The organism is Paenibacillus sp. 1001270B_150601_E10 (assembly GCF_015558675.1).
Taxonomy (GTDB): domain Bacteria; phylum Bacillota; class Bacilli; order Paenibacillales; family Paenibacillaceae; genus Paenibacillus_B.
Genome location: NZ_JADMOL010000011.1, coordinates 1 through 115,343 on the forward strand (window position 1 = coordinate 1; position 115,343 = coordinate 115,343).

Sequence of the window (115,343 nt, forward strand, 5' to 3'; positions counted from 1 at the left end):
CATCCAGTGTAACCTCGTGCCCCTTGTTATGGGCGTACTCGATAAAGTGCTTCATGCCGTCATTTCCGCCAATGCCTTTGTCTATTGGAAAATGGCCGCCGAAGTCGCTCATGCCGCCCTTTTGCCAGCCTGCATAGTTGATCGCCATCTTCTGAACACCGACTGCAGTCAGCTCATTGATGATCTCCTCGGCCTCTGCTGTCGTTGTGAGCGATTCATAGGTATCCCACAGGAAGCCTTCTCGGGAATCCGCTCCAAGCAGATGAACAGGCAGCCGTATGTCATCATCCTCGGCCTGGATGCGCTTTAGTCCCTCTTCATCCATCAGCACTTGGCGATAGCGCGCTGCCATGCCTACATAGTCCGCGGAATGGGTCTTGCCGTCCAGGAAGTAGTAGCGAACGGATCGATCACCTGCCGTCCGCTCTTTGTTGAAGGTTTGGAAACCATTGCGCTTGCGCTTATCCGTAGGCTGGAAGAAGCGCTGCCGATACGTAAACTCGGCTGTCGCCCAGTTATATTGATTCATGGACTTGGATGGCGCTGCCAGCACATTCGCGTAGACAGCTCCGTCGTCGATCACAGCGAGCAAAGCTTGATCCTGTGACTTGACGCCAAATACTGGCATGCGAACAGGCTTGCGAATAGAGAACGAATTATTGTTGTTGCTAAAGGCAAAGTCCTCTCCATACACACGTTCAAAATAAAAATTGTTGTTCGGAGGCCGGTCCTTCTGGAACTGAATCAGCGTGCCCGGGCCGTCTGGGATAAATAAATAGCCGTCTTCTTTATCAGAAGTATAGGAGCCTAGGAACGGATACAAGCGTAGTGCGGCAATGCGTGCATTCTTGTCTTTCTTCTTGCTGTTCGCCTCATACTCTGCCATTTCCTCAGGACTCTTCCCGTCCTTAAAGCCTTCTTCCAGAATCTTCGTCTCAACAAAGTCGTCCGTTAGCACTACCTCGATGGGAACGACGAACCCGATGTTCTCCATCTTGTAGGTCAGCCGAAAGCCAGAATCCGTAATCTCAAAGTTCTCCATAACCGCTTTTTGATCGATCACATTCGTTTCCTTGATCTGATCCTTGCGGACGTTGAACTCTACATATTTGATAAAAAGAGGAGACTGCATATGCTTCTTCCAAGCATTCGTGTTGTCCTTGTCATTCCAGCCGTACTCATCCGGGAAGGACTTCCACTCCTGTCCGTTTCGCTTATCCTTTACAGTGAAATGCCCTGTCTTCGGATCAACATACAGCTGCAGCTTTTCATTCTCGCTTGCAAGCTGGAAGGAACGCTCACGAGGAAAGAGTGAGCTGTAGCTGTTCTTGACCTTCTTGGCCGCATTTGATGAAGAAGCCGAAGTTTTTGATGAATTGCTGCCGGAAGCCCCTTCGGACTCACTGCTATCGTCATCATCAGCATCCTTATTCTCCCCCTCATCGGTCGAATCAGCAGCATTCGCGTCCTCTTCTTCAGAGGAGGCCGACTCTTTTGCAACGGCATTCGTTTGATCTGAGCTTGCAGCTTGTGAATCCTCCTGACTGGACGTCTTCGTCTCTGCTGCCGTGGAGTACGTGACGATGGTCGCGCTCGTCATGGCGATCAATACAGTCAGGATGAGAATTCGCTTCAACCTAACGGACATCAGCATCACATCGACACCTCCTGATAGATGGTATAGAAGAAATTCTGAAGCTCAGAGGATAATCCCACGATGATGGATATGAGCACCCATGCAATCATCATTGCAAATGCAGTCAGGAACACATTCGCGACCGTTTCTCCAACGCTGTAGTTCTGCAGCGATTGAATCTTCCAGAAGAAGAGCAATCCGCACCACAGCAGCATGCCCGTTTCAAAAAAGCTGTAGATCGACATCTCGCTTGCGGTCATAACATTGGACACAGCAGCTAGTGGCAATCCAAGAATCACGATCGGGAACAAGGCGTAGGAGCTGCCGACGAATACATCCTTGAAGCGAGCCTCCCCTTGCCTAATGCTGCCGATGAGATAGTTGCAGACAACCCAGGTCAGCCATGTTACGAAGATCGCGATCAAAAATCCGCTGCTTCGCTCATTGCTCGGAACAGGCATAAAAGTAAAGCTCGTAAAGTATTCCTTCATCAAAAGGACCAAGGCAACCAGCACAAGCAGAATGCAGGCGCTAAGATATCCACCCTTTTGATGATATCTGAGGTCGCTAAATCCATCGATTGGATGACGCAGTATCGTAAAGGCCTGCTTTAACTGGACGAGCAGCTTCTGCCTGCCCAGCACATTACGTACCTTTGCACGCTTCAGGTGGAGCCACTTGAGCTTCTTCTTGCGGCTGTTCAAGATGAGCAGCACCAATAGCGCAATAAAGAACAGATTGGCTACCAGCGTGAAATGATGCTGAAACCACTGCAGGCGAAGCTGCCAGAAGGAATCAGAGTAGCCGCTTGCATCACCGGCAAGCTTGAATAAACGAAGTGCTTCCTTGTAATCCTCCTTGTAAAAGGCAGCCTCCGCGAGGCCCTGATAGGCAGGCGAATACAGTGCGTTCAGCCTCAGAACCTCCTGCCAGATTGGCTCGCTCTCCACGTACTTGCCCTCTTGGGACAAGGTCGTGGCTTCATGCAGCAGCATGCCGAACTCTGTCGGCTTCAGCACATGGATCAGATTCTGCGAATCATCCAGCACATACAACTCATTTTTGGAATTCGTGTCAACTGCAACAGGACTTTGGCTGATACCCAGCTGCGGCGAGCCTATCGTTACAGGTCCTACCCAGAAGAACAGCAGCTCGCCATTGGGCCCGTACTGCGTAACTGCATTCGATACTTTATCGATCGCGACCAAGTTGCCGTTGCGGTCAACCGTAATATCCGTAAGGCCCGACTTCTGCTCTTCCTGCTTCGGATCAGCCGACTCTGTGTTCGCGCTGCTCCCCCGGTTGCGAAACCTAGGCTCAATGCCGAATATTTTCTCCTTCCATTGGTTCTCCCCGCGGATATTGAGTTTTTTCACCTGCTCCTTATCTGTCGCGGAAACCGTATAAATAAAGCCTTGCTCATCAATATGAATATTTCGAATCGTAGCAGGCAGCGTGCGGACTTGACGGCTCAGCTGCTCCTCGGTGTACAGAAGCTTCCGCACGATGTCCATCAAGGATACCTCGGTCAAGTTCGTACCGTAGAACCCGTAGAAGTTTCCGCTTGGATCAAACTGAACAACACCCTGATAGCTCCCGTTGCTGATGACATACATAAAGCCTCTTTCATCCACAACGAGATTGGTTGGCTCATAATGAAACGACTCATCGATAAAGCGGGATTCCGGCCGCCCATACGCTGCAAGCTGATCACCGCTTGATGAGAGCTTCAGAATACGCTTATTGCCTGTATCCGCCACATAGATGACGCCCTTTGGCGTTACAAACACACCTTGCGGAGACTTCATCCCCTCTGCCGTAATTTCTCTTACGAAGTCTCCATCTTTATTGAGATGCACGATCCGATTATTGTCTGTATCAGCAATGTAAATGTCATCCTTGCTATCGATAAACAAATCCTGCGGGCGCTTTAGCGGTGAATATTCAAGCCGCTCTGCCCCATTCTCCATCTGCTTTTTATAAATGTTGTCGCCCACCACGGTGAACGGATAATATGCCGCCTGACTCGGGATCGTCCGATTGTAGCCGTCCTTGCTGAATGTCGTGTAGGGCGGTTCCGCAGACGCCAAGCTAGGAAACAAGGCAGCCATTATCATCGATAAGACCATCATTATAAAGATGAGCCGTTGTCTACCCCATCGCTTTTTCATGAATGAACCTCCGTAATCCCTACTTGATACCCGAATGGGCCATCGTCTGAATGACTTTTCGCTGAGACAGCAAGAAGATAATTAGATTCGGCACGAATATAATCAAGGATGCCGCCGCTGCAACCCCTTGTCTCGCAACGGTGTTCGCAAGATTGGAAGTAAGCGATTCCACATAGAATGGCAGCGTCTTCATCGCATCGTCCTGCATGAACAAGGCGGACGTCTCCGAATTCGTCCAGGCCGTCTGGAATGATAGGATCGTAATGGTCGCCATCGCCGGCGTCACAATCGGGATCATAATGCGAATAAAGATTTGCCATTCACTTGCGCCATCGAGCTTCGCTGCCTCGAGCAGTTCATTTGGCACCTGATCCATAAACTGCTTTAGCAAAAAGACGCCTACCGGTAGTGCAAGAATTGGGAGCACATGCCCCCAATACGTATTCATAATGCCTAGTGATTTCACGACGATGTAGCGAGGAATTCCCATTGTCTCGACTGCAATCATAATGGAGAGCAAAATCACACCGAACACGATCTTTCTTCCGGGAAACGGATGCTTAGACAGCGGATAAGCACACAGGGCGCCAAAGATGACCATCCCTACAGTAGAGAGCACCGTCACCATGATGCTGTTAAAAATAAACCGGGTTACCGGTAAAAAGGTGTCCTGCGTCGCATGAAGCAAATCCGTAAAGTTCTGAATTGTCGCCTGCTGCACAAAGAACGTCGGCGGGAATAAGAACAACTCATGCAGCGGCTTGAAGGCATGGTTGAAAATAAAGACAAGCGGCAGCAGCATGAATGCAGCGAGCAGCGTCAAGAGAATAAGCAGAAAGATCTGAGTGCGATCCATGCTGCGGAAGTCGCTCCGGTATAAGGACCAGGATCTCTCCACTGACCCTCGTATTCGTTTCAGCCACGTCATGCTATTCATCCTCCTTCGGGCCTAGCAGCATCCATAGGAATCGGCTGAGCAGGATCGTCAGAACAAGCAGCACAATCGAGATCGCACTTGCGTAGCCAAGCTCAAGCCGTGTAAAGCCAAAGTCCTCGATATGGTTCATGAAGAGCTGTCCAGAATAATCCGGCGTGGGGTTCATCCCGGACAGCTGGGTCCCGATTCCGCCCGCCTTTAATGTACCGACGATAGCCATGACAGCTGCAAAGAGCATCTGCGGCTTCATCATAGGAATCGTAATGTACCAGATTTCCTGCAAGCGGCTTGAGATGCCATCAATTCTTCCAGCTTCGTACAACGTTCGGTCTACATTCAATATCCCTGCCAGGATGGCAAGAAACCCTAAGCCCATGCTGGACCAGATCGAGACGACAATCATGATGCCAAGCAGATAATCCTTATCAATCGTGAGCAGCACAGGCTGATCGATAAAGCCCCATTTTAATAGAAAGCTGTTGATGTACCCTGTCCGGTCACCTGTAAACATAACCTGCCAGACAACAACCATTGCAATCCCGCCAGTCAGGGATGGGGCATACATGGCAAGCGCATACCATACGCGAATGGTTGAAGGAAGCTGTGCAATCAGCCATGCCAATACAAAGGAAAGCACGTAACCGATTGGGCCAACGAACAGGGCGAACTTGAAGGAGTTCGGAATGACATGCTTTAGAAAAATGACGTCTTGCGAGAACAGATTCTGATAGTTCATCCAGCCCGCCCACTTCGGAAACTCAATGGAGTTGAAGTACGTAAAGCTAAGCGCGATTCCCGTCAACACCGGAATAATGATAAACAAGCTGAACACGATGAGGAAAGGGGCAATAAAGAGATAGGAAAGCCGGAATCTCCACATTTCTCTCATCTTGTCCTTCAGCATGCGTCCTAAGCTGCCTCTAAGCTTCGGATTCGGCGCTGTTACAGGCTGCTGTACGACTGGTGACGCTTCATTCGACAAGGTGATCCACCCCTTCCCACGGTTTATCCATATCCGGCAGCTGAAGCGGCTTTAGAACCTCGCCATTAGGCCCGATAATATCGAACTCCTGCTGCTTGCGCGCAAGTTCCCGATTGATTTCCTTGATCGCCTTTTCAAGCGATATTCGAGAATTCTCGGAATCGACGACCGTTCGATTCCAAGCAAAGCCAAGCTCGCGATCCGTCATATATCCGCCAGGCACCTGAGGAACTTCCTTCGTCCACTTCCACTGCTCCAAGATGACGCGAAGATCTTCAGGCTTCCACGGCATTCTTGCAAATGCCTCCACATTAGCCGTATTCCAGCGGAAGGTTTCGCCGTAATACTGCTCAAGATTAAGCCCGAATTCCGTCTGAATCTCAGGAGACATATACCACTGAAGGAACTGCCAAGCTTCTTCCTGCTTCTGTTTGGAACTGCCCTTAAACAGCATTGCATTGGTAGGATTGGAGCCTCCGGACCAGCGAACGAAGCTGCCGTCCTCCTGCTTCGTGCCTGGGATCGGAGCAATCGCCCAGTCATTTGCAATCTCTGGTGCTGCCACGAGCAGTTGGATGTACATATTAAAGTCGGAGATGCCAATCGGAATATCTCCTCTTCTAAATTGGTTGTAGAAGCTCTGCACCACTCGCTCCAAGCCCTGAACATTGTAGAAGTCCGTCCACATCTTATAGGACTTAAATGCATCTGGCGTATCGAGCCCTGTCTTCAGCCCGTTTGACGTGTACATGTCCACATTGTTCTGGAATAGAATGGGCGTGTAGTCGACAGGGTCCATATAGAAGTTGTAATGATTCTGCAGCAGAGTCGGCAGGATTGTATAAACATCGTCCCACGTTTCCGGAACCTCAAGGTTCAGCTGCTCAAGAATATCCTTGCGGTAGAACAGCACCTTGAAGCGAACCGTCTCCGGCACGCCGTAGTAGCCGCCGTCATAATAAAGCGGCTGCAGCATACCTGGATTGTATCTGGAGAAAAATTCATCAGCACCGGGAAGCTTTGATAAATCAAGTGCAGCATTACGAAGCGCCATATCGAACGGAACGTTGACCGGCACTCCCAAAGCTACATCCGGCATCATTCCGGAAGCATTGGCAAGCGTCAGCAGCTGCGCATTCTGAATCAGGTTAATGTGAACCTTAATTCCCGTCTCTGGCGTAAAGCGGTCATTAACGAGCCGCTGCAGCTCGTCGACATAGTCACGGCCCCAGATCATCCATACATCGAGAACCTCCTCATCGTTGCTCTTCGTCGTTGAGCGATCCTGGAAGGAGTAGAACAATGACTGGAACATGCCACCTGTCTTCTGCCAGAAACTTGACGACATGCTCGGAAGCTTCTCATCAAACGGAGCGACCACAATCTGATCCAACTGAAGCGGACCATCCATCAGGAGCGAGCGATTGGATTCCAGCGATTCCTGTACCGTCGCAATTCGTTCTTTCGCATATGGAATTTCATTTGGCTTACTCAGAATGCTTTTCATATCGGCTGCACCATTTTTAAGCATCTGCGCAACATTATCTGTCTTCGGATTAATCGTCTTCATTTGATACTCAAGCGTAATAAACTGTTCTCGTATCCGCTCTAACCGTTCAATTAGGCCAGGAATGTCCTTTTCCACATTCCACACCCGGTATTTGTCTTCGCGGTTGCCCGTTGCCATGCGAAGCTCCAGCAGAATAGACCTGAGCTCCTTCGAGATATGATCCATCTCCATGATCATTGGCATATAAGGCTCGTAATGGACTTCCATAGTGAGCGTGTGCTCGCCCTTTGTTAAATAAAAGGCGTAGGGTTCTCCCTCTTGGTCTGACAATTTAATGCCTTTCCAATCGGCATCATAGGGGAATTGAACATGCTTCATCTCTTGAAATGGAATCTCACCGTCGATATAGAGACTTCGAAACACCGACATATTCTTGACGGTGCTTTGATTGCCTCGCATCGCAAGCTTATAGATTCCATCCTGAGGCACTTCAAGCGTCCAGCTGACCGATTGCCCGCCCTTCATCCACCTTGAGCCGCCAAGCGTGTTGTAGGCAATCTTGCCAAGCGACTTTGGAGAAGTAGCAGGGTCCCGATCATACACATTCTGAATGGAGGTCGAGTTTTTCTGCGCAAATTGTTCTGCTTCAATCACGACCGCCGCTCCCTCTTTCCCTGCATCTGAAGGGTACGAACTTTTCACTTCTTCATAGGTCGGAAGCTTCGCCACAGGCTTGACTGTTAATTGATGCAGGGCGACTGGCTGCTGCAGCACCTGCAACCGGATCGTATTCTTGCCTTGCTTCAGATGCCACTTCAGCGGAAGCGCGTAAGCACCATTGGATTCACGAAAAGCCGTTTCTTTCCAGCCGCTTATTTCTTCGACCTGTGCACGAAGCTGATTGCCAAACTCGTCATGGCGATCGGTGTTGACATCCCGATAATATCGCTCAAGAACGATAGACCTCGCTTCATTAAATGGATAATCCCCGTTGATGAGAGCAGACAACAGTACAGGCTGACGGTTCCCTCCATCGCTTACAGGAAGCGGATAATAATCGGTCCAGATCTCGTACAGCCCTTCCTCCTTAACCTCTATCTCATACTCAAGCCAGCCCTTTTGATTGGACCAGATCAAGGCCTCTGATTTTCCTTCATAGTCCTTTACTTCAAGCTTGGCTTCTTGAGATTTAGCTTTATATTGGGATGCTATAATGGAATACTCCTTGGTGCCATCCTTAATGCCTGCTTTCTCCCACTGGTTAAGCGTTTCAAGATAATAAGGCTCGATCTGCGATTCCTGACTGCTGGTATACGCACTCTCTGTGGCTTTGCTTACCGCTTGCTTAGACTCTGCATACACGGAAGGCTGATCACTATTAAGCTTTAATCCGATGATGCAAACGCTTGAAGCTATCACTAAGCTAATCATGATGAAGCTCTTTCTCCATCGGTGCATGACGTGCTTCACGACTCCACCCTCCTTACTTCGTCAGAAGCATTTCCGTATCTTTGTGGAAAAATAATGCCTTTTCCATGTTCACTGCAGCTGTAACTGTGCTGCCATCCTCACTGTGAAACCCTTCGCTTGCGCGAGCGACTAGCGGACGCTCCTGCTTGATATCAATGTGATAATAGCGATCTGAACCGACAAACTCGTTGAACTGAAGAACGCCTGGAATGACAGCCGTAGAAGCCTCTATACGGTGCGGTTCAAAGCTCATATGCTCTGGACGTATGCCCATCATGATCGCACGATCTAGGAGATTATGCTTGCGCAGCATGCTCTGATGCTCAGGTATCAAGGTAAGCGCAAAGCGATTCGTATGGAATTGCAGCTGACCGTCTCGCTCCTGAAGCTTGCCTTCGATAAAGTTCATTGGCGGATTGCCGATAAAGTTCGCAACGAACATATTTACTGGCTTGTTGTAGATCATTTCTGGGGAATCCACTTGCTGAATCAGTCCGCGATTCATCACAACGACGCGATCCCCCATCGTCATTGCCTCGATCTGATCATGCGTAACATAGATGGTTGTAACTTCAATCTTGCGATGCAAATTAATAATTTCCGAACGCATCTGCACCCGAAGCTTCGCGTCGAGGTTAGAAAGTGGCTCATCCATGAGGAATACCTGCGGTGTACGCACGATAGCTCGACCAAGCGCAACCCGCTGCCGCTGTCCCCCGGAGAGCTCTCTTGGCTTCCGATCCAAGAAATTCTCAATCTCAAGCACTCGCGCCGCACGCTTCAGCGCTAGGTCGATCTCATGCTTTGGCAGCTTCCTTAGACGAAGACCAAAAGCAATATTCTCATAAACGCTCATATTGGGATAAAGCGCATAATTCTGAAACACCATGGAAATGTCTCGATCCTTTGGAGGTATATCATTGACGAGCGTGTCACCAATATATATTTCGCCATCGGATACGTCCTCTAAGCCTGCCAGCATGCGAAGCGTGGTGGACTTCCCGCATCCCGATGGGCCAACGAGTACGATGAATTCTGTATCTTCCACGCTTAGATTGAAATCGCTTACAGCAATCTCTTTGTATTTCCCATAACGTTTATAAACCTGATTAAACAGAATATTGGCCATTGCGATCCCTCCCGAGTTTATAGCTATTGTACTTGGGGGGGTGTTAATTTGGTGTTAAAAAAGATTAAAGCGATTCAACCCTACTAAAATCGCATCCTGTATTGTTAGAAATAAAATTGAGAATAGAGTAAGGATGGAAATACTGATCGATTGTGATATTTGGAAAATGAAAAGAACTCTACTAAGGAAATATCGTTTGGTAGACGAAGGATAGCAAGCGACCGCGATTCAAAGCGTACCTATAGTCTCCTAGATGGATTCTTATTGCCTAGGCCAATTGTTAATGCAATCAAAAATATAGGGGGAACTCATCGATTAGATTTGATTAGCTATCATTGCATTTGGATGTTATTGACCCGGAATAATAGATGAATGCGTCGCAAAAACAAAAAGCGCAAGTCCTCAGGGACTTGCGCTTTTGCAATATGCATTCATAGATGTGAGTAAGGTCTCGGCAGTAGAACCCTTACCTCTCGATCTATTCAATATAAGTGATAGAATTAGAACTCGCCAGCAAAGTGACAAGCAACAAAGTGATTGCTTCCTGCATCCTTATATTCCGGTATTTGCTGCTTGCAAATATCTTTTGCAAATGGACAGCGAGTATGGAATTTGCAGCCAGATGGTGGGTTCGCCGGGCTCGGGATATCCCCTTGCAGCACGATACGCTCAGGCTTCTTCGTTGGGTCCGGCACTGGAACCGCAGACAGCAATGCCTTTGTATACGGGTGCAATGGATTACTGAACAATTCATCGCGAGAAGCCATCTCAACCATGGAGCCAAGGTACATCACACCTACACGGTTGCACAAATGCTCAACAACGGACAAGTCATGGGAAATGAACAAGTACGTCAAATCATTCTGCTCTTGCAGATCAGAAAGCAAGTTGATGATCTGTGCTTGAATCGATACGTCAAGTGCCGATACGGGCTCATCCAACACCATGAATTCAGGCTTCAGGATTAAGGAGCGAGCAATACCGATACGTTGGCGCTGACCACCTGAGAACTCATGCGGGTAGCGATCAATATGGTAAGGCGCAAGACCGCAGATCGACAAGATTTCCTTTACACGATCGCGAACCTCAGATTTTGAAACGATGCCATGATCGACGAGTGCTTCACCAATCGCTTCTCCAACCTTAATACGAGGGTTCAAGGAGCTGTATGGATCTTGGAAGACAAGCTGAATCTTCGGACGCATTGCACGAAGCTCTTTCTTGTTCAAGCTGTGCAGGTCTGTACCTTTAAACGCTACAGAGCCGCCGCTCTTCTCAAGCAAGCGAAGGACAGTACGACCAGTCGTAGACTTGCCGCAGCCGGACTCACCTACAAGTCCTAATGCTTCCCCTTTGTTCAATGAGAAGGAAACGCCGTCAACTGCTTTGACATGGCCAATCGTTCTTTGGAATACACCGCCTGTGATAGGGAAGTATTTTTTTAGGTCTTTAACTTCAATTAATGGCTGAGTCATTTACTTCCCCTCCTTATCGTACAGCCAGCAAGCCGTCTTATGTTTATTGTCATAAATATTAAGATCAGGCTGCTTCTGCACGCAAATTTCCATGCAGTGCTCGCAACGATCGTTAAAGTAGCAGTTGTCTCCGAGCTCAACAGGGTTTGGTACTTGTCCAGGAATCGTGTATAAGCGAGCTTGACGGTCGCTTATAACCGGCTTCGCTTTGAGCAAGCCTTGTGTGTAAGGATGCTTTGGATTGCTGAACAATTCGTTTACTGGAGCTTCTTCAATGACTTTACCTGCATACATGACGACAACATGGTCCGCCATCTCCGCCACGACACCAAGGTCATGCGTAATCATCATGATTGCCGTATTGAATTCCTTTTTGATATCGCGCATCAGATCCAAGATCTGCGCTTGAATTGTAACGTCCAAGGCTGTCGTAGGCTCATCCGCGATGAGCAGCTTAGGATCGCAGCTAAGTGCGATCGCGATCATGATACGCTGACGCATGCCCCCTGACAATTCATGGGGATAAGAGTCGTAGATCTTCGCTGCGCGAGGAATGCCTACCAACTCAATTAGCTGAATCGCTTTCTTCTTTGCATCCTGCTTCGACAGCTTTTTGTGAATGCGAAGCGGCTCAGCAATTTGATGACCAATGGTCAGTACAGGGTTCAATGAAGACATTGGATCCTGGAAGATCATCGCGATTTCGTTTCCACGAAGATAGCGCATTTCACGTTCTTTTAGTTTAAGAAGGTCTTCACCTTTATATAGTATCTCTCCGCCAACAATCTTACCGGGTGCAGCGACCAAACGCATAAGGGACATAGCTGTAACACTCTTGCCGCAGCCAGATTCACCTACAACGCAAAGCGTTTCTCCTTCACGAATAGAGAAGCTTACGTCATTTACCGCCTTGACCACACCAGAGCCTGTATAGAAGTTGGTACGAAGATTGCGGAATTCGATTAAATTGTTTGACATATCTATCCCTACCTCTTCGACTTAGACTTAGGATCGAATGCATCACGCAGTGCATCCCCGACAAAGTTAAAGGACATAACGGTGATAAACACACATACACCCGGTGGAATCCAGAGCCACGGGCGCTTCTGGAAATCAATCAAGTTGTTTGCCGCGGAAATCATATTCCCCCAAGATGGTGTCGGAGGAACAACCCCAAGACCCAAATAACTGAGTACGGATTCCATCAAGATTGCGCCACCAACAGCTAGCGTTGCGTTAACGATAATGATTGGAATCGTATTCGGAAGCAAGTGACGTAAGATCTTTTTAGAGTCTCGAAGACCCAAGGATTCCGCTGCCTGCATGAATTCCTGCTCACGCAAGCTCAAGATTTGTCCGCGTACGAGACGCGCAAGGCCTGGCCAACTTAAAATACCAAGCAAGAACATAACAATATAGATACGCTCTGACGGTGGAACCTTCCAATCGGAAAGGATACTACCAAGAATAATAAGCAATGGCAAAGATGGAATAGACATCATAATGTCAATGATTCGCATGATGATCGTATCGACCCACCCGCGATAGAAACCAGCAATAGCACCGAGGAGGCTACCGATGGAAACCGATACCATCATGGCAACAAAACCTACCAATAGCGAGATTCGACCCGCTAACATGACGCGCAACAAGATGTCTCGACCTAAATTATCTGTACCTAGCCAATGAGCTGCAGAGGGAGCCTTGTTGCCGTTGCGAATATTCAAGGTATCTATCGTATAAGGCGATAATAAAGGACCAACAAAACAAATAATAAACATGAGCACCAGCATAACGATACCAAAGATCGCAAGCTTGCTTTGACGCACTTGGCGGAAAGCAAGCGCCCAAGGAGAGGCGGATTTTTCCTTTTGCCCACCTGCTTGTGCTACATTTGCATTAACTGTAACTTGGGACACATGAATTTCTCCTTTCTATTTCAGACGTACGCGAGGGTCTACCAGTCCATATAACGTATCGGCTAGCAAATTCCCTAATACGGTTAGGAATGATAGGAACATCAAGTATCCCATGAGCAGGAAGTAGTCACGGAAGTTTAGTGCGTCTAAATATACGCGACCAATACCCGGCCAGTTAAAGATTTTCTCTGTAATCATTGCTCCAGAGAACAATGCAGGAAGCTCAAATCCAAGCAGCGTGATTGCTGGAATCAATGCATTACGCAATGCATGCTTGAAAATAACCGTACTCTCTTTTACACCTTTGGCACGAGCAGTACGAATATAGTCCTGGTTGACGATATCGAGCATGCTTGTACGGAAATAACGAGTAAGACCGCCAACACCAAGCGCGGTTAGTACCGTTACCGGTAAGATCATATGTTCCAACAAGTCAAATACCTTCGCAAATCCTGTTGCACTACTTCCTGTTGTATACATACCTCCAACAGGTGCCCAGCCCATATCGACCGCAATAAACTTAATGGCTAGCAACCCTAGGAAGAACGAAGGAAGAGACATCAATCCGAAAACAATAAACGTTATAATTCCGTCATACAAGGAATACTTCTTGATTGCTGAAAACACACCAATAAATATGGCGATAATCCAAGTAAAGATCATGGAGAATGCTGCAACGATTACCGAGTTCCAAATATAACGGTCAATAACGGTCGTTACTTCCACCTTGTGTTGGAAGGAATATCCGAAATCTCCTTTAAGTGCATTGGATGCCCATATAAAATAACGCTCGGTTGTAGGCTTGTCCAAACCGTGAATTTTCTTCAACTCTGCCGCACGCTCAGCGGATATCGTCTGGTTCGAATCGATGAAGTTACCTGGAACCATGGAGAAAACGCTAAATAGGATGATCGAAACCCCAAGCAAGGTCGGAATCATCTGCAAAATGCGCCGGACGAGAAACTGTTTCATAAATATTCCTCCTAGCTACATATAAACCCAATGCTCAGCCACAACAGGGCTGAGCATTGGACAGACATGAAAGACTGTTAATGATGAAGTTATCTTATGATTATTGAACCTCGATCACGTTCAAATCAGATGTGAATTCTTTGTAAGGAGAAAGATCAAATCCTTTGATGCGGTTGTTGATCGACCACATATCCGAACGTTGGTACAAGTAGATGTATGGAAGATCTGTATTCATCTCTTGATAGATTTGCTTGAACAGTTCTTTGCGCTTCTCTTGGTCTACAGTAGATCCTGTTTGCTTGAAGAGATCATCAAGCTTAGTGTTAGAGTAGCCGATATCGTTTTGGGATCCGCCAGTCATATATACGTTTTGCATGGACTGTGGATCTGGAGTCAAGCCCCAAGCCATGAACAGCATATCGAAGTCGCCTTTTTTACGCTTGTCGATAACTGCGTTGAAGTCCATTTGCTCAGCTACGAATTCAATACCAAGCTCTTTATAGTTCGCAGTTGCGATTGGAATGATCGCGTCATTCACTGGGTTTGGAGAAGTTGCAGCAAAGTTGATTTTGAACTTCACGCCATCTTTTTCACGGATGCCGTCAGCACCTGGTACCCAGCCAGCTTCATCCAACAATTGTTTTGCTTTTTCAAGATCAAACTCATACTTTTCGATACCTTCATCAGTGTAAGACCATGAAAGGTCGGACTGAGGAACGTTAATTACTTTTGCGTAGCCTTGGTATACAGCATCAACGATTTGTGTACGATCCAAGCCATATGTCAACGCTTGACGAACCTTAGGATCTTTGAACTTCGGATCGTTGTGGTTCATCGCGATGTAGCCATAGCCATTTGTAGGGAAAATTTGTGTATCCAAGAATCCCATCGCTTTAATGTCTTCGACTTGATCTTTAGATGCTGTTGGGAAGTCCATATCCGTTTCACCTGTTTGCAGGTTGGATACCAATGTTTCCTCTGTTGTCACTTTGTAGATCAAGTTTTTCACTTTTGGTGCGCCTGCATAGTAATCAGGGTTTGCTTCCATTACGATTTCTTGCCCTGGAGCAAACTTCTTCAATGTATATGCACCGTTGCCAAGTGGTGTTGTAAATGTGTCTTTCATATAACCCAAGTTACCTTGCTTGTAGTCCTTGCCATAGTAGTGCTCAGGAATAACGCCGGAGCCTAATGTTGCAAGTGCCAATGGGTTAACGGATTCCATTGTGAATTCAATCGTTTTGTCGTTTACTACTTTGATACCGGAGATGGAAGTTGCTTTGCCATCTTTATAATCTTGTCCGCCTTTGATAGGTGCGGATTGCATAACGTCTGTTGGACCGTCATAAGAGCTATCGAACAACAATGTTCTGGAGAACGCGATGTCTTTAGCTGTTACTGGCGTGCCATCAGTCCACTTAATGCCGTCTTTCAACGTGAACGTATATGTCAAACCATCTTCAGACACTTTGTAATCTGCCATTTGTGGAGAATAAGATCCGTCCTTCTCGATCTTAACCAAGGAATCGAACAATGCTTCAGTTACATACATGTCGTATCTGGATTCTGCAAAAAGCGGGTTGAAGATACCGCTTGGAGCAGTCATACCGATAATGACAGTGTCTTTACGGTTTGTAGCTGCAGCTGGGTTCTTGCTAGGATCTGTAGCAGCGATTGTACCATTAGTGATGATTTCATCACTTCCGCCTTCATTCGTTGTACCTTCAGAAGAGCTGGAGTTCGTGCTGCCGCCATTGTCCGAAGAGTTAGCAGAGTCGTTGCCACCGCATGCTGACAATACCAATGTCAATGCGAGCATAAGACTCAATACGGTTAATAGTCTCTTTTTCACGTCTTTTCCCCCTAATCGATATAAAATACATCTACCCAAACCAGACTCTATAATCTACCAATGGATTATAGAGAATATTCGGCTCGCGCTTATAGAACAGTGGTCAAATGAGTCTGTATTACAGCTGTACCATAAGCAGGAAACGAATATTTTTCATAATACTATTATATAAATTTCGTTTTGTAAATGCCTATGTAAGGTTTCTGTTAAAATATTTTTAAGCTTCCTGATCACATTTTTTTATTGAGTTTCAACAAGTATCAAGCAATTTTTTCCTCAAAACCTCTTACCCTTTGTGGTTTTTCACCAAACGGGTAGACATTTGTTCTTTCTATAAAGACAATTGAGTAAATATGTTCTCGACTCGCGACCATTACTGAATACGATTCAAATTTTAATCACTTGCATAATGATGCATAAATATAAAAACAACTCGCCAGATGTAATAAATTACCACACCGGCGAGTTGCGAATATTGAATATGAGTTGTATGCCTAATGTTCATGGTTAGCATAGTCAAACGATAAAGATAAAATGAGTTCACCTATAGCGAAGCATTCTTAACGGACTGCTCAGCCCCATGAATAGCTGCCTCTACTTCGTGAGCAGAGAAATGATACCCTGGACCATAGCGCTTCATCAGATAATCAGTAGACATGACAATTGTCTTAGGGACAAGCTGATTTGCTTGCTGGCGCAATCGGTTCTGGCCCATTGGATGAATCACTCTCATCAATACCTTCAGGTATCGCTTCGTCATCCAACTGAACAGCCCCTTCGGCAGGTCGCGAATCGTAAAGCCAAATTGCTCTGGCCCCCGATGAATAAAGCTCACGCCATATAGTGCCTTTACCTGATGCAGCTCAGGATGATCTGCAACATAAGCCGCAATCTCAGGCAATGCCTTCTCAACATCTCGAATCAGCTTGATCGCAAGATGCACGTTGCTCTTCGAATGCTGGCCAATCTCATATAGATGCTGGTTGTCAAAATGAAGCTCCAGCACTTGATCTTCTCGTTGAAGCGTTACCCCATCATCCAAGGTGATGGCATTTCCATGATAAGGTCTTGTTCTAAAATGCAGAATTGGCTTGTCATGGCTTGCTGTCTTCAAGCCAAACACCAAATGGAACAGCTTCTCGTAGCCTAGCCACAGCTTTACTGTCACTTTCTTCATCCAAGAAGGATGCATGACGTTGTATTTCTCCGTTGTTCGGATCAACTCATCGATTCGGACGCAGCGCAGCTCTTTATCCTCTGCCTCTTGAAGATAACGCTCAAGTGCGATCAGCATCTGCTTAGGTGCATCGCGATCCGCACCAAATGTAAGTCCGCAATCATGCAGAAGCAGGACCTCCCCGCCTCTTAACTTCTTGCTCATTCGCTTATACAAGCGTTCTGCTCCCAGTCTCTTTCTCCAATCGCCAAACATCGCAGACCATAAAATAATCTGAATATGCCCAAGATTGCCGAAGTCGAATAAATTCACAATTCCCCAAGGCGGACGATAATACACCGCAGGCTTGCCGGTTATCTCCTCGATCATACCCGAGGTCTTATGAATATGGCGCTTGACCGTCTTCGGACGCATAAGCCAATTGCTCTTGTGTACATAGTTATGGATTCCAATCAGATGGCCTTCATCATGCATGCGCTTAATAAGCTCGGGGTGCTTCTCCGCATGGATGCCCACTACGAAGAAGGTTGCTTTTGCTTTATAAGTCTTCAACAGATCCAGCAATTTAGATGTATAGATAGGATCTGGACCATCATCAAACGTTAAAGCGATCTCTCGTTCGGAAATTCCCTTCCGAAAGACGCGAAATCCAAAAAGACGGCTAATAAGACCTGGGAGGAACGCATAAAACGTAAGGATATAAAACACCCACAGCAGTATGATTTCCATGCGTCTCGTTCCCCGTTTCTTATCTATATTTTTTTTCTTAAATATTGTATCATAACCGCGCACAGAATAGGGCATGTGAATTCAATTTCGTGTACAATAATACAATATGAACCAAGCACTCATCTTCATTTCTTATACCCAAAAGGAGGACCGTCGATGCTCGCTTTTTATCGAAAATATTGGCGAACGGCATTTGACATTGGCTTGATCGTGCTTACCGTCTATTTGATCATGCTCGCATTCAGCTACTTGTACGGTATCGCAACGCCAATCTTTCTAGCCTTTATCATTTACCTGATTATTGAACCACTGGCTAGATTCCTTGCCAAGCGCGGGATGAAGAAATCCATCGCTTCAGCTATATCCGTTATTATATTCGTCTTGATCATACTCGGTTCGTTGGTAGGAGCCGGAATTGTATTTACACAGCAAATGAGCGATCTCATCAGCCAGCTTCCCCAATATAGAGATATCGTCATCAAGGAGTCCACCGCACTCATCAATTACATACAAGCCAAGTACGAGACACTCCCCCATGATGTGACAGACCGATTGAATACATATATATCAGATTTTGCAGCTGTAGCGGAACAATGGCTTAAAACCTTTTTGAATTGGCTCGTTAATCATGTCGCCACGTTCTCAACCTTTATTTTCAATTTTGCCATTGCTATCGTTCTCGCTTACTTCTTAAGCACAGAGATTGATTCCTGGAGAAGGCTTGCAAAGGAGAAGACACCACGTACGTTCAAAAATGCATTTTCGTTTTTAAGAGACAATGTATTTCGAGGCTTGGGCGTTTACATCAAAGCGCAATCCATATTAATTTCGATATCCTTTAGCGTCATTTTCATATCATTCTTGCTGCTCGGCGTTAATAACGCTTTTTCCATCGCCCTGCTGTGCGCCTTGTTCGATGTGCTGCCGATTCTTGGGATTCCAGTCATATTCATTCCGTGGATCACGTACCTGTTCATCGTTGGCCACACTGCTCAAGCGATATGGCTGCTTGTTATATTAGTTACGGTTATGGTGACCCGCCAGATCCTAGAGCCAAAGATTACGGGAAATACGCTCGGGGTATCCGCCTTCACGATGCTTAGCTGTATGATCATTTCCTTATCCATCTTTGGTGTTGCGGGCCTGATCCTATCTCCCGTGCTGGTTATCCTTATCAAAGCCTTATTCGATCAAGGCCATTTGCAGCGATGGATTCGCATGCCTGTGGAGGAATTCGATTCCAATCCGCTGTCTCCCCATGGCGACGGTGCCGCTTCAAGTGTAGATCATACGAAGTAATAACTTCTATATACTTGTGAAAAGTGCTAAAGGTGATAGCCGCAGCAACGTACACATACGTAGTTGCGGCTATTTTCATAACCCTTTATCGAAATCAGCCAGCAGATCCATAACCTCTCCAAACACTGCAGTCGCACGATGCTTCCCATCGTTCGCCTCATCCTCTGAGACGACTGCGACCGCATAACGCGGCTTGTTGGCAGGGCCGTAGCCAACGAACCACGTATGCAATTGCTTCGTGCCGTAAGCACCTGCCTGCGCCGTCCCACTTTTCCCAGCGAGCGGCCAAGCTCGATTGCGAAGCGCCTTTCCCGTTCCCTGCTCAACCACTTGCTCCATCCAGTGCCTTAGATCATGAGCTGTTCTGGCCTTCAATCTTCTTTCAGACGCAGCCTCCTTTGCAAATGAGCTGATGACTGCACCTTCTTTATCTTCCATGCGCATCACAAGCCGCGGATGCCCAAAAACTCCTCCTTTTATAATCGTAACCATGGCATTGGCTGCGGCTAATGGCGTTATCCGGACATCACGCTGTCCGATGGAGGACTGTGCTTTAGCACCTTGGTCGCGGATTAACGGCTCAAGCTTTGAAAAAACACGCCCAGAGGCCTCATTTGGAAAATGAGACAATGCCTTATGCCCAAGATGATCATTTGAGACCAGACCCACAGGGCCAATGAAGCCAAGCTTCTCTGCATAGCTGTACATCTCTTCCTCTGTCATGCGTTCACTAAGCTCAGCGAAGGCTACGTTGCAGGACTCTGCAAAAGCCTCTTCCAGCGTCAGTGTGCCATGACCGCCTTTTTTCCAGCAGGATAAGCCATACTTGCCAAGCTCTCCATCGCAATGAAATGTCTCCTTGCGACTCACTTTGCCTGATTCAAGCGCCCATGCAGCTGTCACGAGCTTATACACAGAGCCTGGAGCTACAGCGTCCAAAGCGATATTGTTCCACGCATGATCCTGAGGGTCAATGTGCTCAGGATGATAGCTTGGAACGGACACCATGGCAAGGACATCACGATTAGTGGCATCCATTACAACAACAGATCCTTTTTTGAGTCCATGCTGCTTCATGATTTTAACGATTGGCTCATGCAGGCTCAGATCAGCGGTTGTAACAATACGCAGCGGATAATAAGGATTGTCAGGCTTTCGAACGCGAACATCCAATCCCGGGAGCGGCTTTAAGCTGGCATCCTGATAGTGCACAAATGTTACAGGACCAATACCTGACAACAACGGGTTAAAGGACTTCTCTAAGCCGTATGCGCCGCTGCGATGAATATACGACCAACCTTGGGCCTTCCCTCTATTCAGCTTTCGATCCCATTCAGATGGATTCGCCTGAATGGTGTACCCTACCCAATGAGGTGTCAACTCCTTCAATGGATACGGATCAGTGTAAGGAAGAACGCGTACACCCAACCATTGACGACCCTCAAGCCATTTCTTTTGGGCTATCGTTAGCGGTACCACTTTTTGCTGCTGATCCCGGAGAACAAAAGGCTCCGATGCCTTGCTCCATTTTTCCATAAGCGTATCGAAATTGACATTTACAAGAGCTGCAATTTCTTTGGCAGCAAGCTTCTGACTATTCGTAGTTTTAATAGGAAAGAAAATGATTGCATTTCCCATAGATCCTGTTATCGGTAAACCTTTCCGATCCACAATGCGACCTCGGCCATCATCCAGTACGATGCCCCGTTCCCGTTGGATGACCGACTGTTTGATTAGCGTATGTGGATCATGAGGCAGTGCTCGAAAAGCTTCTACAAATTGAAGCCATGCTAATCTCGCAACCCAAACCAACAGCACGCTTGTGATCAATAGCGTCGCGTAACCGATTCGTCTTAGTCGCTTAATATTGAAGTTACAACTCATCACAAGCACACCTCCAACCATCGAACCTATCTGTTTCTAGTATGGACATGTGCCTGCAACTTCAATCTGGCCCCTATAAAATGAAAGCAAAGATCCCCTGTCCTAATAACAGGGGATCTTGAACGATATACTGAACTAATGATATCTATTCAGCAGCCATCAACCATATGCTTTATTTCGTCATACCGTATTGCACGGCAGTTTAGCGATTCTTTTTGCGCATCATATCGAAGTAATGAACAGGCTGGTCAACCTTTATGCGAACAAGCTGCAAAGGATGACGCGCAGCATCAAGAACTTGGCCATCTGTATCCCAAATCGTATCTACCTTCTGCTTAAAGAAGGTTCCGTTTGGACCAAAGAACTCCACTTCTGTTCCTGGCTTGAAATGATTGCGCTGTTGAATCGTAGCTATTCCTGTGCTCTCATCATAATCCATAACTAGGCCTGCGAAGTCATAAGGAGTGGACTTTTGCTCAGGTTCATAAATATGGTCTTCATGATCCGGCTCTTCATAGAAGAAGCCTGTATTAACAGGACGGTTAGCGGCCTTGTTGATTTCCTCAATCCACTCTGGCTTCAGCTCATAATTGTCAGGATCCGCCATGTAAGCATCGATAGCCTGGCGATATACGTTAATAACCGTCGCAACGTAGTGGATCGATCTCATGCGGCCTTCCACCTTGAAGCTGTCGATGCCAGCGTCGATCAGATCCGGCAGGTGGTTAAGCAAGCATTGATCCTTCGCGCTCATTGAGAATTCGCTCTGACCCTCTTGGAACAATGGCAGCTGGGTAATACCAACGCGGAATTGCTCCAATACCGGTTCACCCTTCGCTTCCTTCTCGCTGATCCATTCATCGACATCGCCGCGAGCATCCTCGAACAAGTCATATTTCCAGCGGCAGGATTGGCAGCAGCCACCACGGTTTGAATCCCGATCCGTGAAGTGATTCGACAAGGTGCATCGACCTGAATAGGAAGAGCACGCCGCCCCATGGATAAAGGCTTCAATCTCGATATCCACATGCTTCTTGATCTCGGCAATCTCATCGATGCTTGTTTCACGTGCAAGCACGACGCGAGGCGCTCCCTCATCCTTCCAGAACTGAACCGTCTGCCAGTTCGAGATCGATTGCTGTGTACTGATGTGAACCTCAAGCTTCGGCGCCACACGCTGTGCCGTCTCGATAATGATCGGATCTGCAGCGATAATTGCACTGATTCCTGCCTCTTGAAGATTCAGCAAATATTCCTCAATACCCTCTAGATCCTCGTTATGAGCATAAATATTTGTAGCAACAAATACCTTTGCTCCGTATTTCTTTGCAAACTCTACGCCTTCACGCATCTCTTCAAAGCTGAAGTTGTCCGCATTCGAGCGAAGACCATACTTCTGACCGCCGATGTATACCGCATCGGCGCCATAGTGGATGGCGAACTTGAGCTTTTCCAAGTTGCCGGCGGGAGCGAGCAATTCCGGCTTGTCGAGACGGTTACGTTTACCGTTGTATTTACGCTTTACTTTTGTTGTCATCGGCTTCACGCCCCCTTCTTAATACATCTGTTCTTTATAGAAAAATCCAAAGGACAATTCACGCTCTGGATCCTGCAATGTTCGAATCTCATCCATCCATTCCGGCTGGAATAGATAGCCTTCTGGATCCTGTGCATAGGCGTCAATCGCTTTTCGGTAAGCACGGATGACTGCTTCATTATAAACACGAGGCTTAAGCAAGCTTTCAACCTTAAAGCTGTCGAGCTTCGCATCAAGCAGCAGCTTCAGATCTTCAAGGATGCACATATCGTCAGAGCTCATAATGTAGGCACCGTACTCATCTTCATAAACAGGGAACTTCTCATCTTGACGTTCCTTCTCAATGAGGAAAAGCTTGCGCTCGATACCAACATTCGACGTATCTTCCTCGCGGTCTATATGACGAAGATAGTGCTGGATCAAGTGGCGCTTGGAGTGATAAATATTCGTCATCCCATGCACCTGAACCTCTACCTCCATGTCTGGAAGCTTCGCTTTCATCTCGATAACTTGATCCATATTCAATTCGCGCGCCAGCACCATACGGCTTGCACCGCGCTTCTGCCAGTACTTCGCCGTGGCAAAGTTGGTTGATGTCATCTCAGCATTCCAATGAAGCTTCAGATGAGGTGCAGCGACTCTAGCTGTCATTAGCACCGCTGGATCTCCATATGTGATCCCGTCAATCCCGATACGCTGGAGCTCTGACAAGTATTTCTGAAGACCTAGCAGCGCATCGTTATGAAAAATATGATTAACCGCGGCATAGAGCTTTGCTCCATGCTGACGCACGATCGGCAGCGCGGCTTCGATGTGATCAAGCGGCATCTGGCCAGGCAGACGCATGCCATACTTGGATTCCCCCACGGTAATGGCTGTAGCACCAGCCTCCAAGTAGCTCTTTACTTCTTCCACCGAGCCTGCCGTAATAAGCAATTCTGGTTTTGCTGTCATGAAATCACCACTTTACTGTTTACTCTTCTCAATATTGCTCAGATGCTCTTCATAGGTCTTCGCAAATAAATGAGTTTGGGTGCCGTCTTTCTTCGTGACGTAATAGAAATAGTCAGAAGTCTCAGGCTCTAATGCAGCCTTAATCGATTCCAAGCTTGGGCTGGCAATAGGTCCTGGCGGCAGTCCATCTTCCTTGTACGTATTGTACGGACTTTCGATTTCCAAATCTTTATAATACAACCGTTCCTTCGGCTTGTCCAGTGCATACTGGATGGTAGCATCAATCTGGAGCCTCATCGGCTTATTCAATCGGTTATAGATGACACCTGCAACGAGCGGACGCTCTTCATCTACAACTACCTCACGCTCCACGAGGGAAGCAACCGTCAAGAGCTCCTGCAAGGTCATACCGCTCTGTTCCAGCTTCGCATCAAAATTCGGAATATCAATTAGACGCTTCTCTGTCTCCTTAAGCATCCGGACGATCATCTCCTCCGCACTTGTCCCCACAGCGAATTCATAGGTTTCAGGGAAGAGATAGCCTTCCAGCACATGCTTCAGCTTATCATTGGGCTTTGGCAGATTAAGCGTAAGATCAGATGGCTTTTCTTTTCCAATCTTATCTGCAGCTTGGATAAAGGCCTCGCGCTCAACAATACCTTTCTCGCTTAAATCATCCGCAATCTGTTCAATCGTATAACCCTCAGGTACCATAACTCTTACAGTCTCAACAGGGATCACATCGCCAGCATTCAGCTTCTTGATGATCTGCTCGTACGTACTGCTTGGATCAAACGAATATTTCCCAGCCATAAAAGCCGAGCCTTCATTATTCATCTTTAAATACAGCTTAAACAGCAATGCATTCTTAATGACGCCCTGCTCCTCTAAGTGTTGAGCTATAGCCGAAGTTCCTGTACCTTCTTCAATCGAAACTTCGATGGGCTTGTCCTGTCCCTGCACAGGCTGCATTCCATTCCATACATACCACGCACCCGCACCAATAATAATGATGATGACGATTAAAAAAGCGAGTGCCGCCTTTGCTGCTGTCCTCAATCGCTCACGCTCCTACATGGAAAAAAGAGCGGTCTTTACCCCGCCCTTTTCCGTAATTTACATGGTGTCTTCTCTATTGCTCTTCATCTAAATCTAATTCTTCTGAATAGGCAACCTCGTCATAAGCTTCCATGACGTTTTCCCATTCTTCATCGCTGTCGATCGTCTCAAGCTGCCAGGTTCCTGCATCGTCCTTCACCATACGAAGCGCTTCTGGCTCGTATTGTCCTTCCTGATCCTGTACAATCGCATAGCAATGGCCGCTGAACTCAAATTCAGCAAGAAGATCGAAAAAGCGGCTCTGTCCTTGCTCATCTGTCATTTCAAGAGCGCTTCCATATTGTTTCGATAAATAATCCACAAATTTAAGAGTACCTGTCTCGCTCACCGCTTACACCTCTTCAGAGTCAACGAGCGTATTGAAGGTCTCTTCTACAATATTCCACTCTTCCTCATCTTCGATGATGTAGAGCTTCAAGTCGTCGCCGTCTTCTTCATAACGGAAGGCATATACCTCATCCGTCTCATCATCCTCGGCATCAACAGGAACGACCATCATATATTTGTGATCAGAACCATCAACCTCGAATTTCATAATGACTTCGAACTCTTCCTCATTGCCCTCGTCATCTGGAATGTAGATAATTTCCGGTTCCTCGTGTCCATGGTTGTCGTGTGCCATTGTTAACCCCTCACCTTCTAGAATTATAGTCGAGATATGTTTGTAAAATAATCGTTGCTGCCATCTTATCAACTACTTGTCTGCGCTTCTTGCGGCTAACATCCGCCTCGAGCAAGGTCCGCTCTGCAGACACGGTGCTCAAGCGCTCATCCCATAGGTGAACGGGCAACCCAAGTGACTGCCTTAACGTCTCCGCATAGGCGATGCTGATCTCGCCCCGCGGCCCGACGGTGCCGTTCATATTCTTCGGCAACCCAAGCACGATCGCTTCGACCTCATGATCTTTAACGATCTGTTCCAATCGCTTCAAGTCCCTTTCTTCCGAGGTGCGAACAATAACTTCAAGCCCCTGCGCCGTCCAACCTAGCGCATCGCTTACCGCCACACCAATCTTGCGGTCCCCATAATCCAATCCTAATATCCTCATGATCGTCTCCTATTGCTCATGTCCATAGCACCCGCACGCCAGAATAAGACGCATGGCCTATTCTGGATTAACGGTGATGGCTGAGATAGAATCGAACCAATTCCTCGATCAATTCATCTCGTTCCTTTTTCCGTACGAGGCTTCGAGCATTGTTATGACGCGGAATATAAGCTGGATCTCCAGAGAGCAGGTATCCGACGATCTGGTTGATCGGATTGTACTCCTTCTCCTTCAACGCATCATACACAGACAATATAATGTCTTGACTGGACGTCGCTTGCTCTTCAGCTGTCACATTGAATTTCATCGTTTTATCCAACGAACTCATCGTCGTCACCTCGCTTTTCTCTTATCATAACACAACCCAAGACAAACAAAAAATATCCTCGCAAAACGGTTTTCACTTAAATGTGCCAGACTTATGAACATAGAGGCATATAGAAGCTTCTCTTCACTATTATATACCTAAGATGCTTCTTATACGCCTCTATTCCAATGCTCTTCATTTACAACATCTTATACCTTCATCTGGTGCTTGACGCTATATGCGAAATATCACGAATTATGCACCTGCTTGATCGCTAACAAGCTTTTCAACAAGAGCAAGCGCTTCTTGAATCTTGCTTGCGTCTTTACCTCCTGCTTGCGCCATGTCTGGACGGCCGCCACCGCCGCCGCCTGTTACTGCCGCGATTTCTTTGATCATCTTGCCTGCGTGGAAGCCCTTCTTCACAAGCTCAGGCGCTACGGATACAACAAAGTTCACTTTGCCTTCGGCAACCGCTCCAAGCACCACAATGGTCTCAGGGAGCTTCGTCTTCAGCTCGTCCGCCGTTGTACGGATCGCATCCATGCCGCTTGCTTGAATCTCAGCTGCGAGCACCTGCACGCCTGCAATCGTACGAACTTGGTCAGTCAGCTGGCCAGCTTCAATGCTCGAAAGCTTCGCGTTCAAGGATTCGTTCTCACGCTGCAAGTCCTTCTCGCGTTGGAACATGCTTTCAATACGCTTCGGCACGTCTGCGATATTGGATTTGAGCAATTGTGCTGCCTGCTTCAACAAGTCAAGCTGTTCGTCCATATATTGATAAGCAAAGCGTCCTGTTACCGCCTCGATACGGCGCACGCCAGAGCCGATACCACTCTCGCTTACGATTTTGAACAACCCAATTTCCGATGTATTTTTCACATGCACACCGCCGCAAAGCTCAATGCTGTAAGTTCCAACTTGAACGACGCGCACGATATCTCCATATTTTTCACCGAACAAGGCCATCGCACCAAGTGCCTTCGCTTTATCGATGCTCATCTCTTCGATCACAACCGACGTGCTCTTCCAGATCTGCTCATTGACACGACGCTCGATATCCTGAAGCTCTTCTGGCTTAATGCTGCCAAGCTGTGTGAAGTCAAAGCGAAGACGCTCTTCTTCCACAAGGGAACCCGCTTGGTTAACATGCTCGCCAAGGACATCCTTGAGCGCACGATGCAAGAGGTGAGTCGCGGTATGGTTCTTAATAATCGCATCGCGTTCCGTGCGGTCAATGGAAGCCGTCAGCTCCATTCCTACGCGAAGCGTTCCAGCTTCAACCGTGACTGCATGCACATGCTGGCCATGTGGTGCTTTCTTCACGTTTGTAACGTTTGCTCTCAGTTCGTTAGACGTAAATACACCGTTGTCGCTGACCTGACCACCGCTCTCTGCATAGAACGGCGTTTGATCCAAGATCACTTGGCAGGTCGTTCCTGCGGGAGCCTCTTCTGCCAGCTCTTCATTCACGATGATCGCGAGAACCTTCGCATTCGCCTCAACCTGCTGATAGCCGACAAACGTGCTGGATGTCGTATAATCTGCAAGAGCTCCGCCTTGCACCTTCATGCTTTCCACGTCTTGGCGCGCTGCGCGTGCACGATCGCGCTGCTCCTGCATCGCCTGCTCGAAGCCTTCATGGTCGACGCTAAGACCGTGCTCTGCTGCATAATCTTCTGTTAAGTCAAGCGGGAAGCCATACGTATCATACAGCTTGAATGCTTCTGTACCATTGATTTGGGAGCGGCCTTCTGCCTTAGCCGAAGCTGCCATCTCAGACAAGATGTTCAAGCCGTCCGTCAATGTCTCATGGAAGCGCTCCTCTTCATTTTTAACAACCTTCTCAATGAACTCGCGCTTCTCCACGATATCTGGGTAATGTCCACCCATCACGTCGCCTACCGTCTTCACAAGTTCTACCATGAACGGACGCTCAATGCCAAGAACCTTGCCATAGCGAACCGCACGGCGGAGCAAACGGCGAATGATATATCCGCGGCCTTCGTTGGAAGGAAGCACACCGTCTCCTACTGCAAATACAACGGTACGAATATGGTCTGCGATAACTTTGAACGCAACATCATGCTCTTCATTCTTCTTGTAAGGCACACCCGCAATGCGGCTAGTTGCTTCAATGACCGGAATAAAGAGATCGGTATCAAAGTTCGAATCCACATCCTGAAGAATGGAAGCAAAGCGCTCAAGCCCTGCGCCGGTATCAATATTTTTATTTGGAAGCGGCGTGTAGCTGCCGTCCTTGTTGTGGTTGAATTGAGAGAATACAAGGTTCCATACTTCGAGATAACGCTCATTCTCGCCGCTTGGATAGCATTCAGGATCATTAGGGTCACCATACGCTTCGCCGCGATCATAGAAGATCTCTGTACATGGGCCGCATGGACCTTCACCGATATCCCAGAAGTTATCCTCCGTCTTAATGATGCGCTCTGCTGGCAGACCTATTTTCTCGTTCCAATAGCGGAATGCCTCTTCATCCTCTGGATATACCGTTACATAAAGACGGTCTGGATCGAAGCCGATCCACTGCTTGTCCGTTAGGAATTCCCAAGCCCATGTAATCACTTCTTCTTTGAAGTAATCGCCAATGGAGAAGTTGCCCAGCATTTCAAAGAACGTATGGTGACGGCGCGTCTTCCCTACATTCTCAATATCATTTGTACGAATACATTTTTGAGAGTTCGCAATACGCGGATTCTCCGGCTTTACGCGGCCGTCAAAGTACGGCTTGAGCGGCGCCATTCCTGCATTAATCCATAACAGAGACGGGTCATTGTGCGGCACAAGGGAAGCGCTTGGCTCAATATGATGACCTTTGCTCTCGAAGAATGCTAACCATTTCGAACGTATCTCGCTTGCTTTCATCAAAGATTCCTCCTGAATGTGGTCTATAAAAATAAAAAACGTCCCTGCATATAACAGGGACGATGAGTATCGCGGTACCACCCTGGTTATCGCGGCTACCTCTAAGACAGCACACGATCTCCTTGAGCGTTGATAACGGAACGACCCGGTGAAGTCCTTTCACACTCTGAAACTAGCTTTCAACAGCTCTTCATGGCAAGAATTATTTCAGCCCGGCAGCTGCGAGAGGCATCCTAGCACATGTTTCTCCGCCTGTTCTCATACCCGCTGCACTGTAATTCTTTCTCTGGTCCAAGGTCTTCTGTTTACTTAGGTTTCGTCAACGTTTTTACCTGTTAAAACCTGCGGTTAATCTTCTCAAAAGTATATTTTACTGCGCTTATTTTGTCAAATAATTCACCTGGACAAGAAGTCGCTCCAGCATCACAGCAGCTTGGGCGCGAGTCGCGATTCCTTGAGGGTCAAAAGTGTTTGTGGTTACGCCTGCAATGAGCCCCGAGGAGACGGATCTGATCACCGCATCCTTCGCATAGGAGGAGATGCGTCCGCGATCCTTGAAGCCTTGCAGCACATTGCTATTATAAGCTGTATCCTGCTTCACATAATCCAGGGTGCGAACCAGCATAACCGCCATTTGCTCACGCGAGATGTTCTGATTCGGGCGGAAGGTTCCATTTTCATACCCGCCAATAATACCTGCCTTGGTCGCCGCTCCAATATAGGCTACCATCGGGTGGCTTGAGCCTACGTCTGAATAAGCATTCGCAGCACTTGCGTTGCTCTCGAGTCCAAAGGAGCGTGCAAGCAGCACAGTAAATTGGCCTCTCGTCACCGAAGCATTTGGTGCAAAACGGCTGCTGCTTACGCCTTCAATAATGAATTTGTTCGCAAGATGCGAAATGGACGCTTGCGCCCAGTGCGCTCGAATGTCGCTGAAGCTCTTGCTCCGCTCAACAGCAGCAAAGATGTCATTATCAGATGGATAGAACCTCAATACGGATAAGCCTCCGCCTTGCTTAATCGTATTCGGAATGTATTGCAATCGATCTCCTGCTCGATCGTATCGGATCATCGAAGTGCGATCATTGTAGACAGCGCGGTTCACCTTCACTTTGGCCTCGGTTTGCACAACTAGCGCTTGTGTTGGTGTACTGCTCGAATAGGCCGATGCATACAGATCAATCGGCAGAGCCCTGAATTCTGCTCCGCTATCCTCAACAGCCTTAGCCATCTGGGTCGCGTAAGATAACGCGCCTTCAATCTGCAGCTGCACATAAATCGATGAAGACTGGCTGAACTGGCGCTTTAACTGGCTGTAATTGATATTTTTAAGCGGGAGCGTATATATGACGTCCCCATAACGAATGGAGAACTTAGCATCCTTCTCGCTCGCATAAATCTCCTCCAGCACCTGCAATGGCACTGCAACCATGGCAGCCTTCTCGCTTGCTGGCACCTCAAATGCAAGATGATGGTCAGAGCTGTAGCGGACGGCATACTGCAGCGCTTCTCTCAGCTTGCTTTCATTAACCGTGTAGCGCTTAATCGATACCCCGTATCGAGATCGCTCGCTCGTGGTTGAAGCGGCTTTCGATTGAAGCAGGAAAAGATTCGAATCCAAGAAAGCCTCATATGGCGCTTGAACGACATCGTCAGGTCTTCCAGATACCTGATCCGTTTGATTCGATAATACCGCATTGCCAAACGATGCAACCTGATTTCCACTCAAATCTTTAAGCGGCACATTGCCTGGCACATACGTTAGCGAGACATTCGCTGCAGCGCTGACTGGGGATTCCAGAACCAACGTTACAGTATCATTTTGAATGGAAGCACTCTTCACCTTGCGATTGACATTAGACGCATATACGTAGAACTGATTTAGGGAAGGCGCAGAGCTTGCATTTAACTTTTCTGAAAAAACAAGTGTCACGACGCTGCCTTTAATGACGCCTGTTCGCAGCGTTGGAGCAGTCGTGTCCGATGAATCTGTTACTGTTCGGTAGGAGAAGCCGACAGCGGCATTGCCTGCCAGATCTCGTATCTTGGCATCCCCTGGCACATAGGACACGCGTACTTCGTCACTTTCCTTCACACCTGAGCTAAGCGTCAAGACAACGGTGTTGTTGATCACTTGTACCCGCTCCACATATCTTGCCGCATCATTTACCAGTACCGAATAGTGGCTCCGCATCGGAATCGAATTCGGATCAAGCAATTCATTGTAGGTGAGTGTGAGCAGGCTCCCTTTGACAGAGGTCTGTTCCAGGGTTGGCGCTTTCGTATCCTGCAGATTCTGAACTAGCTGCCCTTGGAACGAACGAAGCGCATTCCCTGTTTCATCTTTTATTGGGTAATTGTTTGGTGTATAAGATACTTTGACAATTTGTCCGTTGCTAACTGAATGTTGAAGTGTTAGTGTTACGGTTCTACCACTATGCTCTAGACGTCGTAATGTTACATTCCGATCATCGTAGGTTACTCTGAATTGAGATAGAGCATTTGTAGATACAGTACCTAGAGTCTCATCAAAGGTTAATTTTAACGTCGATCCGGATATAACTGCATTTTCAACCTTCGGAGCTGCTGTGTCTTTTCCATTTTCAATAACAATGCCTCCAATATCACTGGCACGATTACCTGCAAGATCCTCAATCGCATATGGTGATTGTTTTGGCACTGTATAACTTAATAGTACTGTCAATCCAGTATTAATCCCGCTCTTTAACTTTATGTCTACATATGAGTCTTGTATCGATATTTTATCGATCACTTGCTCCTTGCCGTTCACAAGAATGCGGTAAGCTTTTAAAGGAGGGACAGTATCTCGATTAAGTGACTCATTGTAAATAAGACGGATTGTATCGTATGCTACCAATCGATAAGATTGCAGTACAGGCATAATAGAGTCATTACCTTTAGTCCAAAACTGCCATCCCTCCTCCTCTTTGATACCACGGAATAAATTTTTATCCTGATCCACAAACGCTCCTTCATCAACCGTAACGACGATCTGATCATTTGACTTAAAATCCTGAATTGGATCAATTGTAATGGTGTTTGTTCCATTACCAGTCACCTGCGGTGAGTTTACAGGAACCATTCCAACCAAGTTCCCTCGTGTAAGAGACTTAAAATGTATATTCCCCTTATTCGCCCAAACGGGTTCAGAAAATGTAATGGATAGATTGCTTCCAACAAAAAAATCTGATCGCCCCGGGGCTGGGATAAATGATGTTGCAATAGGCGCAATTGTATCTTGTACTGTTTTAAATGACCATCCATTCTGACCATATAGTCCTGCAAAGTCTCCATGCTCACCCTTGAAAGTACCATTTTCAACTACGACATAATAATTCATATTCCCCTGTAAAGAAATTGAAGGTTGCCAAGTAACTGTACGTTGATTGTTTGATATTAATATGCTTTGGTCACTTACGCTACTACGCCAAACTTCCTTGTTCGTCGATGCTTCAAAAAGGATAAGAAATCCATCTCCTTTTTTCACTTCTTCATCAAACGTGAATTGCAAAGTAGGATTTGATCGTATTGACAGTGTTCCTTGATGACTCGGTTGATAAGATATAATACGAGGTTGACGATAAGTATCCTTAGATTGTTCCAAAGAAGATGTTTGTGCAGGAGCAGACGGTTGCTTTATTGAGTATGCTTCTTCAGATATGCTTGATGCTGCTGACACACCGGCAGTTATAGACGCTTCAACTAACAGAAGAGAAACTAACAACGTCACAAAAGTCTTCTTAACCAACTTGTATCCCTCACTTGTCATTGGAATATATTTACTATATTTGTTTAGACGTTATTTCCCTTCATTAAGTTTCCATTGTTCACAAATTTGTTCGTTGTCTTTTACAGATGCTCTATTCTGAATGGTTTATATAGACCTAGACAAAATCCAATTATTATAAATGCTAATCCCCCACCCCCAGTATTTTGGTGATGACGGGCACAATTGAAATTGTATTCATCCCAATAAATCAATCGCTTTCATTCGTCAATCATCCACATGATTTGACCTGTGTTCATAGGACGTAAAGCCCATGAATAAGTGTGGACAGTACGCTACAATAAGCATTAGCCTTATGGCAACATATGGAATCTACTATTTTATTCAAGGAGGGTTGTCCGTTATTACCTTCACATCGATGAGAGAGCATAGCACTATAGTCCGAGAGGAGATTGCAGCTTGAAATCGAAACCTATACGTCAAAAATTAGCGGGAATACTCTCTATAGCCATGGCGGCTGCCCTGCTGTTCCCCGCCCCATCTCACGTTTATGCGCAAGAAACCGCACCTCAAGAACAGCTTCAGCCAAAAATAACTTCCGGATTGTCTCCAAACTTTCTGCTTTCCGACCAGTCCGACCTCTCCTTGAATTCATCCCAAGCAAGCAATTTCGTCACTCAATCAGACAGTACAGAGCCTATCACCGTCATCGTTGAATTGAGCACAGACCCCGTCGCCTTGTCCCAGTCTAAACAATCAAAAAGCTTAGCCCCTTCAGCAGGCGAACAAGAACGAAAAATTCGCTTGGAGCACATTGCTTTTAAAGCACAAGCAGAGAAAAGCTTGGACATCCTGTTCAAACACGAGTACACGAAGGCATTCAACGGCTACTCTGTAACGCTTCCGGCCAATCAAGTAGAGCGCTTGACAAGGCTCTCTGGCGTAAAAGCCGTTTATCCGAATTTGGAATATAAGACGCTTCCTGTCGATAACGGTTATGCCTTCAAACCGCTCATGGACGAAAGCGCTCCACATATTGGTGCTGATAAGCTGTGGGATATCGGTGTCACAGGCAAGGGCATTAAGGTGGGCGTGCTCGACACCGGCGTCGATTATAAGCACCCTAGCTTAAAGGGCGCGTATAAAGGCGGATGGGACTTTGTCGATAATGACAATGACCCGATGGAGACACTTCCTGATCCGACAAAGCCACCTATGGCCGACGGAACGGAATACCATACTACACATGGGACGCATGTATCCGGCACTATAGTTGGACGCGGGAATCCAAAAGAGTCAAATGCGGAGAATGGATGGGTCAAAGGCGTAGCCCCTGAGGCTGATCTCTATGTATATCGAGTGCTGGGGCCCTATGGCAGAGGCTCAACTGAAAATATTATTGCAGCAATCGAACGGTCCATTACAGACAAGATGGATGTGATTAATCTATCGCTTGGCGGAAAGTTCAACAATGCATTTACTGCGGATTCAGTGGCGGTCAACAATGCGATGCTGGCAGGTGTTACCGTTGTACTGGCGGCTGGCAACGAAGGTCCGAATGACGGAACAGTAAGCACACCAGGAGGCGCGCATATTCCAATTTCCGTTGGCGCTTCTACACCTCCAATGATTACACCAATTTTCGAATCGCAAGGCATCAGCAGCGTATATGCGCAATTGGCTGAATATGCCCCTGAAATCAGTGAACCGGGCACAACCTTTGAGGCTGTCTATGCCAAGTTTGGCAAACCTGAAGATTACAAAAATCTGGACGTGTCAGGCAAGCTGGCTCTCGTTATGCGCGGTGAAATCAGTTTTCAGGAAAAAGCCCTTAATGCCGCAAAAGCTGGTGCCGCAGCCGTGATCATCTATAACAATGAGCCAGGTGAACTGAAAGCAACGCTTGGTTCAGAGGGACAATACGTTCCTACCTACACGATTTCCAAAGATGCAGGTATTACGTTGTTGGCGAATGTAGAAAAAGGGGAATCCATCTCTTTCAATACGGTTCAAGAGCAGGATCTGCTCGCTGACTTCAGCTCCCGCGGACCGATCAATCCCGACTTCTCCATCAAGCCTGACATTACGGCTCCAGGAGTCGCTATCCGTTCTTCCGTACCCGCTTGGGATGGGAATTATGCGGATGCATACAAGGATTCACAAGGGACAAGCATGGCTGCCCCACATATAGCTGGTGCCGCTGCTTTGCTGCTTGAGAAGTACGAGGGCAGTGTCAAAACATCTGATCTAAAAGCATTATTGATGAACAATGCCGTGCCAATGAAAGACCGGAATCATAAGGATTATACGGTAACCGAGCAAGGTGCCGGCCGAGTGGATCTTGATCAGGCCGTACAAGCAAAAGCTATTGCACTTGTTCAAGCAACCACAACTGCAACGAAAGATCAACAACCTATCCCTTATGAGACTGGAAGCATTTCCTTCGGCACTGCCGCCTCAGGCGAACTCTCTCATACGATTAAAGTGAAGGACATCGCTAATTCGCCACAAACCTATTCGATCATCAGCACATGGAATGGTACGGCTAAAGGTATTGCGTTAACATTCAATACGGATACCGTTGCCGTACCAGCAGGTGGTGCAGGCAGCTTTAACGTAGATGTAACCGTTCCGCCACAAGCTGCCGAGGGCATCTACGAAGGGACTGTAACGTTAAAGGAAACGTCAACTGGTCACGAGCTGCATCTGCCTGTCAGTTTGTACGTTGGAGAAGCTTTTGAGATCGATGCCATCACAAACGTAACCGCTGATCCCATAATCTTCTCTCCGAACGGGGAATCCCCTCAAGAAACAACCGACGTCACTTTTGCAGTTAATAAGCCGCTTAATGACGTAAAGATTACAGTAACAGACAGCGTATATGGGAATGTCATGGGTGACTTGTATGCTAGCCATGACCTGCATATACCTGACATTTATGGAAAGCTGAAATGGGACGGCTCTGTGTCGAATGGTGAGGAGAAAGTCCAGTTGGAAGACGGTGAATATTACCTCACCCCTTTTGCAAATCAAGAAAAAATCGAAAAGCAGCGTTCTTCATTCATTATCGATCGTCATGCCCCTGAGTCGGTATTGGATGAACAACCACTGATTGTAGATGGCTCAAACCCGGGCATAGGATATATTCACGGAAAGATCACAAAGGATTTGCTGATTGATTTGTTCCCAACAACAATTCCGATGAGCAGTTATATCGCCGTCGCTGTCCTTGATCAAAACGCGAATCAGCATGACGGAATCATTAACGACGACGGGACATTTACGGTAAGTGTGCCTTTAAATGCGGGCATGAATGCGTTTGAAGTGTATGTATATGATGCAGCATTAAATGGTGTCTTTGCACCTGCTCATCAAGTTGTGTTTGATCATGCTTATAAAGATTCTGTCTATGCCGCAAGCAGCAAGCCAGAAGTCTTAACGGGAGAACAATTCGACGTTAAGATAAATTATACCGTTACGGAAGCGGTTTATTCAGCTTCATTCAGTCTCACGTACGACAGTAAGCTGACTGTAAAAGATATTACGCCAAGCGTGACGATGGCAACATATCAACAGCAGCATCATCCAGATCTGCCCCTCATCATCAACCAAGATACGATCGCAGGAGCTGATGGCAAGACTAGATTGAACTACAGCGTAAGTCTCAGCGAAGGCGCAGCACATGGAATTGGTGATATGGCCACCATCACTTTTGTTAGCGAATATGAAGGCGAATATGCATTTAAACTGGAAGACGCCAAGCTAGTCAATGCAAACAAAGAGGAGATTCCGTTGCGTTCCCTCTTATCCTCAACTGTTAAAGTTACCAAGCCTAATGTTCCGAATCCGAAGCCAGAGCCACCAACTAGTCCTTCCTGGCCTGGAGGTATTATAGACCCTAGCTCATCCGGCAAGACCATGAAGGCTGGTTTCTTGGTTGAGACAAAGAAGGAGCATAACGTCGTGAACGCGGTGTTCACGATCAATGCGGATGCGATGAAAAAGCAGCTTCAGGATAAAGACATCAAGCAGATTCAAGTCGATATCAGCGATGTCGAGATGAAGCGATACGGAGAAGTCTCCTTCAAGCTGGACAAGGCAGCAACTGAGCTTATGCAGCAATCCGGGAAGGACTTGATTCTATCCGCATCTGCGTTCAGCATCGTGGTTCCTGCAGCGTCCATTAAGACATTAATGGGTCCTAATGGATTCGAGCTGATACTGTCTCTTGCCGACCATAAAGATAAGGGATTCAGCAAGGAGCGCGGCGAGACGACCTTCACATCTCCAATGCTTACGATCCATGGACCGAAGGAATCCAAGGATCTGGTATTGGATGTCATCCTTAAGCTGACAGACGCTTCAAAGGACATTCGCAAAGCGGGTGTATACAAGCTTGTACAAGGCGAATCAAGCGAATGGAACTATGACCAAGCCGGAACGAAGGCAAAAGACAAAAAAGCCGTCACCTTCCAAGTTACGCAGTTCGGCACATACACCGTTGCCGAGCATGCAAGAACATTCCGCGACATTGCTCTGCACTGGGCCAAGGATGAGATCGAAGTCATCGCAGCCCATGAATTACTGCGCGGCAAAGACAGCCTAGACACATTCAAGCCTAGCGATGTCATGACACAGGCGGAGTTTGCAACCCTGCTTGATCGTATGACGCACAGCGGAAAGACATGGGAGCAGCGGACTAAAGAGCCTGGAGCCCGTAATCCGATTACTCGTGAAAATATGGTTGTCATGCTTGTTCAAGCATTGAAGGCCGACCTGTCTCAGTCAAGCACGCCGCTTGGATTCGCTGATGAGGCTCGCATCTCTCGCGATGCTAAGGCGGCGGTTGCGTACGCTGCCAGCAAAGGATTCATCAAAGGAACGAACGGCAATAAGTTCGATCCGTCAGGCACATCTACTCGTGCGCAGGCGGCACTCATCCTGTATCGCGTGATGAACGAACAGTAATACCATAATCCTACTAGAAGCAGAAATCCTGGATGCATGCAGCAGGATTTCTGCTTCTTTCTTACTTTATTTCTTAACATTATGGTTATATGTAACAACCTTTAACGGCTCATAAAAGGAAATGCAGAGCATAAGACATTGCAGTCTTGACAAACTAATCAAAAAGAAGTCAGGAGATATTCATGAAAAACATCATGGTGTTTGGTTCAGTCTTATTTGGAAGCATACTATTTGATCTTTTATTAGATGTGCCGCTCGGCATTCCCATGTTTCAAGACATTATTTCCATAGTGAATCGCATTCTTCTCATCAATCCGATCCTTTTAACAATTATTAGCATCAGTGTCATGATCATTATTGTACATATTGGTAAAAACAAGACATCATAAGGCTGATTAAAAACGATCATGAAGCACGATTTCACGCTAACTTCTTGTATATCCATATTCCCATTGCAAGGATCACTGGAATCGTAATTTCAAATGGAAGGTAGATAAGCCATTGATCCGATACTAGACCTTCTTGAAGATGGTGAGAAGAATTAGGGCTTACTATTAGAGCTGACAAGAAGATCGTTGTCCCTACAATTAATAAGATTTTTTTATAATCTGACATCTTAAATAAATGGGAGACAGCAATGACTGCGGCAAGATAGAATATGCTAGCTTTAAAAAACACTCCGATAATCAACATCATCACGGCTATTGCATCAAGACGTTGGATAAAATCAGATATATTCACCTCTCCGATAGACATCAAAAATGGAAAGAATGACTGACTAACGATATCAACCCCAAGGACAGATATATTGAGTACCGTAATCCAAGTAAGGACTCCACCACTTATCATTAAGCTGACTATCCCTGTTCTTAATAAAGAATCACTCCTTTTTAAATATGGAGTGAACATTGCAAAAGCAATAACCTCAGAAAATGGAAAATTCAATGCCTTTGGAAACGATTGTAGTATACTGCTCACTCCATCTCCTAGGATTGGCATTAATCGATGAACATCCAACACACCAGATACCATAATAAATAAGCTTGCCAATACAATCATCACGAACATGACTAGATAGAAAATCTCTCCAGTACGCGCCAAAGCCACTATGCCTAAAGAAAGCACATAGCTAATAGCCAGTACCATCATGAGATGGATAATGAGAAGCGGGGTTTCTTCGAAAATAGAAACATTCATAAGTAATGCAAAATCATTAAATTGTCTGGTTGCTTGATAGATAAAAAATAGAGTGTAAAGAAAAGCTAATGTCTTCCCCAATACTTTTCCAATCAAAGATTCAAGAACGACGGTAAATGGCTGATAAGGATGATCCTTTAGGATGTAGCAGACTACTGTAAATAAGACCAAGCCTAGCAGCATTCCCAACAATGTTGATATCCAGGCAGCCTCTTTTGCATCACTGTTTAAAGGAAAGACAAGAGCTGATCCTAATTCAAATAGCATCATCAATCGAAATAGTTGAGATACATGCAGCGTCGTATTGTTACTATTCATGACTTCACCTTTATGAAGATAGTTTATATGGTTATTTTGTACGTGTCTGATTAACAGTTAAGCCTGTATTTATGATGGACATGTCAACACGAACTTCCGTGTCAGCATTGCTAAATATTTCATTCCAGTCTTTTTGCACTCGTTTCCATAGTCTTCGATCTGTTCGATCTAAGGATGCACCAAAACCGAATATATCCAGTTTGAGCTCTTGTGCTATTTTCAAAGTTGTTTCAATTTCGTTTTTAATCTTCCGGCTTGCTTGCTGTTCTAACTTCATCAATGTGCGATTTTGAAGAATTTCGTTTGAGCATCCTCCAATTTCTTTCACCGATCCTGCAGCACGCACGCGAACCCTTAGCAAGTACCTATTACGAATCTTAATTGTTTGTAAATCAGACTTATTTCTAGAGATACTTATCATCAAATATCCGTTTTGATCTTCGCACGAGAGTCTTATCGCAGTTCTTCTTAGCAGCTTTTGAGTCCATAAGTATCCTTGAGCGGATTCTTGATCAAGCCAGCCCACAAGCCTGTCCTTATTAAACACAGCAATTCCCTTCGTCTGTAAGGTAGAAGCAGGAATAATGTTATCATTACTCTCCTTGTTTATTTTGTCTTCATCTCCTGATATCCCCATGCCTCCAATTGTCAATTCCTTACCATCGCTTGCTAATTGACGTTTAACTTCGTCGATTTGAATATGATGTGTTTCCCCCCATTGTTGTTCAGCGACAATTAATTGCTGGGTCATCTGTATTGCAGGTATTCTTTCCATGGTCGTGGACAATGCCAACAATTGCGAAGCTGGTGAATCCCTTGCAATAACAACGTTAGTCTGCATTCGCATATCGCTATCTCGTTCGAAAATATCTAACAGCGATTTAATCCCTTCTTTTGCTACACTGCTATCGATAACAATAATCGCCATGTGGGAGAATAACATCTTGCGCGACATTTGCTGGGTTGCTTTTCGAGCTGCTTCCTCTATTGTCGTTCCAGTACTCGTATATGTTGTAACATTTGAAGCTCCACCTGTGCCGCCTTGCTGACCTTGTACTACAGAGCCTGGATTAATGAGTTGAAATGAGAGGTGATATGTATTCTTCGTTTTTTCAACGGACATTGCCGTACACAATGCAATTTCTCTTAGCTCTTTCCGATCCCAGCAACTTGTGCATATTAAGGATACGCCGATAAGTAAAATCGCGAAGAAAACTGATTTACGCACGACTTTTTCTCCCTTACTTTTATAGTGTAGCAAGACCAGCCATTATTACTGCTTTCGTCTATTTTGTGTGATTCCAGATGGCCTTGTTCGAAATTTACGCAAGGGGAAGCGAAAGATCACATCTTTATGGTCTTCAGGAACATTGGGCGCATAGGAGGCCAGATACGGATACCCAAACGATTGCAAATGGCCCATATGTGCAACCAAGCAGAACAAGCCTAATAAGATACCAAAAAATCCAAATGATGCGCCTAACAGTAAAAAGAAAAAGCGAAGAAGACGCGCAACGATAGCTAGATTGAATGACGGGATTGCAAAGGTTGCAATGGCAGTAACGGAGACAATAATAACCATAGGAGCCGATACGAATCCTGCACGCGCGGCAGCCTCCCCCATAACTAATGCTCCTACAATAGAAATAGCCGAGCCAACTACTTTTGGTAATCGTATTCCTGCTTCAAAGAGTATTTCTAACGCTGCTAATAGTATTAATGCTTGGACAACTGTCGGAAATGGAACATTTTCTGATTGTGAGGCAAAACTAATAATAAGTGGTGTTGGAATCATAGCATGATGAAAAGTGGATACAGCCACATATAACGCTGGGGTCAGAATTGACAAAAAAAATGAAACAAGTCTTACTATTCGTAATGCCGTTGCAATATCAAATCGTTGATAGTAGTCTTCTGGGCTTTGAATAAAAGAAAAAAAACTTACAGGAGCAATAAGTACGTGTGGTGTCCCATCCACAAATATCGCGATTCTTCCTTCAAGGAGGCAGCCAGCAACTGTATCTGGCCTCTCTGTGTTGTACATAACGGGAAATGGGGAATACCGATTATCATTTAGATATTCCTCAAGATATCCAGATTCCAGTACGCCATCAATCTCAATTTCTTGCAATTTTCTTGTAATGTCTTGAACTACCTTCTCATTCGCAATATTGCGCATATATGCAATGCGAATATCTGTTTTGGTATGAGTACCTAGTTTGCACTGTTCAAATAGCAATTCCTCGCTTTTGATTCTGCGTCTAACTAAAGTTAGGTTTGTGGTAATGGATTCGGTAAAGCTATCTTTCGGACCTCTAACAGTTCCCTGGGAGGATGGCTCGGTTACAGCACGTTTATCACCGCCTTGTGTATTCGTGACCAGTGCATGAGCGAATCCATTCACCATTATTATGGTATTTCCTTCAAGAATCCCTTGGATAACATCTTGCAGCTTCGAGTTGGTATTTACATTTCCAGTGGCTAATCCATAGTTTTTTATCGAATGAAATAAATGGTACGGGAGGTTTGAGTCCTCTTTACGGATATATGGGTAATCCATCAACGATTTTATAATGGAATCATTGATGATCTTGTAGTCCACCAGTCCATCGATATATACAATTCCGATCATGCATTTATCATGCTCAAGGACACGGTAAACAATATCTGAACTCCCCCCTAATTTCTTCTTAATCATTTGCAAATTCGTATCTAGCTTTTTCACGAGGTGTGTATGTTCTATTAATTGATTCTGATTCAAATTCACTTTGCTCCTTATCGGTGCATTTTTTCATATTATGGTGACTAACCCATTTAATTATTCATACTTGAACACTTCTCATGTGAGTACTTACTAGCATGCTAATATCTCGGAGCATTTCCTAATTTACAGCACAAAAAAACTTATCCAATTTGGATAAGTTTTTTTGCTTTATGCCTCTTAGCAAAACTGCTATTTGTATCTAGGCTCCATCAGATAATGCTTGAAACGGAAACGATACGCTAGAAGATTGTTATTTGCTTTCAGGTTCTACAATGTCTTTCGCCTTACGTAATACGTAAACACATGCTGCAGCACAACCTTCATGACAGCAAACAACGGAACGGCTAGAATTAATCCGGTAATTCCCGCCACCTCCCCGCCTACAAGCAAGGCAAAAATAATCGAGAGCGGATGCATGTGAAGCGTCCTCCCCACCACTTGGGGTGAGATGATATTCCCCTCAAGAATCTGACAGATGGTATTCACGATGATGACAAAGATCAGCATCTTGATCGAGATTGTTGATGCTACAATCATCGCAGGCGCCGCTCCAAAGTAAGGGCCAAGGTACGGAATAATATTAAAGATCGCCACGCATAAGGCAAGCAATAGCGCGTACGGCAGGCCGATAATCATATACCCGATGTATGCTAACACCCCGATAATCACGCAGACTAGAAATTGCCCTCGTATATAATTGCCAAGCGCTGCGTCAATATCCTTGAACATCATGACCATGTGCTTGCGGTGGCTTTTTGGAACATAGGCGATAACCGTACGCTCGAACACTTCAAAGTCCTTTAAGATATAAAAGATCAAAAAAGGCACGATCAAAGCAAGCATCAGCACATTCAAGGTCTCATCAATATTGTCTATGAAGCCGGCGATGGTCTTTGACATCCGCTCTTCAGCAATGAACATCCAGTGATTCATGCCGGACCGTACAGAATGAGGCAATATCGTGGAACGGTTGATTCCATTCATAATATTTTCGGCCTTGGCATTGATATGCGGCATCTGCTGATTAAGCTCTTCAAGCTGCTCAAGCAGCATCGGGATCATGTTCATGAGAATCACGACTAAGCTGATAATAAATACAGCATAGATTAACAGAACGGCAATCGTTCTAGGAACCTTGCGGTCATTCAGTAAGGTTACAACTGGATTCAGCACATAGGCAATAATCATGGCGAGCAGAAACGGCGCAAGTATTGATTTGAGAAAATCATAGATATGGCCTATGACCGGACGCAGCAAGTACAGCATGTACATAATAAGAAGACCAAGCAACACATATATGCCATAAACGAACAATCGGTTCTTCCACAATCTCTCCACTGTTATCCCACACCCCACATTCGGACATGCATCATACAGTAGAGTATATGTAGACTAGGTGGAAATTAACCCGATTGGTTCTCCATCCTTCAGCTTCCAGATACGCTGATTGTCGCTGCCGCGGAACAATAGTCCGGGGAACTTTCGTTCGAGGATAAAGCGTCCATCAACGAGCACATCGACGTAACGCAGCAGTTCCTGCTTGTCCTTTGCTTCCTCTTTCAACTCTTCAAGCGTATATCCTGTGTAGGCCCAAATATTCCTTCCTGCATCCTTCAATCGCTTCGCAAGCTGGGCGACTTCCTTCGCCTGTACAAATGGATCTCCGCCGGACAGCGTCACATCGGTTAGAGGATTGCTCATTACCTCTTCATACACATCATCCACCGTCATCTTCGTTCCATTCGTAAGCTTCCATGACTGCTCATTGTGGCAGGCCGGACATTGATGAGGACAGCCGCTGAAAAAGATGACCGTCCTTAGCCCCTCTCCGTCTACGACACTATCGTGGACAATAGACATGACGTACAAGCTCATCCGTGCTTCACCCGATCCGCTTCCTCAGCCTGCTTCGCCGTGTTCCATTTATTCATCGTGCCAACCAGATAACCGGTAATTCGACGAATGCGCTCGATCTGTTCCGTCGAAGCACCGCAGGCTGGGCAGTCCTCTTCTATAATCGCTTGATAGCCGCATGTGCTGCAGCGATCCACCGGGTGATTGATCGAGCCATAGCCAACGCCGTGCTGTGCCATAGCCTGTACCAGGCGGTCTAACGCCTTAGGGTTGGACAATGCACTGCCGTCGAGCTCCACATACGTAATGTGGCCTGCATTGCACAGCTCGTGGAATGGCCCTTCGATCTTGATCTTCTCATACGCCTTCGTGTGATAGTACACTGGCACATGGAACGAGTTTGTATAGTATTCGCGATCCGTAACGCCTTCGATCGTGCCGAAGTCCTGGCGATCTCGGCGGGTAAACTTCCCGGACAAGCCTTCCGCAGGAGTTGCAATCAAGGAGAAGTTGTAGCCTGTGCGTGATGCGGCTTCATCCATTTGCTCGCGCATCATTTGAACAATGCGCATGCCCAGCTTGCAAGCTTCCTCCGATTCCCCATGATGCTTGCCTATCAGCTGCTTCAAGGCCTCGGCCAGACCGATAAAGCCGACACTCAGCGTCCCCTGCTTTAGCACGTCACGCAGCTTGTCCTGCGGCTTCAGGGTATCACTGCCGCGCCATACGCCCTGCTGCATCAGGAACTTAAAGTCCATGGCGCGCTTCTCGCCTTGATAGCGGACTCTCTCAAGCAGTTGGCGCTCCGCTACGGAGACAAGCTCCTCGAGACGATTCATGAAGTCCTCGACGCCATTGGAGATCAAGCTAAGACGAACGAGATTAATCGAAGTGAAGGATAGGTTCCCTCGACCAATCGCGGTTTCTTCGCCGTTCAAATTGCCCATAACCCTCGTTCGGCAGCCCATGTAGCAGGCTTCGCCTTCTGGCGAGCCGTTATCATACTGGGCATTAAATGGTGCGTCCAGGAAAGCGAAGTTCGGGAATAGACGCTTTGCTGTCGTTTGCAGGGCAAGCTCGTAAAGATCGTAATTGTGATCTTCCGATTGGAAATTCACTCCCTTTTTCAGCTTAAAGATCTGAATGGGGAAGATGGGGGTCTCGCCATTGCCAAGTCCGGCTTGTGTTGCTAGCAGCAGCTGCTTGATGAGCATGCGGCCTTCAGGAGACGTGTCCGTCCCATAATTGATTGAAATGAACGGCACCTGGCCGCCCCCTCTTGAATGCATGGAGTTCGAATTATGAATAAATGCCTCGCAAGCTTGATAGACGTCTCGTTCGGTCAGACGCCACGCTTCGACTTCCACGCTATAGTCTGGTGCGAGCGGCAAAGTATCCAAATATCTTTTATTTTTCACAAAGGTCTTCGCAACATAAGGCGCCAGATCGTAATCAAACATCGGGTATGCCTGTCCCCCATGCTGCTGATTCTGATTAGCCTGCAGAATAATAGAAGCGAGCGCCATTGCGCTCTTAATATCTTGCGGCTCCCGCATATGCCCATGCCCTGTATTGAAGCCTTGCTTCAGTATTTTTCCAAGCGGAATCTGACAACAGGTTGTTGTACCTGTCGCATAGAAGTCCAGGTCATGCGGATAGAGTAGATTCGCCTCCATCGCCATTCTTGCTTCATCGCTAAGCAGGTGCTGTGTCACATACCAGCGAGAGCTTTCGCTCGCCATCTTGCTCATCATGCCCATTGGAGAACGTCCATCCACGTTCGCGTTTTCCTGCATCAGGTCACGATCTGAGCCTTCCAAGATGCGATCAATAGACGCACTTAATTCTTTTTCCGGATAACGTGCATTCTTACCACTCGCAGTATAAAGGGTATGTATGTTCAGCTGCTCTGGTAGAGCTTGAACGGCTGCCTTCGACATCTTCTATCTCCATCCTCTCTATATAAACACAATATATAGTATGCATAGTTGGATTTTAATACAATATGTATTATGTCACACTTTTTATCGCTTCTTTAACGTTTGATTTTTTCGCTAGCAGATTTTCCGCTATATACGTTAGCATTCAAGAAAGCCTTGTGGGATAAGGAGTGATCGTTGTCATAAGCCAATATCCATCCATTAAAAATGAATTTTTTTAAAATTTTCATATAAAAAAATATATATTGCCATCTCGTTTCAACGTAAACCCTAAAAAGCAAAAAGCGCTCCTCTCCGAAAGTCCTGAGTTGCATGACTTCGAAAGAAGAACGCTTCAACGTTCAGTTCGTATATTCCGCTACATTTGCGTCGAAGTTTGGGTCTCTGGCATATCGGTTGGGATCCAATCGTCACCAAAGAACAAATCATCCAAGGAACTTAATGTTCCGTCCTCTTCGACCTGATAGACACTCATCTTGTCACCATTCACCGAAAGCTCGATAAAGCATCCCCAGCAATAAAATTGATGGGAGCCGATCTTACCAATGTCTTTTGAGTTGCAGTTTGGGCATCGCAAATTTGTTCACCATTCCGTTCCAAGACGTCTAATCCTCTCAAGCAGAGCTCTCGATAATGATTGCATCTTCACCAAGATGCATCTGGCTTGTCCAATCGAGCTGCTGTCTGCCCTCTAGGAGATCCGCAAGGATCCCGTCTGTAATTTCCAATCCTGTTACTGTATTGCCCATATTGGGTTGAAAATAAACATCTGCGATTAATCCCAGTTGATTGCCTTCTTCCGTAACAACCGGCATCTCCTTCAAACGTCTTGGACCGTATAGAAAGGTTTTGGTCCCTTCATGAACGTGTTCTGTCTCCATGATTACAGCCTGGCTCTTGATCATCACGGCATCCTCGCCACAGGCTGAGATATGCTCCCACGGGATAATCGGCATCTTGCGGGCATAGAGGCCTGTATGCTCAAGCTCCAGATGCGAGACGAGCCATTTGTCTGTGATCCAGACGTCCCTCACTTTTGATACTTTCTTGCCCGTGCGAATGTCATAAACAGGCAACCCAATTAGTTCAAGCACTTTCATAAAGAGCCTCCTTCCTGCGCACAAGAAGAACCCGGCGTAGGAAGCCCTCTATGAATCTAGAAAGCCCTTAGTGTCTATTACGTACGCGGGTAACGATCGTTTCAATCTTTTTGACGACTTCTTGCGCCTGTTCTTTAGTATTGCCCAAACCAAAGCTGAATCTTATCGCAGTACGCAATCTTTCGTCAGGTAGTTCCATCGCCTTTAGCACATGCGAGACTTCAAGCGACCCCGAGGTGCAGGCAGAACCGCTTGATACCATAACACCCATCATGTCTAAATTCATAAGCATTTTTTCTGTTGGAACGTCTAATAGGCTTACATTCAAAATGTGGGGAAGCCGCTTTGTTGGATGTCCATTCAGGACAACACGATCACCGAAGGCCTCTTTAAGCCCCTTCCACAGCGTCTCTTTGACTTCGTTAAGCTGTTCGAGCTTCTGTGCTTGCTCCTGCTCTGCAAGCTTTACGGCAGCAGCCATGCCAACGATGCCCGGCACATTTTCCGTGCCTGCACGGTGCTTCCGCTCCTGATTCCCGCCATGAATGAACGCTTCATAAGCGACACCCTGTCTCGCATAAAGAATGCCTACGCCTTTCGGCCCATTAATCTTATGGGCTGAAAAGCTCGCGAAGTCCACGGGCAGACTCTTTAACTTCAGCTCGAGCATTCCTAAAGCTTGGACAGCATCCGTATGCATAAGAATGCCATGACGATGAGCAAGCTCTCCGATCTCTTGAATCGGCTGAAGGCTCCCTATCTCATTGTTGCCCGTCATAATGCTGATGAGGCACGTATGAGGCTTAATGACGGCTTCGATCGCATCAGGATGAACGATGCCCTCTTGATCGGGAGCAACATACGTAACCTCAAAGCCCTGCTTCTCCAGATGCTCGCATGCATGCAATACAGCATGATGCTCAATCGAAGAAGTAATCACATGAGGCTTCAAAGATTGTGTTTGCTGCTCACGCTGTCTTAACCAAGCCGACCAGGCCGCTCCGAAGATAGCGGTGTTGTCGCTCTCGCTTCCTCCACTTGTAAAAATGATCTCATGCGGAGAGCAGTCAAGCGCCTTCGCAACCTGATCTCTGGCATCCTGAATCACACGCTTCGCTTCGCGGCCATAAGCGTGGATGCTGGATGGATTCCCGTAGCCCTGAACCATCGCATCGGTTATAGCCTGCACGACTTCGGGGCGCATAGGAGTCGTGGCAGCATGGTCCATATAGATGTATTCCATGACTTTCCCTCGTCTCTTAACCTTAATCAGTGCTCCATTCGATCGAATAAACGTGATCGAAAGCTGTCGTAAACTTGAATGGAGCTCTAGATGTAGAACATATAATTGTCTTGACCATTTTCACCATTAAAATGAATCAGGTCATTCAATGTCGTTGAATCCAGCACTTGTGCAATGCTGTCACGAATGCGCATCCACAAATCCCGCTTCGCAGGGTCATCTTCCTCGGTGAAGTCTACCGGAGAGATTGGGCCCTCGAGCACTCGGATGATTTCCCCAGCGCTAATAAGCTCAGGCTCACGGGACAGGATATATCCGCCATAAGCCCCACGAATACTCTTTACTAGTCCTGCATTGCGAAGCGGAGCAATAAGCTGCTCGAGGTAATGCTCGGAGAGCTGGTTGCGCTCTGCGATGCTTTTCAAGGAGGTTGGCCCTTCACCGAAGCTCCTCGCCAGCTCCATCATAATCGTTAATCCATAACGTCCTTTAGTTGAAATTTTCATTTAAAATCGACACCTCATCTATTACGATATTAAATCTGTGTATTCCTATCGCCACTCTGTATATCCTATCATAACTATCCACGTTATGGACAATATTATCCCTTTCTATTCGAATTCACCTTGACATTTCTTCTGACTTTCGGTATAAAAGGCGAATGTGTTACAATGTAATATAAGCCTTTTCGCCTGTGTTTGAAGTGATGCTTGATGCATGTATATAATTTGAACGAATCTTGCTCACCTTATATAGATCATCCACCGTATCTATAGATCGTAGAATAACTTAAGAAAGTAAGATGGTGATGAATATGACAACTAGCAATGCCTCTACCCGCGTTGTTGTCGGCATGTCGGGCGGAGTCGATTCTTCCGTGACGGCACTGCTCTTAAAAGAGCAAGGCTACGATGTCATCGGGATATTTATGAAAAACTGGGATGATACCGATGAATTCGGTCATTGCACAGCTGAGGATGATGCAGAGGACGTGCGCCGTGTATGCGAGCAGATCGGCATCCCTTATTATACGGTAAATTTTGAGAAGCAGTACTTCGATAAAGTATTTTCCTACTTCTTGGATGAATACCGCCATGGTCGCACGCCAAATCCAGATGTGCTATGTAATCGTGAGATTAAATTCGGTGAATTCCTGCAAACGGCACTGGACCTTGGCGCACAGTACGTCGCTACCGGCCACTATGCTCGTGTCGTTCAAGAGGATGGACGCTATAAGCTGCTTCGCGGGGTGGACAATAACAAGGATCAGACGTATTTCCTTAACGCCTTGAACCAAGAGCAGCTTTCACGCGCCATGTTCCCAATCGGCCACCTGCCAAAGCCGGAAGTACGCCGTATTGCGCTTGAGAACGGACTCGCTACTGCGAAGAAGAAGGACAGCACAGGCGTCTGCTTTATCGGCGAGCGCAACTTCAAGGAATTCCTGAGCCAATACCTGCCTGCACAGCCGGGCCAAATGGTGGATGTTCGAACAGGCGAAGTAAAAGGACGCCACGATGGCCTCATGTACTACACATTAGGGCAGCGTCAAGGACTTGGCATTGGCGGTTCAGGTACAGGCGAACCTTGGTTCGTTGTGGATAAGGACCTTAAGCAGAATGTGCTGTACGTCGTTCAAGGAGATGCTCATCCAAGCCTTTATTCTACAGGGCTTAATGCAGTCAATATCAACTGGATCGATGGCGAGATGCCTGAAGGACCTATTACATGCACAGCGAAGTTCCGTTATCGTCAGCCTGATCAAGGCGTTACGTTAACGAAGCTTCCAGACGGATCTTTGGACGTGGTATTCGATGAGAATCAGCGTGCGATTACGCCAGGACAAGCGGTTGTCTTCTACGACGGCGAGCAATGTCTCGGTGGAGGAACGATCGATCGCATTCATATGATCGATACGACCCGTCCTGCTATCGCAGTCAAGGAGCCTAAGCCGGCTAAAGCGACAAGAGTGAACAAGCCAAAAAAGGCTTCAACTTCTGCAAAGTGATTCGAATGAAAGGATAAGAGACGGAACCCTTGGGTGACCGTCTCTTTCTTTTTTACTATAGGTATGAATAACCAGCATCTCATCTTAAAGAGCAGACCCTGATGCCTGTCCAAATAACGGCTGCTCTCCATTATTCTTTGATCTTTATCGTTATCCCTTCATTGGGATCAGGCCTTCCGCATCTTGATAAATGAAGTCTTTTTCATCAACGAGAACCCAAGACTTTCTTCCCCATTTTGCATAAAAGATGTTCCGATTATAAAGATACAGCTCCATATCGGTCATCCCTCTATCACTAAGCCACTTTACATAGTCGGCTCGTTTAGAAGTCATGGAGCCCGAATGCTGATGATACACATTGATCGCAACAACCTTATAACCTGCATAGATCGAAGCCAAACAGATATCCATGTCATAATAATGATGATACGTGTACTCTGTTGCAATGCCTTTGAACTTTACCAGCAGCTCTTTTCGAATAATTAGACAGAGGCCATCCAGAGAGACAGAGGGAACGAAAGTATCCTTCATCCGTGTCCCATGTACCTCCGCATCAAGCATATTGCTTGTAAAAAAGTTCCGGCTCCCATGGCAATTGACCATGGACCCTCCACCAAAGCCTGCAACACCGACGTATGGAACCTCAGTCAAAACAGCCGTGATCTTTCGATCAAAATTCGGCTCCCACAAAAACACATCATTATGCATATACATCACATATGGCGTCTGTATCAGCGGCCAGGCTTGATTCATTGCTGGAATGACGCCAACATTCTGCTCATTGCGAATATAGCCATCACCTAGCGACTTCAATTCTTCTACATGTTCAGGGTCAGAACCATTATCAATAATTAGAATAGGGATATGCTGGCTCTGGCAGGCACGAACATGTCTGATGCATTGTCTGGTCATTCCGATCTGATTCATCACGAGAATAACCATCGTAAAAAGAGAGCTTGTCACCCTACCTCCTCCTCATGCGAGCCAACTATAGCCCCGATGATATGATTAAATTCTCTACACACTTGTCATACTCCGGATATCTAGGCGTAAGAATGCCTAATCCGTTATTGCTATACAAGCGGTGAAAGCTAAGTGGAAGCGGCGTCTGCTTCAAAAAGTCCTCTATGGCAGTAAGCACGCCATTCCACGGTCCATGTTCATACAAAGCATTGTACAGAATTGCATTTGCTCCTCCTGATTCCGTTAATGAGGATTGGCCAGGAACCATTCCCATCTTCGCATAAGGCTTGCGGAACAAGTCCGGAATCGACTCAGGAAAGTAATACATATCTCTTCGTCCATATGGCCATTCTGTATCGTGAAGCAAGATGACAGGAATCTTCTGATTGCGAATCGCCATCTTCTCAATCAGCTTTAATTCATGATAGACCGTATACCAGTTGTGATCGCCGTCCAATAAGATGAAGTCATAGTCTTGCAAATGAGGGAGAATCTCCAAGCTGTAATCCTTCAGCATATGAAATTGCTTATGATACCGTTGCTTATAATCCGCTGCATCAAATTGAGGCGCAGGATCCACAACAAACAAATGACCATCAACTACTCGGCAGTATTCAAGCAAATTTAAAGTCGTCTTCCCAAACTCGGCTCCGACTTCTACGACTTTCCGAGATTGTGAGAGTGAAAGCAGTGGAAGAATGATTTTGTCAATAAAAGCTAGCATACGCTCCACCTCCATGCTCTCAATATATTCCAAGATTATAGAATGGCGAAAACCAATGCCCACCACGCTGCAAACAAACGAAAAAGCCCGCCATTGTCCATGACGGGCTATCTTATAAGCTATGAGGCCTCTTCCGGTTCTTCTATTGGATGAAGCTGAAAGGATAGCTTCTTCACGAGTATTCTCGTTATTCGCAAATGATACGTATCCTCGATAATAAATTCAAGTGAATCATTTAGCGCAACTCTTTGCCCCTTCATCGGCGGAATCTCAACTTGGGAATACATCCAGCCGCCAATCGTGTCAAAATCATCTGAGGAGATTTCACACCCAAAATAGGCGTTTACTTCTTCAATCAGCATCTTCCCATCGATGGAATACAGATCTTCGGAGCGCTTGATCATATTAGGAGGCTCTTCGTCGAATTCATCCTGAATCTCGCCTACAATCTCCTCCATAATGTTCTCAAGCGTAACAAGTCCCGCTGTTCCGCCATATTCATCGATAAGAATCGCAATTTGCATTTTGCTCTTCTGCATAAGCTTCATCAATGCACTAATGGACATCGATTCAGGCACGCTTAGAATCGGACGAATCACATCACGGATGTCTGGATCCTCATCCGTAACCTTCACCAGATCCTTAATATGAACAAAACCAATGATGTGGTCTTTATCCGGGTCACACACGGGATAGCGTGTGTGCATTTCACGATAGGCTTTTTGCTTATTAAGCTCAAAGCCGTCTTCTGTATATAAGCAGACCATCTCTGTACGAGGGATCATGATCTCACGTGCATGGGTCTCGGAGAAGTCAAAGATATTGTCCATCAGCGTTAATTCGGTATTATCGATAAGTCCGCTTTTATGACTCTCTTTCACCAAAATACGAATCTCTTCCTCTGTATGAGCCGAATCATGCTCAGAGGCAGGCTCTACACGGAATAGTCGCAATAAGGAATTTGCGGTACCGTTAAGCAGCCAAATGAACGGAAACATGAGCTTATAAAACAAGGTGAGCGGTAGCGCTGTCAGCAGTGCGATCTGCTCAGACTTGCGAATGGCGAGAGTCTTAGGTGCGAGCTCGCCAAGCACAATATGAAGCACCGTAATAAAAATAAAGGCAATCGCTGTAGCAATGGTCGTAATCAATGCTTCGCCAAAACCTAATGCGGATAGCGGATCATGCAGCAGCTTCGCAACCGTCGCTTCCCCGATCCAGCCTAGACCAAGCGATGCCAAAGTGATGCCTAGCTGGCACGCGGACAAATATGCATCCAGGTGATGAGTTAGCGTTCTTGCGCGTTTGGCTCTGGCATTGCCCTCTTGGACGAGCGTATCAATACGAGAGCCTCGCACCTTCACAATGGCGAACTCAGCGGCCACAAAAAATCCATTCAAAAAGACCAATACAACAACTAAAAGCATTCCCCAAAATATCGGTAACGGATCCTCCAAACGTATCCCTATTCGTCTCCCATGACGAATAGGTCCACCTCCTCATGAATCATAATTCACATCCAACACCTTTACTTGCCCTTAAGACCATTATAAAACTTTTGACATAATCGTCAAACCGACAGCTCGCTGATCGTCCACATCTGAGATGGCAGCACCTCCGATTGTCGGGGATTGAGATTATGTATATTCATTCATCCGCGAGTCCTATCACCACAAAATAACGGCTGATGAACGGAACTCAAGAATCGGTCGAGGCATAGCGAAAGGCTTCGTTAAGCAATCCAATAATCTGCTCATCATCACAGGAATAGAGCATATTCTGACCTTCTCTACGGTAGCGTACAAAGCGGAATGCACGAAGTGTCTTCAATTGGTGAGACACAGCAGATTGAGACAGCTGAAGGCTTTCTGCAATCTGATTAACCGCACATTCTTCCTTTGCAAGCAAAGTAAGAATTCGAATGCGTGTTGGATCGCCTAAGGCTTTGAACGTTTGAGACACTTTTTCTAATACATCGGGGCTCCATTCTTTTCCATCAAATATGTCCATCGAAATCAGACTCCTTATCGTTCATTCCATTTGCCGGGTCGATACATATATAATGGCTGCTGCCACCTTTATCTTGTCCTCCATCTTCTGAACATAACCACATATGAAGAGGAAGATTTAATCAGTTGCTGCCATCCTTTAGGATGATGGAGCATTTCAAACAGATCTGATGTATGAACAAATCATCAGCAACAGACTTGCATGTACTTGTTTACCCTAGACAATAATGGTTCAAACGACCTATCCTGCTCGAAACGATAGCATTTTTTACGTATGAGACCTCGCTATTTTTCGTTGCGCGCACGATTGCGTCTGTATTCCTGATTCACCTTCATTTTCGCTTCCATCCCCTGCTCAGAAGCCATAAAGAAGGTTCGATTGCGAAGGGAGTCCGGCAAATATTGCTGAACGACATAATGCTCAGGGAAGTCATGCGGATATTGATATCCTTTGTTTCCAAGCTGAGCGGCTCCCTTGTAATGCGTATCCCTAAGATGCATAGGAACATCGGCAGAACGGCTGTCCTCAATCGCCTGCATAACTCGCTGAATCGCCATCGGGATGCTATTGGACTTCGGACTTTCCACTGCAAAGAGAATTGCCTGGGAAATGATATACTTCGATTCCGGCCATCCAATTCGGTGATATGCTTCAAGTGCACTTACGGCCTGCACCATCGCTTGCGGATTGGCTAGACCAATGTCCTCGCTACAGGCTACGGTTAAGCGGCGAATAAAGGTCATGGGGTCCATTCCAAGCTTCTCGACCGCATAGAAAAACCAAAACAGTGCCGCATCGCTTGAGCCACGAATGCTCTTATGAAAAGCAGATAGCACATCGTATTGAGTCGATTCGTCCGCCTGTACAGTCGGTCTTCGAACCGATTCCTCAGCTTCCGCGAGCGTAACATGAATCGCGCCATCTGCTTCGGGTGTCGTCGTCATGGCTGCTAACTCCAATGCATTCAGCGCTCTGCGAATATCTCCATTCGCCATCGCTGCAATATGCTTAAGCGCATCCTGATCGACCTTGAGCGTGAGGAAGCCAAGCCCTCTCTCCTTATCCTCAAGCGCACGCTTCATAGCAAGCATGCTATGCTCAGCCGTTAACGGCTTTAGCTGGAATAAAGTCGAGCGACTGATCAACGCTCCATTTACCGTATGAAAAGGATTCTCGGTTGTCGCTCCGATAAAAATAATCGTACCCTTCTCTACCGCAGGCAGCAGCGCATCCTGCTGCGAGCGATTGAAGCGATGCACCTCATCTAAGAACAGGATCGTCTTTCTCGCATACATCGACCGCTGCGTCTCCGCTTCTTGAATGACGGAACGCACATCCTTAACGGAGGCATCAACCGCGTTCAAGCGAACGAACTCTCCTTGTGTCCGTTCCGCGATAATGTTCGCAAGCGTCGTCTTGCCGCAGCCTGGCGGGCCGTACAGCAAGATAGAGGAGACTCGATCGGCCTCAATCGCTCGACGCAGCAATCGATTAGGACCAACGATATGCTCCTGTCCAATATATTCATCCAAGGTTCGCGGTCTCATTCGATCCGCAAGCAAGCGCATGCTTGGTGCATGTTCATCCTGATATGAAAATAAATCCACTATGTTCACCACTCTTTGATATCGATACCGTCATTGATTGCCTACATCTTACCATAAACGTGCATATAAATCACAGTTCAAGGAACGTACGTTCCTATTTTTTGTTGATCCTTCATTATTAACACTTCTATACATTACCTTATTTATGAGCAGCCACGTCCCCATCTTCTCATGTCCAAATACAAAAAGCTGCTCATGGCTTCGTGTCCATGAACAGCTTCTTCATCATGTATTGCTGCGCTGCACAATTACTGATTGTCTTGCGCTTGTTCCTTTCGCATCTGCTTCAGAAGATCCTGAACCACGACGCTTACCATAATAAGGCCAGCTACAGGCGGCACAAACGCATTGCTTGACGGCGGCTGCTTCGCTTTGCGAATATCAGGCGCATTCTCAGGCACGATCTTCTGTGTAATATCTTCACGAGGTTTAATCGGCTCCTCCGTAGAGAAGACCACCTTCACCCCTTTTTTGATTCCTTGCTTACGCAGCTTCTGACGAATGACGCGAGCAATCGGGTCCACGGTTGTCTTTGAGATATCCGCAACTTGGAATCGGGATGGATCCATCTTGTTGGCTGCACCCATGCTCGAGATGATCGGAATCTTGCGGCGCAGGCACTCTTTAATCAAGTGGATTTTATAGGATACCGTATCAGAGGCATCCACTACATAATCCAGCTCAAATTTAAAAAGCTCTTCGTAGGTTTCTTCTGTATAGAACATATTAAGCGCAATCGCATCGCACTCCGGATTGATCAGCTTGATCCGCTCCTGCATCAAGTCTGCTTTCTTTTGGCCGATTGTCGTCGTAAGCGCATGAATCTGACGGTTGATATTCGTAATGTCTACGACATCCTTATCGATAAGAATAATCCGTCCTACTCCCGTACGCGCCAATGCTTCTGCTGCGATCGAGCCCACGCCGCCGATGCCAAGCACGGCTACGGTGCTGTTCTTCATTTTTTCTATCCCCTCAGGGCCAATAGCAAGCTCCGTACGGGAAAACTGATTCAGCATGGATGTGCCTCCTTACTTGTTGTAAATACCAAACATGTAATGGGTGAAGCTGAGACGAATGATATTCTCCGCTCAGCCTTCATCTTACATGAGAAAACCTCTATCGCTGCCATTCTTAACGGAACGGCCTCGTGTAGAGGTCAAGTTGTATCCTTCATGCCAATAGCATGCTGATCTCATATAGCACGCGACCAGATTCATTTCACCAAAAATGCTTGTTCGTTGAAGGTGTCCTACTAATCAAGGACCTCCCCTTGCCAGCAGCAAATGGTTATGCTGACTGGTAAGGGGAGTGCCCTTCTCGATCGCTTCATCTATACGCTTATTATGCGTTAGGCTCGTTCTTCTTCTCTTCTTTTTTCACCTTTGTACGAATATGAAGCTCTTCAAGCTGCTTCAGAGCAACTTCGTTTGGCGCATCTGTCATGAGGTCTGTTGCGCTCGCAGTCTTAGGGAACGCAATGGTCTCACGAAGGTTTGTGCTGCCTGCAAGAAGCATCACAAGACGGTCAAGACCGAGCGCTACACCGCCATGCGGAGGTGTTCCGTATTCAAACGCGTTAAGCAAGAAACCGAACTGCTCTTGCGCTTCTTCTGGCGAGAAGCCAAGCGCCGCGAACATTTTCTCTTGTACATCACGCTTGTAGATACGCATTGAACCGCCGCCAACTTCATAGCCGTTCAGGACAAGGTCATACGCTTCTGCACGCATCTTGCCTGGATCCGTATCAAACAGGTGCAAATCTTCATCCAGTGGACGAGTAAATGGATGGTGAAGAGCCACATAACGCTTCGCATCTTCATCGTACTCAACCAACGGGAAGTCAACTACCCATGCAAATTTGTATTCTTTGTCGTTAATGAGGTTCATGCGGCGTCCGACAAGCAGGCGGAGATTGCCTAGAACATCATATACCACTTTTTTCTTGTCTGCAGAGAACAAGATAAGGTCGCCGTCCTCTGCGCCAAGACGCTCACGAAGTGCTGCGATCTCTTCATCGCTCATGAACTTCACGATTGGCCCCTTGAATTCGCCGTCCTTCACTTGAATCCAAGCAAGTCCTTTTGCTCCATAGCGAGCAGCGAATGGTGCCAAGTCATCGATCTCTTTACGGCTCCAAGTGCCGCAGCCCTTTGCGTTCAAGGCTTTAACAACCCCGCCGCCCTCGATAACAGATGCAAACACCTTCACGCCAGAGTTCTGAACGATGTCGCACACATCTTGAATCTCAAGACCAAAGCGAAGGTCTGGCTTATCGGAGCCATATTTATTCATCGCATCTTCATAAGTCAAGCGTTGAAACGGCGTTGGAATATCGATGCCCTTCGTCGTCTTAAACAGATGGACCATAAGCTGCTCCATCATTTCAAGCAATTGATCGCGAGACAAGAATGAAGTCTCAATGTCGACCTGTGTGAACTCAGGCTGACGATCCGCACGAAGATCCTCATCACGGAAGCAGCGAGCGATCTGATAGTAACGCTCCAAGCCGGACACCATCAGCAGCTGCTTAAAGAGCTGCGGAGATTGCGGCAAGGCGTAGAATTCACCTGGATGAACGCGGCTAGGAACAAGATAGTCGCGCGCGCCTTCTGGTGTGCTCTTCGTCAAGATCGGTGTTTCCACCTCAACGAAATCCTGTCCGTCCAAGAAATCGCGGAATACTTTAGCTGTCTTCGAACGCAGCATAAGCGTTTTTTGCATTTCAGGACGGCGAAGATCCAAGTAGCGATAACGAAGACGAAGAGACTCGTCAATTTCAATATCGTCTTCAATGAAGAATGGAGGGTTCTTCGCTTGGTTCAAAATCTCGATTTCGGTTACACGAACTTCGATCTCACCAGTTGGAAGGTTCTTATTGATGGTTTCCTCATCGCGAAGAACGACCGTCCCCTTTACCGCGATCACATACTCATTGCGAGCCTTATCCGCAATATCGTGAGCTTCTTGGGAGAATTCCGGGTTGAATACCGCCTGCATCATACCGCTGCGGTCACGAAGATCGATAAACAACACACCGCCAAGGTCACGGCGGCGTTGAACCCAACCGTTAAGTGTTACCGTCTCGCCAATGTTTTCTTTCGTTAACTTTCCACAATGATGTGTTTTATACATCATAACTGGCACATCCCATCTATAATTAATGATTTTTCACGTCTATAATGGTCCTGCAGCTTGATGCGGCTTCTACCAACTGCTATCGCAAGGCTGATAAATGACGCATTGCAAGCCCAGAAATCCTTTAAGCTTTGCGAATTGCTTGGGCAAGCTCAGCAATTGGCACTAGGCGCTGCTCACCAGTAGCAAGCTCCTTAAGCGCAACTTCGCCTTTCGCGAGCTCATCGTCGCCAAGGATGGCGGCAAAGCGCGCCTGCATGCGGTCCGCGGATTTCATCATCGCCTTCATCTTGCGGCCTTGATAGTCCTTTTCCGCAACGATGCCTTCGGTACGAAGCTGATACAGAAGCTTCGTAACCATATCCTCTGCGGCCTCACCCAGGCCGATCAGATATAGATCGATTGGTGCTTGCGCGTTAAGATCAACCTTCTGGCTCTCCAAGAGAAGCACGATCCGCTCAAGTCCAAGCGCAAAGCCGATGCCTGGCTGATCGGGTCCGCCGATATCTGATACAAGCCCGTTGTACCGGCCGCCGCCGCCTACTGTATCGATGGCGCCAATGCCCTCTGCTTTGTATTCGAATGCAGTATGCGTATAGTAATCCAAGCCACGAACAAGACGGGTATTTACGTCATACTCAATGCCCATCGCATCAAGGTGCTGTCTTACCTTCGCAAAGTGAGTGGTACACTCCTCATCCAAGCTGTCCAGAATAGATGGTGCATCCACGAATTTCTCTTGGTCGACCTTGCAATCCAGCACGCGAAGCGGATTGCGCTCCATGCGGGATTGGCAGTCCTTGCAGAGCGTGTCCTTCATCGGTGTCAGGAATCCGAGCAGCTTCTCTCGGTAAGCAGCACGGCTAGCCACATTCCCGACGGAGTTGATCTCCACTCGTACGCCGGATAGACCTATGCCCTTCATAATCTCGTAGCCAAGTGCAATGATCTCTGCATCAAGGCTTGGATCCGTACCGCCAAGAGCCTCAACCCCAAACTGGTGGAATTGGCGATAACGTCCCGCCTGCGGTCGCTCGTAACGGAACATAGGGCCCATATAATAAAGCTTTGTAAGGTCAGGATCACCATACAATTTGTTTTCCACATAAGAACGTACAACGCCAGCTGTACCTTCTGGACGAAGCGTCATACTGCGCTTGCCTTTATCCACGAACGTATACATTTCTTTCTCTACAACGTCCGTTGTCTCACCTACGCCGCGCTCGAACAATTCTGTCTGTTCGAAGATAGGTGTCCGAATTTCCTTGTAATTAAAGTTGCGGCAAATCTCTCTTGCCTTGCTTTCCACGTGTTGCCAAATCTCAACCGTACCCGGCAAAAGATCTTGGGTTCCTGTTGGTTTCTGAAATGCCATGCTTATCCTCCTCCTGCACAAACAGCCCGTTAATGGACTATTTGTGATGATGCAACGATGTCTGCCTTGAACGAAATTGCTCAATAAAATAAAAAACTCCCGTCCCAGCTCTAAGAGCCTAAGGGACGAGAGATTGGTTGTTCCATTCACCCGTGGTGCCACCCACATTCCGGAAGGCTTGGGTAAGATCGTTGAACAGGTCCTACCTGAGCTTACGATGTGCCATATGCCATTCCGCTTCATTCGCTGTAACGTGCGCATCACGCCTAACGTCTACCGGATATCCACTTGCCTGATATCTTTCGCCGCCGGTTCTCTGGGGTGTCATTCAACCGTCCTGCATATAAGACCCTTCCAGCCAAGGGGTCTCTCTCTGAATAGAGGGTTCGGCCTACTTGTTCCCGTCATCGAATCACTATCGTTCTCATCGTTCGCTGAGATATATAACAAACATTGTAATAATGCAGCACACTAAAGTCAAGCTTTCCCTTAAGCAAACAGAAAAAAACCTACAATAATCATTGTAGGCTGTCAAAGTATATATTCTTAAAAGGGGGTCATGAGCCTATTATAGGAAACATTTATTAAAGGAACATGAAACGAATATTACAAAAAGATTACAACGGAGAAAGCGCTTTATTACAGCTATATACGCAAAGCATTTCTCATCCCTAATTTCTCTATCACCATTGATCCTGCTATAGCATGGAACCCTTGGCATTATAAAGTTATTACATCGACTTTATATCAATTAAAAGCACTCCCTTCACGAGAAAAGGAGTGCTTTCAGTATGTTCCTTATACATTCAAGTCATTTTGAGTTATAAGACTACGCTTTATGCTAGATCGTTGCCCTCTCAAGCAATCAAGTAGTCGGGTGCGAAACATATCCGCCTCTGTTGCGGATCATAGCAATCGCTTCTCCAACCCGCTCCTCAGGCACTACCGCGGACACGACATATTGAAGACCGTCTGGCGCAGAAACCGCATCGTCTGCTTCATGAACAATCGCATCACGATCACTCACGATTGAAGCATCCGAACGAGTCTCGACAGGAACACCAACTTCATCATTATCAGAAGCGCTAGGGTCAGTTACCACAACGCCCGCATTGCCAAATGCCGTAGATCCAGAGTAGCTGACGCCGCTAGGGTTGGATGGGATCGGCGCAAACACCATCGTGCCTTGATCCAATGGGCTGTCTATGGAGCCTACCTCGATCTGCTTTGCCTCCACTGTCACTAGGGAGGTCCTTAATGCCTCTGCTTCATTCTCTGTTCTCGTGTAAGCTTGAATTCGTGCCATGATCATCACCTCAGTCATGTAAATTTGGAATAGGAATAAATGGTTAAAAGATTGTAATCTTTTCTTAACCGCTTCTTCCCCTGCTGAAACACAATCATTACCAACATGAGCGGCTCGATCGGACGAATGGCTCTACGATCTGCGGCTTGCAGGCACTTCTCTGCGCTGTTCACAGGCATCGGGCTCATGCTGCTTAAGCTCCATCATCATCTCGCGATGTGAATGCGGATGGCGTTGCGCTCCATATTGAACAGCTAGCTGCTGAAGGGATTGTCGCATGTAAAGGCTCCTTTGAATAAAAGGTTGATGCCTTAGTATGCCCTATGCCTTTGCGGCACTATCCAAAATCAAGGTAACAGGACCATCATTGGTAAAGGATACATCCATCATCGCACCGAATCGGCCCGTTTCTACTGTAATCCCATGGCTACGTAGGCAGTCATTGAAGCTCTCGTAAAGCTTCTCAGCAAGCTCCGGACGAGCTGCAGCCATAAAATTGGGCCTTCTGCCCTTGCGGCAATCACCATACAGTGTAAACTGTGATACGGATAAAATGGCTCCGCCTATGTCTTGAACCGAATCATTCATTTTGCCTTCCTCGTCTTCAAAGACCCGCAGTCCAACAATTTTGTCCGCCAGCCAGTTTACATCCTGCTCGGTATCCTCATGTGTAACGCCGACAAGAAGCATAAATCCTTTATCAATCTGGCCAACGGTTTGGCCTTCAACGACAACTTTTGCATCTTTTGCACGCTGTACAACGACTTTCATCTCTGTCTCTCCTTTGACTCTAAGTCCTAAGAACTCAATACATAAACACGCCTTATGGTTAGTTATGCTCCTACGAAAGCCTTTAAATGTCAAGCTTTGAGAACACCACCCTAAGCCTATCGAGCAAAAAGAAACCCTGTTGAAATGCAAACCTTTCAGCAGGGTATAATCAACCAATCCTATTCCATTCATTCACGCTTATTCAATCAACTAAATCAGCATCAAACACGCGCATGACGCTTATCATCGACGATTGTTCCGGAGTAACATTCAAAGCTTATATTCTCTATATCATAAATAAAATCGTTGATATAAGTGACGGGGATAAGAAAGGTTACGATGATGTTCATGTCGAGTCCGATCACTTCATGAACATGACACTGATTAATCAGAAGCACGTCTCCTTCATACAAAATCTGCTTATCATTACCCATTGTAACTTCAAGCTTGCCTTGAAGAACAAAGATCATCTCTATACTTGTGTGCCAGTGGCTCGGTACATAGCTGACACTATGAAGGGATACATCAAACGGCAGATTGTCTCCGGTCTCGCTTCCATTTCAACCTACCCTACTGCCATACCGTCATCATGCAATTACAAGAACAGCCGCCTAATATCGGCGGCTGTCAGTTGTAGGATATGAGATTGCTTCAGCCATATCGGCTTGTTTTGTCTTCTTCAACAACATTATTGCATAATTCGCTGTACAGTATATACATCCTTCACGCGCTTGATCTTCTCAACAACAGATTGCAAATGCTCTGTATTGCGGATCAGCACGGTCATGTGAATTAAAGCCAGCTTGTTCTTATCCGATCTTCCAGATACCGCTGCAATATTCGTCTTGCTCTCGGACACCACCTGAAGCACTTCGTTTAAGAAGCCGCGGCGGTCCATGCCGGTAATCTCGATATCGACGCTGTAATTCGCCTCGCTCGAATCTTCCCATTCGACTTCGATGATACGATCTGCCTCTTCCCCTTCAATCTCCTGCGGAAGGTTGAGACAGTCTGCGCGGTGGACAGAGACGCCTCTTCCACGTGTGACGTAGCCAACAATATCATCCCCAGGAACTGGGTTGCAGCAGCGTGCAAAGCGAACGAGCAGATTATCGATGCCCTTTACTCGAACCCCATTCGTTGGTCTCGACTTGCGGTTCGTTGTATCCTTCTTCATCTCCTTGACTTCCTGCGTCAGTTCGAGATGCTTAAGCTGCGCTTCCTCGGCTTCCTTACGCATCTTCTCCGTTAGCCGAGTACAGACCTGCGCTGCCGTCAATCCGCCAAAGCCGATGGCCGACATCATATCTTCCACATCGTTGAAGTTGAACTTCTTGGCTACTTCAAGCAGCTTGTCATCCGCCATCAGCCCCTGCGTATCCACCGTGTCCATGCCAAGGCGCTTCAGTTCCTTCTCAATGGACTCACGGCCCTTCTGAACGTTCTCTTCCCGCTTCTCCTTCTTGAACCACTGCTTGATCTTCGATCTCGCATGAGAGGATTGAGCGATCTTCATCCAGTCTACGCTAGGACCATAGGAATGCTTCGAGGTGAGAATCTCCACGATATCGCCAGTCTTCAGCTTATGGTCAAGCGGTACAATACGTCCATTCACCTTGGCGCCAATCGTGCGATTGCCGACCTCTGTATGAATCCGGTACGCAAAGTCCAGCGGCACAGAGCCTGCTGGAAGCTCAATGACTTCGCCTTTAGGCGTAAAGACGAATACGAGATCAGAGAAGAAATCCATCTTCAGCGATTCTACAAATTCGCTTGCATCCTTCGTCTCCTGCTGCAGATCCAAGATCTCGCGCAGGAAGGTCATCTTCTCCTCGAAGCTTCCGCCTACACCGCTTGGATTGCCTTCTTTATAGGCCCAGTGGGCCGCTACCCCGTACTCAGCGGTACGGTGCATGTCCCAGGTGCGAATCTGTACCTCAGTCGGCTCTCCAGTGGGTCCAATGACCGTCGTATGAAGCGACTGATACATATTCGCCTTCGGCATCGCAATATAATCCTTGAAGCGGCCAGGCATCGGCTTCCACAGCGTATGGATAATGCCCAGGGTAGCATAGCAATCCTTAATATTATCAACAAGAATCCGAATAGCAAGCAGGTCATATATCTCGTTGAACTGTTTGTTTTTTACGGTCATCTTTTTGTAGACGCTATAAATATGCTTAGGTCTTCCCGACAGATCGGCCTCAATGCCCATCTCATCGAGCTTTTCTTTGATGCGGTCAATAACATCTGTGATGAACTGCTCTCGCTCGGCCCGCTTCTTATGCATCAGATTCGCGATGCGATAATACTGCTGCGGATTCAGATAGCGAAGCGCAATATCCTCCATCTCCCACTTGATCGCGGAGATCCCTAGACGATGTGCAATCGGGCAGAAGATCTCAAGCGTCTCATACGCAATACGACGCTGGCTCTCTTCGGATTGAAACTTAAGCGTGCGCATATTGTGAAGCCGATCGGCAAGCTTGATCACAATGACACGAATATCATTCGCCATTGCCACAAACATTTTCCGATAGTTCTCGTTCTGCTGCTCTTCCTTCGAACGGAATTGGATGCGTTCAAGCTTGGTTAACCCATCCACAAGCATCGCACAAGTATCCCCAAACTTCTCCCGAACTTCCTCAAGCGAAACAGAAGTATCCTCCACAACATCATGAAGCAGGGCCGCAACGATTGATGTTGGGTCCATCTGCATGCTCACCACGATATCCGCTACAGCCAAAGGGTGCAGGATATACGGCTCTCCGGACTTTCGCACTTGCCCATGATGGGCTTTGTCTGCGAATTCATAAGCTTCACGAATACGTTCCAGATCCGGCTCTTTTATATAGGTTGAAGCTTTCGTCAATAATTGATCTATGCCCATTGGACTCGTCTCGATTCCTTTCCATTCGGGTCGTTCGTCGTCCCTGTTTACAGATTATCCTATAATTATGCCTTTGAACCGTATACACGTCAATGGTTATCCCATTATTCATTTCGACTTTTGTCAAAATATGTCGAATGATTCGATCATTTTCGAAGAAAATAGTGGTGATGTTATCTTTTTTGACACGTAAATGAAAAAAGATATTGAAATATGGAGCCCTCTACATGTAAATTATATAGTTAGGTTTACAATCAAATAGCGAAAAAGGAGTGCATCCTCAGTGCAACGAGAAATCCAAGTACACGAAAAACCATCGCTAGGTCCTGGTCTACTGCTCAGCTTCCAGCACCTGTTCGCGATGTTCGGCTCAACTGTACTGGTACCTAATATGTTTCATGTAGATCCAGGAATCGTTCTTCTCATGAACGGATTCGGGACCCTGTTCTATCTCATCCTATGCCGAGGTTTGATACCAGCCTATCTTGGATCGAGCTTTGCCTTTATCTCTCCTGTACTCGTAGTTCTGTCGGATAAAACGGGAAGCTATTCACAAGCTCTTGGTGCATTCATTGTTGTAGGTATTGTCTTTATCCTTGTTGCCCTTATTGTCAAATGGGTAGGAACGCGCTGGTTGGATATCCTATTCCCACCGGCAGCGATGGGCGCCATTGTTGCTGTTATCGGTCTTGAACTTGTACCCGTTGCTGCAAATATGTCAGGCTTCCTCCCTGATGCAGAGGGGGCATTCAACTATACAAACATTACGATAGCGGTGGTAACGCTTGCCGTTACGGTTATCGGTAATGTTATGTTCCGCGGATTCTTCCGCATTATTCCGATTCTAATTGGTATTATTGCCGGCTATATCTTGTCCTTCTTCTTAGGAGCCGCAAGCTTTGAGCCTGTAAAAGAAGCAGCCATCTTAAAAATGCCTACGCTCACGTTCCCTGAGTTCAACTGGACTGCGATTGGCATTATCTTGCCAGCAGCGTTAGTTGTTATCGTAGAGCACATTGGTCACTTGATGGTAACAAGCAATATTGTTGGCAAGGATTTGTCCAAAGACCCTGGACTTCATCGTTCTTTGCTTGGTAACGGTATCTCTACTGTTATATCCGGTTTTTTGGGATCTACGCCAAATACAACGTACGGTGAAAACATTGGCGTATTAGCCTTAACTCGTGTCTACTCCGTATTCGTAATCGGCGGTGCCGCCGTGCTAGCCATTCTGCTTTCGTTCTTTGGCCAGTTCTCGGCATTGATCGCCAACATTCCTACTCCAGTAATGGGTGGCGTATCCTTGCTCTTGTTCGGCGTCATTGCTTCTTCGGGTCTTCGTATCTTCGTAGACTCTAAAGTAGACTTCGGCAACCCGAAAAATCTTATTCTAGCAACACTGGTTATCGTTATCGGAATCAGCGGAGCTAGCCTGAAGCTTGGCGATGTTGAGCTTAAAGGGATGGCATTAGCCACGATTCTTGCGATTGTGCTGAACATCTTCTTCATCGTCATTGACAAGCTTGGCTTGTCCAATGACAAAGAAGGCTCCGCTCATTAAAATGGAATCCTAAATAGATAGAACGCCTTGACGATGGGATCAATCTCATCGCCCAAGGCGTTCTTTTTATACCATCAAAATACTCTTATCGTATATATTGCGAGCTTAATCAGTTAAAATATTCTTCCACTCAAGGGCTCTTCGCTCCAAATGTACAACGAATTCATCCTTGCCGTCACAATAACTCTCGTTATCCGTAGGGTACAGTGCCGCAAGCTGTTGCTTCCATTCTCCATATGCAATCCTGTCCTCTTGATGCGTTCTCAAATAATCGCGAACAGCAAGATGACGTTCGATCTGATGCGTATTGTCGAATTGAAACATGTGCATGTGATGGGTTCGGTTTACTCCGCCTTTTCGAAAATACCTTCTGCCTCGTATTCCAAACTCGGAAAGCGGCTCATAACCAACGTTTATCAACTCATCGTTATATTCATCCACTCTTGCAATATCCTTTACAACAGGCATGATATCAATGATTGGCTTCGCTTTTAAGTAAGGCACGGCTGTACTTCCGATATGATGTATGTCTACAAGTTCATCCTTAAGAATATCACGAAGAATCGCTGCTTCTTGCTCGAATAGCGCAACCAAGCGATTTAACAATCTAAGAAGGATTATTAATAGTGTCTCTCAGCATTTCAATAATTTCAATAATTGCAATAAGCAGCAAAAAAGCGGTACTCTGAGCTGAAAAAACTCAGAATACCGCATTTCTTATGCTTTAATATGTCATTAAAGATTGAACGCGCAGGCCTTGCAGCTTCTCACGTCCGTTTAATTCCTCAAGCTGAATCATGAATACTGCGCCAACGACTACGCCGCCAAGCTGCTCGATCAACTTCACGGTCGTGCAGATCGTTCCGCCTGTAGCAAGAAGGTCGTCTGCAATCAGCACCTTTTGACCTGGCTGAATGGCATCCCGATGAACAGCGAGCTTATCACTGCCGTATTCAAGATCATAGCCTTCCTCTACCGTTTCACCTGGTAGCTTGCCGCTCTTACGAATTGGAATAAAGCCTTTGCCCATCTGAACCGCAAGCGGCGCGCCAACGACGAAGCCTCTTGCCTCTGGGCCAGCAATCACGTCAATCTCTAAATCCTTTACCAGGTCTTCAATCGCTTGAATCGAGGCGCGATAAGCTTCTCCATCCTTCAAGAGCGTCGTAATATCCTTAAAGCTAATTCCCGGCTTCGGGAAATCCTCGATCACTCGAATATGAGACTTAAAATCCATGAAAGGGTTCCTCCTTAAACAGTAAAAAATATGTAGAAGGATGCTTCGAAGAGTCAACTCTCTAAGAAGGAATCGCCTGCTGACATCGCTTCTATCGTCTGTACGAAATAATTAAAATGATCATGCCTGTTGGTTATTCCATGGTTGAAGCAGTTTCGCACGCAGCTCCTCTGAAGTCGCCCGATACCAGAATGACTCCCATTCACTTTGCGCATTCCACGATTGATAGCAGCTTGAGGACTCCAAAGAAGTCTTCTTCGGCTCCTTCACCATCTCGTACGTACAGCCAGATGCCTGCTCCTGAACCTGTACGAATGCCAAGTCTGCAAATACATTCATAAGGATGCGCAACTCTCGGAGGGACATACCTGTTCGTTTCGAAATAGCAAGCAGCGAGCGCTCTTCATCCTGCCAGGATCCAAGCTCCCGCAAATGGGCAAACACCGGAATAATCATCTGTCGGCTAGGCGCTCTCAGTCTGCCAGTTGGCGGCTCCTTGGGCAGAACGATGTACAATCGCTCCATCCGAGGGTAACGCTTGGCAAGAGCCATAAAGGCTTCTTCTGACTCAGGCACCGTACTGATGATAACATCCTTTACCCGCTCTTGAGAAGAGGTATAATCTGCAGATTGACGCTCTATGCAATGAACATAAGGTTCAGCCGCATGAACCCCCGCCTCCTGAAGGGAGGTTGACCAGATCGCTTCTCCTTGCCCTGCCTCATTGAGCTTGCGTGCCAGCTGCACAACGGTCTGCACAGGATCGGAGCAATAGCGGTAATCGAACAGCTGCCGATCCGCAATCCGAATATCCTGCAGCATCAGCTGAGGCTTGCGCGAGCCGTTCCATTCATTAATGCTTAGTTCACCAAGCACTTCCACCTTTACTTGACTAGCAATTCGTTCAGAAAGAGCTCCCTTATGAAAGGCTACCGCGTCGATAGCCGCCCGGTTCTGCTTCAGCATGATCTTAAGGTGCTGGCTTTCCTTGCCCATTGTACGCGTTTCTGCCACCTCAGCGCTGTGAATGAGAACACGAGGACAGGAATTGCCCATTCCATAAGGCTCAAGCAAGCTCAATTCCTCAATCGTCTTGAGTGAGATTTCCTGAAGCTCACAGGATGCATCGACATCCGTGCAGGGTATAAAATGCTCCTCTGTCAGCTCTCGTTTAGCAATCTCATTCAAGCGTCGTTCCAACTCGGACAGCTTCTCCTGCTTAACGGTCATGCCGGCAGCGGCCGTATGGCCGCCATAATGCTCAAACACGTCTTGAATCTCGGTCATCGCTTCATACAGGTCGAACCCATCTATCGAACGTGCAGAACCTTTGCATTTGCCCGATTCAGTATCGATGCCCAGAATAAAGGTTGGACGGTAATAGCGTTCCACAATCTTGGATGCTACGATCCCGATCACGCCGACATTCCAGCTAGGATCGGATAGTACAATGACCTTAGGGATCCCGCCAAGCTGTTCGATCTTCTCGGTTAGCTGCTGTTCCGCTTCCTTTACCATTGCCTCTACAATCTTCTGACGTTCCTTATTCAGCCGGTCCAGCTCGCCTGCAAGCTCCATTGCCGTATGGTCGTCATCTGTTGTCAACAGTTCAACGGCAATGCCCGCATGCTCAAGTCTCCCGCTTGCATTGATTCTAGGTGCCATCGAAAAAGCGACATTCGTAGACGTAATCGAGCTTGGCTCGATATTGCCAACAGCCATGAGGGCACGTATACCAGGATAAGCAGAGTGCTGCATCCGTGTTAACGCTTCGCGCACGATAATGCGGTTCTCTCCCATGAGCGGCATTAGGTCGGCAATGGTCCCGATGGCAGCAAGCTCGATCAAGTGATGAGGAACTTCGCCAAGCAGCGCATGGGCAAGCTTAAGGGCAACGCCTACGCCTGCAAGCCCTTTGAAGGGATAGGGACAATAAGGCAGCTTCGGATTGACAAGCGTATAGGCCTCTGGCAGCACCTCTGGGGGCTCATGATGATCTGTAACCACAACATCAATGCCAAGCTCCTTCGCATAGGCTACCTGTTCAACAGCGCTGATGCCTGTATCTACCGTCACAATCAGCGTAACTCCTTGCTCTTTCGCAAGGTCTATCGCCCCATTATTCAAGCCATAGCCTTCATTTGCTCGATGCGGGATATAGTAGTCGAAGTTGGCCTTCAACTGACGGAAAAGATGAATGAGCAGTGATGTGCTTGATACGCCGTCCGCATCATAATCCCCGTAAATCCACATTCTCTCTTGGGTTTCAAGAGCTTTCTGAATGCGTTCAACAGCCTCCGTCATTCCTGCCAGCTGATAGGGGTCATACAACGCTTCCGCACGATCATTCAAAAAGTGCTGAACACTGTCTGCGTCCTCGATCCCACGTATAAGCAGCAGTTTGGCAAGCAAGTGGGACAAGCCCGTTTCCTCCGCCAATTGCTTTACACGCTCTTCTGACATCTCCGCAATTCGCCATCTTGTTCGTGGTTGAAGCATGTTACTCTCCTTTACTGCAAAAATCGCTTATTTCTTACTGAATCCAATGAGTAGATGATTCACCGTGATCGACATGATACCTGCTATTACGTTCTAACGGATGAACATGAACCTCAACATCCGCTACATGCAAATATCGATGCATAAGATGCTCCTTCACTCGCTCGCCTACGAGATAGCCCTCCGCCACCGATAAATTCGGGTTCACGCTGATGGTGACCTCCACCATCACATAGTGCCCGTGCTCCGTTGCTTTTAGCTCCTTGATTAGGATAACGCCATCCACACTTTGAATGGACCTCATCAAAGGCATTGCTTCTTCATCCATCAACTCATGATCCCAAGCGGCTTGAATAGCTCTTTGAATAAGCTGATACCCTTTCCAGAGCAATAGAACAGCTACTGCTGCTCCAGCAATAGGATCCAGCAGCATAAGCCAGGATTGCTGGAGCTCATAACCAAGAAGAGCGCCCGTCATACCCGTAAGCACAATGACGGTCATAATGATATCGAAACGATGCTCGGCGGCATAGGCCAGCAATAGTCTAGAAGAAATGCTCTTGCTCTGCCGCAGGCGATATTGATGCAATGCTGCCTTTATCACATAGGCAGCCAGCAGGACCGCAAAGGCATACCAAGATGGAGCAGATCCTTCTCCTGCATAGAGGTTTCTCCCGGCTTGCATGATGAGCTCAATACCGACCACAAACATCCACACAGCGACTAGGATCATGACAACCGATTCTCTTTTGCCATACCCATAAGGATGCTTTCGCTCAGGCGGCTTCTTGGATAGCTTAAGTCCAGACCATACCGCTAGAGCACAGAATGAATCGGATAAGGAATGCACGGCATCCGCAAGCAATGCAAAGCTGCCTGAGAAGAAGGCTGCAGCTGCTTTGATCACGGCAACGACAGCGTTCACGATCATACTGATCCACGACCCCTTTTCAGCTTGAGACAAACGACCTTCCGCCATGCGAATCCCCTCATTTCCTTATCACTTGTTTGGATCATTGTCTAACACGCCAAAACCGCGCCTTGGAAGACGCGGCTCGGGCCTAAACACGGATGCATAACACGCCTCATCCGTCTTTCTTTACCCCCGGTTCTCTTTCACAAAGAGATCACAAGGTTGATGTATTTCGAATTAAGCTTGCTTTGGCTTTGCTGCCGCTTTTGGCTTCTTAAGCTCCTTGTTCTTCAAGACTGCCCACAATGGACTTGCAATGAAGATCGAAGAGTAAGCACCGAATGCCAAACCAATCAAGATCGCAAGCGAGAACATTTTAATGGACTCACTGCCGAAGATGAACAAGCACGCCGCTGCAAACAACACGGTAAGAACCGTATTGATCGAACGCGTCAAGGTTTGATAAATACTGTCGTTGACCAAATGCGCAAGATCGTTCCAGTTGCGAACCTTTGAAAACCGCAAATTCTCACGAACACGGTCAAAGATTACGATTGTATCGTTAATGGAGTAACCTATAATCGTTAGGACCGCGATGATAAACGGCAAGTTCACTTCCAACCTGAAGATCGAGAACACGCTGATGACCATGAACGCGTCATGGAGCAGCGCGATAACCGCAGATATCGCAAATCGCCATTCGAATCGGATACTAACGTAAATGATAATCCCGATGGAAGACAGCAGGACCGCCCAGATCGCATTGCGCTGCAATTCCTTTGCAATTTCAACATCGACCGTATTCATTTCAAAGGAAGAGCCTGGAGAGATTTTCCCAAATGCTGCTTTCAGATCATTTTGCTGCTGTTCAGTCAGCACATCGTTAAAACGAATATTCAATCGTTCACTACCCATCGTCACGACTGGGTCTTTGGATTGTTCAAACGAAGCCAGCAAGTCCTCGACCTGCTCCTTCTTTACTTCCTGCTTTAAGGTGATATCCACATTGGTACCCGAGCTGAAGTCAACGCCATAATTTAATCCGAACACCGATAACGTAATCACGCCAAGAATCGTAATCACGATCGAAAAAATAAAGAAATACTTGCTTTGATGAACAAAGTTGAATGTCCCTTTAAAGCGCACGGATATCACTCTCCTTTACGCCATAATAACTTGGCTTGTTCAGCTTGTTGCTCTTAATGAGCAGGTGCAGAAGCCAACGGGACAAGAAGACGTTTGTTAGAACCGTTACGACAACCGTCAACATCAAGATCAAGGCGAAGCCTTTAATTTGGCTCTCGCCAAGGAAATACATGACAAGCGCTGCAATAACGGTAGTAATTTGCGCGTCAACAATGGTACGGAAGGAGTTTTTGGAACCTGCCTTCAAAGAAGACGAAACCGTTTTGCCGCTCCGAAGCTCATCCTTAATCCGTTCATACGTAATAATATTGGCATCGACCGCCATCCCAAGACCAAGAATAAATGCCGCGATACCAGGCAAAGTAAGTGTAATGCCCGCAGCCCAGAACACGAGCAGCAGCAGCCATGAGAACACGATCAACGAGAAGGCCGCTACAATACCCGGCATGCGGTAGACAATAAGCATGAATGCCAAAATAAAGATGGTTCCGATAACTCCAGCTTCAATCGTTTGTTTCAGGGAAAGCTGACCCAGCGTAGCTGCGACGCTTTGCGTGTACTTCTCCGTCAATTTGAGAGGAAGAGCACCAAGATTGATTGTATCCTTCAGCTCATTCGCTTCAGCATTCGTGTATTGACCTGTAATGGTCGCCTCACCGCCGCCAATCTCATAATGAACGCCAGGAGCGGAGATCATCTTCTCATCCATGTAAATGGCAAGTCTATTTTCGCCTTCTGGCTTAGATGCAAGACGCTTTGTAATCTCTGCAAATTTGTTTGCGTCCTTCAACTTAATGGCAACGACAGGCTGTCTCAGCTCGTCAAAAACAACGCTTGCGCCGCCTTCAACGAAGTCCGTTCCTTTAAGCTCCACTTTGCAATAATCCGAAGCTTCTTTACAGCCATCCGAGCTGCGGAATGTCAATACCGCCGGCTCCTTCAGCTTTTTGCGAACCGCTTCCTCATCTTGAACGTCCGCAATCTTAACGCGAATGCGGTTTGATCCTTCCGTTGTAATTTCCGGTTCGCTTGTACCTTGTGCATTGATACGTTTCTCTAAGCTCTTCGCAGTCTGTGTCAAGGATTCAGATGTAATCTGACCGCCTTGCTCAAGTGGGGATGCTTCATACAGAATCTCGAAGCCGCCTTTTAAGTCCAGACCGAGACGAATGTTGTTGATGATCGTTGGCGATGTAAAGGACATCACGCCTAGCGATACGACAACAATGAGCAAGAAAGCTACAATTCTCTTCATTGCGTCTCTTTACCCCTTTCCTTAAATCAATATTCCTATTATAGCTACCGCCAAAATTCGAGTCAATTTTCACATTGTGGGACAGTAAGCCATTTCATTGGATCAAACGACAAAAAATGGGTGTATCCTCAGCAAAAAGGCCTCTCATGATGAGAAGCCGCGATACGCTTGCATCGTGATGTAGTTCATAAAATCCGTAACCTTAAGCGATAAGATATCATTCACGATCTTGTGCATTTGATTCGTATGCTGCTTCCGGTATTTATGAAGAACACATTCCCATACTTCTTCTGCGGTCACCTGTTCATAGCCAAGCAGCCAGAACTCCTCCGCCTTACTCTTACAAAGCATCTGAATATCCTCATCCAAGAGCAGCGGCCTCTCTGATTGATCCAACTCATCATCCAGTGCGAGTGTAGACGAATGGACAGGCTCTCCTTCTCTTACCCTTTCATTCTTCGAGGACGGTTCTGTGACAATATCGCGTTCATCCGATTTTACCGCAGCGACAACGTCTTTTGTCCCAAGCTGCTCACTCATATTGCCCTCTCCTTTCCTTCTCCACAGAGAAGAGTTCGCGATAAAAGACCTCATTTCCTGCTCCACGCTGTGTATAGCCAAAAATTTGTGTCTTGGATCGGCTCTTTACCGCATAAGTATGTAATAACCATTGTAGTACAAGTCTACCCAAGCGAGGGATCACCGTTGAAAAAGAAGCGATCTACGAAGCAATCCTTTATCCAAGGAACGCTCATTCTCCTGGCAGCAGGCATCATCAATCGAATCCTAGGCTTCATTCCACGAATCACCCTCCCTAGAATTATCGGCGCGGAAGGGGTGGGAATTTACCAGCTTGGCTATCCATTCATGCTTGTCGTCATCACGTTCATTACCGGAGGTATTCCCCTTGCCGTATCTAAGCTTGTAGCAGAAGCAGATGCGGTTAATGATCACCGCAGAAGCAAGCAAATTCTTAACAATTCCCTGCTATTCTCTGTGACTGCAGGAATCCTGCTGTCCGGATTGTGTCTCATCCTAGCACCGTGGATTACGACCTATATTTTGACGGACAAGCGTGTGTATTACACTTTTATGATGATGACACCCATTATTGTGCTTGTGTCCGTCTCCTCTGTGCTGAGAGGTTATTTCCAAGGAAAGCAGAATATGATTCCGACAGCAGCTTCCCAGGTTGCTGAGACTGTAATTCGTATTGTTACCATGATCGGCTGCGCCTATCTCTTTCTTCCATATGGGTTGGAATGGGCTGCCGCAGGTGCAATGCTAGGCGTCGTGATTGGAGAGTTTGCAGGCCTCCTCGTGCTGTGGCTTGAGCTTCGATCGTCACGCAAACAAGAAATGGAACAGAGCAAACCCAATAACTTTAGTAGCGAGCAATCTCATGATGATGACACGATCTCACCCGCTCAGCGAGAACAGCCTAAAGAGTGGCGCAATTTATTTAAGATCGCCATACCTGTAACAGGAGGAAAGCTTATCGGCTCCCTCTCCTATCTTCTTGAATCGATTGCCATCGCTAGAAGTCTTGCCGTAGCAGGAGTCTCAACAGCCGTTGCCACTGCTCAATACGGGATCTTGCAAGGCATGATTATTCCTGTTCTTACCCTTCCTGGCGCGCTTACGTATTCTTTGGCTGTATCTCTTGTTCCGTCCTTGTCTGAAGCGTATGGGCGAAAGGATATGCAAACCATCCGCAAGCGGCTCCATCAAGCCATTCGTCTAGCCTTAGTGTCTGGAGCGCCATTTGCAGTCATTATGTTCGTGCTTGCGGCCCCTTTATGTGCAATTCTATACAATGATCCGTCCGTAGGCTCCATGCTTCGCTGGATGGCTCCTGTCGCAATATTTATCTATATCCAAGCACCGCTTCAGGCTGCCCTGCAGGCTTTGGATCGGCCAGGCACAGCGCTAACCAATACATTAATTGGCGCAATCCTAAAGCTAGCCCTGATTGTACAGCTTGCTTCAATACCGGCACTAGGCATTAAAGGAGCTGTCATAGCGATCTGCATTAATATCATCGTGGTCACCTCCATGCACGCCTATATGGTTATGCGCTCATTGAAGCTTAAGCTTCCTTGGTTAGATTTCCTCAAGGTCATTACAGCTATGATTATTATGGCCGCGATTACACAATACTTGTACATTCATGCACCGCTAGGTGCTCTCCCTATGGTGGCACGCTTTATCCTAGCAAGCCTGATCGGTATTGCCTCGTATATTGCGCTGCTCATCTTCATGAAGCTTGTCGATCGCAGCGACATGTCTCGCATGCCGATGATTGGCCGCTGGTTTAATGACAAAGCCGCATAGTCCCAATGACAAAAGGATGCACTCAACGGAGCGCATCCTTTTTATCTAGAAACATTCTTCCGCGGTGATCGATGGAGCAGAAGAACACATCCTTGAATTCATTCACGCCATGCTCCTGGATACGATTCTTGAGCCAAAATCGGGTCTTATCGATTTGCTCTAAATTCTCGTCCATCACACGTCCATCCATAATCAGCGGAAGTGGAAGAGACGCAAAGTGGATCTGCTCAGGAAACTTAAGCACTTGGCTATCATCTTGTGCGGTCTTAGTCGGGGCTGATGACGGAGCTTGGCTTCCTCTTGCACTTCTCCCCTTCTGATCGGAGGTGGAGCTGCTGCCGCTACCCTGGTTCTCGCTCGCATTGCCAGACTCAGGCGACTCCGTGATGTCCATGACCCCTCCCGTTTGCTGACCACCTTCTTGGCCTTGAGAGTCCTGATTGGCATCATCCTTCAAAAATACCGTAAGCTTCCCAGTTGATTCCAAGATCGCATACTGCACATCCTGAAGGTTATCGATCCCCTGTTCACGCATCTGAAGCATCAGATCATCCAGATTATAGCGCTGCTTGCGCATCTCTTCTCGGTTAAAACGACCTTGACTAATAATAATGCTTGGCTTACCATCGAACCACTCTCGCGCTCTTCTGCTGCGAAGCGTAATAAAAGCAAGTGAGATTTGGATAATAACCAAAACAAGCATCGGAACGACGGACTCCCAGATCGGCTTGTCGAAATCTTCAATGCTAAACACCGCAATTTCAGCAATCATAATGGAGATAACCAAGTCAAACACCGACAGCTTTCCGATTTCCCGTTTGCCCATTATTCTAAGAATCGCAAACACAAGAACATACATCAGCATCGTATGCCAGATTGAACTCCACAACTGCACTGTAACGCCCTCCTCGCGGCTTTCTCGTCATAAAGAATGACAATCAACCATGTAAGGGTAGTCTGACCTTTACAGCGAGCGCACATGCACACGAGAAGGTTGTGAAAATTCCCATTTGCTTAAAACCGTCTTGTTTATAGGACAAACAGCAGCAAATAGATCATTGACATTAATAACGATAGCAAGGTAAGAGGCGCGCCTATCTTTAAAAAGTCCCAATAGCTAAAGCCATGTCCTTCCCGCTTTGCCATCCCAGATACAATTACGTTAGCAGAAGCTCCGATCACTGTGCCGTTTCCTCCTAGGCAAGCGCCTAGGGCTAGCGCCCACCAGAATGGATTCAGTTGCGATGGATCGGTAATTCCCATCTGAACACCTAGATCCTTAATAAGCGGAATCATCGTAGCGACGAATGGAATATTGTCAATTGTCGCAGAAGCAATGCCGGATACCCATAGAATGAGCATTGATGTCTTAGTAATGTCGCCTTGAGTGACATTCAGTGTCATTTCTGCAAGACGGTTAATGATGCCTACTTCAATCAATCCACCTACCAGCATAAATAGACCGATAAAGAACAGAATGGTGATCCATTCCACCTTGTTAAGCGATTCCTCCAGTTCATGCTCCGTACGCAGACCAATAAGCATCAGTACGGTTGCACCCGCCATCGCCACAACTGCTGCCTCTACATGAATAACAGAATGCAGAGCAAAGCCAATAATGGTAAGAATGAGGACAATGAGCGACTTGCGAACCAGTTTGTAATCCGTAATATAGGCTGATGGCTCAAGCTGCATCAAAGCATCTCGCTGCTCAGAGGATACTTTCAGCTGCTTTCGATAGATGAGCACAAGGATCAGCATAATCGTAGCCATAATCACCGCTACAATCGGCGCCAAATATTGCAAGAACATATTAAACGTTAAGTGCGGATTCGCAGAACCGATCATAATATTCGGTGGATCGCCAATAAGCGTAGCAGTCCCTCCTACATTCGCTGCGATAATTTCTGCTATAAGATAAGGCACTGGGTTCACGTTTAGAATTCGGGTAATCGAGAACGTGATCGGTACAATCAATAGGACGGTTGTTACATTATCCAAAAAGGCTGAACCTACTGCTGTAAGCAGGGTCATGATGACCATGATCTGAACAGGCTTTCCCTTCGCCGATTGGGCGGCCTTGACCGCTATATACTGGAACACGCCGCTTTTATTCGTAATCCCCACAATGATCATCATGCCGATAAGCAGGAAGATCGTGTTCCACTCGATATATTCCGTAAAGGCGGTGTGAATATCGATAATTTGCAGCACCAGCATCACAACGGCCCCAAGCAGCGCGATGACTGCTCGATTTAATTTTTCTGAAATGATGATGGCATAGGTTACTAAAAAAATAATGACTGCTGCAGTCACTTGCCACGTTTCCACTTGATGTTCCAACACATCCATCTCCTCTAGAAGCGATATAAAATGTACTATTGCCTAATCCTCTTTCGTTCATGTTCCAGCACAAACCCGATTTATGAATTATATCTCTCTCCTATTTTTTCGTCTAGGATGATTAGATGTCTTGTACTATTTCCGATAGCTTGCCCATACGATGAATACAAAAAGCATATTAGGAGGAATAAATATGAGTACATTTGAGCGAGTCGGTCAATGGAAGCTCGGTCATCCGGTATTAGCCGGACTATGCAATGCCTTTATCTGGCTTGGTCTTGGAGCCCTCGCCTTATCCGTCCTGCTTGTGGCAAGCTCATCTAGCGAAGAAGGCTCTGCCGCTTATGTATATCTAATTCATGGATTCGCCCTCCTGGTGGGTGGCTGGTCGGCTGGAAGGCGCAGCGGAAGAAAGGGCTGGTATTACGGTGGGCTCACAGGGCTGTTATACATGCTCCTCGTGCTCATGATTGGCTTTCTAGCTATGGATGCAGGTCTAAGCTGGAATAAAGCCTTATATATTCTTTTAAGCTTCGCTGCGGGCGGTATTGGCGGCATGATTGGTGTGAATATGAAAAAGAACAAATGATCATCCGTCTTCTTTCATACTAGAACTGATCTTTTTAAGAAAATGGGGGGCTCCTTGCAGCATCTATCACTAAAATGCTTGCATCTTAGGAAGAAAACGGAATTATGACGATTCTGCCATTTTGTGTCGATCTCGTTGTGATATACTATGAAGGTTGATCGTACTGGCCCCGTTTGCTTCGTTCGTCACCTGCCTGCTGCGATCGTTCACACATAGATTGATCTCAATATGGGGAGGACCTTATGATCCTTTTTCAAACAATGCAAAGCGTGATACTGTGGAGCGTTCTTGCAACCATCGTGCTTGTATGGGTAGGCTCGAAACGCAGTCCACTGTATGCGGTCAAAGCTTTTATTCAAACGCTTTTGCGTTCACGCAAGTTTTTAATCTCCTTTATCTCGCTCGTGTTAATTCTGCTAGTCAACAAATATGAGCTTGAATTTGAACAGTGGCTCAATGCTGGATGGGATTTTACACCGTTTATTCATCAGTTGGAAGGACAATTTGTCTATCACTTTCAAAACATATTCAATACGCCGATATTGACTTCAATTCTAAGCGTATTTTATCTTGTTATTTTCCAAGCGCTGATTATTTCATCCCTTATGGTATATGTCTCAACCAATCAACAAGGACTGGCTACTGCAACGTGCTATGCGATTATGCTGAATTATCTCATCGCACTGCCTTTTTATTTGTTCGTGCAAGTAAATGAAGTATGGTCCTATGCTCCGGCAAACGTGGAATTTCTAATGCTTCATGCCTTTCCAACATTTGAAGAGCAGTACCGAGGCTTCTCTGGAATCGACAATTGCTTCCCAAGCCTGCATACTTCGATCTCGGTAACGGTGGCGCTTCTGGCAAGCCGTTCAGGCAATAAGCGTTGGATGATCCTTACAGGTGTAAGTGCAGCATGTATCGTATTCTCGATTTTCTACTTCGGCATTCACTGGCTGTCCGATATGATCGCTGGCGTGGCACTTGCAGCATTCGCGTCTTGGGCGGGCTTGAAGCTTGCTAAGGCTAACTCTCGTAATGGAGTGTCTCTGCCTTATCAGGCAAAAGGTTAATCACTCTTGAAGTAAACAGAAAGAATGAATAGAAGGATAGAGGCGAAGATGTCTGTGATTGTGCTAATCAGTGCTTTTATTCGTTAACTCAAACATTTATGTCTCTTGGCTGTTACCTAAAAAAAGCGATGCCCTAGGGCATCGCTTTTCAATTTGCGCTTGTAGACCAAGTACTAGGCAGAAGCGTTCTCTTCTACACTTGCAACATGGCTGATCGCACTGCGGTCAAAAGTCATCTTCGTGACATCATTTACACGAAGAACAACGATGTCGTCTGTGATCTCGAGGATCGTTCCATGCAAGCCACCGATTGTTACGACTTTATCCCCCTTCTTCAATTGGCCAAGCATCGCATTGCGCTGCTTCTGCTTCTTTTGCTGCGGACGAATAAGCAAGAAGTAGAATACAGCAAACATAAGAACGAATGGCAGGATCAAGGAAATCCAGCTTCCTTCAGTGCCCGTCGCCGCTCCAGCTGCAATAAACATGTGTAATATTCCCCTTTCCATTTGTGCTTTCTATGTACGGACATCAAGCCTACAGCATGAATAACATGCTGCATGCTTGTCTACCCCAAGGTTAGAAGCCGCTTTTATTCTGATCCATTCCATACTTCTCAAAGAATTCATCGCGGAAGTCTCCTAGACGATCCTCGCGGATAGCTTGGCGAACCTGCTTCATCAGATTCAGCAAGAAGTATAGATTATGATAAGTCGTAAGGCGCAGACCAAACGTCTCATCGCACTTAATCAAGTGTCTTAAATATGCTCTAGAATAATTACGGCAAGTGTAGCAGTCACAATTCGGATCAAGCGGACCAAAGTCCCGTTCGAACTTGGCGTTGCGTACTACAAGTCGGCCTTCGCTTGTCATGGTCGTCCCATTGCGGGCAATACGAGTCGGCAGCACGCAATCGAACATGTCCACGCCGCGAATAGCGCCTTCGATCAAAGCATCTGGCGAGCCAACACCCATCAAGTAACGCGGTTTGTCGAATGGCAATAGCGGCATCGTTGAATCCAATACCTCGTACATCAGATGCTTAGGCTCTCCCACACTCAATCCACCAATAGCATACCCCGGGAAATCCATCGAAGTCAAATCCATCGCGCTTTGCTTGCGCAGATCTGCGTACATGCCACCTTGCACGATGGCGAACAACGCTTGATCATGCGGTCTTGCATGAGCCTCTAAGCAGCGCTCTGCCCAGCGAGTCGTTCTTTCCATGGAGTGCTTTACATAATTGTAATCCGCTGGATAAGGTGCACATTCATCAAAGGCCATCATGATGTCCGGCCCAAGCGCATTCTCAATCTCCATAACCTTTTCCGGAGAGAGGAACAGCTTGTCTCCATTCAAATGGGATTTGAAATGTACTCCCTCTTCTTCAATCTTACGCATATCACTCAAACTAAATACCTGAAATCCGCCGCTGTCTGTCAAAATCGCGCGGTCCCAGTTCATAAACTTATGCAAGCCTCCTGCTTCACGCACAAGCTCATGACCCGGACGCAAAAACAGATGATACGTATTGCTCAAGATAATACGGGCATCCATATCCTTAAGCTCTTCAGGACTCATCGTCTTTACGGTAGCCAGCGTGCCCACCGGCATGAAGATCGGCGTCTCGAAGGAGCCATGCGGCGTATGCACGATGCCAAGACGCGCCCCCGTTTGCTTACAGGTTTTTATATGTTCGTAGGTTACTGCTGCCATTGAGTTAATCATCCTTATTCATTATTTGCTGTAAAACGTGCTATCGTAGATGAACATTGCATCCCCAAAGCTGAAGAAACGGTATTTCTCCCGAACAGCTTCCTCATAAGCCTTCATGATGTTGTCTCTGCCAGCCAAAGCGCTAACAAGCATCACAAGCGTGGACTTCGGCAAATGGAAATTCGTTATCAAGGCATCCACAAGCTTGAATTCATATCCTGGAAAAATAAAGATATCCGTCCAGCCCGAGCATGCTTGTATCTCGCTTCCGCCAAATTTCCCAGCAGCACTTTCCAAGGTACGAGAAGAGGTGGTGCCGATCGCAATGATTCTGCCGCCCTGACGCTTCGTTTCGTTAATAAGTACTGCGCTCTCCTCTGATATCTCAAAGTATTCTGCATGCATGACATGCTCTTCCACCTTGTCCACAGACATAGGACGGAAGGTCCCAAGCCCAACATGGAGTGTGATCGGAGCAATCCGAACTCCCTTCTTCTCGATATCAGACAGCAGTTCTTCTGTGAAGTGAAGGCCTGCTGTAGGCGCTGCTGCTGATCCTTCATGCTTGGCGTAGACCGTCTGATAACGTTCGCGATCCTCTAGCTGTTCCTTAATATACGGAGGAAGCGGCATTTCGCCAAGACGATCAAGAATCTCTTGGAAGATGCCTTCGTATTCAAAGCGCAGGAGCCGTCCGCCCATATCTTGCTCCTCTGTTACGACAGCCTTGAGCTCATCGCCAAAGGAGATAACCGTCCCTACCTTTAGCTTGCGTGCAGGCTTCACAAGCGCTTCCCATACATCGTCCTCCTCCTGCTTCAGGAGAAGGACCTCAACTTTGGCGCCCGTATCTGCCTTCACACCATACAGACGTGCAGGAATCACTCTCGTATCATTCAAGACGATAAGATCACCGGGTTCAAGATAATGAATAAGTTCTGTAAACTGATGATGCTCGACCTTGCCTGTTGCCCGGTCCAGCGTAAGCAGTCTAGAAGCTGCACGGTCTTTAAGCGGAGTCTGTGCAATCAGTTCCTCCGGCAAGTAAAAGTCAAATTGATTTACATCCATAATTGTCTCATCCTAACGCTGTACAAGTTCCACATTTTTGTAATAGTATTTCAAGATCTGCTCATAGTCATACCCTTGATCAGCAAGACCCTTCGCTCCCCATTGGGACATTCCGATACCGTGGCCATAGCCCTTGCCTTTGAAAATATACATCGTTTCTGCATTCAGCAAGCGGCCTTTTCCTTCGCCGTCAACAACCAGCGTTCCATTCTTCAAGCTTTGACCAGCGCCAGTGCCGCCAACGGCCTGCTTGCCGCTAATCCCCGTCTGATTGACAACCTTGCCGTCGCTCGCCATAACGGAAAAGTCTTTCGTCGAGACAATATCGAACATGGTGCTTGGCAAGCCGCCGAATACTCCGCGGAACGCATCAGGATAGCTGACTTCGATTGGGACTCCATTCGCTTCGATCTTCGTGACCCGTCCAGATGGACCGCGATCTACAACGGATAGCTGATTAAGCGGCCCAGAAATCTTCGTCTTGGTCTTGGATTGAATCATATTCAATACTTCAGTTGCTGTATAAGGTCCGCGGATCCAACTGTAAGCATTGGATTCTTTAACGGTATCCATGACGATCAGCTTCGTATTCTTCTTCACTGAAGCAACGGGGCTGACATCTGACTGAACAGCCGGGAATTTGCGAATATTCGTATTGTCCTGCAGCGGTCTGGCAATCTGGAAGCCTGCAGCATCGCGAGCGGAATCTAGCTGAACGACGTCCTCGCGAACATAGCCTGCCTTGCCTTCCTCAAGCGCAACATAATACCATGTTTGCTTGCCAGCTTCGGCGCCCTCATCAGGGCTCTTCGTTGCCTGTGCCCACGGCAAGCTGCCGCCCCATACTTCACTCGCCTCCGCTGTCATGCCGCCTGCGTTAGAGTTGAAGATCGCCTCAATCAGCTTGCCATCGGACTTCAGCACTTCGCCTGCTGTAGTTTCAACGGCCTTGCGTACGCTCTCCGTTTCCTTCTCAATACCGTTGTATGCTTGGCTAAGCGTCGTATCCACCACGTTAGCAATGCCGAACTTGTTGCCTTGATACAAGACAAAGGTACGGGCCGCAACTGCTTGTGCCTTCAAGGCTGCTTCCGGCCAGTTCGGATAGATTTCTCCGCCGACAACAGAGACCAAATACTGCTCTAATGGCAGCTCATTCACGAGCGCAAGCTCTTGATTATAGCTGCTTAACTCCATAAGGCCTCGATATGAGCGGCCAGAACGCTCCGTTACCTTAATGGGAGCATCGGACGTTACTGCCCATTTTTGAGAGCCAAAGACCTCATATCGAGCAACCGTGCCTGAGCCAATATCCTCTACCATGTGGATCAAGGCTCCTTGCGCTTGAACATCCCGCACGGCTGCACCAGGCAGTGCCTGCTGGGCAGAGGCTTTCAGCTTCGCAAGCTCATCTTGTGTCCCTGCTTGTCCTGCCCATACTGCGGTATGATGCGCACCGTCGCCTTCAATTGTGACCGTATAGGCATCGATATTCGCATCGAGCAATTTATTGCGGGCAGCGTTCGCTTCCGCTTGGGAAGCGTATGTACCAGCTTGCAAATAATTCGGCCCTGCCACCATGCTACTGTAGCTTGCGGTCAAGGACTTCATTGTGCCGTCAGCTTGATAGCCGGCGAGCGCCTTGGCAGCTTCTGCTTGGGTTGCATAGGAACCGGCATATACGCCATAGAAGGTTGCCCCGCGTCTAGGGATTACGATCATTTGCGCCGAGTTGGAAGCTTGAGCCCGCTTTAGCACAGCTTGTGCTGCGGCTTTATCCTTCGACTCGAACAGCTTGACTTGATAGGTATCAAGGCTGAATCTAGCTTGCTTCAAGCCTAGCGTCTGCTGTCCGCTGGCGCTGCGCGACTTAACGCTCAGTACGCCTTCCGTAGTCAGCGTAACCTGGCTCGCTCGATTCTGTGTGCTTTTTCCCAGATTGCCGAACAATGCGACACGAATTGGACTATCTGCTTCTGTCTTCGTTGCTGCTTGCGCTGCGCTGTCAGCCGCACTTGCTTCTGCAAGCGGCGCAAAAGCAAACGAACCTCCGCTAACAATCAACGTGCATGCTGAAACCGTAAGCGCAGTACGCTGCAGCCAAGTTGGTATACCCATATGTGTGATCTCCTCTCCCGTAAAAAAGAATACGAAAGTCTCCCAAACTTTCGTATCAGGGTTTATGAATGGTCATCCGGCAAAGGAATGCCAAGATGCTGATAAGCTTTAGGTGTAGCTATTCTACCACGCGGCGTCCGTTGAAGAAACCCAATCTGGAGCAAATAAGGCTCATAGACATCCTCAATCGTCTGGCTTTCTTCCCCGATCGTCGCCGCGATTGTATCTAGGCCAACAGGCCCTCCTCTGAAGCTGGTAATCATCGCTTCCAGCATCTTATGATCGATCTGGTCGAGTCCGAGCGGATCGACCTGAATCAGGCGCAGCGCTTCTTTTGCCAGTTCAGCGGTAATGACGCCATCGCCTCGAACCTGGGCAAAGTCACGCACCCGCTTCAACAAGCGATTGGCGATACGCGGCGTTCCCCGCGACCGAACCGCAATCTCGCTCGAAGCATCGCCGATAATCTCGACATCCAGAATATCAGCCGCTCTCGATACAATGAAGCTAAGTTCATCTGTTGTATAGAACTCCAAGCGGCTGACCACACCGAACCGATCTCGCAGCGGAGCAGACAGAAGACCTGCTCGCGTTGTAGCGCCGATCAGTGTAAACTTCGGCAGATCCAATCGAACAGAGCGTGCGCTTGGCCCCTTGCCAATGATAATATCAAGCGCAAAGTCCTCCATAGCCGGGTACAGCACCTCTTCCACCGTCCGGTGCAGGCGATGGATCTCGTCGATAAACAAGACGTCTCCTTCCTGCAAATTCGTCAAAAGGGCCGCCAGATCTCCAGGACGCTCAATGGCAGGACCCGACGTGGTGCGGATATTAACGCCAAGTTCGTTTGCAATAATGTTGGACAAGGTCGTCTTCCCTAGTCCAGGAGGGCCATACAGCAGCACATGATCCAGTGCTTCCTTCCGCATCTTGGCCGCCTCGATGAACACCTTCAAATTGTTCTTTACCTGGGACTGGCCGATATATTCATTTAAGTAACGCGGTCTCAGACTAAGCTCTACCGCTTGATCTTCCATCATGAAGTTTGCTGAAATAATGCGTTCATCCTCCATTGATTAACCGCCTTTCTAACCTGTAAACAGTACGGATAGAGCTTTCTTCATCAGCGAATCGACACTTTCATCCGCATGAACGCGATGCTTGAGATCCGCCCAAGCCTGATCGAGCTCCACATCGCGATAACCAAGCGCCTTAAGCGCCTCACGCGCTTCTCCCCAAGAGGAATGATCCTCAACGGACAGGATCGTAGGCGCATCGACGAACAAGGTCTCTGCTTGAATGCGCAGATCGAGTCCAATGTTGTCGAGCTTGTCCTTTAAGTCAAGCACAATTCGCTGCGCAGTCTTCTTGCCAATGCCGGGAAGCTTCGTTAAGAAGGTCAGATTCTCTTGCTGGATCGCCATTACAAGCGATTCCGGCTTGCCTGCAGACAGCATCGCAAGCGCCACCTTCGGGCCGATGCCGTTCACGTCAATCAGCCTGCGGAACAGCTTCTGCTCTTCGCGCGTTGGAAAGCCAAACAGAAGGATAGCGTCCTCACGCACGTGATGATGCGTGTACACAACGACTTGTTCTTCTGACTTTGCAAAAATGTAAGGATTCGGGCAAAAGACGCGATAACCAATCCCATTTACATCAATCGTAACACTGTCTGTCTCAATATGGGCGACCTGCCCTCTCACATAATCTATCATCGACGCCAAGCTCCGTTCAATTGTTCTTGTAATCCGCTCGAATGCGCATGGCAAATCGCCACTGCGAGCGCATCCGCTACATCATCCGGCTTAGGAATAGCCTTCAGCTTCAAAAAGAGCTTCACCATTTCCTGCACCTGCTTCTTCTCCGCCTTGCCATAGCCAACGATGGCCTGCTTTACCTGCATGGGCGTATATTCCGCAATAGCAAGTCCTCGCTTCGCCGCTGCAAGAATAACGACCCCTCTCGCCTGTCCTACCGAGAAGGCTGTGGTGACGTTTCGATTGAAAAACAGCTTCTCCACCGCTACTGCATCAGGCTTGTACTGATCCAGAAGCTTCTCTGTCGCTTCAAATACCTGGAGCAGCCTTACCTCAGGGGCTGTAGTCGACTCCGTCTGAATGCAGCCATACTGCACCGGTACGACGCGGCTTCCCTGCTTGTCAACGAAGCCGAATCCAACGATGGCAATCCCCGGGTCAATACCTAAAATACGCAAAAAAAATCTCTCCCTTAATGATCCCGTTACAGGCGAACATATGTGTTCAACCTATTATAACATAGATCAGAAGGAAGAGAATGCATGTTGGCGAAGCCAGCAAAATTGGTTCAAATGGCCTCTATTTCTCAATAATTTGATTCTTATTTTTCTGCTGCCGCCCTTGTGCCAAATATGGATTTGAGCATAGGCGGTGTGATGAGGGTTGTGACGATTACGACAAGGACAAGCGGTGTAAAGTATTCCTCCTGAAACAAGCCTCCTGTTAAGCCTGTCGTTGCGATAATGAGGGCGACCTCACCACGGGACACCATTCCTGCTCCTATCCCTAGTGAGCTTTTATAATCAAATCCTGTAAACTTAGCGCCGAGCCCGCTGCCGAAAAGTTTCGTGACAACAGCAATGAAGCTGAAGATGATAATGAACCATAGATGCTCTCCTAGCCCTGTAAATGTAACCTTAAGCCCTACACTCACAAAGAAGATGGGAACAAAGATCGCATAAGCAATCGGTTCAATCCGATCCTCCACATCATGCTTGAAGGGAGTCTGCGAGACGGCAATGCCTGCTGCGAAAGCTCCAATAATACCCGCTACGCCAAGATAGTCAGCAGCATAGGCAAATAAGAAGCAGATGATGAGAGCTGCGCTAATAATCGCTTCTGTTACTCTAAGCGGAGCCAGCCATTTCATAATATAAGGTACGACCCACCAGCCAACTACAATTGCGCCTGCGAAGAATGCAATCTTTTTGAAAATAACGAGGCCGAGGTTTACATCACCGCCCCCCAGCAGGCTTAGCATGAAGGCAAGTATGATCACGACCAACACGTCATCTACCACCGCTGCACCCAGAATCGTCGTTCCTTCCCTTGTGCTTAATTGGTTCATATCCTTTAAGGTCTGTACCGATATGCTCACGGAGGTGGCACATAGCAGCAGCCCGATAAACATGGCTTGTGCGGAATCCATGCCAAAGGCTAGCCCACCAAGATAGCCTCCTATAAAGGGAAGAACAATTCCTCCTACGGCTACGGCAAATGCTGATTTCCAATTTTCCTTCAGCTGCTCCATATCAGTCTCTAATCCCGCAATAAACATGAGCAGGATGACACCTACGTCTGCCATCTGCGTAATGAGATGGCCCTCTGTGATCCATCCGAGCGCCGCAGGACCTAGCAAGATGCCAACGATAAGCTTCCCTAGCACAGATGGCTGGCCCAATCGGACAGATAGGTCCCCTGCCAGCTTCGTTGCCGTTAATATGATCAACAGCATCAGCATGAGTTCCATAGGTCCACCCTCCTTTAATGTATACATCCTTATCATTTCATTTGGTTAGTCTTCTTCTTTTTCATTGGAAATAAACAAAAAAAGGACGCTGTTAAAGCGCCCTTCCATTCAGTCGTTCTAGGTTACGGTGCAGGAGGTGTCTGTTTCATCACGCCCTTGGTCTCTTCAATCGCATAATCGCTAAAGGTCGAAATCACACTATGATACTCATCAATATCCGAGATCCGAATACCATCATGCAATTGCTTTAGCACCTGCGGCGGCAAGGCGCTTTCCATGGATTCTACATCCAATTGAAAAAAGGTACGCATCACCTTTTCTTTCTCCGGCACATCCTCATACAAGGTCAAATTCCCGTCCTTATCAAGCCCTATATATGCACGGTCTTTGCATGTATCCGATAAATCATCAATGCGTTCTTCCAGTACAACGTCATTATTCGCGTTCATGGATGCAACCCAGTTCGGGTGTTCAAGCAATGTATTTATGATTTGCGCCGCCGACTGTTTGCCTAGTGATCGATCAACATGTCCGCACACATAAGACGTACGTTGAATGACGCGAAGCTTTTTCTTCTCGCTCTTCACCTGCTCAATCACTTGTTCCGTTGAGCTTTGAGCCCACTGCTCACTCCCAGAAGCAAAGACAGCCTGTACCTGCTGATTATCGAGAATAGAGCGATCCGTTAGTTCGCGCGTCTCATCCATGATTCGAAGCCCGATCGCAAGGACGGCTGCAAATAGTAAAAAGACAGCCAGAGACCATAGCGGACGCTTCCATCGTTTTAGACGCTTTTTCAATTTCATACGCAATGACAATTGAACTAGTGAACGACGTTCTTTCGTCATAATAGATCCCCTTCATTCCTTCTTTTTTTCCTAGTGTGACCATATGAAGGGGGATTCTATACTTCCAGCGTCTCTTTCATCCAATATTTCACGTTTTGGCATTCAAAGTGTGGGATTGTTCCGCCATTACATTCATTCTTAAATTAAGAAGCGCCCTTCTCATGGGGCAGCCAGCTATGTCTAGCCTTAGCACTCCAACCCCCAACCACTAAGAGCAGTAGTCCCACGACAATGCTTGACATCATCGTAATGGTTAATGAAAAGGATGGAATCTGATCGATTAATAGCAGCTGTGCACCCTCAATTAGCTTTGAAGGCAGAAAGGAAACGGTATCTTCATTCAGCACGAAGCTCATTAAACTAATGGCCATCGCTGCCCCAATGGCTGTAAAGGCAGCAGCCGCTCCGCTTCTGAACCATAAGCTCAGGACTACAGCAAGTGTTACGATAAGACAAAACCAACCCAGCGCGACTATCCCTGCTGCAAGCACCGTACCAACCTCTACCGATCCAAAGAGCTGTACCGTGTAGTACCAGGAGCCTCCATACCCAATCAGAAAGCTAGGGATCGTGAGAGTCATGGCAGCAGCCCATTTTGCCAATAAATAAGAAATAGGAGAGACGGTTCTTGTGAAGAGAGCCGCAGCCACTCCACTCGAGATGTCTGAAGAGATCGTTCCCATCGTGGCAAGCACCAGCAGCAACATGCCGATGCTATTGAACTGCCCGATTGTCTGTCCAAGAATCTCCCCCGATGAAGGCGTTGGAATCTGAATTGTGGTGCCTTCAGGCAAATTACCAGCAGCGGCTAATATATCAGGCAGAAACTTCATCGTAATCGGCTGTGACACTCCTAACAGCAGAAACACGAGCGGCACCCAAATCCATTTGTGATGCCTAATCATGTCTAAGCATTCTTTACGATAAAGCAAGCTCCATGTTCTCATGCGCTTACCACCTCCATAAACAGCTGCTCAAGCGACCTCACTCCAGCATCAAAACGCAGCAAAGGCACTCGCTTCGATTCCATTTCTTTCAACAAAGCCTGTCTTGCTTTATCTATATCCTCTGCATGAAGAATCGCTGTAGAACCTGTTATTTCCACACTGTTTATAGATGGAAGGTTTCTTAAGCTCGACAACCAAGCTGCAGCTTCCGGAAAAGGATCAACCTCTATCGTCAGAACAGAGGATCGCTTTGCGTTACGAAGCTTTGACCATTCCCCCTGCTCTACGACCCGGCCATCTTTCATTAGAACCAGATCATCGCATAGCTCTTCAACCTCATGCAGCACATGGGTGGAAAAGAGCAGCGTAAGCTCACCCTTCATCGATTGAAGCAGGCTCATCACTTCACGGCGCCCGATTGGATCAAGCGCGGAGACAGGCTCATCCAGCAAGAGCAGGGATGGGCTATGGATCATGGCTTGTGCCAACCCAAGACGCTGTCTCATTCCTCCGGAATAACCGCCGATTCGTCTTCTGGCTGCTTGCTTTAGCCCTGTTATCTCCAGCCACATGTCAGCCTGAATGGATGCTTCCTTCGAGCTCTGTCCGCTAAGCTGACCCATGAGGCAAAGCCACTCCCGGCCTGTCATCCAGTCGTTAAAGCTGGGGGCCTGCGGAAGAAAGCCAAGGTGCTCGCGAAGATCGCCTTTTACGATTTCTCCAGTTGTAGATCGAAGCGCAATGGAACCTCCCGTAGGCTTAAGGAGACCCGTCAGCATATGAAGCGTGGTGGTTTTCCCCGCTCCATTGGGACCTAACAGAGCGGTGCACTTTCCTGCACGTATAGTGAGATTCAAAGGATGCACCGCTGTATAGGAGCCAAATCGCTTCGTCAAATCTTTAATAACAAGACCACTCATCCTCGGTCCCTCCTTCCAATGATAAAGTAAGCCACGCTGCCAATGATACTGAGTCCGATGATCAAAATAACCCACAGCCACTTCGGCCCCTTGGTATATTCGGCCTTCGCAAGCGAAATTAATGCTGCTACCATTAAGACTAATTGCAGGACGATTATCGGCATGATCAGATTCCAAGGAATCGCTTGTAACGTATCCATCCTATATCCCTCCCATGATTAAATGCTTATTAATCTTTTGTCTGTTTTCTTCTCCACGGCTTCACGACAAATATTAAATAAATGAGCGTCGGCATGGGTATGGAGGTAAAGCCCCATAACCCCCACAGCCAAGGAAATCGGCCTGATTTGCGTGCATGTATAAAGAGCCCCGTACCTTGGGCAATTAGCGTAGGGATAAGAATAAACCACACCCATATCGGTACTTGCTCAGGTGTGTTCACGTGACTCCCCCCTTTGCCGAGCTTTTGTCATCCAATGCTGAAAGGATAAATAGCCAACTGAACCCATTGCTAGAAGCATTTGAATCCATATATATGTGGATAATTCCCGCTCCATTAACAGCAAGCTACCTGCGATTACAAAGGCAGCAATGCCCCACAATAGACCAAGCTCCTTCCACAGCTTGCGCTTCATCTTTTTCTTATGCGAGGACAGCATAAGCAAGAGATCCTCTTTTGTTGGTATAGGCGAGTGCCCCGCAAGCGCATCTAACGTCCCCCAGCTTTCCGACAGCTTCTGAGCCAGCTTCTCGTCATCCACATGGACAGGCTTTGTATGCTTCGAGTCTTTTGTCATTGCTCCTTCAGCTCCTTTCTCAACTGTGACACGCCATAATGAGCTCTTGATTTAGCCGTGCCTTCGCTGCACTGCATGACTGAGGCAATTTCAGAATAGGTGTACCCGTAATAATGCTTTAGCAGCACAGCTGCACGCTGCTCAGGCGGCAGCTTCTGCAAGGCTCCCATCATATCCGTCCATTCCAGCTGATGCGTCTCAACCTGGTACCGAAGCAATCGACGTTCTTGCTCCTGCCACCTTCTTTCGACCTTCAGTCTCTTTAATCGATCCATATACAGTCGAGTGGCGATCGTGATGAGCCATGATGAGAACTTTGAGCTTCCATTGTAGGTATGCAGTTTTTCCATGCAGCGGAGCATGGTATCTTGAACAAGATCCTCCGTTAAAGTTGGATTCATCGTTAGTTTAAGCATGTAATGATGGACCATCGTATAATTCTGACGAAGCAGGAGCGCAAGCGCCTCTATGTCTCCTTGTTTTGCCATTTCGATTAACTGCTTCTCAGACAAGCATTCTCACGCTCCTTTCTCGTTTTTGATTGCAATCGTTAATTATACGATTAGTCTTTGCAAACCGTTCAATTTATGGTTAAAAAAATGTGAGGGCATTTGAACCGATAAACAAAGCAGGCCCAGCATCATATATTCTCATCCTCGTTACAGGCGCTAAACAATACCAAGTGCTTGTGATTGATTCATCCCTTATTCACAAATTCATACTTTACACATCGGATTAACTAATTTAGAATAATGTACCAATACAAAAGCAATGAATGTGCTGTGGAATATTTATTTTATATAAATAACGATTATGTCCATGCTTTGGTCGTTGCCCTATGTACATTTATTGATCCAAAGAGGAGCTTCTATTTATGGTACAAAAACGTATTGATCATGTCGGCATTATTGTTCGAGATATTGAAAAAACGATTCGATTCTACACAAACATCGTTGGTTTGGAGCTAAAGCAGCGCTTAACCCATACCAACGGCATCTTTCAACTTGCCTTCTTAGGCTTTAACGGCAAAGATGAAACCGAAATTGAGCTTATTCAAGGCTACAACGATCAGTTGCCAAATGAAGGAACCGTTCACCACTTTGCGATTTACGTTGAGGATATAGAAGCCGAATTCCACCGACTGAAGGATACCGAGGCGCAATTTATTGACGAGGACATAACGACACTGCCAAATGGGTATCGTTATTTCTTCATTTCAGGACCTGAAGGGGAATGGATTGAATTTTTCCAACGTTAAAACAGAGTACCTCCAGAAGCAGCAAAAAAAGCCCATTCGTAAAATGGGCTTTTCAAGTATAAATCTTAGCTCCTGCTGACCATCCTAAATATGATAGGAGGTGAGCAGCAATGGCAAAAGACGTATTGTGCGAAGTAAACAATTGCAAGTTCTGGGCGCCAGGCAATAAATGCAACGCTTCTGCGATTTATGTTGTCAGCCACCATGGTCAACAGGCAAAAAATTCACGTGAAACAGATTGCAAAACATTTGAACCAAAGATCTAATGCCGCATAAAGCAGCCTACTCCAGGGCTGCTTTTTACTATTGCAGGTATTACTTCTAATAATGATAATTATTATCATCTTTGTACATCATTATTCATACTTACCCTATTTCAACCAACGCTCATACAAACTTATCGAGAAGAACAGCCAGCTTGCACTCGCCAAGTAGCCAGCAATGACATCCGTCGGGTAATGAACGCCTAAATATACGCGGCTCAGCCCAATTGACAAAATAAAGCAACCGCTGATGATAAGCAAGAGGACGCGTCCTCCCTGATTCGAGACATGCTTCCATAGTAAATAGGTTAGCACACCATACAGGCTAAATGCAGCCATGGAGTGCCCGCTTGGAAAGCTGTAGCCCCCCACCTCGATTAGTCGATTAAGCGTTGGCCGTGGGCGTAGTATGATGAACTTAAGCAGTTGATTTACGCATGCAGAGGTAATCGAAACAAAGACCACAAGCAGAAGTTCTCTGCGGTGCCCGAGCACGGCATATAGAACGATCATAATCGCTAAGGTTAGAATAACGAGCAATAATCCTTCTCCTGTTTTTGTAACGATTAGCATAATCGTGGTAAGCAGTGTTCGCTCCCATCCCTGAACCGTCTCAATGATGGATAAGTCAAAGCCTGTCAGCTTATCCGTTAAAACTAGCCAGGCAAAGATAATAAAGCAGCCAGCCAAACCAAGAGATATCCACAGGCTCCGGTTAGCCATCTTTGATGTATTCATGTACGTATTCCTCTCTATTCTTCGATGCAAATAACACGATATGAACCTTTTCATACGATATCAGATGATGCTAGAGATTGCGAATCCTCCATCTGTTCGACGGATAATGGATATGGTGCCCAGATATAAAAGGTCCCAACCTTTGATGACCGATTACTTGTATAAAGCTGTGCCATCCTGCTATCTAGTGCTAGGCTCTCATCATAAAAAACGAGAACAAAAACAAAAAAACCGCCACAAAGGCGATTTTCCTTATGTAAGTCTATCATTTGTATAAGATGGTCGGGACGACACGATTTGAACATGCGACCCCTTGGTCCCAAACCAAGTGCTCTACCAAGCTGAGCTACGTCCCGATTGAATAATTGGTGCCGGTGAGAGGACTCGAACCTCCACGGTTTCCCTCACGATTTTGAGTCGCGCGCGTCTGCCAATTCCGCCACACCGGCTTATTTCAAATATAAATGGCGCGCCCTAAGAGATTCGAACTCCTGGCCTTTTGATTCGTAGTCAAACGCTCTATCCAGCTGAGCTAAGGGCGCATATAAAATTCTGGAGCGGACAACGAGATTCGAACTCGCGACCCTCGCCTTGGCAAGGCGATACTCTACCACTGAGCTATGTCCGCACATCTTCCAAATACTCTCTCATTCTCGCTCAAGCTCGTTATTTCAACGTTTTCTTTTTCGCGAGGACAAGAATTAATATATCAGATCCAAAAACAAAATGCAAATCTTTTTTCGAATTTTGTCGAAGGAAAAATTTCACTAATCATATTTTTAGCTAGGATAAAAAGCCGCCTGCAGCTCTTCCCTACAGGCGACCCTATGATCTTTGTGTTGCTAATAGTCTGACATCATCCTCTTACTTGTAATCCAAGACGACCATCTGGTGGCATTCCATCTTCGGCACAACATAGGCAATGCCGTGTTCCGTCTTTTCAAACGGTAGCTCATCCATCTGAGGAGCAAGGTAAACCTTGCTAATATCCTCAGGAACGCGTACCTCAACCTTCACATCGTAGATCGGCAGAATATCTTCAATAATCTCGATACGTTCACCGCGTTTCACTGGGGAAGCATACAGCAGGTGATTCACGTAGCGCTTCTCCGCTTGCTGATGCTGAAGCGTCGTTACGCCTTGTGCTGGCAGTGAGGTGATCAAGGAGCGATCCTCGCCAAGCAGTCGGTTCAAGGCGAACAGCACCATTTCCTTTAGAACCAGACTTCCCTTTGTAGCATAATCCTCAAATACATTCCATGCCATGTAGATGCTCTGCTTCGTCTCCACCATGCCAGGTCCTCCGTATTCGCCGGAGGTTGGTGTATGCTGATGCGAGCAGAAGCGGAATGCTTCACGATTGAAGTAAGGATCCTCCCTGCGACCAAGCTCTTCCCCGCCATTCAATGCAATTCTGCGTCCCTGACTGTACATGATGTAGGAAGCCCGTTCACAGGCTGGCATGTCAAAGTCAGGCTGGAAATAATCAGGTTTGTACGGATTGTCTCCAAGGTCTTCAATCCCCAGTGGAAGCACACTCTTTGTGCCTTCTGGATTCAAGCCTGAGCGGCCAGATGCGAGTACCTTTCCACCTTTCGCAAGGAACTCTTTCACTTTGTTAAGAATCGGTTCTTTCATCAGAATAGCATCAGGAAGAATCAATACTTTATAGGCGCTCCAATCAGACTCCAAGTCCACCACATTAAACAGCACATTGCCCTCTAACAATATGCGTACAGCCCCCATATCAATCTTGCCGGAGTACATCGAGCCGTTGTCCTGCTGAATCCGAGCTGCCTCTACCGTGAACAGCGCCACGTCGGCATGGTTGGCGACATCTACACACCATGATTCCTTCCGTTCAACCTCTTGATAGGCCTTTCCGATAAGCAAATACGTCGCTCGATCCATAAGGCCGCTAGGATGGAGCTGATCCCCGATCGAGCAGCGAGCGCCATTGGCAATGCTGAGCGCTGCTTCGTAACGAAGCGCATTCGGATGCTTATAGCCGCCGAACTCTCCCCAGAAGGTATGGAACTTGCCTGTCATGCCTAAGAAATCCATGCCGGATTGCTGCACATATCGTGCTGACAACGGGAAGTGGTCATAGCCCCATCCTCCAGTTGGCAGGGACTCCAGTTCAAGGTGCGAGTTCATTCTTGCCAGCTCGAAGCGTCCCTGATGTACATGCCCCTCATTATGGAATACAGGAAGACCAGGCTTGATCTCATCGATTGCCTCACGCACCCGCTTCGTATAATTGGCATAAATGCGCTGACCATTAGCCTTAACCTGCTCAGGGTCCTTAGGGTCCATGCCGTCTTGAAGCATCTGCTTCAGGCAGGTCGGACAATAGCATTTTCGCTCTCCCACGATATCAAGGAAGATGCCGTCACCATCATACTTGCGCACGACCTCTTGAATCTGATCAATCATGAGATCCAGATAGGGTGTGTTCAAACAAAATTGATGGTAGCCTGGCTTCATAAAAGAATCGACCCAATTCGTCTTATCCTCTTCATTTCTCATCAGCCACTCTGGATGCTCCCAAGCTAAATGCTCATCAAGCCCAACTGACAAATAAATCGGCACCTTCACATTTATCTCATGAGCAGCCTCGACTTGCGCAGCGAGCAAATCGAAGTCGAGCCCAGGATGCTTCGGGATCGTTTCCGATGGGAAGTAAGCGTATCCATGATGGCATTTTGCAAATACCGTTATCGAATCGACATGCCCGAGCTGCAGCATTTCTTGAAATTGTGATTTAGAAAATTTTCTTCCGATATCAGGAATGAGTCCAGAGGTATGAAAGTCGAGATGCACTTGTCGAAATCGCATAATATCCTCCTATAGGTGACTTTTATTTGGCCTCATTGTATCATTGACCTAACGATTTCGTATTTAGCCAACCTTCCAATAGGTTATAAAATATTCCGATGTCTAATCGCAAACAGCGTTTTGTGCTTCGTTCCATCCGTCCCAATCATTCATAATGAAAAATACGGCCTTTATTGCATTTGCTTAACCTAAGCAACTCGAAATCAGCACAAAGGAGAAAGGATATGATGAGCCTTCTCGACATTTCGCCCTATGTACGAGCCGCACATCTGTATAATTATCGAGGTGAACGAGATGAACAGCGAAGACGCGGCTACAGCTATGCCTTTCATTTGTTTACGGAAGGGCATGGCCAGATGATCATCCAGGATGTCTGTTATCCCATCTCCAGTGGAACCTTTATCTTTATTCGTCCAGGCGAGTGGCATACTTTTGAGCATGCACAGATGGAAACGATGGACGCTTATAATCTTTATTTTGATTTATGGTCCGTCCCAACCCCGCATCAGCCAAGCTTCGCCTATGAATGGGATCAATTCGAGCCCGAGTGGATGACAGCGATAAGAAGCTGCAGCGAGCTCGAGCAGCTGCCAACCTCCATGTCGCTTCGCTCCTATCCTCATCTCATTGATCTCATGAAGCTTACGATGGTCGCCTTTAACCAGCAGGGAACCTATGCTAGGGAAGCTGCCTCCTCTTTGCTGAAGAGCTGGATGCTGCAGTGGTCGCATATCGCAACTGCGACGAAGCCAATGGATGAACGCATTGCAGTCGTCGTCGAGCAAATGGATAATCACCCAGAGTCTCGCTTCTCCCACGAGGAGTGGTGCGACCTAAGCAGGCTTGAGAAGTCTCAATTTTATAGACTGTTCAAGCAGGAGACCGGTATGACGCCTAAGGCCTATCTTCTTGATGCCCGTATGAAAAAGGCATGTGTCATGCTTATGGAGAGCCGGCAATCCATCACCCATATCGCCTTGGAATTGGGCTATGACTCCATCCATTATTTTACCAACCAGTTTCGTGCCAAATATGGCGTTAGCCCCTCTAGCTATCGAATGGGTCGAGCACATCATGAGATTAAGCGCTTCTCTTAATGCATTCCGCCGTTCCCCATTGCGGCCATATCACATATATTCTAATAATTGGCTTTATCTGCTCGTGAATGACCGCTGCCCTGTCTAGATCCAGGGCACGCCGCATTCATCCTTTACAAGGAGGTATCCCTGTGAACGGAGCCCTAAGTCTCCACAGCATTGGCACAATCTATGAGCCAACCGGCTACGCCAATGCGAATCGCCAGATGATTAAGGAGCTCACCAAGCTTCACGTATCCGTTCGCTTTACGCCGATTCATCATGAAACGGTTCACATCCCCATTGATGCAGATCAAGCTGCTTTCTTCTCCCAAACGATGAATACCCCGCTTCCTCCGCACCACCCTGTCCTTATTCATTATCCAGCGCAATATTTCTTTAAGCCCATCCACCAATATACAATCGGAATGACCATGTTCGAATGCCATCGCCTGCCTAGGTCTTGGGCGAGAAAGTGCAGTGTCATGGATGAAATTTGGGTTCCGTCCCATTTCAATCTCGAGACGTTCGCTAAAAGTGGTATCCCCCTAAATAAGCTCAGGGTCATGCCTTACGGTGTGGACTGCGAGGTATTTCGCAAGAGGGCTTCTGCTCTTTCAATCCCTAATCTGAGAAGTTTTGTCTTCCTATCGGTATGCTCCTTCGATGATCGTAAAGGAGTAGAGCGCCTTGTTGCTGCATTCGCAACGGAGTTCACCGAGCAAGAGGACGTTTGCCTGCTTATTAAGACAAGAGCCAGCACCCAAGAAGAAATTCATCGCCAGCAGGTGCAGGTTCGTACAGTGGCAGAGCGTGTAAGCGGCGGTCCGCGACCTTCAATCCAACTGCTCTCATCTGTAGAGGCCTGGTCAGAAGAGCAGCTTGTCGACCTTTACAATCTAGCTCATGCCTATGTGCTGCCCACGCGAGGGGAAGGCTGGAGTCTAACGGTCATGGAGGCAATGGCATGTGAAGTGCCTGTTATCACCACGAACTGGTCTGCCCATCTCGATTTTTTGCATGCTCATAACAGTTACTTGATTCCCATTCGCGGCCTTGTTGCTGCAAGTCCCTCGACGCCTCGGATATGCTGGGCCGATCCTGATCCGATCGCACTTCGGCAGCTGATACGGCATGTTTACACACACCCTGAAGAAGCCATCATGAAGGCTTCATGGGCAAGGCGTACCGTGGAGGAGCAATATACGTGGAGACACTGTGCAGAAAGAATTGCACTGCGGCTTCGAGAGCTGTCAATTCATTAGCTAGGAGAGAGACCTGATGATAAGTGCCATCATACCGACTATTCACCAAGTAGAGCTTGTCCAGCAATGTGTCGGCAGCTTTCGAGCGACCACCTTTGATCTGGACAGTGAAATAATCGTTGTCGATGATGGAAGCAGCGCTTCTGTTCAAGAGGCGCTCATCCTTTGGGCACGAGATAACAACGTTCATTTAATCGCAAAGCCTGTTAATGAAGGCTTTAGCAAGGCCGTTAATGCTGGTATCGCGCAAGCGAGAGGCGATTACATCCTTTTGAGTAACAACGATATTGTATTTCAACAGCCTGGCTGGCTGAACTATATGATCGATACGATGCTGCAGGATTCGCGGATCGGCATTGTAGGGGCGAGATTGCTGTATGCGAATCAAACGATCCAGCACGGCGGCGTCGTTCCGTCATTACGCGGCAACTTCGATCATCGGTACCGATTCCAACCAGCCGATTATCCCCCAGCGCTCGCTGTAGAGGATGCGCATGCTGTAACAGGGGCGCTCATGCTTATATCAAGGGCATTAATTGAGGAGATCGGCCCTTTATCAGAACAATACTTTATTGCTTATGAAGATGTGGATTACTGCTATCGTGCCAAGAAGCATGGCTATCGTGTCGTCTACTGCGGAACCGCTCAAGCTGTTCATCTTGAGGGCTATACTCGCGGTACGACGAAGCTGAATAAAAATCGTTACTGGCGTTATAAGGAGCTGGAAGCACGCAAGCTGTTCTGGTCCACGTGGAGAGAGGAGCAATTGTAGCGGATGAGTAATTTAGAAGTCGTATACGTCTTAGAGAAGGTTGGTTTGTCCGGCGGAATCAAAAATGTAATGGAGCAGGTCAATCGCCTCCATGAGGCAGGCGTTCACGTCCAGCTCTTTGCTCTGGATGGAAATCCATCTTGGTTTCCACTTAAGGTTCCGCTTAGAAGCTTTGCCAATTATAACGCAATGTATAAGGAGCTCAAGCAGGTTCGCGGAATCAAGATCGCGACCTGGTGGAAGACGATGGCCGTCGTATGGAATAGCTGCGATCCCAATCAGGGCGGTCAGGGCATTCCCATGTATCTGGTTCAAGATATTGAGGAGAGCTACTACCCCGCACTAAGAGACATGCAGGAACGGGTACGCCATACGTATCGCCTGCCTGTCCATATGCTGACCATCGCAGACTGGACAACGAACCAGCTCATGGAACGGTTTCAGAAGGCGGCTGACAACATCTCCATCGCCGTAGATCTTGACATATTCAAGCCGAATCGCACCAGTGATCATGATCCTTTCCGCATCCTTGCCTGCAGCCGCAGAAGCCAGCATTTGAAGGGCTTCGAAGTAACGATTAGGGCTGTCCAGGGACTCGCCAAGTATGAGCCTCGCGCCTCCTTTGTTACATTCGGAATTGAGCGGCCAAAGGTTCGCGGCATATCCACGATGCATTTTCCATTCCCTGATGATGCCCAGGTCGCGTATCTGTATGGCAACTGCGGGGTCTTTGTACAGACCTCTCACCATGAAGGCTTCGGTCTTCCTATCTTGGAAGCGATGGCTTGCGGCGCGCCCGTCGTGACGACTCGTGCCGAAGGCAATGAAGAGTTCTGCAGAGACAACTGGAACTGTATCCTCGTCAATAAGGGGGATGCCAGTGCGGTTATGAACGGCATTCACCGCATCATGAATGATCCGGAATTCGCTCAGTACTTGTCAACCAACGCGATTGAGACCGCGAAGCTGTACAATTGGCCTCGTGTCATCGATAAGCTGATCCATGTGTTCAATCGATATGCCCCTGCCCCAACCTCCTAAATCACGTTTGATCACACGAGAAATATTTAGATTCACGAACCTCTAACACGATGCTGAAAAAGGAGGTGCTTCTTATCCTTCAACTGGTCTGGCAAGGCAACGTATTCGACTTTACAGGCTATGCCAAGGCAACACGCCAGTACGTCATGGCCCTTCACGAGAGCGGCGTGGATGTGAAGATTGAGGCATTCCATGCCGCCATGCCCGAGATTGAGCTGCCAAGCGAGCAGCGACATATCTTGAAGCACCTAACCTTAAAGCGCAAGACAAGAACCAAGCGAAGAGTATATGTGCTTCATTCGATTCCAGACCTCTGGAAGCGGAAGCTTCACCCGACGATCGGATTTACCTACTGGGAAACGTCCAAGATTCCTGACCGCTGGGTGAACCAGGCGAATCAGATGAGCGCGATGTTTTTACCAAGCGCCAACAATATGGAAGTATTCCGCTCCTCTGGGGTTCGAGTCCCGATGTATCATATTCGCCCCTGCCTGCATATCCCTCAAGGCAGCGCTGAGCCTCACCATACGCCCCCTTATTTGGAAGGACTCCCTCCTTTTCGCTTCCTAGCCGTAAGCTCCTGGATTGAGCGAAAAGGCATCGATCGGCTGCTTAGAGCCTACTGGGAGGAATTCCGGCCAGAGGATCCTGTCTGCCTGGTCATAAAAACCGCAGCTGGTCCTGAACTCCATCAAGCCGTTGAGCATATGAAAAGAGAATTTGGCATACAACACTCCACTGCACCGATCTATCTGGATCTGGAGTTTCGAAGCGAATGGCAAATGGATGCATTATACAGGCATTGTCAGGCCTTTGTACATGTAAGCCGCGGCGAAGGGGTGGGCTATCCGATGCTCGAAGCAGCGGTACGCGGGCTCCCCATCATCGCGACCGGCTGGGGCGGCCATACCGACTTTTTAAACGAATACAACAGCTATCCCGTTCCGTTTACTTTTGTACCTGTGAAACCGCAGCATTACTATGATGGCTATCAGAGCGATCAGCTATGGGCGGAATGCTCAATTGAAGCCCTTAGGTTTCTCATGCGGCATGTCGTAAACAACTATAGCGAAGCCGCCACAAAGGGACTCTTTGCAAAGCAGGCTGCCACTTCGCTATTCACGCCGCGGGAAGCGGCTCAAGACATGATAAAAGCGCTAAGCCATATGACCGGAATTCCGGTTGTATAGCCCAGCGCTTTTCTTTTTCCCCTTATAGATCGTTAGCGGCAGTTATGGCAAATCCAACGTTCACTCTGCCTGAAAAGTATCATATTTTGAAACGCAATCGCCCTCTTTGAATGCACACGGATGAAGCGATCTCTTATAAAGGAGGAGCCACATACCGAATATCGCGAAAAACTTCGCTCCAGATAAAGTCGCTATCAGGGTCCCATTCGATCGGCAGCTGCAAGCCGCATGTATAAGGAAGCGGCCAGTTCAAGTCCTGCAGCGCTCTTGGGCCTGGATTCACGACTAGTAGCCTGAAATCATGCTTCACAAGCTGAGATAAAGCCCCTTCGATGACGCTCGCTTCAACAAAGCTTGCGTTCAACCGAACAAAGAGCAGCTTCTGGCAATGCTCGGCTTTTAACAACAGCCGATCGACTCGCCGCTGCATCTTCTGCCTGAATTCCGGAAGCCTACGAACATAGCCCTCCTGTTGTTCCGAAGCCAAAAAATCGTGCACCGATTCCATGTCATAGAAGCAATCCCGGACAGAATAATTATGTCCATCGAAGATCGTTCCTTCAATGACCATATTCGCAGGATGCATGAAGCTGTCGAAACGATGATTCAACAGCTTCACGAGACCTGCAACAGAGTTGGAATACATCCAATCGATGACGCCGCTGTATGGCCTAAGTCCATAACGCTCCAGCCGCTGCGCCGGATAGCAATTGGAACCTAGACTAAAAATGCCGTCATAGTCACCTTTTAGCTGTGCAAGGTTCATCCTATGATCCTCTCTCCCTTATACTGGCCGATTAAATGGCGTAAGATAGGTTTCTTGTGCCATCTTGCCGCCCCACTTCAACTCATAATACCGTTCATACAATGGCCAGGTCACATCTACGATAAAGTTGACCTTGGAGTCCGACTTTCTGGTGGAGCTGCCGTGATGGTCGACAGGTAGACCGGTAAATACCTCTTCATAGCCTGCAAGCCGCAGTCTGCGGTGGTAGTCGATATCCGCAAAGTAGCTGCTGAATACCGTATCCCAAGGCCCCGCTGTCCTTACTGCCTCCATGTTGTAGGCGGCAAGCGCGTCAAAGTTGGTCAGTGCAAGGCCCCACTTCTTTCCTGAGGCCTTAAGCTGAGACAGCACATGGAGAAACTGCTCCGGCGTTCCAGGATGAGCCTCGGCATCGTTATGCATATAGAAGACCGCTTCCGCCCCTCGCTCCTCAGCCATGCGCTGAAAGGCATTCATGGATTGCACGAAGGTTAACGGTACGGTCGGCTCCACCACGGTTACCGCTTGGGTAAGCCAATGCGCCTGCCTGAGCTCTCTTGAGGGCGAATTATCCAGTACAACGGTGTTGGGCCAATAAGCAGGAATGCTGTGAATCGCTCGGTAAAGCAAATCGATCCGATTCACGTATGGAATGCCAACCAGATATCTCATAACGACCTCCTACCTAAGCTGCTGAAGACGAGCCTTGATCTTCTGAGCCGAGTGGGCCCACGACCAATTGTTCAAGATATAATGAGCGGTAAGCTCGCTTCTCTTCTTTACCTGCTCTTGATGGGTATATACAAAACGCATTAGACTTGCCATATGCTCAAGGTCCGGCTCCGCCCAGCGGAAGCCATGATAATACGGACATTTTGCAATAGCAGGCACTAATCCTTTTACACGAATCGGGTATCCGGTCGTTTCATTCAGGAAATCCGTTTGGGCGCTCCAATTCGTGGCGATCGTCGGCAGGCCGCAGGCCATCGCTTCTAGGATCGGCATTCCCCAGCCTTCTCCACGTGTTGGCAGCACGAAGCAATCCGCTGCACGGTACAAGCTTCCTAATAAATAATCCTCAAGATTCTGATTGTATAGGATGTGTATGCCGCATCTTGCACCGAAGACATTGAGCTTGCGCAGTTCCTCGTGAACATTCACATGCGGATCGGCATTCGTTACCTTGCAGACGAGAAGCACATCGTCATGGCGAAACTCATTGACAAAGGTTTGCAGCATCTCAAGCGGGGATTTGCGCTCCCCCCACTCGAATACCGTCAAAAACGTAAAGCGATCTGAGAATCTAGTCGCTTTAATGTGAGGATTGAAGTAGTTCGGGTCAACGCCTAACGGCATGACATGAATCGGCACTCGTACCCCGCTGTCGCGGAAGGTAGCTGCATTGAAGTTCGATGGCACCCAGACCTCATTCATCTGATTGCACTGCGCGACCCAGTCTCTCGGCAGGCCGTCGACTTCGAGCATCGTGTAGCCAATCTTATACGAACCACTATTTTTGAAAAATACGTCGCCTTGCCCGTACACAACCTCAGGTGCCCTTGGGTCCCGATGTCGGCCATTGAATAAATTAATGCGGTAATCGCTGCTGGCCTGCGGCTCCATGACTGGATTCGGTGTACCAGGTCCGTATACATACCGATAATGCACCTTCACATGCTGCTCATCGAGAGCAATCATCAGCTTCCGAGAGGAGTTGGCATAGCCTGAGGATACGTTCGCAATCGAATGCCAATTGACAGGCATCGCATAGGAATGCTCCAGATAGCCCCCCCATTTGCGCCGAAATTTGTCTTTTGAAGCTTCAAACAGCTTGCTGAAATTCACTTTATTGACCTTCGTGGTCGTATTCTGGGTATGAATCAGGGTGACGCGTCCATCGCAAATGACACGATATTGATTCGCGATGGCACGAAGGCAATATTCAGTATCCTCAAAGTAAGCAAAATATTCGGTATCCAACAAACCGATATGGTTCAGCATCGAACGCTTCAAATATGTGCAGGCAAACACAACGCCCTGCACCTCTTGAATCCGTTCATACTGCTGAATATCAACCTCTTGACCGCCAATCTGCTGTCCCCAGCACGTCTCAGAAAAGATAAAGGTGCCTGCATGCTGAAGCCGACCATCTTCCCCAACCAACCGACAACCGACTACGCCGATTCGCTGATCGGAATAAGCCGTCTGCTGCAGCTTCTCAAGCCAGTTATGATCCGTAACGACGATATCATTGTTCAAGAGCACAATATCGCTTTCTGGATCACAAAGTGAGATCGCCGCGTTGTTTCCTGCTGGAAAACCGATATTATCAGGATGGGCATGGTACTTAATCCAAGGAAGAGATTTCAGATACAAGACTGTTCCATCGTGACTGCCGTTATCGAACACCATAATGTCTACATTCGTGTCATTTGCAAGGTACGAGAGTGATTGCAGGCATCGCTTCGTGTAGTCGAGTCCATTCCATGTCAGGATGACAATGGATATTTTTCTGTTTAGAGGAGGCGCTGGTGGATGAAGATAGTGCGTGCTTTTATTTAAATGGAGACTATATTGCCCGTAGGATACACCAGCCGGAATCTGATTAGTAGAAGAGGAAGCAATGATCTCCATGCATTCTGCTGCGTTCAGCATCCCTACCACTAAGGCATAGCGGTGCTGCCCCATCTGAAGCATGGATAAGTAGTGTGACATCGCTCCGGGCTCAGGATCGCGGTTTAACAGCTGCTGATAGAGAGATGCAATAAAGACCTCATTCGGCTGAAGTTGTAGCATAAAATGGATTCGATGCTGAATAGACGGTCCATCCGGCCGTACGGCTGACGTTTGTCTCATATATAATAACCGTGCTTCTCTTGAGCGCAGCGTGGAAAGCATCAAGCTCATTTTTGGTGCATTGGCGCGCATGGACGGGGCATGATAGGCCTTAGTCATTGCTTCTGCCTCTCGTCCGAGTATCTGTCGATACAATTCTCCTACGAAAGCCTCACCCTCCAATTGAAACAGCTGTTGTAAGATGTGGACGAGTTTCAACATCAATCCCTCCGTGACTTGCCGTCGTCAAATTTGCTAATCTTTATAATGTATGGGAAACGTTCATGCTTTGACATCAATACAAGTTTACATCCAGATGCTTTTTTTCTCCCCATGCATCCTAATCCTTGGCGCTAGCGAATACGAATAAGTGAACAGATGCTTTCAGAAGGTGAGGTGTCAAGACCGTGGACATCCGCTATGTTATTGCTGCAAAACGTCTCTTATCGATCATACGCGTCAGTGATCGCAGACTCATCATGGACAAATGGCTAGACTCCATATTGAAGCCGCACACCTCTCTTCATTTATCAGACCCCATCCTGCATTACACGGTTTGTCTGGATCATCAGGAAAATGTGCATATCGTCTATCTTTCCGACAATGAAGAGCTCCTTCACGTCATTTATGATCCCGATACCCAACAATTGCACACAGGCACTATTCCCATGTTGTATACCGACAAAATCGTTTCGCTTCGACTTTTTCATATGAATCATTCGCTTCAACTATTTGCTCTCACATCTGAACGGCTGCTGCATGCGAGACTTTCTGGGACTTATTGGAGTGCAGTGGATGAACTCAAGGCTATTCCGAATGCTGAGAATGTGGAGATCTATTACGAGAACATGGAATGGAAACTTGTCGCCATCTGCAAATCTTATGATATCTTGCTGTTTCGCTGGCTGTATGACCCGCACTCTTTGCAGTGGAAGGAAGAGAAGCACCAAGTTCTTCGAACAGGCTGGGATGGGCGCACGCCTATATTTATTCAACTGGTGCAGGAAAGCAGTCAGAATCGCAGTTGGATTATGATGAGCTTTCCAAGAGGTGCATTAATGGTGAAACGGTTTAGTTGCACTTCACAAGGCATGAGCATCCATCCTGACATGGAAGCACAGCTTCTGACCCCTATTCGCAGCGTCACTGAAGCCGCCGTGCTAAGCAGAAAGGGAGTCCTTACCTTTATTTGGCTGGCGGAGCAGCAGTTGTTCCAGCACAGCTATGACACGCAGGCTGGAGCCTGGGGGCTCATTGAAGCGACCGCGGTTGGTACGCCAATCGTTTGGCGATTTCTTACTCGGGCCTTTCCTCCACCTTCTCAGCCAGCAAAATGGATCTCACCGGATCAACAGGTGGACATAAAGGATTCGCCGCTCTCTGCCTGGATTCAATGGTTGAACATGAAGCAGCACTTAGATGCTTCTGTTACGTATGCAGAAAGCTCTCTGCACCACATGATGAATCTATTGGAGAGCCGAGATCAGCTGAAGCAGGACATCGTGAGCCTTGAGACCAAGCTTCAATATTGGCGTAGTCTTGTTAGGCAGAAGCAGGCTCGGGTCGAAGCGCTTCATGCGGAAAAGAAGCAGCAAATCGCGATGGCTGTGACGAAAGGAATAAAGACTCCCATCAAGCCAGCCAATCCTAATGAATCTTGTGTCGAGAATAAACCTCGTTTACTGCCTGTTGTCCTTGAGGAACAGAAGGAACCTACAGCATCCACACCTGGGCCCTCCATTCGTTTTAAGATTCAAAGTCGATTGTTAAGCTTGATCAAGAGAGTTCAGAAGATGAAAAGTTGAGGTGATGTCATGAGCAGCACAGAGGCTAACCACTATGTGGAGGCACTTTTTCAGCAGTCCATCGATGTCGATCTTGAGCTAAAGCGAATCACCGTATACGCGAATCTGCTGTTTCGAAGCCTTAGCAGGGAGACGATTCAAGACCCTGCTGTTACCCTGCAAATTACGCCAACGACTGCCCTTCTAAGCGGGAAAATACTTTCACCTGATCTGGTTCAAGCCGTTGGCGTCTATACCCGCAGCGGCAAGCAAACGGGTTGGAAGTTTACCGATAAGGATTGGTTTAAACAAGCAAGAGTCGATGGAACGTATCATATCGAATCGATTGAGCCAAGAACATTGCATCCAGGCGTGTGGGTAGAATTAAAGGAATGGCAGGTTGAGATCGACTTTGATGCGCTTGATGGTCCTCTAAATATCCAAGGCTATATCGAAGTCGGAGAGCAAAAGTTTCCGATTATGAACCCGATTCAAGTCCATCTAAGCCAATAAATTTGTGCTCCTGTCTCAACAACTTCCCTCACATGGATGAATATGGTGAGAATACATAAGCACCATCAGCTAAATTCCATGTAGGCTCACATCATGTTAGGGAGTGAATGTATTGAGACAAATTATTAAGGATCTGGTAGCCATATGTGCCGGCACATTACCATATCAAGAACCCGTTTATGAATTCGGATCTTATCAGGTTGCCGGGCAAGAAGTATTCGCAGATCTGCGCCCCTACTTTCCAGGAAAAACGTACGTTGGCTGCGACATGCGCCCTGGACCTGGTGTAGATCTTGTTCTTGATCTTCACAATATCGCTCTCCCAGATGAAACTGCCGGCTTCGTGATAAGCATGGATACCCTTGAGCATGTCGAAGATCCGAGACTTGCCATGCAGGAAATACACCGCATCCTTAAGCCGAATGGCATTGCGTTAATCAGCTCGGTTATGAATTTTCCGATTCATGATTATCCAAACGATTACTGGCGTTTCACCCCTCAAGCCTTTGCGAGCATCCTGAAGCCATTTGATACAGTCATCACCAACTTTGCTGGAGACGAAATCTTCCCACATACGGTGATTGGAATCGGTATTAAAGGAAACTTCGTCCCGCCAGCGGTTCTCCAACTGCTCGACCAATACTTGCTTCAATGGAGAATGAACAGTTATGTTCAGCGTTAAGCATGACTAGACACAATGGCTTGGGAGGTGAACCTCCATGTTCATGAATCAGAATCCGAAGTATGCAAGTTATAATATCGGTGAGTGGACCTATGGGGAGCCTGACGTATACTCATGGGGGGAAGGGGCCCAATTAAGCATTGGAAAGTTCACATCCATTGCGGCTCGCGTCACCATCATGCTTGGCGGTGAGCACAATGTGGATTGGGTCACCACGTATCCGTTTAATCCTGTTTTTGCGCAAGCGCAGCACATTGCAGGCCATCCGAAGACCAAAGGCAATGTTACGATCGGGCACGATGTATGGCTTGGGCTAGGCTCCTTTATCCTGTCAGGCGTGACCATCGGCAATGGAGCAGTCGTTGCCGCCCATAGCGTCGTAACGAAGCATGTTCCCCCCTATGCCATTGTTGGCGGCAATCCTGCCAGAATCATTCGCTATCGCTTTACGCCGGATATCATCGCTCGTTTAGAGCACATTGCGTGGTGGAATTGGCCTATTCACCATATCTTGCAAGCTCTCCCGCTTCTCTTCTCCAATCGTATAGAAGAATTCATTCGAACCTACCACGGGTAAGAACGGAGGATCCAGGATGAAATTTTTTTGGAACGATATCATCCATCCGATATTGCAAGCGATCAAACCGCATTCCATCATTGAGATTGGATGTGCGCAAGGCTACAATACGATGCACTTGCTGGAGCTTGCCCATTCGCTACGCGGCAAGCTGACCGTCATTGATCCCTCTCCGCAGTTCGATACGGAACAAGTTCAGCAAGTATACGGATCTACGATTGAGATCCTTCGAGATTATAGCCTGAATAGATTGCCTCATATCGCACAGGCCGATGTCGTATTGGTCGACGGCGACCACAACTGGTATACCGTCTATCATGAGCTAAAGTTTATCGAGCGAATGGAGCGATTCCCGGTCGTCTTTCTCCACGATACGGAATGGCCCTATGCCAGAAGAGATATGTATTACTTCCCAGAATCCGTTCCTGCGGAGTTCCGCCAGCCAAACGAACGAAAGGGAATGCTGCCTGGAGTCAATGAACTCGTTGCAGGCGGACATAACGAATCGGTATGGAATGCAGCCCATGAATATGGCCCAAGAAACGGAGTGCTTACAGCAGTAGAAGATTTCCTTAGAGAATCTCCTCGCCCTCTTCGTCTGCATCATGTACCTAAGCAGCATGGTCTAAGCATTATCGCATCCAATGTGTCGGTGATTGATCAATGGGTGAATCAAGTTATTGAGCACACGATCGCACGTTCAACATTATGAGATAAGAAATCCGCTAGGTCATAGATCCTAGCGGATTTCTTGTTCGTTCACCTTCATCGCCTATAGCAAATGCAACTTATTTGCAATAATCATCGGAACAGAAATCTTCATTAATGAGAACAGGTCCATATCCGCTTCCTGGTTCAAAGATAAGAACCTCATCTCCGCGCAGCGGCTTCGTGAATTCAATCGTCAGGATAAGGACATTGTTTGGCGGATAGAACGGAATACATTTACCTTTTAAGACATCCGGAAAGTCGATGCATACCTTTTTGCTTGGCGGGCACCATTCCAGCACATCCGCACAGAACGTCGTCTGTATCTTTACTCGTGAGATTTTTACAGACTGAGGCTTATGGCAATCCTTCTTCTTCTTTTTACAAGGATCATGATGATGGTGATGATCGCAGCAGGAATGCTCATGCTTACCATACTTAGGATGATGGCTGTCATGCTTGCATTTTTCCTTGCGCTTCTTCTTGCAGTAGCTGCAATCGCAGGAACGAGAGGAAATCGATACGCCTTCTGCAGAATCTAGTTTATGCTTTTTCTTCTTTTTGGAATCCAGCTTGCTGCTTTCTAGCTCGCAATGGTTCTTTTCTACTTTTCTCAGTATCTCATTGCTCTTAATATCAGCGATCCCAGATCCTAGTTCATGAGTGCGAAATTTCTTCGTGCTAATCTTTATAAGAAGATCACATAAAGGCTGATTGGTTTCATTCCGGAAAATAAACTGAAGTCTTTGCTCGCCCTTAGGCAGGCAATCAAACGTATAGCTTCTCTCATTCTGTTTAAATGGAATCGACATGCGAGGAACCTCCTTATTGTTAGAAAGCTTAGGATATTAATATGAAGGAATCTCGCAATTCGATTGTACGTTTGAAGCTAGCCATTCATCCAATCAATCCTATCTAATCCCCATATACTAGAATTGTAGAAGGATAAACCTTCCTTCCATCTCGCTCATAAGGAGGTTACTAGTATGCCTTTAATACCTATTCAGCGCTTAACGAGCCAAGCGACAAACGTGGTAGCTGCCAATACACGTATTGATGCAGTTAACTTTCTCCTGTCCGGTGGAGCTCCAAACGTAGTCAATGTGGGCAATGCTCCAGCAATCTGGCCACAGCCAAGCAAGTTTGACAATGACAACAACGCCGTCTTAGCAGCTGCCCCTAACCCTCAGTTTGTCTGGACGCAAAATGCTTTCTTCCCTGGCGAAACGCATGGATTCGCTTCTGTATCTGCAACATTTCCATTAACGATTGGTGTAGCAAATGATTTCTTAATTGCACTAACCGTCTTTGCTGATAACGCCGTTACTGCTCGTATACAAGCCGTTAGCTCGCTTGGCATCAACTTGTTCCCGGTTCCTGGACTGGATGTTGACTTGAACGCAGGCTCGCTTGATCCAACCACTGGTATTACTACCGATACTCAATTCCCATATAACTGGCAGAAGACTCGCTTCTATTCTATTCCAGCATCCCTTGGTTTAGTCTCAATCGCAATTGGCGTGCGCTTCGTCTTCTCCTTCCAAGTGACGAACTACTTGAACAATGGACCTATCAACACAGCCGGCCTAGCATTTGCTGCTGATATCTATCAAAATGTTCTTCTATAATTAATGGTTAAAAAAAGTATCCTGGCCCTTCTATAGGGTCAGGATACTTTTATTTGTCGTATAAAATCGTAATCCGCTCCGGCACCAGATCCCCATCCAAGGGCTGAAAGGACCTAAGGCGAGGCCTCCCACTGGCTAGGGATAAGATCATATAAGAGCACGGAAACACCACATGCGCCTTGTCAAACTCCGACGGCTTCGCTACAGCCGTTGGATGAGAGTGAAACATCCCCATCAGTTCCTCCCCCGACCTTTCAATCTCCTCCAGAACGGTATCGAGCTCTGCTTCGTCCATCGTAAAGGCAATTGGACTCTCCTCACGATTCGTAATCGGCCAGCAGGTCTCAGCGACGCCCTCCCGACCAGATAACAGTCCACAGGCCTCCTCAGGAAGCTTAGAGATACAGTATCCCGCCAATTCTCGATATACTTGCGCAGTAATCGTGATCAATCACGCACGCTCCTAAGATTTATTTTGCTGTTTGGTTGTTAAGATGTTAAACGAAGACACCTCTTGTTTTTTCCACTCTGGCTGCTGTGATGCTGCCATATGATTCATATAACTCATAAAGGAATGACCTCGCTGCCGTTCAGCCGAAGGCGAATCTGGACCTTCCTCACCTTGATGAGTTGCCTTCAACAGAAGAAAGGTTGAATAGGAAGTCGGCTTTTTCATTTTTTGCTCTTCCTCCTTTTGCAACTCCTGTTGTAGGCTGGTATCCTCTTGATCTGTAGAATGATCCTCTTCTGCTATAGACGCTACATGAACTTGGACGGAATCAATCGATCTTGTTGGGGAAGGAGCAGGATTGTTTACTGCCTTATTCGGCAACTGACCGTTTATTGGTACCGGATCCTGAACAGATGGCTGTTCAACATCGATCTCTTCCCTCTTACCAATGGATGATTCGTCTATCCCTTCTCGCTCACTTGTACTCAGACTGCTTATTGCTGCAGCAGACTCATAAGAGCGATGCAAGCGTGCCAAGCGCTTTAGCTTAGGCTTAAGCTCGGCTGTGTTGTCTACTTTCTCTGCTTCTGCTTGCTGCTCATCACTGCCTACTGGGGCAGTACCTTTAGTTGGAAGTCCTGCTTCGATTGGCGTTTCTTCTATTGAAAATGCTGCTTCAATGGCTTGCTGCTCCTGATTAGGTTCCTTAGCCTCAATTGGTACGCTTGATCTAGACGACACTAGACTAACTTTCTGAACATCAGCAGCTTGCTCTGGCCGAGGCGTGGTTACAGCAACGCCTTCCTGCTTCGTCTGGAGGTGAACGCCTGGCTCATAGGCCATCGATCGAAGCGCACGAATGACTTCTAGAATAGGCTTATCCGTATAGAGCGAGGTTATGGCCTTTACGATGCCTTGTGCAAGCAAGCCTTGCTGAAAGCTCGACAGCCCTTCCAGACTGCCGCAGGTAAGCGTCACCCCAGCAAACGGGTGATCGGACTTCGTAATAATCGAGCCGATCATGTTCTTCCAATTCAGCTGCACACCCTGTACCTCAAGATCCGAGCAGCGCGAGAGCTGACTGATCAGCCGATGGGCAAGCGATTTGCTCCACTTCATCTGCTGGAAGGAGAATTGAGCGCTCCACTCCGTACTAGTAGACCGTTGGAGCTTCAGCCATAGTACGGGCTTCTCCACATTCACTGATGATATCACTGCACTTCGGTCCTCCGCACGCTGAATCAGATGGACATGGAAGCCGCACTCCCTAAGCATCTCACTCGCTTTGGCGATGAGCGATTGCCGAAGTACAGAATCTTCGCATTCCAAGATGACTTGATGCCCTTCAATAGGATGGGCAAGTAACAATGTATTCTGGGCTTGGTCGAGCTTAAATGGAAAGGAAGCTTCCCCTAGAATTTGCACGATATCAGGGAGAAGTGAATCACGCAATTCACGGAACAAGCTTCCATTAATCATAATATGCATCTCGATTCCCTCCGCTAATGTCTACCTAAGGTTATCGTATGTGACGAAGCGGCAAATGTTCCAGTGTTCCTTTTGAAGCAGGGAGCCGACTGGATATTAGCGCCTGCTCCTCCTGGTCAAGCTTCTTCCATTGTTCCATCCATCGCATGAGCTCTCGATTTAGGACCCCTTTATAAGAAACAAACTCGATTACATCAGACAATAAAGAGTCCGAGGAGCCGGACAGAAGATTACGGATAGAAGAAAGTTGTGCTTGAATATAGCTCAGATCGGGACCATCCGCTCCATCACAGCTATCGCTTAGCAAGGGCTGCAAGTCGAACCATTCCAAGGGTCGAAATGCAGGATAGCCAAGCCCTAGCACAAGCGCAGGATAATACTGCTGTTCACTATGCTTCGTCATCTGAACGAATTGAATGACCTTCTCTGGGCCGAATGTCCCTGTACGAATGCCTTGCCAACTCCTGCCTTCCGTTAATGAGCTTCCATATACCATATGACCTTTATCATCAATAAATAACAAAAGCAGCAGATTCGAACCGAACAGAAAGGCAGGCATTCTTACCTTCGAGTCCTCGTGTTTCCATACGTATTGCGAGCTAAGCTTTTCATGTTCTCCCTTGCTGAGTGAGCAGTAATAATAACTTGCCTGCTGAGGGGCCGTCTGAATTCCCCAAGAGGCATGCAGCCTATGGTGTTCATCCCTGGCCAAGGAAAGACTCCAAACCGATGCGCTGCCCTTGTATTGAAAAAGCTCCTGCCACTCCGCTTCATGGCCACGAAATAGCGAAACCCGTACGCTCATCAGCACATCGGCTGCTCGATTTTTTGAACGAAGCTGAAACAATCCATGAAGCTCTTGATCTGCACCAAGGATGTAAGCAGCTTTGATGCATTGCAATTCATCAATACATGCACCTTGAGGGAACTCATATCGATGCGACCGCCAGTTCCCGGAACGAAGATGCTTGACGATAAAACATAATTGTCCTTCTTCCGCCAGCACATAACTTATGTATATGGACTCCCCTTCCTTACATATATATGGGGCAGTTACGTTCCTTGAGGGTTCGATTCGAAGTTCCAGCCAAGATTGATTAGCTTCACGCAGAAGCAGCAACTCATCGGCTGTCTGAGCTAGAATGAACAGTCCCTCGGGAAGGTACAATACGCAGCAATCACAGATTGGGCCTTTAAGCGACCACGCTGTAATGGAGGGAGGAAGGTTCTTACAATGCACAGCATGGGTCAGCTTGCGTGTCGTCGCTTTGCTTAGCCAGTGAAACTCTGACGATATGCGCTGAAAGGCTGAATACTCCATAACAATCCTCCAAAAAAATAAAATGATGGGGTGTCGTCACCTTTTCTCGGGCGCTCCATAGAATGTTATTGAATTTGAATTCTACAAAGGAGGCTTGAAACCTTAATGGAGAGCAAATTAGTCCAAGGTCAACAGGTCCCGGAATATTTGCCTCTACCCTCTCTGGAGTGTATTGAGGTTCCTAAAATATTCGACTGGGTGTTGAAAGTAACCCAAATCGTCGACGAATCTACGATCGACCCTGCACTGTGCTTGCCATTACCAAGCTCTTTTAGAGTCGAAGTAGCAGTGTTGGATGTAGAATCGGTTGAGAAGCCGGGCTCTATTAGAGAAAACATTGTTGTAACTGTAGGTACAACG

The 115,343-nt window shown here is 47.2% G+C and carries 100 protein-coding genes and 4 tRNA genes (1 of these 104 running past the window's edge); 22 read left to right on the top strand and 82 right to left on the bottom strand.

Translation table 11 applies throughout. The annotated features are described in order from the left end of the window. From I2H74_RS19675 to I2H74_RS19730, 12 genes are all read right to left on the bottom strand, one after another. Positions 1-1,654 (bottom strand): DUF5696 domain-containing protein (locus I2H74_RS19675; RefSeq protein ID WP_229106875.1); only part of this gene is annotated, 1,654 nt, incomplete at its 3' end. After that, positions 1,654-3,807 (bottom strand): YIP1 family protein, encoded by a 2,154-nt coding sequence (locus I2H74_RS19680; RefSeq protein WP_195575956.1) that lies wholly within the window; start codon positions 3,805-3,807, stop codon positions 1,654-1,656. The genes I2H74_RS19675 and I2H74_RS19680, both read right to left, overlap by 1 nt. A 19-nt stretch (positions 3,808-3,826) precedes the next feature. After that, positions 3,827-4,735: a carbohydrate ABC transporter permease gene (locus I2H74_RS19685; protein ID WP_195575957.1), complete on the bottom strand. Its 909-nt coding sequence runs from the start codon at positions 4,733-4,735 to the stop codon at positions 3,827-3,829. 1 nt (position 4,736) lies between these two features. Next, positions 4,737-5,726, bottom strand: coding sequence for a carbohydrate ABC transporter permease (locus tag I2H74_RS19690; protein ID WP_195575958.1), 990 nt, complete (start codon positions 5,724-5,726; stop codon positions 4,737-4,739). Further along, positions 5,716-8,706 carry an extracellular solute-binding protein gene (locus tag I2H74_RS19695; protein ID WP_324254114.1) on the bottom strand — a complete coding sequence of 997 codons (2,991 nt, stop codon included), beginning with the start codon at positions 8,704-8,706 and terminating at the stop codon, positions 5,716-5,718. Before I2H74_RS19695 ends, I2H74_RS19690 begins: the two co-directional genes overlap by 11 nt. Before the next feature lie 13 nt (positions 8,707-8,719). After that, on the bottom strand, positions 8,720-9,835 hold the full coding sequence (locus I2H74_RS19700) for an ABC transporter ATP-binding protein (RefSeq protein WP_195575959.1): 1,116 nt from the start codon (positions 9,833-9,835) through the stop codon (positions 8,720-8,722). Positions 9,836-10,335: 500 nt separating this feature from the next. After that, the gene (locus tag I2H74_RS19705) at positions 10,336-11,310 is read right to left on the bottom strand and encodes an ABC transporter ATP-binding protein (RefSeq protein WP_195575960.1); all 975 of its coding nucleotides are present in this window, start codon (positions 11,308-11,310) and stop codon (positions 10,336-10,338) included. Further along, positions 11,311-12,288 carry an ABC transporter ATP-binding protein gene (locus tag I2H74_RS19710; RefSeq protein ID WP_195575961.1) on the bottom strand — a complete coding sequence of 326 codons (978 nt, stop codon included), beginning with the start codon at positions 12,286-12,288 and terminating at the stop codon, positions 11,311-11,313. Positions 12,289-12,296: 8 nt separating this feature from the next. After that, positions 12,297-13,229: an oligopeptide ABC transporter permease gene (gene opp4C, locus I2H74_RS19715; protein ID WP_195575962.1), complete on the bottom strand. Its 933-nt coding sequence runs from the start codon at positions 13,227-13,229 to the stop codon at positions 12,297-12,299. A 15-nt stretch (positions 13,230-13,244) separates the two neighbouring features. After that, positions 13,245-14,201 carry an ABC transporter permease gene (locus tag I2H74_RS19720; protein ID WP_195575963.1) on the bottom strand — a complete coding sequence of 319 codons (957 nt, stop codon included), beginning with the start codon at positions 14,199-14,201 and terminating at the stop codon, positions 13,245-13,247. 100 nt (positions 14,202-14,301) lie between these two features. Next, the gene (locus I2H74_RS19725) at positions 14,302-16,053 is read right to left on the bottom strand and encodes an ABC transporter substrate-binding protein (protein WP_195575964.1); all 1,752 of its coding nucleotides are present in this window, start codon (positions 16,051-16,053) and stop codon (positions 14,302-14,304) included. Positions 16,054-16,597: 544 nt separating this feature from the next. Further along, the gene (locus I2H74_RS19730; protein ID WP_195575965.1) at positions 16,598-17,959 is read right to left on the bottom strand and encodes a polysaccharide deacetylase family protein; all 1,362 of its coding nucleotides are present in this window, start codon (positions 17,957-17,959) and stop codon (positions 16,598-16,600) included. A 156-nt stretch (positions 17,960-18,115) separates the two neighbouring features. Here I2H74_RS19730 and ytvI point away from each other — a divergent pair, with 156 nt between their 5' ends. Then, a complete protein-coding gene (gene ytvI / locus I2H74_RS19735) occupies positions 18,116-19,258 on the top strand; it encodes a sporulation integral membrane protein YtvI (protein ID WP_195575966.1) in 1,143 nt (380 codons plus the stop codon). Positions 19,259-19,333: 75 nt separating this feature from the next. Here the strand turns inward: ytvI and I2H74_RS19740 are convergent, their stop codons facing one another. The 10 genes from I2H74_RS19740 to I2H74_RS19785 all read right to left on the bottom strand — a co-directional run bounded on the left by I2H74_RS19740 (position 19,334) and on the right by I2H74_RS19785 (position 32,784). Continuing rightward, positions 19,334-21,142, bottom strand: a complete 1,809-nt coding sequence (locus I2H74_RS19740) for a peptidoglycan D,D-transpeptidase FtsI family protein (RefSeq protein ID WP_195575967.1) — start codon at positions 21,140-21,142, stop codon at positions 19,334-19,336. A gap of 202 nt (positions 21,143-21,344) precedes the next feature. Beyond that, a complete protein-coding gene (locus tag I2H74_RS19745) occupies positions 21,345-22,679 on the bottom strand; it encodes a peptidase U32 family protein (protein ID WP_195575968.1) in 1,335 nt (444 codons plus the stop codon). 18 nt (positions 22,680-22,697) lie between these two features. Continuing rightward, the gene (locus tag I2H74_RS19750; protein ID WP_195575969.1) at positions 22,698-23,633 is read right to left on the bottom strand and encodes a peptidase U32 family protein; all 936 of its coding nucleotides are present in this window, start codon (positions 23,631-23,633) and stop codon (positions 22,698-22,700) included. 12 nt (positions 23,634-23,645) lie between these two features. Then, entirely contained in the window at positions 23,646-24,692 is a 1,047-nt protein-coding gene (gene mltG / locus I2H74_RS19755) for an endolytic transglycosylase MltG (protein ID WP_195575970.1), read from the bottom strand. Between the two features lie 73 nt (positions 24,693-24,765). Then, positions 24,766-25,080, bottom strand: coding sequence for a DUF1292 domain-containing protein (locus I2H74_RS19760; protein WP_324254115.1), 315 nt, complete (start codon positions 25,078-25,080; stop codon positions 24,766-24,768). Between the two features lie 3 nt (positions 25,081-25,083). Beyond that, positions 25,084-25,374 (bottom strand): DUF1292 domain-containing protein, encoded by a 291-nt coding sequence (locus I2H74_RS19765; protein ID WP_195575971.1) that lies wholly within the window; start codon positions 25,372-25,374, stop codon positions 25,084-25,086. Positions 25,375-25,384: 10 nt separating this feature from the next. Then, positions 25,385-25,801, bottom strand: coding sequence for a Holliday junction resolvase RuvX (ruvX, locus tag I2H74_RS19770; RefSeq protein ID WP_195575972.1), 417 nt, complete (start codon positions 25,799-25,801; stop codon positions 25,385-25,387). A gap of 67 nt (positions 25,802-25,868) precedes the next feature. After that, positions 25,869-26,129, bottom strand: coding sequence for an IreB family regulatory phosphoprotein (locus tag I2H74_RS19775; protein WP_195575973.1), 261 nt, complete (start codon positions 26,127-26,129; stop codon positions 25,869-25,871). Between the two features lie 234 nt (positions 26,130-26,363). After that, on the bottom strand, positions 26,364-28,994 hold the full coding sequence (gene alaS / locus I2H74_RS19780; protein ID WP_195575974.1) for an alanine--tRNA ligase: 2,631 nt from the start codon (positions 28,992-28,994) through the stop codon (positions 26,364-26,366). A gap of 379 nt (positions 28,995-29,373) precedes the next feature. Then, positions 29,374-32,784 (bottom strand): SwmB domain-containing protein, encoded by a 3,411-nt coding sequence (locus I2H74_RS19785; protein ID WP_229106876.1) that lies wholly within the window; start codon positions 32,782-32,784, stop codon positions 29,374-29,376. A 417-nt stretch (positions 32,785-33,201) separates the two neighbouring features. Between I2H74_RS19785 and I2H74_RS25200 the strand changes: the two genes are divergently transcribed. Continuing rightward, a complete protein-coding gene (locus I2H74_RS25200; RefSeq protein ID WP_195575976.1) occupies positions 33,202-37,710 on the top strand; it encodes a S8 family serine peptidase in 4,509 nt (1,502 codons plus the stop codon). A 182-nt stretch (positions 37,711-37,892) separates the two neighbouring features. After that, positions 37,893-38,099, top strand: a complete 207-nt coding sequence (locus I2H74_RS19795) for a hypothetical protein (RefSeq protein ID WP_195575977.1) — start codon at positions 37,893-37,895, stop codon at positions 38,097-38,099. A 31-nt stretch (positions 38,100-38,130) separates the two neighbouring features. Here the strand turns inward: I2H74_RS19795 and I2H74_RS19800 are convergent, their stop codons facing one another. The 10 genes from I2H74_RS19800 to cymR all read right to left on the bottom strand — a co-directional run bounded on the left by I2H74_RS19800 (position 38,131) and on the right by cymR (position 48,632). Beyond that, positions 38,131-39,225 carry a GerAB/ArcD/ProY family transporter gene (locus tag I2H74_RS19800; protein WP_229106877.1) on the bottom strand — a complete coding sequence of 365 codons (1,095 nt, stop codon included), beginning with the start codon at positions 39,223-39,225 and terminating at the stop codon, positions 38,131-38,133. Positions 39,226-39,256: 31 nt separating this feature from the next. Then, on the bottom strand, positions 39,257-40,453 hold the full coding sequence (locus I2H74_RS19805; protein ID WP_195575979.1) for a Ger(x)C family spore germination protein: 1,197 nt from the start codon (positions 40,451-40,453) through the stop codon (positions 39,257-39,259). Positions 40,454-40,498: 45 nt separating this feature from the next. Beyond that, positions 40,499-41,986: a spore germination protein gene (locus tag I2H74_RS19810; RefSeq protein WP_229106879.1), complete on the bottom strand. Its 1,488-nt coding sequence runs from the start codon at positions 41,984-41,986 to the stop codon at positions 40,499-40,501. Positions 41,987-42,256: 270 nt separating this feature from the next. After that, the gene (locus I2H74_RS19815) at positions 42,257-43,327 is read right to left on the bottom strand and encodes an AI-2E family transporter (protein ID WP_195575981.1); all 1,071 of its coding nucleotides are present in this window, start codon (positions 43,325-43,327) and stop codon (positions 42,257-42,259) included. 54 nt (positions 43,328-43,381) lie between these two features. Beyond that, a complete protein-coding gene (gene nrdG / locus I2H74_RS19820) occupies positions 43,382-43,849 on the bottom strand; it encodes an anaerobic ribonucleoside-triphosphate reductase activating protein (protein ID WP_195576053.1) in 468 nt (155 codons plus the stop codon). An 11-nt stretch (positions 43,850-43,860) separates the two neighbouring features. After that, positions 43,861-45,783, bottom strand: coding sequence for an anaerobic ribonucleoside triphosphate reductase (locus I2H74_RS19825; RefSeq protein ID WP_195575982.1), 1,923 nt, complete (start codon positions 45,781-45,783; stop codon positions 43,861-43,863). Between the two features lie 358 nt (positions 45,784-46,141). Further along, positions 46,142-46,360, bottom strand: coding sequence for a hypothetical protein (locus I2H74_RS19830; protein ID WP_195575983.1), 219 nt, complete (start codon positions 46,358-46,360; stop codon positions 46,142-46,144). Between the two features lie 37 nt (positions 46,361-46,397). Then, complete coding sequence (locus I2H74_RS19835; protein ID WP_195575984.1) at positions 46,398-46,883, bottom strand: PRC-barrel domain-containing protein; 486 nt, start codon at positions 46,881-46,883, stop codon at positions 46,398-46,400. A 67-nt stretch (positions 46,884-46,950) separates the two neighbouring features. After that, positions 46,951-48,126, bottom strand: coding sequence for a cysteine desulfurase family protein (locus I2H74_RS19840; RefSeq protein ID WP_195575985.1), 1,176 nt, complete (start codon positions 48,124-48,126; stop codon positions 46,951-46,953). A gap of 86 nt (positions 48,127-48,212) precedes the next feature. Next, positions 48,213-48,632: a cysteine metabolism transcriptional regulator CymR gene (gene cymR, locus I2H74_RS19845; protein ID WP_195575986.1), complete on the bottom strand. Its 420-nt coding sequence runs from the start codon at positions 48,630-48,632 to the stop codon at positions 48,213-48,215. 308 nt (positions 48,633-48,940) lie between these two features. On the opposite strand from cymR, the gene mnmA reads away from it, so the two are divergent. Continuing rightward, positions 48,941-50,134, top strand: coding sequence for a tRNA 2-thiouridine(34) synthase MnmA (mnmA, locus tag I2H74_RS19850; protein WP_195576054.1), 1,194 nt, complete (start codon positions 48,941-48,943; stop codon positions 50,132-50,134). Between the two features lie 150 nt (positions 50,135-50,284). On the opposite strand, the gene I2H74_RS19855 is transcribed toward mnmA, so the two are convergent. The 13 genes from I2H74_RS19855 to I2H74_RS19915 all read right to left on the bottom strand — a co-directional run bounded on the left by I2H74_RS19855 (position 50,285) and on the right by I2H74_RS19915 (position 64,918). Beyond that, a complete protein-coding gene (locus tag I2H74_RS19855) occupies positions 50,285-51,097 on the bottom strand; it encodes a glycosyltransferase family 2 protein (RefSeq protein ID WP_195575987.1) in 813 nt (270 codons plus the stop codon). Between the two features lie 25 nt (positions 51,098-51,122). Continuing rightward, the gene (locus tag I2H74_RS19860; RefSeq protein ID WP_195575988.1) at positions 51,123-51,821 is read right to left on the bottom strand and encodes a class I SAM-dependent methyltransferase; all 699 of its coding nucleotides are present in this window, start codon (positions 51,819-51,821) and stop codon (positions 51,123-51,125) included. A gap of 119 nt (positions 51,822-51,940) precedes the next feature. Next, positions 51,941-53,248, bottom strand: a complete 1,308-nt coding sequence (locus I2H74_RS19865; protein WP_195575989.1) for a hemolysin family protein — start codon at positions 53,246-53,248, stop codon at positions 51,941-51,943. A 271-nt stretch (positions 53,249-53,519) separates the two neighbouring features. Next, positions 53,520-53,831, bottom strand: a complete 312-nt coding sequence (locus I2H74_RS19870) for an ArsR/SmtB family transcription factor (RefSeq protein WP_195575990.1) — start codon at positions 53,829-53,831, stop codon at positions 53,520-53,522. A gap of 284 nt (positions 53,832-54,115) precedes the next feature. Beyond that, entirely contained in the window at positions 54,116-55,438 is a 1,323-nt protein-coding gene (locus I2H74_RS19875; RefSeq protein WP_324254116.1) for a replication-associated recombination protein A, read from the bottom strand. 248 nt (positions 55,439-55,686) lie between these two features. Next, entirely contained in the window at positions 55,687-56,457 is a 771-nt protein-coding gene (locus tag I2H74_RS19880; RefSeq protein WP_195575991.1) for a tRNA threonylcarbamoyladenosine dehydratase, read from the bottom strand. Between the two features lie 325 nt (positions 56,458-56,782). Further along, positions 56,783-58,576 carry an aspartate--tRNA ligase gene (aspS, locus tag I2H74_RS19885; protein WP_195575992.1) on the bottom strand — a complete coding sequence of 598 codons (1,794 nt, stop codon included), beginning with the start codon at positions 58,574-58,576 and terminating at the stop codon, positions 56,783-56,785. Between the two features lie 124 nt (positions 58,577-58,700). Beyond that, entirely contained in the window at positions 58,701-59,951 is a 1,251-nt protein-coding gene (gene hisS, locus I2H74_RS19890) for a histidine--tRNA ligase (RefSeq protein ID WP_195575993.1), read from the bottom strand. Positions 59,952-60,816: 865 nt separating this feature from the next. Beyond that, the gene (locus I2H74_RS19895; protein ID WP_195575994.1) at positions 60,817-61,257 is read right to left on the bottom strand and encodes a flagellar basal body rod protein; all 441 of its coding nucleotides are present in this window, start codon (positions 61,255-61,257) and stop codon (positions 60,817-60,819) included. Positions 61,258-61,389: 132 nt separating this feature from the next. Beyond that, a complete protein-coding gene (locus I2H74_RS19900) occupies positions 61,390-61,536 on the bottom strand; it encodes a hypothetical protein (RefSeq protein WP_195575995.1) in 147 nt (48 codons plus the stop codon). Positions 61,537-61,578: 42 nt separating this feature from the next. Continuing rightward, positions 61,579-62,028 carry a D-aminoacyl-tRNA deacylase gene (gene dtd, locus I2H74_RS19905; RefSeq protein WP_195575996.1) on the bottom strand — a complete coding sequence of 150 codons (450 nt, stop codon included), beginning with the start codon at positions 62,026-62,028 and terminating at the stop codon, positions 61,579-61,581. Positions 62,029-62,249: 221 nt separating this feature from the next. Next, positions 62,250-62,564, bottom strand: a complete 315-nt coding sequence (locus tag I2H74_RS19910; protein WP_267490755.1) for a cupin domain-containing protein — start codon at positions 62,562-62,564, stop codon at positions 62,250-62,252. Between the two features lie 152 nt (positions 62,565-62,716). Then, positions 62,717-64,918, bottom strand: coding sequence for a RelA/SpoT family protein (locus I2H74_RS19915; protein WP_195575998.1), 2,202 nt, complete (start codon positions 64,916-64,918; stop codon positions 62,717-62,719). Between the two features lie 283 nt (positions 64,919-65,201). On the opposite strand from I2H74_RS19915, the gene uraA reads away from it, so the two are divergent. Beyond that, entirely contained in the window at positions 65,202-66,479 is a 1,278-nt protein-coding gene (gene uraA, locus I2H74_RS19920; protein ID WP_195575999.1) for a uracil permease, read from the top strand. Positions 66,480-66,584: 105 nt separating this feature from the next. Here uraA and I2H74_RS19925 read toward each other — a convergent pair whose 3' ends face one another. The 7 genes from I2H74_RS19925 to I2H74_RS25335 form a co-directional block, all read right to left on the bottom strand. Beyond that, positions 66,585-67,073, bottom strand: a complete 489-nt coding sequence (locus I2H74_RS19925; RefSeq protein WP_229106880.1) for a GrpB family protein — start codon at positions 67,071-67,073, stop codon at positions 66,585-66,587. Positions 67,074-67,203: 130 nt separating this feature from the next. Next, positions 67,204-67,716 (bottom strand): adenine phosphoribosyltransferase, encoded by a 513-nt coding sequence (locus I2H74_RS19930; protein WP_195576000.1) that lies wholly within the window; start codon positions 67,714-67,716, stop codon positions 67,204-67,206. Positions 67,717-67,836: 120 nt separating this feature from the next. Then, on the bottom strand, positions 67,837-70,215 hold the full coding sequence (recJ, locus tag I2H74_RS19935) for a single-stranded-DNA-specific exonuclease RecJ (RefSeq protein WP_195576001.1): 2,379 nt from the start codon (positions 70,213-70,215) through the stop codon (positions 67,837-67,839). 34 nt (positions 70,216-70,249) lie between these two features. Then, a complete protein-coding gene (locus I2H74_RS19940; RefSeq protein WP_195576002.1) occupies positions 70,250-71,194 on the bottom strand; it encodes a cation diffusion facilitator family transporter in 945 nt (314 codons plus the stop codon). Between the two features lie 171 nt (positions 71,195-71,365). Continuing rightward, positions 71,366-72,274: a protein translocase subunit SecF gene (gene secF, locus I2H74_RS19945; protein WP_195576003.1), complete on the bottom strand. Its 909-nt coding sequence runs from the start codon at positions 72,272-72,274 to the stop codon at positions 71,366-71,368. Further along, positions 72,264-73,529 carry a protein translocase subunit SecD gene (secD, locus tag I2H74_RS19950; protein ID WP_195576004.1) on the bottom strand — a complete coding sequence of 422 codons (1,266 nt, stop codon included), beginning with the start codon at positions 73,527-73,529 and terminating at the stop codon, positions 72,264-72,266. The genes secF and secD overlap by 11 nt, the downstream gene beginning before the upstream one ends. 144 nt (positions 73,530-73,673) lie before the next feature. After that, a complete protein-coding gene (locus tag I2H74_RS25335; RefSeq protein WP_420707468.1) occupies positions 73,674-74,069 on the bottom strand; it encodes a post-transcriptional regulator in 396 nt (131 codons plus the stop codon). A 165-nt stretch (positions 74,070-74,234) separates the two neighbouring features. On the opposite strand from I2H74_RS25335, the gene spoVB reads away from it, so the two are divergent. Then, a complete protein-coding gene (gene spoVB, locus I2H74_RS19960; protein WP_229106881.1) occupies positions 74,235-75,863 on the top strand; it encodes a stage V sporulation protein B in 1,629 nt (542 codons plus the stop codon). 22 nt (positions 75,864-75,885) lie between these two features. Here the strand turns inward: spoVB and I2H74_RS19965 are convergent, their stop codons facing one another. Then, on the bottom strand, positions 75,886-76,758 hold the full coding sequence (locus tag I2H74_RS19965) for a DUF421 domain-containing protein (protein ID WP_324254117.1): 873 nt from the start codon (positions 76,756-76,758) through the stop codon (positions 75,886-75,888). A 134-nt stretch (positions 76,759-76,892) separates the two neighbouring features. Continuing rightward, positions 76,893-78,215 (bottom strand): ArsB/NhaD family transporter, encoded by a 1,323-nt coding sequence (locus I2H74_RS19970; protein ID WP_195576006.1) that lies wholly within the window; start codon positions 78,213-78,215, stop codon positions 76,893-76,895. 184 nt (positions 78,216-78,399) lie between these two features. Here I2H74_RS19970 and I2H74_RS19975 point away from each other — a divergent pair, with 184 nt between their 5' ends. Together I2H74_RS19975 and I2H74_RS19980 are read left to right on the top strand one after the other, a co-directional pair. Next, entirely contained in the window at positions 78,400-78,795 is a 396-nt protein-coding gene (locus I2H74_RS19975; protein WP_195576007.1) for a TIGR04086 family membrane protein, read from the top strand. A gap of 242 nt (positions 78,796-79,037) precedes the next feature. After that, positions 79,038-79,865 carry a phosphatase PAP2 family protein gene (locus I2H74_RS19980; RefSeq protein ID WP_195576008.1) on the top strand — a complete coding sequence of 276 codons (828 nt, stop codon included), beginning with the start codon at positions 79,038-79,040 and terminating at the stop codon, positions 79,863-79,865. Positions 79,866-80,038: 173 nt separating this feature from the next. Here I2H74_RS19980 and yajC read toward each other — a convergent pair whose 3' ends face one another. The 15 genes from yajC to sigY all read right to left on the bottom strand — a co-directional run bounded on the left by yajC (position 80,039) and on the right by sigY (position 92,301). Further along, on the bottom strand, positions 80,039-80,353 hold the full coding sequence (yajC, locus tag I2H74_RS19985) for a preprotein translocase subunit YajC (protein WP_195576009.1): 315 nt from the start codon (positions 80,351-80,353) through the stop codon (positions 80,039-80,041). Positions 80,354-80,444: 91 nt separating this feature from the next. Beyond that, on the bottom strand, positions 80,445-81,581 hold the full coding sequence (gene tgt / locus I2H74_RS19990; protein WP_195576010.1) for a tRNA guanosine(34) transglycosylase Tgt: 1,137 nt from the start codon (positions 81,579-81,581) through the stop codon (positions 80,445-80,447). Positions 81,582-81,602: 21 nt separating this feature from the next. Then, entirely contained in the window at positions 81,603-82,652 is a 1,050-nt protein-coding gene (gene queA / locus I2H74_RS19995; RefSeq protein WP_195576011.1) for a tRNA preQ1(34) S-adenosylmethionine ribosyltransferase-isomerase QueA, read from the bottom strand. Positions 82,653-82,664: 12 nt separating this feature from the next. Beyond that, on the bottom strand, positions 82,665-84,770 hold the full coding sequence (locus I2H74_RS20000; RefSeq protein ID WP_195576012.1) for a SpoIID/LytB domain-containing protein: 2,106 nt from the start codon (positions 84,768-84,770) through the stop codon (positions 82,665-82,667). A 62-nt stretch (positions 84,771-84,832) separates the two neighbouring features. Beyond that, a complete protein-coding gene (gene ruvB, locus I2H74_RS20005) occupies positions 84,833-85,843 on the bottom strand; it encodes a Holliday junction branch migration DNA helicase RuvB (RefSeq protein WP_195576013.1) in 1,011 nt (336 codons plus the stop codon). Positions 85,844-85,858: 15 nt separating this feature from the next. Next, a complete protein-coding gene (ruvA, locus tag I2H74_RS20010) occupies positions 85,859-86,485 on the bottom strand; it encodes a Holliday junction branch migration protein RuvA (RefSeq protein ID WP_195576014.1) in 627 nt (208 codons plus the stop codon). Then, positions 86,482-86,985 (bottom strand): crossover junction endodeoxyribonuclease RuvC, encoded by a 504-nt coding sequence (gene ruvC / locus I2H74_RS20015; protein ID WP_195576015.1) that lies wholly within the window; start codon positions 86,983-86,985, stop codon positions 86,482-86,484. The genes ruvA and ruvC overlap by 4 nt, the downstream gene beginning before the upstream one ends. A gap of 143 nt (positions 86,986-87,128) precedes the next feature. After that, the gene (locus I2H74_RS20020) at positions 87,129-88,277 is read right to left on the bottom strand and encodes a cation:proton antiporter (protein WP_195576016.1); all 1,149 of its coding nucleotides are present in this window, start codon (positions 88,275-88,277) and stop codon (positions 87,129-87,131) included. Positions 88,278-88,399: 122 nt separating this feature from the next. After that, on the bottom strand, positions 88,400-89,125 hold the full coding sequence (locus I2H74_RS20025; RefSeq protein ID WP_195576017.1) for a BofC C-terminal domain-containing protein: 726 nt from the start codon (positions 89,123-89,125) through the stop codon (positions 88,400-88,402). Positions 89,126-89,268: 143 nt separating this feature from the next. Further along, positions 89,269-90,072 (bottom strand): ABC transporter permease, encoded by an 804-nt coding sequence (locus tag I2H74_RS20030; RefSeq protein ID WP_195576018.1) that lies wholly within the window; start codon positions 90,070-90,072, stop codon positions 89,269-89,271. Further along, positions 90,069-90,992, bottom strand: a complete 924-nt coding sequence (locus tag I2H74_RS20035; protein WP_195576019.1) for an ABC transporter ATP-binding protein — start codon at positions 90,990-90,992, stop codon at positions 90,069-90,071. Before I2H74_RS20035 ends, I2H74_RS20030 begins: the two co-directional genes overlap by 4 nt. Next, complete coding sequence (locus I2H74_RS20040; protein WP_195576020.1) at positions 90,989-91,192, bottom strand: PLDc N-terminal domain-containing protein; 204 nt, start codon at positions 91,190-91,192, stop codon at positions 90,989-90,991. The genes I2H74_RS20035 and I2H74_RS20040 overlap by 4 nt, the downstream gene beginning before the upstream one ends. Positions 91,193-91,221: 29 nt before the next feature. Further along, entirely contained in the window at positions 91,222-91,434 is a 213-nt protein-coding gene (locus I2H74_RS20045; RefSeq protein WP_195576021.1) for a sigmaY antisigma factor component, read from the bottom strand. Further along, a complete protein-coding gene (locus I2H74_RS20050; RefSeq protein ID WP_195576022.1) occupies positions 91,421-91,789 on the bottom strand; it encodes a DUF5345 family protein in 369 nt (122 codons plus the stop codon). The genes I2H74_RS20045 and I2H74_RS20050 overlap by 14 nt, the downstream gene beginning before the upstream one ends. Beyond that, a complete protein-coding gene (sigY, locus tag I2H74_RS20055) occupies positions 91,786-92,301 on the bottom strand; it encodes an RNA polymerase sigma factor SigY (RefSeq protein ID WP_195576023.1) in 516 nt (171 codons plus the stop codon). Before sigY ends, I2H74_RS20050 begins: the two co-directional genes overlap by 4 nt. Before the next feature lie 362 nt (positions 92,302-92,663). On the opposite strand from sigY, the gene I2H74_RS20060 reads away from it, so the two are divergent. Together I2H74_RS20060 and I2H74_RS20065 are read left to right on the top strand one after the other, a co-directional pair. After that, positions 92,664-93,047, top strand: coding sequence for a VOC family protein (locus tag I2H74_RS20060; protein ID WP_195576024.1), 384 nt, complete (start codon positions 92,664-92,666; stop codon positions 93,045-93,047). A 110-nt stretch (positions 93,048-93,157) separates the two neighbouring features. Then, positions 93,158-93,313 (top strand): DUF1540 domain-containing protein, encoded by a 156-nt coding sequence (locus tag I2H74_RS20065; protein WP_195576025.1) that lies wholly within the window; start codon positions 93,158-93,160, stop codon positions 93,311-93,313. 105 nt (positions 93,314-93,418) lie between these two features. Here I2H74_RS20065 and I2H74_RS20070 read toward each other — a convergent pair whose 3' ends face one another. The 6 genes from I2H74_RS20070 to I2H74_RS20095 all read right to left on the bottom strand — a co-directional run bounded on the left by I2H74_RS20070 (position 93,419) and on the right by I2H74_RS20095 (position 96,886). After that, a complete protein-coding gene (locus tag I2H74_RS20070) occupies positions 93,419-94,048 on the bottom strand; it encodes a phosphatase PAP2 family protein (RefSeq protein ID WP_195576026.1) in 630 nt (209 codons plus the stop codon). 279 nt (positions 94,049-94,327) lie between these two features. Continuing rightward, a tRNA-Pro gene (locus I2H74_RS20075) sits at positions 94,328-94,404 on the bottom strand. 10 nt (positions 94,405-94,414) lie between these two features. Next, positions 94,415-94,497, bottom strand: a tRNA-Leu gene (locus tag I2H74_RS20080). 16 nt (positions 94,498-94,513) lie between these two features. Continuing rightward, positions 94,514-94,590: transfer RNA gene (locus tag I2H74_RS20085), tRNA-Arg, on the bottom strand. Positions 94,591-94,601: 11 nt separating this feature from the next. After that, a tRNA-Gly gene (locus tag I2H74_RS20090) sits at positions 94,602-94,676 on the bottom strand. A gap of 236 nt (positions 94,677-94,912) precedes the next feature. Further along, positions 94,913-96,886: a beta-galactosidase trimerization domain-containing protein gene (locus I2H74_RS20095; RefSeq protein ID WP_195576027.1), complete on the bottom strand. Its 1,974-nt coding sequence runs from the start codon at positions 96,884-96,886 to the stop codon at positions 94,913-94,915. 224 nt (positions 96,887-97,110) lie between these two features. Between I2H74_RS20095 and I2H74_RS20100 the strand changes: the two genes are divergently transcribed. The 5 genes from I2H74_RS20100 to I2H74_RS20120 all read left to right on the top strand — a co-directional run bounded on the left by I2H74_RS20100 (position 97,111) and on the right by I2H74_RS20120 (position 102,230). Beyond that, positions 97,111-97,983: an AraC family transcriptional regulator gene (locus tag I2H74_RS20100; protein WP_195576028.1), complete on the top strand. Its 873-nt coding sequence runs from the start codon at positions 97,111-97,113 to the stop codon at positions 97,981-97,983. Positions 97,984-98,114: 131 nt separating this feature from the next. Further along, positions 98,115-99,227 (top strand): glycosyltransferase family 4 protein, encoded by a 1,113-nt coding sequence (locus I2H74_RS25205; protein ID WP_195576029.1) that lies wholly within the window; start codon positions 98,115-98,117, stop codon positions 99,225-99,227. 16 nt (positions 99,228-99,243) lie between these two features. Beyond that, positions 99,244-99,999 (top strand): glycosyltransferase family 2 protein, encoded by a 756-nt coding sequence (locus I2H74_RS20110; protein WP_195576030.1) that lies wholly within the window; start codon positions 99,244-99,246, stop codon positions 99,997-99,999. 3 nt (positions 100,000-100,002) lie between these two features. Further along, the gene (locus tag I2H74_RS20115) at positions 100,003-101,040 is read left to right on the top strand and encodes a glycosyltransferase family 4 protein (protein WP_195576031.1); all 1,038 of its coding nucleotides are present in this window, start codon (positions 100,003-100,005) and stop codon (positions 101,038-101,040) included. A 50-nt stretch (positions 101,041-101,090) separates the two neighbouring features. After that, positions 101,091-102,230, top strand: coding sequence for a glycosyltransferase (locus I2H74_RS20120; protein ID WP_229106882.1), 1,140 nt, complete (start codon positions 101,091-101,093; stop codon positions 102,228-102,230). Between the two features lie 133 nt (positions 102,231-102,363). Here the strand turns inward: I2H74_RS20120 and I2H74_RS20125 are convergent, their stop codons facing one another. Genes I2H74_RS20125 through I2H74_RS20135 form a run of 3 tightly spaced genes read right to left on the bottom strand, consistent with a single transcriptional unit; the run spans position 102,364 to position 106,053 of the window. Further along, positions 102,364-102,996 carry a DUF1796 family putative cysteine peptidase gene (locus tag I2H74_RS20125; RefSeq protein ID WP_195576032.1) on the bottom strand — a complete coding sequence of 211 codons (633 nt, stop codon included), beginning with the start codon at positions 102,994-102,996 and terminating at the stop codon, positions 102,364-102,366. 18 nt (positions 102,997-103,014) lie between these two features. Continuing rightward, positions 103,015-103,668: a glycosyltransferase family 2 protein gene (locus tag I2H74_RS20130; RefSeq protein WP_195576033.1), complete on the bottom strand. Its 654-nt coding sequence runs from the start codon at positions 103,666-103,668 to the stop codon at positions 103,015-103,017. Positions 103,669-103,677: 9 nt separating this feature from the next. Next, positions 103,678-106,053, bottom strand: a complete 2,376-nt coding sequence (locus I2H74_RS20135; RefSeq protein WP_195576034.1) for a DUF4214 domain-containing protein — start codon at positions 106,051-106,053, stop codon at positions 103,678-103,680. 185 nt (positions 106,054-106,238) lie between these two features. Between I2H74_RS20135 and I2H74_RS20140 the strand changes: the two genes are divergently transcribed. The 5 genes from I2H74_RS20140 to I2H74_RS20160 all read left to right on the top strand — a co-directional run bounded on the left by I2H74_RS20140 (position 106,239) and on the right by I2H74_RS20160 (position 110,099). Next, positions 106,239-107,636, top strand: a complete 1,398-nt coding sequence (locus tag I2H74_RS20140; RefSeq protein WP_195576035.1) for a hypothetical protein — start codon at positions 106,239-106,241, stop codon at positions 107,634-107,636. Between the two features lie 9 nt (positions 107,637-107,645). Next, positions 107,646-108,128 carry a D-Tyr-tRNAtyr deacylase gene (locus tag I2H74_RS20145; protein ID WP_195576036.1) on the top strand — a complete coding sequence of 161 codons (483 nt, stop codon included), beginning with the start codon at positions 107,646-107,648 and terminating at the stop codon, positions 108,126-108,128. A 112-nt stretch (positions 108,129-108,240) separates the two neighbouring features. After that, positions 108,241-108,810 (top strand): class I SAM-dependent methyltransferase, encoded by a 570-nt coding sequence (locus I2H74_RS20150; RefSeq protein ID WP_195576037.1) that lies wholly within the window; start codon positions 108,241-108,243, stop codon positions 108,808-108,810. A 37-nt stretch (positions 108,811-108,847) separates the two neighbouring features. Beyond that, positions 108,848-109,387, top strand: coding sequence for a CatB-related O-acetyltransferase (locus I2H74_RS20155; protein ID WP_195576038.1), 540 nt, complete (start codon positions 108,848-108,850; stop codon positions 109,385-109,387). Positions 109,388-109,403: 16 nt separating this feature from the next. Continuing rightward, positions 109,404-110,099 carry a class I SAM-dependent methyltransferase gene (locus tag I2H74_RS20160; RefSeq protein WP_195576039.1) on the top strand — a complete coding sequence of 232 codons (696 nt, stop codon included), beginning with the start codon at positions 109,404-109,406 and terminating at the stop codon, positions 110,097-110,099. Positions 110,100-110,175: 76 nt separating this feature from the next. Here I2H74_RS20160 and I2H74_RS20165 read toward each other — a convergent pair whose 3' ends face one another. Continuing rightward, positions 110,176-110,907 carry a hypothetical protein gene (locus tag I2H74_RS20165; protein WP_195576040.1) on the bottom strand — a complete coding sequence of 244 codons (732 nt, stop codon included), beginning with the start codon at positions 110,905-110,907 and terminating at the stop codon, positions 110,176-110,178. A gap of 174 nt (positions 110,908-111,081) precedes the next feature. Here I2H74_RS20165 and I2H74_RS20170 point away from each other — a divergent pair, with 174 nt between their 5' ends. Further along, a complete protein-coding gene (locus I2H74_RS20170; protein WP_195576041.1) occupies positions 111,082-111,723 on the top strand; it encodes a hypothetical protein in 642 nt (213 codons plus the stop codon). A gap of 49 nt (positions 111,724-111,772) precedes the next feature. Here the strand turns inward: I2H74_RS20170 and I2H74_RS20175 are convergent, their stop codons facing one another. From I2H74_RS20175 to I2H74_RS20185, 3 genes are read right to left on the bottom strand one after another with little or no spacing between them, the layout of a single operon-like run. Continuing rightward, on the bottom strand, positions 111,773-112,174 hold the full coding sequence (locus tag I2H74_RS20175; protein ID WP_195576042.1) for a Mov34/MPN/PAD-1 family protein: 402 nt from the start codon (positions 112,172-112,174) through the stop codon (positions 111,773-111,775). Between the two features lie 12 nt (positions 112,175-112,186). Continuing rightward, positions 112,187-113,662, bottom strand: a complete 1,476-nt coding sequence (locus I2H74_RS20180; RefSeq protein ID WP_195576043.1) for a hypothetical protein — start codon at positions 113,660-113,662, stop codon at positions 112,187-112,189. Between the two features lie 31 nt (positions 113,663-113,693). Continuing rightward, positions 113,694-114,983, bottom strand: a complete 1,290-nt coding sequence (locus I2H74_RS20185) for a hypothetical protein (protein WP_195576044.1) — start codon at positions 114,981-114,983, stop codon at positions 113,694-113,696. Positions 114,984-115,088: 105 nt separating this feature from the next. Here I2H74_RS20185 and I2H74_RS20190 point away from each other — a divergent pair, with 105 nt between their 5' ends. Next, positions 115,089-115,343 carry the 5' end (the start) of a hypothetical protein gene (locus I2H74_RS20190; protein ID WP_195576045.1) on the top strand. 405 nt of this gene lie beyond the right edge of the window, so 255 of the gene's 660 nt are visible here — the first part of the coding sequence; it begins with the start codon at positions 115,089-115,091; its stop codon lies off the right edge, out of view.

Bases quoted from the DNA above. Each gene is read 5' to 3' on its own strand.
- I2H74_RS20185 (WP_195576044.1), bottom strand. From the start codon at position 114,983: ATGGAGTATTCAGCCTTTCAGCGCATATCGTCAGAGTTTCACTGGCTA.
- I2H74_RS20170 (WP_195576041.1), top strand. From the start codon at position 111,082: ATGCCTTTAATACCTATTCAGCGCTTAACGAGCCAAGCGACAAACGTG.
- I2H74_RS20025 (WP_195576017.1), bottom strand. From the start codon at position 89,125: ATGACGAAAGAACGTCGTTCACTAGTTCAATTGTCATTGCGTATGAAA.
- I2H74_RS20070 (WP_195576026.1), bottom strand. From the start codon at position 94,048: ATGAATACATCAAAGATGGCTAACCGGAGCCTGTGGATATCTCTTGGT.
- recJ (WP_195576001.1), bottom strand. From the start codon at position 70,215: ATGCTTCAACCACGAACAAGATGGCGAATTGCGGAGATGTCAGAAGAG.
- hisS (WP_195575993.1), bottom strand. From the start codon at position 59,951: ATGGCATTTCAGAAACCAACAGGAACCCAAGATCTTTTGCCGGGTACG.
- I2H74_RS19685 (WP_195575957.1), bottom strand. From the start codon at position 4,735: ATGACGTGGCTGAAACGAATACGAGGGTCAGTGGAGAGATCCTGGTCC.
- I2H74_RS20100 (WP_195576028.1), top strand. From the start codon at position 97,111: ATGATGAGCCTTCTCGACATTTCGCCCTATGTACGAGCCGCACATCTG.
- cymR (WP_195575986.1), bottom strand. From the start codon at position 48,632: ATGAAAATTTCAACTAAAGGACGTTATGGATTAACGATTATGATGGAG.
- I2H74_RS20065 (WP_195576025.1), top strand. From the start codon at position 93,158: ATGGCAAAAGACGTATTGTGCGAAGTAAACAATTGCAAGTTCTGGGCG.
- I2H74_RS20030 (WP_195576018.1), bottom strand. From the start codon at position 90,072: ATGAGAACATGGAGCTTGCTTTATCGTAAAGAATGCTTAGACATGATT.
- yajC (WP_195576009.1), bottom strand. From the start codon at position 80,353: ATGTTTATTGCAGCTGGAGCGGCGACGGGCACTGAAGGAAGCTGGATT.
- I2H74_RS25335 (WP_420707468.1), bottom strand. From the start codon at position 74,069: ATGAGTGAGCAGCTTGGGACAAAAGACGTTGTCGCTGCGGTAAAATCG.
- I2H74_RS19765 (WP_195575971.1), bottom strand. From the start codon at position 25,374: ATGGCACACGACAACCATGGACACGAGGAACCGGAAATTATCTACATT.
- I2H74_RS20060 (WP_195576024.1), top strand. From the start codon at position 92,664: ATGGTACAAAAACGTATTGATCATGTCGGCATTATTGTTCGAGATATT.
- I2H74_RS20095 (WP_195576027.1), bottom strand. From the start codon at position 96,886: ATGCGATTTCGACAAGTGCATCTCGACTTTCATACCTCTGGACTCATT.
- I2H74_RS19880 (WP_195575991.1), bottom strand. From the start codon at position 56,457: ATGCTGAATCAGTTTTCCCGTACGGAGCTTGCTATTGGCCCTGAGGGG.
- I2H74_RS19745 (WP_195575968.1), bottom strand. From the start codon at position 22,679: ATGACAACAAAAGTAAAGCGTAAATACAACGGTAAACGTAACCGTCTC.
- tgt (WP_195576010.1), bottom strand. From the start codon at position 81,581: ATGGCAGCAGTAACCTACGAACATATAAAAACCTGTAAGCAAACGGGG.
- I2H74_RS19970 (WP_195576006.1), bottom strand. From the start codon at position 78,215: ATGGATGTGTTGGAACATCAAGTGGAAACGTGGCAAGTGACTGCAGCA.
- nrdG (WP_195576053.1), bottom strand. From the start codon at position 43,849: ATGTCTATTGTCCACGATAGTGTCGTAGACGGAGAGGGGCTAAGGACG.
- I2H74_RS19865 (WP_195575989.1), bottom strand. From the start codon at position 53,248: ATGCTTTTAGTTGTTGTATTGGTCTTTTTGAATGGATTTTTTGTGGCC.
- I2H74_RS19720 (WP_195575963.1), bottom strand. From the start codon at position 14,201: ATGAAACAGTTTCTCGTCCGGCGCATTTTGCAGATGATTCCGACCTTG.
- ruvB (WP_195576013.1), bottom strand. From the start codon at position 85,843: ATGGAGGATGAACGCATTATTTCAGCAAACTTCATGATGGAAGATCAA.
- I2H74_RS19915 (WP_195575998.1), bottom strand. From the start codon at position 64,918: ATGGGCATAGATCAATTATTGACGAAAGCTTCAACCTATATAAAAGAG.
- I2H74_RS19825 (WP_195575982.1), bottom strand. From the start codon at position 45,783: ATGTCGAAGGCAGCCGTTCAAGCTCTACCAGAGCAGCTGAACATACAT.
- queA (WP_195576011.1), bottom strand. From the start codon at position 82,652: ATGGATGTAAATCAATTTGACTTTTACTTGCCGGAGGAACTGATTGCA.
- ruvX (WP_195575972.1), bottom strand. From the start codon at position 25,801: ATGAGGATATTAGGATTGGATTATGGGGACCGCAAGATTGGTGTGGCG.
- I2H74_RS19700 (WP_195575959.1), bottom strand. From the start codon at position 9,835: ATGGCCAATATTCTGTTTAATCAGGTTTATAAACGTTATGGGAAATAC.
- I2H74_RS20125 (WP_195576032.1), bottom strand. From the start codon at position 102,996: ATGAACCTTGCACAGCTAAAAGGTGACTATGACGGCATTTTTAGTCTA.
- I2H74_RS19730 (WP_195575965.1), bottom strand. From the start codon at position 17,959: ATGGAAATCATACTGCTGTGGGTGTTTTATATCCTTACGTTTTATGCG.
- secD (WP_195576004.1), bottom strand. From the start codon at position 73,529: ATGAAGAGAATTGTAGCTTTCTTGCTCATTGTTGTCGTATCGCTAGGC.
- I2H74_RS20160 (WP_195576039.1), top strand. From the start codon at position 109,404: ATGAAATTTTTTTGGAACGATATCATCCATCCGATATTGCAAGCGATC.
- I2H74_RS20180 (WP_195576043.1), bottom strand. From the start codon at position 113,662: ATGCATATTATGATTAATGGAAGCTTGTTCCGTGAATTGCGTGATTCA.
- I2H74_RS19860 (WP_195575988.1), bottom strand. From the start codon at position 51,821: ATGCTAGCTTTTATTGACAAAATCATTCTTCCACTGCTTTCACTCTCA.
- I2H74_RS19975 (WP_195576007.1), top strand. From the start codon at position 78,400: ATGAGTACATTTGAGCGAGTCGGTCAATGGAAGCTCGGTCATCCGGTA.
- I2H74_RS19785 (WP_229106876.1), bottom strand. From the start codon at position 32,784: ATGACAAGTGAGGGATACAAGTTGGTTAAGAAGACTTTTGTGACGTTG.
- I2H74_RS20110 (WP_195576030.1), top strand. From the start codon at position 99,244: ATGATAAGTGCCATCATACCGACTATTCACCAAGTAGAGCTTGTCCAG.
- aspS (WP_195575992.1), bottom strand. From the start codon at position 58,576: ATGATGTATAAAACACATCATTGTGGAAAGTTAACGAAAGAAAACATT.
- I2H74_RS19680 (WP_195575956.1), bottom strand. From the start codon at position 3,807: ATGAAAAAGCGATGGGGTAGACAACGGCTCATCTTTATAATGATGGTC.
- I2H74_RS19710 (WP_195575961.1), bottom strand. From the start codon at position 12,288: ATGTCAAACAATTTAATCGAATTCCGCAATCTTCGTACCAACTTCTAT.
- I2H74_RS19775 (WP_195575973.1), bottom strand. From the start codon at position 26,129: ATGAGTTCGTTGGATAAAACGATGAAATTCAATGTGACAGCTGAAGAG.
- I2H74_RS20020 (WP_195576016.1), bottom strand. From the start codon at position 88,277: ATGGAACTCATGCTGATGCTGTTGATCATATTAACGGCAACGAAGCTG.
- I2H74_RS20145 (WP_195576036.1), top strand. From the start codon at position 107,646: ATGAGCAGCACAGAGGCTAACCACTATGTGGAGGCACTTTTTCAGCAG.
- I2H74_RS19835 (WP_195575984.1), bottom strand. From the start codon at position 46,883: ATGAAAGTGCTTGAACTAATTGGGTTGCCTGTTTATGACATTCGCACG.
- I2H74_RS19740 (WP_195575967.1), bottom strand. From the start codon at position 21,142: ATGAGTTGTAACTTCAATATTAAGCGACTAAGACGAATCGGTTACGCG.
- I2H74_RS20135 (WP_195576034.1), bottom strand. From the start codon at position 106,053: ATGTTGAAACTCGTCCACATCTTACAACAGCTGTTTCAATTGGAGGGT.
- I2H74_RS19895 (WP_195575994.1), bottom strand. From the start codon at position 61,257: ATGGCACGAATTCAAGCTTACACGAGAACAGAGAATGAAGCAGAGGCA.
- mnmA (WP_195576054.1), top strand. From the start codon at position 48,941: ATGACAACTAGCAATGCCTCTACCCGCGTTGTTGTCGGCATGTCGGGC.
- I2H74_RS20130 (WP_195576033.1), bottom strand. From the start codon at position 103,668: ATGAGATATCTGGTTGGCATTCCATACGTGAATCGGATCGATTTGCTT.
- alaS (WP_195575974.1), bottom strand. From the start codon at position 28,994: ATGAAAGCAAGCGAGATACGTTCGAAATGGTTAGCATTCTTCGAGAGC.
- I2H74_RS19940 (WP_195576002.1), bottom strand. From the start codon at position 71,194: ATGGCGGAAGGTCGTTTGTCTCAAGCTGAAAAGGGGTCGTGGATCAGT.
- I2H74_RS19840 (WP_195575985.1), bottom strand. From the start codon at position 48,126: ATGGAATACATCTATATGGACCATGCTGCCACGACTCCTATGCGCCCC.
- I2H74_RS19870 (WP_195575990.1), bottom strand. From the start codon at position 53,831: ATGGACATATTTGATGGAAAAGAATGGAGCCCCGATGTATTAGAAAAA.
- ytvI (WP_195575966.1), top strand. From the start codon at position 18,116: ATGCTCGCTTTTTATCGAAAATATTGGCGAACGGCATTTGACATTGGC.
- I2H74_RS19750 (WP_195575969.1), bottom strand. From the start codon at position 23,633: ATGACAGCAAAACCAGAATTGCTTATTACGGCAGGCTCGGTGGAAGAA.
- I2H74_RS20040 (WP_195576020.1), bottom strand. From the start codon at position 91,192: ATGGATACGTTACAAGCGATTCCTTGGAATCTGATCATGCCGATAATC.
- I2H74_RS20000 (WP_195576012.1), bottom strand. From the start codon at position 84,770: ATGGGTATACCAACTTGGCTGCAGCGTACTGCGCTTACGGTTTCAGCA.
- I2H74_RS20165 (WP_195576040.1), bottom strand. From the start codon at position 110,907: ATGTCGATTCCATTTAAACAGAATGAGAGAAGCTATACGTTTGATTGC.
- I2H74_RS19800 (WP_229106877.1), bottom strand. From the start codon at position 39,225: ATGAATAGTAACAATACGACGCTGCATGTATCTCAACTATTTCGATTG.
- I2H74_RS20115 (WP_195576031.1), top strand. From the start codon at position 100,003: ATGAGTAATTTAGAAGTCGTATACGTCTTAGAGAAGGTTGGTTTGTCC.
- I2H74_RS19705 (WP_195575960.1), bottom strand. From the start codon at position 11,310: ATGACTCAGCCATTAATTGAAGTTAAAGACCTAAAAAAATACTTCCCT.
- I2H74_RS19900 (WP_195575995.1), bottom strand. From the start codon at position 61,536: ATGCGACAATCCCTTCAGCAGCTAGCTGTTCAATATGGAGCGCAACGC.
- dtd (WP_195575996.1), bottom strand. From the start codon at position 62,028: ATGAAAGTCGTTGTACAGCGTGCAAAAGATGCAAAAGTTGTCGTTGAA.
- I2H74_RS19795 (WP_195575977.1), top strand. From the start codon at position 37,893: ATGAAAAACATCATGGTGTTTGGTTCAGTCTTATTTGGAAGCATACTA.
- I2H74_RS20050 (WP_195576022.1), bottom strand. From the start codon at position 91,789: ATGACAAAAGACTCGAAGCATACAAAGCCTGTCCATGTGGATGACGAG.
- I2H74_RS20120 (WP_229106882.1), top strand. From the start codon at position 101,091: ATGCTGAAAAAGGAGGTGCTTCTTATCCTTCAACTGGTCTGGCAAGGC.
- ruvA (WP_195576014.1), bottom strand. From the start codon at position 86,485: ATGATAGATTATGTGAGAGGGCAGGTCGCCCATATTGAGACAGACAGT.
- I2H74_RS19980 (WP_195576008.1), top strand. From the start codon at position 79,038: ATGATCCTTTTTCAAACAATGCAAAGCGTGATACTGTGGAGCGTTCTT.
- I2H74_RS19930 (WP_195576000.1), bottom strand. From the start codon at position 67,716: ATGGATTTTAAGTCTCATATTCGAGTGATCGAGGATTTCCCGAAGCCG.
- I2H74_RS20155 (WP_195576038.1), top strand. From the start codon at position 108,848: ATGTTCATGAATCAGAATCCGAAGTATGCAAGTTATAATATCGGTGAG.
- I2H74_RS20035 (WP_195576019.1), bottom strand. From the start codon at position 90,992: ATGAGTGGTCTTGTTATTAAAGATTTGACGAAGCGATTTGGCTCCTAT.